General features: G+C 57.2%; 102 protein-coding genes, 1 pseudogene and 1 riboswitch (2 of these 104 cut by a window edge). Of the genes and pseudogenes, 66 read left to right on the plus strand and 37 right to left on the minus strand.

The window, feature by feature from the left end; translation table 11 throughout:
* Together modF and modE are read right to left on the minus strand one after the other, a co-directional pair.
* On the minus strand, positions 1-1,320 hold the 5' portion of the coding sequence (gene modF, locus ACN1CO_RS01725) for a molybdate ABC transporter ATP-binding protein ModF (protein ID WP_419137189.1). The gene continues 153 nt to the left of window position 1, outside the view; the window shows 1,320 of its 1,473 coding nt (coding positions 1-1,320); it begins with the start codon at positions 1,318-1,320; its stop codon lies off the left edge, out of view.
* A gap of 69 nt (positions 1,321-1,389) precedes the next feature.
* Complete coding sequence (gene modE / locus ACN1CO_RS01730; protein WP_419137191.1) at positions 1,390-2,172, minus strand: molybdenum-dependent transcriptional regulator; 783 nt, start codon at positions 2,170-2,172, stop codon at positions 1,390-1,392.
* Positions 2,173-2,309: 137 nt separating this feature from the next.
* Here modE and ACN1CO_RS01735 point away from each other — a divergent pair, with 137 nt between their 5' ends.
* The 4 genes from ACN1CO_RS01735 to modC all read left to right on the plus strand — a co-directional run bounded on the left by ACN1CO_RS01735 (position 2,310) and on the right by modC (position 5,130).
* Positions 2,310-2,468 (plus strand): AcrZ family multidrug efflux pump-associated protein, encoded by a 159-nt coding sequence (locus ACN1CO_RS01735; protein WP_283545937.1) that lies wholly within the window; start codon positions 2,310-2,312, stop codon positions 2,466-2,468.
* Between the two features lie 144 nt (positions 2,469-2,612).
* A complete protein-coding gene (gene modA / locus ACN1CO_RS01740) occupies positions 2,613-3,386 on the plus strand; it encodes a molybdate ABC transporter substrate-binding protein (RefSeq protein ID WP_419137194.1) in 774 nt (257 codons plus the stop codon).
* Positions 3,383-4,072: a molybdate ABC transporter permease subunit gene (gene modB, locus ACN1CO_RS01745; RefSeq protein ID WP_419137196.1), complete on the plus strand. Its 690-nt coding sequence runs from the start codon at positions 3,383-3,385 to the stop codon at positions 4,070-4,072. The genes modA and modB overlap by 4 nt, the downstream gene beginning before the upstream one ends.
* Positions 4,072-5,130 carry a molybdenum ABC transporter ATP-binding protein ModC gene (gene modC, locus ACN1CO_RS01750; RefSeq protein ID WP_283545934.1) on the plus strand — a complete coding sequence of 353 codons (1,059 nt, stop codon included), beginning with the start codon at positions 4,072-4,074 and terminating at the stop codon, positions 5,128-5,130. The genes modB and modC overlap by 1 nt, the downstream gene beginning before the upstream one ends.
* Here modC and ACN1CO_RS01755 read toward each other — a convergent pair whose 3' ends face one another.
* Positions 5,131-5,949, minus strand: a complete 819-nt coding sequence (locus tag ACN1CO_RS01755) for a pyridoxal phosphatase (protein ID WP_419137199.1) — start codon at positions 5,947-5,949, stop codon at positions 5,131-5,133.
* Between the two features lie 155 nt (positions 5,950-6,104).
* On the opposite strand from ACN1CO_RS01755, the gene pgl reads away from it, so the two are divergent.
* Positions 6,105-7,106, plus strand: coding sequence for a 6-phosphogluconolactonase (gene pgl, locus ACN1CO_RS01760; protein WP_419137201.1), 1,002 nt, complete (start codon positions 6,105-6,107; stop codon positions 7,104-7,106).
* Between the two features lie 46 nt (positions 7,107-7,152).
* Here pgl and ACN1CO_RS01765 read toward each other — a convergent pair whose 3' ends face one another.
* The gene (locus ACN1CO_RS01765) at positions 7,153-7,629 is read right to left on the minus strand and encodes a kinase inhibitor (protein ID WP_013357177.1); all 477 of its coding nucleotides are present in this window, start codon (positions 7,627-7,629) and stop codon (positions 7,153-7,155) included.
* A 75-nt stretch (positions 7,630-7,704) separates the two neighbouring features.
* Positions 7,705-9,009 (minus strand): adenosylmethionine--8-amino-7-oxononanoate transaminase, encoded by a 1,305-nt coding sequence (gene bioA, locus ACN1CO_RS01770; protein WP_419137203.1) that lies wholly within the window; start codon positions 9,007-9,009, stop codon positions 7,705-7,707.
* 86 nt (positions 9,010-9,095) lie between these two features.
* Between bioA and bioB the strand changes: the two genes are divergently transcribed.
* The 4 genes from bioB to bioD are packed head-to-tail and all read left to right on the plus strand — an operon-like array spanning position 9,096 to position 12,685.
* Positions 9,096-10,127: a biotin synthase BioB gene (bioB, locus tag ACN1CO_RS01775; protein WP_419137205.1), complete on the plus strand. Its 1,032-nt coding sequence runs from the start codon at positions 9,096-9,098 to the stop codon at positions 10,125-10,127.
* Positions 10,127-11,278: an 8-amino-7-oxononanoate synthase gene (bioF, locus tag ACN1CO_RS01780; protein WP_419137207.1), complete on the plus strand. Its 1,152-nt coding sequence runs from the start codon at positions 10,127-10,129 to the stop codon at positions 11,276-11,278. Before bioB ends, bioF begins: the two co-directional genes overlap by 1 nt.
* Positions 11,262-12,017, plus strand: a complete 756-nt coding sequence (gene bioC / locus ACN1CO_RS01785) for a malonyl-ACP O-methyltransferase BioC (RefSeq protein ID WP_419137208.1) — start codon at positions 11,262-11,264, stop codon at positions 12,015-12,017. Before bioF ends, bioC begins: the two co-directional genes overlap by 17 nt.
* Entirely contained in the window at positions 12,014-12,685 is a 672-nt protein-coding gene (gene bioD, locus ACN1CO_RS01790) for a dethiobiotin synthase (protein ID WP_419137210.1), read from the plus strand. Before bioC ends, bioD begins: the two co-directional genes overlap by 4 nt.
* 3 nt (positions 12,686-12,688) lie before the next feature.
* Here the strand turns inward: bioD and ACN1CO_RS01795 are convergent, their stop codons facing one another.
* Positions 12,689-13,411: an ABC transporter ATP-binding protein gene (locus tag ACN1CO_RS01795; protein WP_090962850.1), complete on the minus strand. Its 723-nt coding sequence runs from the start codon at positions 13,409-13,411 to the stop codon at positions 12,689-12,691.
* An 892-nt stretch (positions 13,412-14,303) separates the two neighbouring features.
* Between ACN1CO_RS01795 and uvrB the strand changes: the two genes are divergently transcribed.
* Entirely contained in the window at positions 14,304-16,325 is a 2,022-nt protein-coding gene (gene uvrB, locus ACN1CO_RS01800) for an excinuclease ABC subunit UvrB (RefSeq protein ID WP_419137213.1), read from the plus strand.
* Here the strand turns inward: uvrB and ACN1CO_RS01805 are convergent.
* The gene (locus ACN1CO_RS01805) at positions 16,309-17,232 is read right to left on the minus strand and encodes a gluconeogenesis factor YvcK family protein (protein WP_419137215.1); all 924 of its coding nucleotides are present in this window, start codon (positions 17,230-17,232) and stop codon (positions 16,309-16,311) included. The two genes, uvrB and ACN1CO_RS01805, sit on opposite strands and share 17 nt — an antisense overlap.
* Positions 17,233-17,436: 204 nt before the next feature.
* Positions 17,437-17,570, plus strand: a riboswitch (molybdenum cofactor riboswitch).
* Between ACN1CO_RS01805 and moaA the strand changes: the two genes are divergently transcribed.
* The 5 genes from moaA (at position 17,560) to moaE (ending at position 20,256) form a co-directional block, all read left to right on the plus strand.
* The gene (gene moaA, locus ACN1CO_RS01810) at positions 17,560-18,546 is read left to right on the plus strand and encodes a GTP 3',8-cyclase MoaA (protein WP_419137217.1); all 987 of its coding nucleotides are present in this window, start codon (positions 17,560-17,562) and stop codon (positions 18,544-18,546) included. It overlaps the preceding riboswitch by 11 nt.
* Before the next feature lie 14 nt (positions 18,547-18,560).
* The gene (gene moaB / locus ACN1CO_RS01815; protein ID WP_283545921.1) at positions 18,561-19,076 is read left to right on the plus strand and encodes a molybdenum cofactor biosynthesis protein B; all 516 of its coding nucleotides are present in this window, start codon (positions 18,561-18,563) and stop codon (positions 19,074-19,076) included.
* Positions 19,077-19,078: 2 nt separating this feature from the next.
* Positions 19,079-19,564 carry a cyclic pyranopterin monophosphate synthase MoaC gene (gene moaC, locus ACN1CO_RS01820; protein ID WP_095707527.1) on the plus strand — a complete coding sequence of 162 codons (486 nt, stop codon included), beginning with the start codon at positions 19,079-19,081 and terminating at the stop codon, positions 19,562-19,564.
* Positions 19,557-19,802, plus strand: coding sequence for a molybdopterin synthase sulfur carrier subunit (gene moaD / locus ACN1CO_RS01825; RefSeq protein WP_419137219.1), 246 nt, complete (start codon positions 19,557-19,559; stop codon positions 19,800-19,802). Before moaC ends, moaD begins: the two co-directional genes overlap by 8 nt.
* Position 19,803: 1 nt before the next feature.
* Positions 19,804-20,256, plus strand: a complete 453-nt coding sequence (moaE, locus tag ACN1CO_RS01830) for a molybdopterin synthase catalytic subunit MoaE (protein WP_098051161.1) — start codon at positions 19,804-19,806, stop codon at positions 20,254-20,256.
* Positions 20,257-20,354: 98 nt separating this feature from the next.
* Here moaE and ACN1CO_RS01835 read toward each other — a convergent pair whose 3' ends face one another.
* Positions 20,355-21,140 (minus strand): OBAP family protein, encoded by a 786-nt coding sequence (locus ACN1CO_RS01835; protein ID WP_419137221.1) that lies wholly within the window; start codon positions 21,138-21,140, stop codon positions 20,355-20,357.
* 106 nt (positions 21,141-21,246) lie between these two features.
* Between ACN1CO_RS01835 and ACN1CO_RS01840 the strand changes: the two genes are divergently transcribed.
* Both ACN1CO_RS01840 and ACN1CO_RS01845 read left to right on the plus strand, forming a co-directional pair.
* Complete coding sequence (locus ACN1CO_RS01840) at positions 21,247-22,341, plus strand: DUF1615 domain-containing protein (RefSeq protein ID WP_419137223.1); 1,095 nt, start codon at positions 21,247-21,249, stop codon at positions 22,339-22,341.
* Between the two features lie 104 nt (positions 22,342-22,445).
* Entirely contained in the window at positions 22,446-23,153 is a 708-nt protein-coding gene (locus ACN1CO_RS01845) for a Bax inhibitor-1 family protein (protein ID WP_419137224.1), read from the plus strand.
* 48 nt (positions 23,154-23,201) lie between these two features.
* Here the strand turns inward: ACN1CO_RS01845 and ACN1CO_RS01850 are convergent, their stop codons facing one another.
* The 3 genes from ACN1CO_RS01850 to ACN1CO_RS01860 are packed head-to-tail and all read right to left on the minus strand — an operon-like array spanning position 23,202 to position 26,169.
* On the minus strand, positions 23,202-24,167 hold the full coding sequence (locus ACN1CO_RS01850; protein WP_419137226.1) for a lysylphosphatidylglycerol synthase domain-containing protein: 966 nt from the start codon (positions 24,165-24,167) through the stop codon (positions 23,202-23,204).
* A complete protein-coding gene (gene clsB / locus ACN1CO_RS01855; RefSeq protein WP_419137228.1) occupies positions 24,167-25,411 on the minus strand; it encodes a cardiolipin synthase ClsB in 1,245 nt (414 codons plus the stop codon). Before clsB ends, ACN1CO_RS01850 begins: the two co-directional genes overlap by 1 nt.
* Positions 25,408-26,169 (minus strand): endonuclease/exonuclease/phosphatase family protein, encoded by a 762-nt coding sequence (locus ACN1CO_RS01860; protein ID WP_419137230.1) that lies wholly within the window; start codon positions 26,167-26,169, stop codon positions 25,408-25,410. Before ACN1CO_RS01860 ends, clsB begins: the two co-directional genes overlap by 4 nt.
* A gap of 179 nt (positions 26,170-26,348) precedes the next feature.
* On the opposite strand from ACN1CO_RS01860, the gene ACN1CO_RS01865 reads away from it, so the two are divergent.
* The 4 genes from ACN1CO_RS01865 (at position 26,349) to ACN1CO_RS01880 (ending at position 30,549) form a co-directional block, all read left to right on the plus strand.
* A complete protein-coding gene (locus tag ACN1CO_RS01865; RefSeq protein ID WP_090962822.1) occupies positions 26,349-26,741 on the plus strand; it encodes a YbhQ family protein in 393 nt (130 codons plus the stop codon).
* Positions 26,742-26,958: 217 nt separating this feature from the next.
* A complete protein-coding gene (rhlE, locus tag ACN1CO_RS01870; protein WP_419137232.1) occupies positions 26,959-28,338 on the plus strand; it encodes an ATP-dependent RNA helicase RhlE in 1,380 nt (459 codons plus the stop codon).
* A gap of 2 nt (positions 28,339-28,340) precedes the next feature.
* Positions 28,341-29,291, plus strand: coding sequence for a tRNA dihydrouridine(16) synthase DusC (gene dusC / locus ACN1CO_RS01875; protein ID WP_419137234.1), 951 nt, complete (start codon positions 28,341-28,343; stop codon positions 29,289-29,291).
* 70 nt (positions 29,292-29,361) lie between these two features.
* Positions 29,362-30,549: an MFS transporter gene (locus ACN1CO_RS01880; RefSeq protein ID WP_419137236.1), complete on the plus strand. Its 1,188-nt coding sequence runs from the start codon at positions 29,362-29,364 to the stop codon at positions 30,547-30,549.
* A 21-nt stretch (positions 30,550-30,570) separates the two neighbouring features.
* Here ACN1CO_RS01880 and ACN1CO_RS01885 read toward each other — a convergent pair whose 3' ends face one another.
* The gene (locus tag ACN1CO_RS01885; protein ID WP_419137238.1) at positions 30,571-32,172 is read right to left on the minus strand and encodes an inorganic phosphate transporter; all 1,602 of its coding nucleotides are present in this window, start codon (positions 32,170-32,172) and stop codon (positions 30,571-30,573) included.
* Positions 32,173-32,429: 257 nt separating this feature from the next.
* Between ACN1CO_RS01885 and ACN1CO_RS01890 the strand changes: the two genes are divergently transcribed.
* Both ACN1CO_RS01890 and ACN1CO_RS01895 read left to right on the plus strand, forming a co-directional pair.
* Positions 32,430-34,304 carry a PAAR domain-containing protein gene (locus ACN1CO_RS01890; RefSeq protein WP_419137240.1) on the plus strand — a complete coding sequence of 625 codons (1,875 nt, stop codon included), beginning with the start codon at positions 32,430-32,432 and terminating at the stop codon, positions 34,302-34,304.
* Entirely contained in the window at positions 34,295-34,951 is a 657-nt protein-coding gene (locus ACN1CO_RS01895) for a DUF2931 family protein (protein ID WP_419137241.1), read from the plus strand. The genes ACN1CO_RS01890 and ACN1CO_RS01895 overlap by 10 nt, the downstream gene beginning before the upstream one ends.
* A 210-nt stretch (positions 34,952-35,161) precedes the next feature.
* On the opposite strand, the gene ACN1CO_RS01900 is transcribed toward ACN1CO_RS01895, so the two are convergent.
* From ACN1CO_RS01900 to ACN1CO_RS01910, 3 genes are all read right to left on the minus strand, one after another.
* Entirely contained in the window at positions 35,162-36,274 is a 1,113-nt protein-coding gene (locus ACN1CO_RS01900) for a L,D-transpeptidase family protein (protein WP_419137243.1), read from the minus strand.
* A 214-nt stretch (positions 36,275-36,488) separates the two neighbouring features.
* Positions 36,489-38,303, minus strand: a complete 1,815-nt coding sequence (locus ACN1CO_RS01905; RefSeq protein WP_419137245.1) for a glycoside hydrolase family 15 protein — start codon at positions 38,301-38,303, stop codon at positions 36,489-36,491.
* A gap of 203 nt (positions 38,304-38,506) precedes the next feature.
* Positions 38,507-39,088: a DedA family protein gene (locus ACN1CO_RS01910; RefSeq protein ID WP_419137247.1), complete on the minus strand. Its 582-nt coding sequence runs from the start codon at positions 39,086-39,088 to the stop codon at positions 38,507-38,509.
* A 203-nt stretch (positions 39,089-39,291) separates the two neighbouring features.
* Here ACN1CO_RS01910 and ACN1CO_RS01915 point away from each other — a divergent pair, with 203 nt between their 5' ends.
* The 3 genes from ACN1CO_RS01915 (at position 39,292) to ACN1CO_RS01925 (ending at position 43,677) form a co-directional block, all read left to right on the plus strand.
* The gene (locus tag ACN1CO_RS01915) at positions 39,292-39,879 is read left to right on the plus strand and encodes a Yip1 family protein (RefSeq protein WP_033782385.1); all 588 of its coding nucleotides are present in this window, start codon (positions 39,292-39,294) and stop codon (positions 39,877-39,879) included.
* A gap of 179 nt (positions 39,880-40,058) precedes the next feature.
* Positions 40,059-41,006 (plus strand): D-alanyl-D-alanine endopeptidase, encoded by a 948-nt coding sequence (pbpG, locus tag ACN1CO_RS01920; RefSeq protein ID WP_136198296.1) that lies wholly within the window; start codon positions 40,059-40,061, stop codon positions 41,004-41,006.
* Between the two features lie 226 nt (positions 41,007-41,232).
* Positions 41,233-43,677 carry a DUF3772 domain-containing protein gene (locus ACN1CO_RS01925; RefSeq protein WP_419137250.1) on the plus strand — a complete coding sequence of 815 codons (2,445 nt, stop codon included), beginning with the start codon at positions 41,233-41,235 and terminating at the stop codon, positions 43,675-43,677.
* Positions 43,678-43,769: 92 nt separating this feature from the next.
* Here the strand turns inward: ACN1CO_RS01925 and ACN1CO_RS01930 are convergent, their stop codons facing one another.
* The 3 genes from ACN1CO_RS01930 to dld all read right to left on the minus strand — a co-directional run bounded on the left by ACN1CO_RS01930 (position 43,770) and on the right by dld (position 49,849).
* On the minus strand, positions 43,770-46,421 hold the full coding sequence (locus ACN1CO_RS01930) for a beta-N-acetylhexosaminidase (RefSeq protein WP_419137252.1): 2,652 nt from the start codon (positions 46,419-46,421) through the stop codon (positions 43,770-43,772).
* A gap of 47 nt (positions 46,422-46,468) precedes the next feature.
* A complete protein-coding gene (chiP, locus tag ACN1CO_RS01935) occupies positions 46,469-47,866 on the minus strand; it encodes a chitoporin ChiP (protein ID WP_419137254.1) in 1,398 nt (465 codons plus the stop codon).
* A 279-nt stretch (positions 47,867-48,145) separates the two neighbouring features.
* A complete protein-coding gene (gene dld / locus ACN1CO_RS01940; protein ID WP_419137256.1) occupies positions 48,146-49,849 on the minus strand; it encodes a D-lactate dehydrogenase in 1,704 nt (567 codons plus the stop codon).
* Between the two features lie 155 nt (positions 49,850-50,004).
* Here dld and bglX point away from each other — a divergent pair, with 155 nt between their 5' ends.
* The 3 genes from bglX to ACN1CO_RS01955 all read left to right on the plus strand — a co-directional run bounded on the left by bglX (position 50,005) and on the right by ACN1CO_RS01955 (position 53,842).
* A complete protein-coding gene (gene bglX / locus ACN1CO_RS01945; protein ID WP_419137257.1) occupies positions 50,005-52,302 on the plus strand; it encodes a beta-glucosidase BglX in 2,298 nt (765 codons plus the stop codon).
* A gap of 96 nt (positions 52,303-52,398) precedes the next feature.
* The gene (locus tag ACN1CO_RS01950; RefSeq protein WP_419137259.1) at positions 52,399-53,271 is read left to right on the plus strand and encodes an oxygenase MpaB family protein; all 873 of its coding nucleotides are present in this window, start codon (positions 52,399-52,401) and stop codon (positions 53,269-53,271) included.
* A gap of 250 nt (positions 53,272-53,521) precedes the next feature.
* The gene (locus ACN1CO_RS01955) at positions 53,522-53,842 is read left to right on the plus strand and encodes a hypothetical protein (RefSeq protein WP_419137261.1); all 321 of its coding nucleotides are present in this window, start codon (positions 53,522-53,524) and stop codon (positions 53,840-53,842) included.
* Here the strand turns inward: ACN1CO_RS01955 and ACN1CO_RS01960 are convergent.
* Positions 53,834-54,645 (minus strand): annotated as a pseudogene (locus tag ACN1CO_RS01960) (DUF4225 domain-containing protein). The gene ACN1CO_RS01955 and the pseudogene ACN1CO_RS01960 overlap by 9 nt on opposite strands.
* A gap of 622 nt (positions 54,646-55,267) precedes the next feature.
* Between ACN1CO_RS01960 and ACN1CO_RS01965 the strand changes: the two are divergent.
* The gene (locus tag ACN1CO_RS01965; protein WP_419138952.1) at positions 55,268-55,846 is read left to right on the plus strand and encodes a TetR/AcrR family transcriptional regulator; all 579 of its coding nucleotides are present in this window, start codon (positions 55,268-55,270) and stop codon (positions 55,844-55,846) included.
* A gap of 33 nt (positions 55,847-55,879) precedes the next feature.
* Here the strand turns inward: ACN1CO_RS01965 and ACN1CO_RS01970 are convergent, their stop codons facing one another.
* Positions 55,880-56,659: a BPL-N domain-containing protein gene (locus tag ACN1CO_RS01970; RefSeq protein WP_419137263.1), complete on the minus strand. Its 780-nt coding sequence runs from the start codon at positions 56,657-56,659 to the stop codon at positions 55,880-55,882.
* Positions 56,660-57,316: 657 nt separating this feature from the next.
* Here ACN1CO_RS01970 and ACN1CO_RS01975 point away from each other — a divergent pair.
* The 3 genes from ACN1CO_RS01975 (at position 57,317) to idi (ending at position 61,202) form a co-directional block, all read left to right on the plus strand.
* Positions 57,317-58,426, plus strand: coding sequence for a suppressor of fused domain protein (locus ACN1CO_RS01975; RefSeq protein WP_419137265.1), 1,110 nt, complete (start codon positions 57,317-57,319; stop codon positions 58,424-58,426).
* 191 nt (positions 58,427-58,617) lie between these two features.
* Positions 58,618-60,513: a methyl-accepting chemotaxis protein gene (locus ACN1CO_RS01980; protein WP_419137267.1), complete on the plus strand. Its 1,896-nt coding sequence runs from the start codon at positions 58,618-58,620 to the stop codon at positions 60,511-60,513.
* Positions 60,514-60,659: 146 nt separating this feature from the next.
* Complete coding sequence (gene idi / locus ACN1CO_RS01985) at positions 60,660-61,202, plus strand: isopentenyl-diphosphate Delta-isomerase (RefSeq protein WP_419137269.1); 543 nt, start codon at positions 60,660-60,662, stop codon at positions 61,200-61,202.
* 55 nt (positions 61,203-61,257) lie between these two features.
* Here the strand turns inward: idi and ACN1CO_RS01990 are convergent, their stop codons facing one another.
* Positions 61,258-62,733, minus strand: a complete 1,476-nt coding sequence (locus ACN1CO_RS01990; protein ID WP_419137271.1) for an MFS transporter — start codon at positions 62,731-62,733, stop codon at positions 61,258-61,260.
* Positions 62,734-63,033: 300 nt separating this feature from the next.
* Between ACN1CO_RS01990 and ACN1CO_RS01995 the strand changes: the two genes are divergently transcribed.
* The 4 genes from ACN1CO_RS01995 to ACN1CO_RS02010 are packed head-to-tail and all read left to right on the plus strand — an operon-like array spanning position 63,034 to position 66,786.
* Positions 63,034-63,945, plus strand: a complete 912-nt coding sequence (locus tag ACN1CO_RS01995; RefSeq protein WP_419137273.1) for an ABC transporter substrate-binding protein — start codon at positions 63,034-63,036, stop codon at positions 63,943-63,945.
* 3 nt (positions 63,946-63,948) lie between these two features.
* Positions 63,949-65,124 carry an ABC transporter permease gene (locus tag ACN1CO_RS02000; protein ID WP_419137274.1) on the plus strand — a complete coding sequence of 392 codons (1,176 nt, stop codon included), beginning with the start codon at positions 63,949-63,951 and terminating at the stop codon, positions 65,122-65,124.
* Positions 65,117-66,064, plus strand: coding sequence for an ABC transporter ATP-binding protein (locus tag ACN1CO_RS02005; RefSeq protein ID WP_419137276.1), 948 nt, complete (start codon positions 65,117-65,119; stop codon positions 66,062-66,064). The genes ACN1CO_RS02000 and ACN1CO_RS02005 overlap by 8 nt, the downstream gene beginning before the upstream one ends.
* A complete protein-coding gene (locus ACN1CO_RS02010; protein WP_419137278.1) occupies positions 66,052-66,786 on the plus strand; it encodes an ABC transporter permease in 735 nt (244 codons plus the stop codon). Before ACN1CO_RS02005 ends, ACN1CO_RS02010 begins: the two co-directional genes overlap by 13 nt.
* A 172-nt stretch (positions 66,787-66,958) precedes the next feature.
* Here the strand turns inward: ACN1CO_RS02010 and ACN1CO_RS02015 are convergent, their stop codons facing one another.
* Positions 66,959-67,693 (minus strand): MerR family transcriptional regulator, encoded by a 735-nt coding sequence (locus ACN1CO_RS02015; protein WP_419137280.1) that lies wholly within the window; start codon positions 67,691-67,693, stop codon positions 66,959-66,961.
* 149 nt (positions 67,694-67,842) lie between these two features.
* Between ACN1CO_RS02015 and ACN1CO_RS02020 the strand changes: the two genes are divergently transcribed.
* The 4 genes from ACN1CO_RS02020 (at position 67,843) to ybiB (ending at position 72,208) form a co-directional block, all read left to right on the plus strand.
* The gene (locus tag ACN1CO_RS02020) at positions 67,843-68,406 is read left to right on the plus strand and encodes a helix-turn-helix domain-containing protein (protein ID WP_419137282.1); all 564 of its coding nucleotides are present in this window, start codon (positions 67,843-67,845) and stop codon (positions 68,404-68,406) included.
* Positions 68,403-68,921: an N-acetyltransferase family protein gene (locus tag ACN1CO_RS02025; protein WP_419137284.1), complete on the plus strand. Its 519-nt coding sequence runs from the start codon at positions 68,403-68,405 to the stop codon at positions 68,919-68,921. The genes ACN1CO_RS02020 and ACN1CO_RS02025 overlap by 4 nt, the downstream gene beginning before the upstream one ends.
* A gap of 123 nt (positions 68,922-69,044) precedes the next feature.
* Positions 69,045-71,213: an ATP-dependent DNA helicase DinG gene (gene dinG / locus ACN1CO_RS02030; protein WP_419138953.1), complete on the plus strand. Its 2,169-nt coding sequence runs from the start codon at positions 69,045-69,047 to the stop codon at positions 71,211-71,213.
* Between the two features lie 26 nt (positions 71,214-71,239).
* Positions 71,240-72,208: a DNA-binding protein YbiB gene (ybiB, locus tag ACN1CO_RS02035; RefSeq protein ID WP_419137286.1), complete on the plus strand. Its 969-nt coding sequence runs from the start codon at positions 71,240-71,242 to the stop codon at positions 72,206-72,208.
* 1 nt (position 72,209) lies between these two features.
* On the opposite strand, the gene ACN1CO_RS02040 is transcribed toward ybiB, so the two are convergent.
* From ACN1CO_RS02040 to hutH (ACN1CO_RS02050), 3 genes are all read right to left on the minus strand, one after another.
* Complete coding sequence (locus ACN1CO_RS02040; protein ID WP_419137288.1) at positions 72,210-73,367, minus strand: M20 aminoacylase family protein; 1,158 nt, start codon at positions 73,365-73,367, stop codon at positions 72,210-72,212.
* Between the two features lie 187 nt (positions 73,368-73,554).
* Positions 73,555-75,240 (minus strand): urocanate hydratase, encoded by a 1,686-nt coding sequence (gene hutU, locus ACN1CO_RS02045; protein WP_419137290.1) that lies wholly within the window; start codon positions 75,238-75,240, stop codon positions 73,555-73,557.
* Positions 75,241-75,255: 15 nt separating this feature from the next.
* Complete coding sequence (gene hutH, locus ACN1CO_RS02050) at positions 75,256-76,806, minus strand: histidine ammonia-lyase (RefSeq protein WP_419137291.1); 1,551 nt, start codon at positions 76,804-76,806, stop codon at positions 75,256-75,258.
* A 325-nt stretch (positions 76,807-77,131) separates the two neighbouring features.
* Between hutH (ACN1CO_RS02050) and hutC the strand changes: the two genes are divergently transcribed.
* Positions 77,132-77,887: a histidine utilization repressor gene (hutC, locus tag ACN1CO_RS02055; protein ID WP_419137293.1), complete on the plus strand. Its 756-nt coding sequence runs from the start codon at positions 77,132-77,134 to the stop codon at positions 77,885-77,887.
* On the opposite strand, the gene ACN1CO_RS02060 is transcribed toward hutC, so the two are convergent.
* On the minus strand, positions 77,871-78,413 hold the full coding sequence (locus tag ACN1CO_RS02060; RefSeq protein WP_419137295.1) for a HutD family protein: 543 nt from the start codon (positions 78,411-78,413) through the stop codon (positions 77,871-77,873). The genes hutC and ACN1CO_RS02060 overlap by 17 nt on opposite strands.
* Positions 78,410-79,765 (minus strand): formimidoylglutamate deiminase, encoded by a 1,356-nt coding sequence (locus ACN1CO_RS02065; RefSeq protein ID WP_419137297.1) that lies wholly within the window; start codon positions 79,763-79,765, stop codon positions 78,410-78,412. Before ACN1CO_RS02065 ends, ACN1CO_RS02060 begins: the two co-directional genes overlap by 4 nt.
* An 81-nt stretch (positions 79,766-79,846) precedes the next feature.
* Between ACN1CO_RS02065 and hutI the strand changes: the two genes are divergently transcribed.
* From hutI to hutH (ACN1CO_RS02100), 7 genes are all read left to right on the plus strand, one after another.
* The gene (gene hutI / locus ACN1CO_RS02070; RefSeq protein WP_419137299.1) at positions 79,847-81,064 is read left to right on the plus strand and encodes an imidazolonepropionase; all 1,218 of its coding nucleotides are present in this window, start codon (positions 79,847-79,849) and stop codon (positions 81,062-81,064) included.
* On the plus strand, positions 81,061-81,852 hold the full coding sequence (hutG, locus tag ACN1CO_RS02075; protein WP_419137301.1) for an N-formylglutamate deformylase: 792 nt from the start codon (positions 81,061-81,063) through the stop codon (positions 81,850-81,852). Before hutI ends, hutG begins: the two co-directional genes overlap by 4 nt.
* Before the next feature lie 306 nt (positions 81,853-82,158).
* On the plus strand, positions 82,159-83,007 hold the full coding sequence (locus ACN1CO_RS02080) for a transporter substrate-binding domain-containing protein (protein WP_008925090.1): 849 nt from the start codon (positions 82,159-82,161) through the stop codon (positions 83,005-83,007).
* Positions 83,008-83,019: 12 nt separating this feature from the next.
* Complete coding sequence (locus ACN1CO_RS02085; RefSeq protein WP_419137303.1) at positions 83,020-83,739, plus strand: ABC transporter permease; 720 nt, start codon at positions 83,020-83,022, stop codon at positions 83,737-83,739.
* Between the two features lie 8 nt (positions 83,740-83,747).
* Positions 83,748-84,491, plus strand: a complete 744-nt coding sequence (locus ACN1CO_RS02090) for an ABC transporter permease (protein WP_419137305.1) — start codon at positions 83,748-83,750, stop codon at positions 84,489-84,491.
* The gene (locus tag ACN1CO_RS02095) at positions 84,484-85,278 is read left to right on the plus strand and encodes an ABC transporter ATP-binding protein (protein WP_419137307.1); all 795 of its coding nucleotides are present in this window, start codon (positions 84,484-84,486) and stop codon (positions 85,276-85,278) included. Before ACN1CO_RS02090 ends, ACN1CO_RS02095 begins: the two co-directional genes overlap by 8 nt.
* Before the next feature lie 8 nt (positions 85,279-85,286).
* Positions 85,287-86,792, plus strand: a complete 1,506-nt coding sequence (hutH, locus tag ACN1CO_RS02100; protein ID WP_419138954.1) for a histidine ammonia-lyase — start codon at positions 85,287-85,289, stop codon at positions 86,790-86,792.
* A gap of 3 nt (positions 86,793-86,795) precedes the next feature.
* On the opposite strand, the gene ACN1CO_RS02105 is transcribed toward hutH (ACN1CO_RS02100), so the two are convergent.
* Complete coding sequence (locus ACN1CO_RS02105; protein ID WP_419137309.1) at positions 86,796-87,428, minus strand: flavin reductase family protein; 633 nt, start codon at positions 87,426-87,428, stop codon at positions 86,796-86,798.
* Between the two features lie 141 nt (positions 87,429-87,569).
* On the opposite strand from ACN1CO_RS02105, the gene rlmF reads away from it, so the two are divergent.
* Entirely contained in the window at positions 87,570-88,502 is a 933-nt protein-coding gene (rlmF, locus tag ACN1CO_RS02110) for a 23S rRNA (adenine(1618)-N(6))-methyltransferase RlmF (protein ID WP_419137311.1), read from the plus strand.
* Between the two features lie 79 nt (positions 88,503-88,581).
* Here the strand turns inward: rlmF and glnQ are convergent, their stop codons facing one another.
* From glnQ to rhtA, 5 genes are all read right to left on the minus strand, one after another.
* Positions 88,582-89,304, minus strand: a complete 723-nt coding sequence (gene glnQ / locus ACN1CO_RS02115) for a glutamine ABC transporter ATP-binding protein GlnQ (protein WP_010254327.1) — start codon at positions 89,302-89,304, stop codon at positions 88,582-88,584.
* Positions 89,301-89,960, minus strand: a complete 660-nt coding sequence (glnP, locus tag ACN1CO_RS02120; protein ID WP_136197138.1) for a glutamine ABC transporter permease GlnP — start codon at positions 89,958-89,960, stop codon at positions 89,301-89,303. The genes glnQ and glnP overlap by 4 nt, the downstream gene beginning before the upstream one ends.
* 78 nt (positions 89,961-90,038) lie before the next feature.
* Positions 90,039-90,785, minus strand: coding sequence for a glutamine ABC transporter substrate-binding protein GlnH (glnH, locus tag ACN1CO_RS02125; protein ID WP_090962721.1), 747 nt, complete (start codon positions 90,783-90,785; stop codon positions 90,039-90,041).
* Positions 90,786-91,104: 319 nt separating this feature from the next.
* Complete coding sequence (gene dps / locus ACN1CO_RS02130; RefSeq protein ID WP_090962719.1) at positions 91,105-91,608, minus strand: DNA starvation/stationary phase protection protein Dps; 504 nt, start codon at positions 91,606-91,608, stop codon at positions 91,105-91,107.
* Between the two features lie 325 nt (positions 91,609-91,933).
* Entirely contained in the window at positions 91,934-92,848 is a 915-nt protein-coding gene (rhtA, locus tag ACN1CO_RS02135; protein WP_419137314.1) for a threonine/homoserine exporter RhtA, read from the minus strand.
* Between the two features lie 369 nt (positions 92,849-93,217).
* On the opposite strand from rhtA, the gene ompX reads away from it, so the two are divergent.
* Positions 93,218-93,730, plus strand: a complete 513-nt coding sequence (gene ompX / locus ACN1CO_RS02140; RefSeq protein WP_419137316.1) for an outer membrane protein OmpX — start codon at positions 93,218-93,220, stop codon at positions 93,728-93,730.
* A gap of 236 nt (positions 93,731-93,966) precedes the next feature.
* On the opposite strand, the gene ACN1CO_RS02145 is transcribed toward ompX, so the two are convergent.
* On the minus strand, positions 93,967-94,158 hold the full coding sequence (locus tag ACN1CO_RS02145; protein WP_033782439.1) for a hypothetical protein: 192 nt from the start codon (positions 94,156-94,158) through the stop codon (positions 93,967-93,969).
* Positions 94,159-94,411: 253 nt separating this feature from the next.
* On the opposite strand from ACN1CO_RS02145, the gene mntR reads away from it, so the two are divergent.
* The 7 genes from mntR (at position 94,412) to ACN1CO_RS02180 (ending at position 103,400) form a co-directional block, all read left to right on the plus strand.
* The gene (gene mntR, locus ACN1CO_RS02150; RefSeq protein WP_003850512.1) at positions 94,412-94,870 is read left to right on the plus strand and encodes a manganese-binding transcriptional regulator MntR; all 459 of its coding nucleotides are present in this window, start codon (positions 94,412-94,414) and stop codon (positions 94,868-94,870) included.
* Positions 94,871-94,890: 20 nt separating this feature from the next.
* On the plus strand, positions 94,891-96,000 hold the full coding sequence (locus ACN1CO_RS02155) for an SLC13 family permease (RefSeq protein WP_419137318.1): 1,110 nt from the start codon (positions 94,891-94,893) through the stop codon (positions 95,998-96,000).
* A 149-nt stretch (positions 96,001-96,149) separates the two neighbouring features.
* On the plus strand, positions 96,150-97,295 hold the full coding sequence (locus ACN1CO_RS02160) for an HlyD family secretion protein (RefSeq protein WP_419137320.1): 1,146 nt from the start codon (positions 96,150-96,152) through the stop codon (positions 97,293-97,295).
* Complete coding sequence (locus tag ACN1CO_RS02165) at positions 97,292-98,860, plus strand: DHA2 family efflux MFS transporter permease subunit (RefSeq protein ID WP_419137322.1); 1,569 nt, start codon at positions 97,292-97,294, stop codon at positions 98,858-98,860. The genes ACN1CO_RS02160 and ACN1CO_RS02165 overlap by 4 nt, the downstream gene beginning before the upstream one ends.
* A gap of 1 nt (position 98,861) precedes the next feature.
* On the plus strand, positions 98,862-100,391 hold the full coding sequence (locus ACN1CO_RS02170) for an efflux transporter outer membrane subunit (RefSeq protein ID WP_419137324.1): 1,530 nt from the start codon (positions 98,862-98,864) through the stop codon (positions 100,389-100,391).
* An 837-nt stretch (positions 100,392-101,228) separates the two neighbouring features.
* Positions 101,229-101,630, plus strand: coding sequence for an H-NS family nucleoid-associated regulatory protein (locus ACN1CO_RS02175; RefSeq protein ID WP_003850507.1), 402 nt, complete (start codon positions 101,229-101,231; stop codon positions 101,628-101,630).
* A gap of 177 nt (positions 101,631-101,807) precedes the next feature.
* The gene (locus ACN1CO_RS02180) at positions 101,808-103,400 is read left to right on the plus strand and encodes an ABC-F family ATPase (protein WP_033782451.1); all 1,593 of its coding nucleotides are present in this window, start codon (positions 101,808-101,810) and stop codon (positions 103,398-103,400) included.
* A gap of 500 nt (positions 103,401-103,900) precedes the next feature.
* Here the strand turns inward: ACN1CO_RS02180 and moeB are convergent, their stop codons facing one another.
* Entirely contained in the window at positions 103,901-104,659 is a 759-nt protein-coding gene (gene moeB / locus ACN1CO_RS02185; RefSeq protein WP_419137327.1) for a molybdopterin-synthase adenylyltransferase MoeB, read from the minus strand.
* The gene (gene moeA / locus ACN1CO_RS02190; RefSeq protein ID WP_419137329.1) at positions 104,660-105,895 is read right to left on the minus strand and encodes a molybdopterin molybdotransferase MoeA; all 1,236 of its coding nucleotides are present in this window, start codon (positions 105,893-105,895) and stop codon (positions 104,660-104,662) included.
* A 256-nt stretch (positions 105,896-106,151) separates the two neighbouring features.
* Here moeA and ACN1CO_RS02195 point away from each other — a divergent pair, with 256 nt between their 5' ends.
* The 8 genes from ACN1CO_RS02195 (at position 106,152) to ACN1CO_RS02230 (ending at position 115,168) form a co-directional block, all read left to right on the plus strand.
* A complete protein-coding gene (locus ACN1CO_RS02195) occupies positions 106,152-107,111 on the plus strand; it encodes an isoaspartyl peptidase/L-asparaginase family protein (protein ID WP_419137331.1) in 960 nt (319 codons plus the stop codon).
* A gap of 9 nt (positions 107,112-107,120) precedes the next feature.
* Positions 107,121-108,977 (plus strand): dipeptide ABC transporter ATP-binding protein, encoded by a 1,857-nt coding sequence (locus tag ACN1CO_RS02200; RefSeq protein WP_419137333.1) that lies wholly within the window; start codon positions 107,121-107,123, stop codon positions 108,975-108,977.
* 54 nt (positions 108,978-109,031) lie between these two features.
* Positions 109,032-110,567 (plus strand): glutathione ABC transporter substrate-binding protein GsiB, encoded by a 1,536-nt coding sequence (gene gsiB / locus ACN1CO_RS02205; RefSeq protein ID WP_419137335.1) that lies wholly within the window; start codon positions 109,032-109,034, stop codon positions 110,565-110,567.
* A 46-nt stretch (positions 110,568-110,613) separates the two neighbouring features.
* On the plus strand, positions 110,614-111,543 hold the full coding sequence (gene gsiC, locus ACN1CO_RS02210) for a glutathione ABC transporter permease GsiC (protein ID WP_283545855.1): 930 nt from the start codon (positions 110,614-110,616) through the stop codon (positions 111,541-111,543).
* The gene (gene gsiD / locus ACN1CO_RS02215) at positions 111,540-112,445 is read left to right on the plus strand and encodes a glutathione ABC transporter permease GsiD (RefSeq protein ID WP_419137337.1); all 906 of its coding nucleotides are present in this window, start codon (positions 111,540-111,542) and stop codon (positions 112,443-112,445) included. Before gsiC ends, gsiD begins: the two co-directional genes overlap by 4 nt.
* On the plus strand, positions 112,442-112,891 hold the full coding sequence (locus ACN1CO_RS02220; RefSeq protein ID WP_419137339.1) for a DUF4385 domain-containing protein: 450 nt from the start codon (positions 112,442-112,444) through the stop codon (positions 112,889-112,891). Before gsiD ends, ACN1CO_RS02220 begins: the two co-directional genes overlap by 4 nt.
* A 386-nt stretch (positions 112,892-113,277) precedes the next feature.
* Positions 113,278-113,913, plus strand: coding sequence for a carbonic anhydrase (locus tag ACN1CO_RS02225; RefSeq protein ID WP_090962688.1), 636 nt, complete (start codon positions 113,278-113,280; stop codon positions 113,911-113,913).
* A gap of 118 nt (positions 113,914-114,031) precedes the next feature.
* Positions 114,032-115,168, plus strand: coding sequence for a PQQ-dependent sugar dehydrogenase (locus ACN1CO_RS02230; RefSeq protein WP_419137341.1), 1,137 nt, complete (start codon positions 114,032-114,034; stop codon positions 115,166-115,168).
* Between the two features lie 25 nt (positions 115,169-115,193).
* On the opposite strand, the gene ACN1CO_RS02235 is transcribed toward ACN1CO_RS02230, so the two are convergent.
* On the minus strand, positions 115,194-115,343 hold the 3' portion of the coding sequence (locus tag ACN1CO_RS02235; protein ID WP_419137343.1) for an HAD family hydrolase. The gene runs 507 nt beyond the window's last position; the window shows 150 of its 657 coding nt (coding positions 508-657); the start codon falls outside the window, past its right edge; it ends in the stop codon at positions 115,194-115,196.

The raw sequence follows: 115,343 nt of genomic DNA on the forward strand, positions 1-115,343 counted from the left end.
CACCAGCTGGCGGTTAATCGGGTCGAGTCCCTGCAGTGGCTCATCCAGAATCAGCAGCGTCGGATGCTTAACCAGCGCGCGGGCAATCAGCATCAGACGCTGTTGTCCCCAGGAGAGCGAGTGGAACGGCGCATCGCCCAGCCGGTTATCCATTCCCAGCAGCGTCAGCCACTGCTGTGCCAGCGCCTTTTGCCGATCAGATGCCGCCTGATAGAGACCGATGGAGTCGAAGAAGCCCGACAGGATGACCGTTCGCACGTTGGTGCTGACGCGGTAATCGAGATGCAGACTGCTGCTGACATAGCCAATATGCTGCTTGATATCCCAGATGGTTTCGCCACTGCCGCGACGACGGCCAAACAGCGTTAAATCATTGCTGTAACCCTGCGGATGATCGCCGGTCACCAGGCTTAACAGGGTCGATTTTCCGGCACCGTTCGGGCCGATAATCTGCCAGTGCTCGCCGGCATTGACCTGCCAGTTCAGCCCCTGAATCACCGGCTTATCGTTGTACGAGACCGTCCCATTGCGCAGGATAACGCGCGGCGCATCATCCGCCAGTGAGGGCAGCTGATCCGGTGCATCCGCTTCGGGTAATGCCATTCCCATCAGCTGTTCACTGTGTGCCAGCTGCGCCACCAGCGCTTCCGTTAAAATGGCCTGACGCGGCCCGCTGTGGGTAAGGGTACACTCTGCCAGCACGCCAACCTGCTGAATGAAATCGGGAATATCGTCAAAGCGATTGAGCACCAGCACCAGGGTAAACGCCGGATGCTGCAGGCTGCGCAGCATGTCGGTCAGGCTGGCGCGTGACGCCACATCCAGTCCGTCGAACGGCTCATCCAGAATCAGCAAATCTGGCTCGTTCATTAAAGCCTGACAGAGCAGGGTTTTGCGGGTTTCGCCGGTCGAGAGATATTTGAAGCGACGGGACAACAGCGGTTCAATGCCAAACTGCCGGGCAAGCTGTTCACAGCGATCGGGCTGCTGCACCTCCGCCTGAATCACCTCTGCTACGGTCAGCCCGGTATCCTCTTCGCCTTCGCTGAGCATATCGGTGTTGTTGCGCTGCCACTCCTGCGCCACCAGCGTCTGTAACTGCTCCAGCGACAGCCGGACCGGCCGTCTGAAATCGCTGCTGACGGAACCGGCCAGCGGCGGAAGTTCACCGGAAAGCGCGCGCGCCAGTGAGGATTTACCGCTGCCGTTGGCCCCGACAAAAGCCCAGCTTTCGCCGCGCTGCAGTTCCACCTGATTCAGGTTCAGTATCCGGGTATCGCTAAGACGAAACGTGCCTTGCAAAATCTGCAATGAAGCCATGATCTGTTCCATTTTCTGCATCGTGTCACTGAGTTGTAACCATTGCCCGTACTGAAGTCAAATCAACCGCTAGAGCAGGGTGGCGACGATGGCATTTTCCGCGTTAAAACTGGCAATCACGGCGTCGCCCGGCTGCAGCGTCAGCTGTTGCAACTGATCGTTGCTCAGGGTGGCGCACAGGGTTTCGCCGCTGGCGAGCTGCATCAGCACTTCGCTCATCTGCTCGCCGGGTTCGATGGCACTGACCGTGGCCGCCAGCTGATTGTCCTCCTCTGCAAAGTCACGGCTGATGCGGATCCACGGTGCCTTAATCAGCACCAGCACCTCTTTACCCGTAGCAAGTTGCAGTCGATCGGCGCTGCGCTGAGTCAGCGCGACGTTGAGCTGCGTGACGCCATCGGCCAGCTGAATCATCAGATGCTGAACCACCTGCTGCGCATCGTTGCTGACCACGGTGCCAAACAGCTGGTTGCGGGCGCTGGTCTGCAGAGAGAAGCGGGCGATGGCCGCCAGCAGACTGTCGAGCGGCAGCGTATCCTGCTGCAGCGCATCAAAAGCTTTCTGCTGGATCTGCTCCATCAGCTGGAACAGCTGGATCAGGCGTTCACCGTAGCGGGTCAGCGTCGCGCCGCCGCCGCCTTTACCGCCCGTAGCCCGCGCCACCAGCGTTTCATCCGCCATCTGGTTCATCTCATTAATCGCATCCCAGGCACTTTTGTAGCTGATTCCGGCCAGCTTCGCCCCCTGACTGATCGACCCGGTCTGCTGTACGCGTTTCAGCAGCTCAATACGCCGTGGATCGGCAAACAGTTTCTGTTGTAAACGAATATGAAGGGACAGTTCGGCTTCCATGACGGCTCCGGCAAAGGGTTAAGGCGAAGGGCCGATGATAGCGGCGTTTTGTGACCAAAGTAAAAGCACGAAAAGGGCTGCGCAAAATTTTCCTGACCCGTTACAATCACTTTTTTGTTAGCAGAGTGAGACTCTCCATGCTGGAATTACTGAAAAGCCTCGCCGTCGCCGTACTGATGGTGCCTGTGGTGATGGCGCTGATGCTGGGTATGATTTATGGCCTGGGTGAAGTATTTAACGTCATCTCTAAAATTGGTCATCGCGACGAAAAATCCTCAGCCCGATCGCACAATTAATTTCTGCCACGCCCGCCATCTGTGCGGGCGTGGTCGTTTTTGCCTCCCCGGATTTAACCTTTTGTTCCCCCTGCCGATAATTTACTGAACCTCTCTGACATTTCGCTATATTATCCGCTACACAACGAATAGCCGGAGAACATCATGTCATTTAAACACTATCGCTGGGGCGCAGCGGCGCTGATCACCGTTTCGCTGGCCGGGAAGGCTGTGGCCGACGACAACATTACCGTGTTTGCCGCAGCGTCACTGACTAACGCGATGCAGGATATTGCCAGCCGCTACAAAGAAGAAAAGGGCGTGACGGTGGTTTCCTCATTTGCCTCCTCTTCAACGCTGGCGCGCCAGCTTGAGCAGGGTGCGCCTGCTGACCTGTTTATCTCAGCCGATCAGCAGTGGATGGATGATGCGGTGGCGAAAAAAAGCGTCATCACCCGCACTCGGTATACCCTGCTGGGTAACGATCTGGTGCTGATTGCGCCTCGCAGTGCCGCAGCTAAAGCGGTGACGCTGGACAAACAGACCGACTGGAAAACCCTGCTGCACGGTGAACGTCTGGCGGTGGGCGATCCGGACCACGTTCCGGCGGGCATTTATGCTAAAGAGGCGCTGCAGAAGCTGGGTGCCTGGGAAAGCGTTGAACCGTCACTCGCCCCGGCCAATAATGTGCGCGCGGCGCTGGCGCTGGTCGAGCGTAACGAAACGCCTTATGGCATTGTCTATGGTTCGGACGCGGTCGTCAGCGACAAAGTGCAGGTGGTGGGACGTTTTCCGGCAGACAGCCATAAACCGGTGGAGTATCCGATGGCGATCGTGAACGATCACGACAATGCTGCTGTTAACGCGTTTTATGATTATCTGAAAGGACCGCAGGCCGCGGCTATCTTCAAACATTACGGATTCACACCGACGAAATGATACTCAGCGATCCCGAATGGCAGGCGGTAGTCCTTAGCCTCAAAGTCTCTGGCATAGCCGTGCTGGGCAGTCTGCCGTTTGGCATCCTGATGGCCTGGATTCTGGTGCGCTGCCGTTTTCCCGGCAAAGCGCTGCTCGACAGCCTTATCCACCTGCCGCTGGTGCTGCCACCGGTGGTGGTGGGCTATCTGCTGCTGATTAGCCTGGGCCGGCGCGGCATCATTGGCGAAAAGCTTTTTGACTGGTTTGGCTTCAGCTTTGCTTTCAGCTGGCGCGGCGCGGCACTGGCGTCTGCTGTGATCGCGTTTCCGCTGATGGTGCGCGCCATCCGACTGGCGCTGGAGGCGGTGGATATCCGGCTGGAGCAGGCGGCGCGCACGCTGGGTGCCGGACGCTGGCGGGTCTTTTTCACCATCACGCTGCCGCTGACACTGCCGGGCGTGATCGTCGGCACGGTGCTGGCGTTTGCCCGTTCGCTGGGCGAATTCGGTGCCACGATCACCTTCGTTTCCAATATTCCTGGCGAGACGCGTACGCTTCCGCTGGCGATGTTTACCCTGATAGAGACACCCGGCGCGGAAGGGGCGGCGGCGCGGCTCTGCGTTATCGCAATCGTGCTGGCGCTGGCGTCACTGCTGGCGTCGGAGTGGCTGGCTCGCGCAGGCCGTAAGCGGATGGGAAGCTGATGCTATCACTCAACTTTATGCAGCAGCAGGGCGATCATCAGCTGGAGATCGACCTTCAGATCCCGGCCAAAGGGATCACCGCCATTTTCGGTGTCTCCGGTGCCGGTAAAACCTCATTGATCAACGCGATCAGCGGACTGACCCAGCCGCAGCGGGGACGGATCCAGCTTAACGATCGTCTGTTGTTTGATGCAGAGCAGAAGATTGCGCTGCCGCCGGAAAAACGGCGCATCGGTTATGTGTTTCAGGATGCGCGGCTGTTTCCGCACTATCGGGTGCGTGGCAACCTGCAATATGGCATGGCCCCGTCGATGAAAGCGCAGTTCGACAGCCTGGTGTCGCTGCTGGGTCTGGAGGCACTGCTGCCACGCTTTCCGCTGTCGCTGTCGGGCGGGGAAAAGCAGCGGGTCGCGATTGGCCGTGCGCTGCTCACCGCACCGGATATGCTGTTGCTGGATGAGCCGCTGGCGTCGCTGGATCTGCCGCGCAAACGCGAGCTGATGCCGTATCTGCAAAAGCTGGCGAAGCAGGTCGATATTCCGATGCTTTACGTTTCGCACAGTCTCGATGAAATTCTGCATCTGGCGGATAACGTGCTGGTGCTGGATGCAGGCAAGGTCAAAGCCTTTGGTCCGCTGGAGCGTGTCTGGAGCAGCAGCGCAATGCGGCCGTGGCTGCCGGTGAGCGAACTGACCAGCGTGCTGCGGGTACTGGTGCTTGAGCAGCATCCCGACTACCCGATGACCGCGCTGTCGCTGGGCGATCAGCACATCTGGGTCAGCCGGGTGAATCAGCCGGTTAAAACCCCGCTGCGTATTCGCATCGCCTCTTCCGATGTCTCGCTGGCGCTGCAACCGCCGCAACACAGCTCCATCCGCAACATTTTACCGGCCCAGGTGGTGGAGCTGCTGGAGGTCGGGGATCAGGTGGAGGTGAAGCTGCGCATCGGCATCAGCGAACTCTGGGCGCGCATTACGCCGTGGGCGCGCGATGAGCTGGGCATCCGGCCGGATCAGTGGCTCTATGCCCAGATCAAAAGCGTCTCAGTGACGCCCTGATTACAACACGTACTGACGGAGGGTATCGGCAATACCGGGTTCAAGGTTGGTGCCGATCACCATTTTCGCTCGCGCTTTGATCGCGTCATCGGCATTGCCCATCGCCACACCCAGTCCGGCCGTTTCCAGCATGCTGAGATCGTTGTAGTTATCCCCGAACGCGATCACATCGGACATGTTCAGGCCCAGCGATTCAACCCACTGCGCCAGACGCTTGCCTTTGCTGTTGCCACCTTTGGCGATATCGACCTGATCGTGCCATGACCATTCGCAGGCCAGCCCCAGCTCTGCTTCGGCACGGGTGGCGAACTGCTGCAGCTCCTCGTGATTGTCGTGCGACAGGGCGAACTTCCAGATTGAACCGGCCTCACGCGCCGCCTGGGCTAAGTCGGGCACCTGGCGGAACAGCGGACGCTGATGGGCGGGCAGCGATTCGGCCCACTTCAGAGTGCGCATCACGTGACCGGTCGGCGTCTGATAGAGCATCGCATCATCCACGTAGAGCAATCCGTGAATCTGCTGCTGGTCCAGCATCTCAATCACCTGTAACGCCAGCTGCGGGTCCAGGGGATCGGATGACAGCACTTTTTTTGCCTGGTAATCATACAGGTAGGTGCCATTACAGCAGATTGCGGGTGTATCCAGTTGTAATGCCTGATAAAAAGGGTGGATAGCGCAGTGATGGCGTCCGGTCACGATCGCGACATGAATACCCGCCTGGCGGGCCTGGTTTAGCGCGTCGATTGACTGCGGCAGAATCGTTTTGGCTGGGGTCAGCAGCGTGCCGTCGAGGTCGAGGGCAATTACACGGTAGCTCATTAATCCTCACGTTTTTCCAGGTTTGCAGGGGCTGAAGTCTACACCTGACCACGGTCCGGAGACAAAAAACAGGGCACAAATGATTCCAGCGTAGGGTAATAAAACGCGCTACAGTGATTCACAGATATGATCAGGCAGCAAAAAAAGGAGAATGCATGAAACAGGTTGTCTACACCGCCAGTCCCGAGAGCCAGCAGATTCACGTCTGGCAGATGAATGATGAGGGTGCGCTGACGTTGCTTCAGGTAATCGATGTCGCCGGCCAGGTTCAGCCGATGGTGGTGAGTCCGAAACGCGATTTTCTCTATGTCGGCGTGCGTCCCAATTTTCGCGTGCTGGCGTTTAAGATTGCCGCCGATGGCACGCTGACCGAAGCCGGTCAGGCACCGCTGCCCGGCAGTCCGACCCACATTTCCACCGATCGCGAGGGCCGGTTCCTGTTCTGCGGCTCCTACAATGATGCCTGCGTCAGCGTCAGCCCGATTGGCGATGACGGCATTCCGCAGGCTCCGCTGCAGGTCATCAACGGTCTGGATGGCTGCCACTCGGCCAATATCGACACTGACAATAAGACCCTTTATGTGCCGGCGCTGAAGCAGGACCGTATCTGTCTGTTTACGCTCGGTGCCGATGGTCAGCTGACGCCACGTAAACAGGCGCAGGTCACGACGGTGGAAGGCGCAGGCCCGCGTCATATGCAGTTCCATCCGGGCGGCCAGTTCGCTTACTGCGTCAACGAACTCGACAGCACGGTTGAGGTCTGGGCATTAAATACGGGTGAAGGCGAAGCAGAAAGCGTGCAGACGCTGGATATGATGCCGCCTGATTTCAGCGGGACGCGCTGGGCAGCCGATATTCACCTGACGCCAGATGGCCGTTTTCTCTACGCCTGCGATCGCACCAGTAGTACGCTGGCGATCTTCAGCGTCAGCGAACTGGGCGATGAGCTGAACCTGGAAGGGTTCCAGCCGACGGAAACGCAGCCGCGCGGATTCAATATCGATCACAGCGGACGCTATCTGGTGGCGGCGGGACAGAAATCTCATCACATCGAAGTGTATGCGATTAGCGAACCGAAAGGGTTGTTACAGCCGCTTGGACGTTATGCGGTAGGGCAGGGCCCGATGTGGGTTGTGATTCACCCGCTGCAGGCGTAACGGCACTACGAAAAACGCCTCTCCCGGGTGGGAGAGGCGGACTGAATTACTGATAATTCACGGTCAGCGAGGCGCTCGCCAGTGCATGGAAATGCACATTAAAGCCGACCATTGCGCCACTGGCGCCTTCATCCACCTCAATCGTCTCCACATCCAGCGCATGCACGGTGAAAATGTAGCGATGGGTTTCGCCCTGTGGTGGCGCTGCACCACCGTAGCCCGCCTGACCGAAATCGGTACGGGTCTGGATTGCGCCTGCTGGCAGTGACGCTTTGCCGGAACCGGCACCCTGCGGCAGTGACGTGGTGCTGGCCGGAATATTCGCCACCACCCAGTGCCACCAGCCGGAACCGGTAGGTGCATCAGGATCGTAGCAGGTCACCACAAAACTTTTGGTGCCTTCCGGTGCCGCTTCCCAGGCAAGATGGGGAGAGATATTTTCACCCTGATAACCCATGCCGTTGAAAACATGCTTTTCAGGCATCTTCTCGCCGTCATTAAAATCCTGACTAAAAACGCGCATCACATCTCCTCACTTGTCGACGAATAGCCTTTCATCATAACCAAAAGCGCCACCAGTGCCAGCGGTCAGCCCGCTTCAGGCGGCAAAATGTTGCGAATGTTCCAGCGCGCCGCCAATCGCCTGCACCAGCTGACTCAGCGCTTTTGGCGTAATGATGTAGGGCGGCATCAGGTAGATCAGCCGACCGAATGGCCGGATCCAGACGCCCTGTTCAACAAAGAACTGCTGCAGCGCCGCCATGTTGACCGCCTGATGAGTTTCCACCACGCCAATTGCTCCCAGCACGCGCACATCGGCCACCTGTGGGGAGCTGCGCAGCGGCAGCAGCTCAGCCCGCAGTTGCTGTTCGATTGCGGCCACCTGATGCTGCCAGTGACCTTCCGTCAGCATAGTCAGGCTCTCTGCCGCGACCGCGCAGGCCAGCGGATTGCCCATAAAGGTCGGGCCATGCATAAAACAGCCCGCCGCGCTGCGGCTGATGGTGTCAGCGACGTCGCGGGTGGTCAGGGTCGCCGCCAGCGTCATCATGCCGCCGGTCAACGCCTTGCCGACGCAGAGAATATCCGGGGTAATACCCGCGTGTTCACAGGCAAAGAGTTTGCCGGTGCGGCCAAACCCGGTGGCGATCTCATCCGCAATCAGCAGCACGCCATAGCGATCGCAGGCTTCCCGCACCTGCTGCAGATAACGCGGATGGTAGAAACGCATGCCGCCCGCACCCTGCACAATCGGCTCCAGGATCACCGCCGCCAGCTGCCGGTGATGTTGTTCAATCAGCCGGGCAAAATCATCGAAATGGCGCTCGTCCCATTCATCATCAAAGCCGCAGGCCGGAGCCGCTGCAAAGTGGTGTTCGGGCAGATAGCCGCGCCACAGGCTGTGCATCGAGTTATCAGGATCGCACACCGACATCGCCGCAAAGGTATCGCCGTGATAGCCGCGCTTCAGCGTCAGGAACTGCTGGCGTGTTTCACCGCGTCCCAGCCAGTACTGCAGCGCCATCTTCATCGACACTTCCACCGCCACCGAGCCAGAATCGGCCAGGAAGACACACTCCAGCGGCTCTGGCGTCATCGCCACCAGCTTCCTGCAAAGGGCTACCGCCGCCGGATGGGTAATTCCGCCAAACATCACGTGCGACATCTGTGTGACCTGCTCCGTCAGCGCCCGGTTCAGGCGCGGATGGTTGTAGCCGTGGATTGCCGCCCACCACGATGACATCCCATCGACCAGCTCACGGCCATCGGCCAGCTGCAGCTGAAAACCCTGCGCGGCAACCACCGGGTAACAGGGCAGTGGATCCTGCATTGAGGTGTAGGGATGCCAGATATGCTGGCGGTCAAAACGGGCATCATCTGAGGAGAAAACAGGGGTAGTCATCGGAGTTGTAAACCAAAATAAAAAAATATAGTTTACAAGTATACCCCTGCTTTTCGTCGGGATGACACCCTTTTCTGGAGTAAGTAATGGCTCAACGCTGGACAATTGCACAGGCGCAAGCGCTGTTTGATCAACCTTTTCTCGAACTGATGTTTCAGGCGCAGCAGGTGCATCGTCAGCACTTCGACCCGCGCCAGGTACAGGTCAGTACCCTGCTGTCGATTAAAACCGGTGCCTGTCCGGAAGATTGCAAATACTGCCCGCAGAGCGCGCGCTACAAGACCGGCCTGGAGTCGGAGCGTCTGATGGAAGTGGAGGAGGTGCTGACCTCCGCGCGTCAGGCGAAAGCCGCCGGTTCCACCCGTTTCTGCATGGGCGCCGCGTGGAAAAACCCACACGAGCGCGACATGCCTTACCTGGAAAAGATGGTGGAAGGCGTCAAGGCGATGGGAATGGAAACCTGTATGACGCTGGGCACCCTCAGCGATCAACAGGCGCAGCGGCTGGCGGGCGCGGGCCTCGATTACTACAACCATAACCTCGACACCTCGCCGGAATTCTACGGCTCCATCATCACCACCCGCAGCTATCAGGAACGACTGGATACGCTGGGCAAAGTGCGTGACGCCGGGATCAAAGTCTGTTCGGGCGGCATCGTTGGCCTGGGCGAAACCGTGAATGATCGTGCCGGTCTGCTGGTGCAGTTAGCCAACCTGCCGACGCCGCCGGAGAGCGTTCCGATCAACATGCTGGTGAAGGTCAAAGGTACGCCGCTGGCGGATAACGATGACGTAGAACCGTTCGATTTTATCCGCACCATCGCGGTGGCGCGCATCATGATGCCGACCTCGCATGTGCGCCTTTCGGCGGGCCGCGAGCAAATGAGCGAGCAGACTCAGGCGATGTGCTTTATGGCCGGGGCGAACTCGATTTTCTACGGCTGTAAACTGCTCACTACGCCTAATCCGGAAGAGGATAAAGACCGCGTGCTGTTCCGCAAACTGGGGCTGAATCCGGAGCATACCCACACCCAACATGGCGATCAGCAGCAGGAGCAGCAACTCAGCGAGCAGCTATTCCATGCCGACACTGAACAGTTCTACAACGCGGCGCTGTAATGAGCTGGCAGCAACGACTCCGGCAGGGGCTGGAGCAGCGCCGTGCGGCCGATGGCTGGCGGCAGCGTCGGGTTATTGATGAGCAATCGACCCGCACGCTGCAGAGCGGTGGCCGCAGCTATCTCCACTTCTCCAGCAATGACTATCTCGGCTTAACCCGGCATCCGGCGGTGATTGCGGGCTGGCAGCAGGGTGCGGCGCTGGCGGGCGCGGGGGCGGGTGCTTCAGGACATGTCACCGGTTATCACCGACAGCACGCCGATCTTGAGGCGCAGCTGGCCGACTGGCTCGGCTATGACCGGGCGCTGCTGTTTATCTCCGGTTTTGCCGCCAATCAGGCAGTAATTCATCTGCTGGGCGAGAAAAACGATCGCATCCTGGCCGACAAACTCAGCCATGCCTCACTGCTCGACGCTGCCAGCCATAGCCCGGCGCAGCTGCGACGTTTCAGTCACAACGACCCGGAGAGCCTGGCGACACGGCTCGCCTCACCCTGCGAGGGGGAGACGCTGGTCGTGACCGAGGGGATTTTCAGCATGGATGGCGACAGCGCGCCGCTGGCTGCACTGGCACATCAGGCACAGCAGGCGCAGGGCTGGCTGCTGGTGGATGATGCGCACGGCATCGGCGTAGTGGGCGAGCAGGGGCGCGGCAGCTGCTGGCAGCAGGGTGTTAAACCGGAACTGCTGGTGGTGACCTTTGGCAAAGCTTTTGGCGTCAGCGGCGCCGCGCTGTTGTGTGATGCGGACACCGCCGACTATTTTCTGCAGTTCAGCCGGCATCTGATCTACTCCACCGCTATGCCCGCCGCGCAGGCTGTCGCACTGCAGGCGGCGCTGCAGGTGATCCAGCAGGGCGATGCGCTGCGCCAGCAATTGCAGCAGAACATCCATCATTTCCGACGCGGCGCGGCCTCGCTGCCGTGGCAGCTGATGAACTCCACCAGTGCCATTCAGCCGTTGCTGGTAGGCGAAAACAGCGATGCGATGGCGCTCTCTCAGCGACTGGCGGAGGCGGGCTGCTGGGTCAGCGCGATCCGGCCACCGACCGTGCCACCGGGTACCGCCCGTCTGCGTATTACCCTGACGGCGGCACATCGCCCGGAAGATATCGATCGGTTACTGGAGGTGCTGCATGACGCTGCGGGTTGATAAGCAGGCGGTTGCACGCGCCTTCGGCCGGGCGGCCAGCCATTACGACGCCCATGCGGCACTGCAACGGCTAAGCGGAGATGCGCTGCTGGCACGCGCACCGGCTCACAGCGGCCTGCAGCTGCTGGATGCCGGATGCGGCACCGGCTGGTACAGCAGGCTGTGGCGCGAACGCGGCAAACAGGTGACGGCACTCGATCTCTCTCCGCAGATGCTGCAACAGGCGCGCGATAACGACGCGGCCCAGCACTATCTGGCGGGCGACATCGACGCACTGCCGCTCGCGGATAACAGCTTTGACCTGGTGTGGAGCAACCTGGCGGTGCAGTGGAGTGAGGATCTGCCCGGTGCGCTGCGCCAGTTCCGGCGGGTGCTGCGGCCCAACGGCACGCTGCTGTTTTCCACGCTGGGCGACGGCTCGCTGCAGGAGGTTCATGAGGCCTGGTCCCATCTGGATGCGTTGCCGCACGCCAACCGCTTTCTCAGCGAATCGCAGATTGCAGCGGCCTGCCACGCAGAGCAACTGCGCTGCAGCTCAGGGGTAGTCACCCTGCATTTTCCCGATGCGCTCAGCGCCATGCGATCCCTGAAAGGAATCGGGGCGACCCATCTGCATCAGGGCCGCGACGGGCAGATAGTCACCCGGCAACGGCTTAACCAGTTAGAGGCGCACTGGCCGCGCGATCGGCACGGCTATCGCCTGAGTTACCATTTAATTTACGGAGTCACGCTTTCATGAATCGGTTTTTTATTACCGGCACCGACACCGAAGTCGGTAAAACGGTTGCCAGCGGCGCGCTGCTGCAGGCGGCCACCGCAGCGGGCTTTCGCTGTGCGGGCTATAAGCCGGTTGCGTCAGGATGTGAGATGACGCCAGAGGGGATTCGTAACAGCGATGCGCTGGCGTTGCAGCGCTTCAGCAGCGTGCCGTTAACCTATCAGCAGGTGAATCCGCTGGCGTTTATGGAACCGACTTCGCCGCATATCGTCAGCGCGGAAGAGGGCAGGCCGATTACGCATCTGGCGCTGTCGGCGGGTCTGGCGGCGCTGGAGCCGCTGGCGGACTGGATTCTGGTCGAAGGCGCGGGCGGCTGGTACACCCCGCTGTCAGAGACGCACACCTATGCGGACTGGGTGGTCAGCGAAAAGCTGCCCGTCATTCTGGTAGTAGGGATTAAGCTCGGCTGCATCAACCACGCGATGCTCACCGCCGAGGCTGTACGGGCGCGCGGCCTGCCGCTGGTGGGCTGGATCGCCAACACCGTCGAGCCGCCAGGCAAACGCTATCAGGAATATCTCACCAGCCTGAAAAACCGACTGCCTGCGCCTTGTCTGGGCACGATTCCGTACCTCACCGATGCGGCGCAGCAGGCGTCCTGTGGGCAGTATCTGACGTTGCCGGAGTAAGCCTCAGGCTACCGTCAGCCATTTATCGACGGTGTGGTCATCGAGCTGCTCCATGCTGCCCTGCGCCACATTGCGGCCGCGGTGCAGCAGCAGGAAATAGTCCGCCACACGACGGATCAGCGACAGGCGCTGCTCCAGCAGCAGGATGGTCAGCCCGTAGTCGAGATTAAGGCGGCGGATCAGGTTGCCCATCTCCTCTTCCAGCCACGGCGACATCCCATCGGTCGGTTCATCCAGAATCAGCAGTTTGGGCTGCAGCACCAGCGCGCGCGCCAGGGCCAGCTGTTGCTGCTGATCGATCGGCAGATCGCCGCTGCGCTGCTGGCGCAGTGAGTAGAGCGCCGGGAACAGATCGAACACCATTTCAGGAATGGCTCGATGGCGATCGCGCTGGCTGGCACCCGCCAGCAGCGCAATCAGCAGGTTATCTTCCACGCTCATCTGGGTGAAAATATGGCGGCCCTGTGGCACATAACCAATCCCCATCTGCGCCCGCTGTTCAGCGGGTTGCAGCAGCAGATCTTCCGGCGGCGAGCCATCCTCTTTCCAGGAGATCGAGCCGCTGTTAATCGGCAGTCTGCCCATGATGCAGTTCACCAGCGTGGTTTTACCCATGCCAGGGCGGCCCAGAACGCCGGTGCAGGTGCCAGGCGACAGATCCAGGTCCACATCCCACAGAATATGGTTTTGACCATAAAATTGATTTACCGAACGTAGACTCAGCATCTGACACTCTCCTTCCCGATCATTAGCCTGATTGCATCCGCTCTCTGTCGTCTGGCAAACAAGTCATCAGCAATGGCAACCTCTCCACTGCAGCACAGTGCGCGTATAGCGCGGTGACGCCAGTAAGTCCTGCAATTCCCAGGCCAGATCTTAAAACGGTCCTGATTCCTGCCGGAATGCGGGGTTTCAGGCATAAAAGGTGAGAAAAACTTATCAATTCCTCACGGTGGTCACGACGCTGCACTTTTGCAGTGCCTCAGGGCGCTGTTTCTGGTGCAGAGGTACAGTGAAGAGGCAATAACTCTGATTAAGAATCGTAGTGGAACGGTGAAAATTTGCGTGATGTGCCAGGCGACAGATTAAAAATGCAGAATAATCCGTCAGCAGCCGCTGCAAAATTTAACGCAAAAAAAATTATTTTCAGGATGAAGGAGAGGCAGGGAAAAATTATACACAGCTGATGGCGGCGGGGCTGCCATCACTTATCCACCATTCCTGTGGATAACCTTGTGCATTAGGTAATGAAAACCAGTTGGAAGCGAGGAAATACGCGGCCTGGTAACATAATGACGAGAATCTGGCCTTATAGGCTTAAATTAATAAAATCAGTTGCTTATCAAAAAACAAGCCTGCGATTTATCTGTCAGGTAACCGAACTGTAATTTTGTGACGCTCTATTGACAAATGTTAAATCAGATCCCGGTCTGGGGATAACATTGCGCCACGGTCTTTGCGCTATCGCGGTCACATCACCGGTGTGGAAAGTATCGCAATGCTGGCGATAAGAGTGCACCAGCACTGTTTTTATATCCAGTATTATTTTCTGGCAAAATCACCATAGCAGAGTAAAATAAGTGCCTGCCCGCCGACTTCTCCAGCAGGAACCGCATTCATGACCAAAGCTTTTAAACTGAATTCCGCCTTTAAACCTTCGGGCGACCAGCCTGAGGCGATTCGTCGCCTGGAAGAGGGGCTGGAGGATGGACTGGCCCATCAGACCTTATTAGGCGTAACCGGCTCCGGTAAAACCTTTACCGTCGCCAACGTCATTGCCGACCTCAATCGCCCGACGATGGTGCTGGCACCGAACAAGACGCTGGCCGCCCAGCTCTACGGCGAGATGAAAGAGTTTTTCCCGGATAACGCCGTCGAGTTTTTCGTCTCTTACTACGACTACTATCAGCCTGAAGCCTATGTGCCCAGCTCCGACACCTTTATCGAAAAGGATGCGTCGGTGAACGAACACATCGAACAGATGCGTCTGTCGGCTACCAAGGCGCTGCTGGAGCGACGCGACGTGATCGTGGTGGCGTCGGTTTCGGCGATCTACGGTCTGGGCGATCCCGATCTCTATCTGAAAATGATGCTGCACCTGACCCGCGGCATGATCATCGATCAGCGCAGCATCCTGCGCCGTCTGTCAGAGCTGCAATACGCCCGCAACGACCAGGCGTTCCAGCGCGGCACCTTCCGGGTGCGTGGCGAAGTGATCGATATTTTCCCGGCGGAGTCGGACGATATTGCGCTGCGCGTCGAGCTGTTTGACCAGGAGGTTGAACGTCTGTCGCTGTTTGACCCGCTGACCGGCCAGATCGATTCGGTGGTACCGCGCTTTACCATCTATCCCAAGACGCACTACGTGACGCCGCGTGAGCGTATTCTGCAGGCGATGGAAGATATCAAAGTCGAGCTGGCGGACCGTCGCCGGGTGCTGCTGGAGAACAATAAGCTGCTGGAAGAGCAGCGTATTACTCAGCGTACCCAGTTTGACCTGGAGATGATGAGTGAGCTGGGCTACTGCTCCGGCATCGAGAACTACTCGCGTTACCTCTCCGCACGCGGACCGGGAGAAGCGCCGCCGACGCTGTTTGACTATCTGCCCGCCGATGGGCTGCTGGTGGTAGATGAATCGCACGTCACCATTCCGCAGATTGGCGGCATGTACAAAGGCGACCGGGCGCGTAAAGAGACGCTGGTGGAGTATGGCTTCCGCCTGCCGTCGGCGCTGGACAACCGTCCGATGAAGTTTGAAGAGTTCGAGGCGCTGGCACCGCAGACCATCTATGTCTCGGCGACGCCGGGCAAATATGAGCTGGAAAAATCGGGCGATGAAGTGGTCGATCAGGTGGTGCGTCCTACCGGCCTGCTGGATCCGATTATCGAAGTGCGTCCGGTCGGTACCCAGGTCGACGATCTGCTGTCGGAAATCCGTAAACGCGTGGAGATCAACGAACGTGTGCTGGTGACGGTGCTGACCAAACGCATGGCGGAAGATCTCACCGAGTATCTCTCTGAGCATGGCGAGAAGGTGCGTTATCTGCACTCCGACATCGACACCGTAGAGCGTATGGAGATTATCCGCGACTTACGTCTGGGCGAGTTTGATGTGCTGGTGGGCATCAACTTACTGCGTGAGGGTCTGGATATGCCGGAAGTGTCGCTGGTGGCGATTCTGGATGCGGATAAAGAGGGCTTCCTGCGTTCTGAACGATCGCTGATTCAGACCATCGGTCGTGCGGCGCGTAACATCAACGGCAAGGCGATTCTCTATGGCGATAAAATCACGCCGTCGATGGCGCGTGCCATTGAAGAGACCGAGCGCCGCCGCGAGAAACAGCAGCTGCACAACGAACAGAATGGCATTGTGCCGCAGGGCCTGAATAAGAAGATCACCGATATTCTGGAGCTGGGCAAAAACGTGGTGAAAACCCGCGGCAAAGCGAAACCGGCACGTCCTGGCGAGGCTCAGGCGCTGGCCGATTTCCAGCTGTTAACGCCGCAGGCGCTGCAGAAGAAAATCCACGAGCTGGAAGGGCAGATGCAGCAGCACGCGCAGAACCTGGAGTTCGAACAGGCGGCCAACGTGCGCGATCAGCTGCATGAGCTGCGAACGCTGTTTATTGCGGCCTCGTAGCGCCGTCAAAGCCCTGAATGGCGTGTTCCAGCGCCACCCGTAACAGCTGGCGGTCGTGACGATATTTGATGTCGGCGGCCTCCAGCGGTTCACGGATAATCAGACGGTTTTCAATGCCCTCTGTCGCCACTGACGGGCCGACCACCACGGCATCAATCACCCGCTTGCCGATGTAACGCTCCATCATCTGAAGCTTGTCGGCCACCGAGAGACCGGCGGCGGCGGGACTCAGCTCGCGGCCCAGATTGCCGATAAACACCATCGTGGCAGGCGTGCGACGCAGTGCCTGCGCCATCTCTTCCATCAGCAGAATCGGCATCAGGCTGGTGTAAAAGCTGCCTGGCCCAATCAGGATCAGATCCGCTTCACCAATCGCCTGCAGCGCTTCCCGCGTGGGCTGCACGTTGGGATGCAGCATCAGCTCCTGCGGTGGCTGTTTCATTTCGTCAATGGCGGTTTCGCCGTAAACCATATTGCCTTCGGCATCCATCGCTACCAGGTCTACTGGCTGCTCGGACATGGGGATTAAAAAGGCATCCACTTTCAGCAGGTTACGGATGATGTTGATCGCTTCCAGCGGACGGACGCTGAGATGGTCCAGCGCACGCAGCATCAGGTTACCGAGGTTGTGTCCGGCCAGTTCGCCGTTACCGGCAAAACGGTACTCAAACATCGCTGAGGCGACGCTGGGTTCTGCAATCAGCTGGTTAAGGCAGTTACGCATGTCGCCCCAGGCGATGCCGCCTTCGGAGCGGCGAATACGGCCGGTTGATCCGCCGTTGTCGGTCGTGGTGACGATGCCGGTGAGGCGCGAGCCCAGCGGGGAAAGGGCAGACATCACGCGGCCTAAACCGTGTCCGCCTCCCAGTGCCACAACGCGATCAAGATCGGCCAGTGTGCGATTCATACTTCTCCTTAATAACCGTTCGCGTGGCGTGGCTCTAATCGCTAAGCCCGCGCGGATGACTTACGTCAAAATCTGGATCGCATTTTAACGTATCCTGTCGCGAAAATGCGGTGAAAGTTCGATATGTATAAGAATATATAGCGAAAAGAGCAAATGGAAGAGTGGCGAAATACACGCTACCATCATGCTTACCGCGCTGACCAACGGGTCAGCGTACACTCAAGCCTGAATGCCTAAGTCTGCGGATAGGGGGTTCAGGCCGTAGCCATCGAGCTGCCAGGGTGCAGGAAGAAATGACTGCATCTCCCAATCTGGAAAGGTGTTCTGGTGTCACAATTTACTGATGCATACGCGCGTAAGTTCTATTACCTGCGCCTGTCGGTCACGGATGTCTGTAATTTCCGTTGTACCTACTGCTTGCCCGACGGCTACAAGCCCAAGGGAATTCAAAACAAAAGTTTTCTCTCACTGGACGAAATCCGCCGCGTCACGCGGGCCTTCGCCGCTGCCGGAACTGAAAAAGTGCGGCTGACCGGCGGTGAGCCGTCGCTGCGCCGCGATTTCACCGACATCATTGCGGCGGTGCGTGAAAACGCCTCTATCCGTCAGATCGCCGTCACCACCAACGGCTATCGTCTGGCGCGCGACGTGAAACAGTGGCGCGATGCGGGTCTGACCGCGCTCAACGTCAGCGTCGACAGCCTGGATGCCCGGCAGTTTCACGCTATCACCGGTCAGGATAAATTCCATCAGGTGATGAGTGGCATCGATGCCGCGCTGGATGCCGGTTTCCGCCAGGTCAAAGTCAACAGCGTACTGATGCGCGATCTCAACAGCCGTAATCTGGCCACGTTCCTTGACTGGATCCGCACCCGCCCGATCCAGCTGCGCTTCATCGAACTGATGGAGACCGGCGATGGCGGTACGCTGTTCCGCGATCAGCACGTTTCCGGCATGGTGATCCGCGATCAGCTCATCGCCCAGGGCTGGCAGCGTCGCGAAAGCGGACGCAGCGACGGCCCGGCGCAGGTCTTTTACCATCCCGATTATGTCGGCGAGATTGGCCTGATCATGCCTTATGCCAAAGATTTTTGTGCCAGCTGCAACCGCCTGCGCGTCTCGGCGCACGGCAATCTGCATCTGTGCCTGTTTGGTGACGGCGGTGTGCCGCTGCGCGATCTGCTGGCATCCGATGAGCAGCGGGCCGAACTGCAGGCGCGCATTGCCAGTAGCCTGGGGCAGAAAAAGCAGACGCACTTCCTGCATCAGGGCAACACCGGCATCACACAGAATCTCTCTTACATTGGCGGCTAATTTCAGGAGGAAGTATGGGTAAACCAGCCAGCGAATTTCAGGCATTGCAGATTGCGGTGATGACGGTGTCAGACCGTCGCGATGCCAGCAACGATACCTCCGGCGACTATCTGCGCGAGGCGGCAGCCGAAGCGGGTCATGACGTGGTCGATCACGCCATCGTGCCGGATAATCTCTACCGCATTCGCGCCACCGTGTCGCGCTGGATCGCCAGTGAAGATGTGCAGGTGGTGATCATTAATGGCGGCACCGGCTTTAACCTGAAAAACAGCACGCCGGAAGCGCTGCTGCCGCTGTTCGATCGCGAGATTGACGGGTTTGGCGAACTGTTCCGGATGGTTTCCTATGAAGAGATTGGCGGTTCCACGTTACAGTCGCGCGCCGTTGCCGGTCTGGCTAACGGGACGCTGATTCTGGCCGTCCCGGGTTCCACCAGCGCCTGCCGCACCGCCTGGGAGCGGATTATCGCTGACCAGCTTGATGCGCGCACCGCGCCCTGTAATTTTGTCTCACATCTGAAGAAACGGTAAGTATGTCTCAACTCACTCACATTAACGCCGCGGGCGAAGCGCACATGGTGGATGTCTCCGCCAAGGCTGAAACCGTGCGCGAAGCGCGGGCAGAAGTGCTGGTGCTGATGCAGCCGGAAACGCTGCAGATGATTATGGAAGGCAGCCACCACAAAGGGGATGTCTTCGCCACGGCGCGTATCGCCGGGATTCAGGCCGCGAAACGCACCTGGGAGCTGATTCCGCTCTGTCATCCGCTGATGCTGAGCAAAGTGGAAGTAAACCTGGAAGCGGAACCGGACCATAGCCGGGTTCGCATCACCACGCTCTGTCGGCTGACCGGTAAAACCGGCGTCGAGATGGAAGCGCTGACGGCCGCCTCGGTTGCCGCCCTGACCATCTACGACATGTGCAAAGCCGTGCAGAAAGATATCGTCATCGATCAGCTGCGTTTAATCAGTAAGAGCGGTGGCAAAAGCGGCGATTTTCAGGCGGTCACGCATGATTAAGGTGCTGTTTTTCGCTCAGGTGCGGGAGCTGACCGGCACCGCATCGCTTGAGGTCGGTGCGGATTATCCGGATGTGGCCGCACTGCGCAGTGCGCTGGCCGAACGCGACGATCGCTGGGCGCTGGCGCTGGAGTCAGGCAAGCTGCTGGCGGCGGTGAATCAGACGCTGGTGCCGATGAGTCACCCGCTGCACGCCGGTGATGAAGTGGCCTTTTTCCCGCCCGTAACCGGAGGCTGAGATGGAAACGCAGATTCGCGTCGGCCCCGCACCCTTTGATATGGCGGAAGCGTATCGCTGGCTGGCGGCCTGTGATGAAGATGGCGCGGTGGTGACCTTTACCGGCAAAGTCCGCAACCACAATCTGGGTGATAACGTGGCGGCGCTGACGCTGGAGCACTATCCCGGCATGACCGAAAAAGCGCTGCAGGAGATTGTGGATGCGGCGCGCGAACGCTGGCCACTGCAGCGCGTCACGGTGATCCACCGCGTCGGTGAGCTGTTTCCCGGCGATGAGATCGTGCTGGTGGGCGTCACCAGCGCCCATCGCGGCAGCGCCTTTTCTGCCGCAGAATTCATCATGGATTACCTGAAAACCCGCGCCCCCTTCTGGAAGCGCGAAGCGACAGAGCAGGGCGATCGCTGGGTGGATGCCCGCGACAGCGACCACCAGGCTGCTCAGCGCTGGGACTAAGCCAGCGTTTTCAACGCAGCGGGCCGGAGGGTTTCCGCCCGCTGTTTTTCCTCTGAACATCCACACGTTACTGCCTGCATAGACGCGCATCACACCGCTTAAGGCTGTTTCAGCTGCTCCGCCGGGCCAAAGCCGGTCTGGCCGTGGCTGTGCTCACCGCCGCCGCTGGTGCGCTTCAGCTGAATCACCTGACCCTGCTGCCAGGCATTGGCACCCGGCGCCGCCGGATGTGCCACGATATCCGCCCGCTCGGCACGAATCTTTTTACTGTCGACGTCAAAACGGCGATCGCGGTCTGCCAGCAATCGAGAATCCATCTGACCATCCGCTGTAAAGCCCATCATCAGCGCCGGAATGCCAATCGGCAGCGTTTTGTCGCGATCGGTGTGCCAGGTGTGCCAGGTTTTCCCGTAAGTGTTGGCGATGCGCGTCATCAGGGCATGGTCGGCGGCGGCCGGTAAGCCTGGCGCAATCAGCGTGCCCGATTTCACCTCATACTGATGGCTGTGCCACAGTTTCTTCTCTTCGGGAGGCAGGGTCTTGAACAGCCGTTCGCTGATAATGTACTCCACGCCCATCAGCCGCGCGTCGCGCGTGTTGCCGTCGTAAATCACCGCCTGCATCACATCGTCGTTCAGCACGGTGACATAGTGGTGCGCCTCCATCTGACCGTTCTTATCGCCGTTATAAAAATGGAAGCCATCGAGATAGGTATTGATGGCGTCGATAGGCGGACGTGACTGCATCACGCTGGCGCCGGTTTCCAGCACCTTAAGCGAGGAGGAGGTCGGCGCGCCCGGTGATTGCACCTGAGCAGGGGTATTATTGGCGCCGCACCCGGTTAATAACAGGCTGAACGCCGCAACAGGCCAGAGTTTAAACATCGTAAGTTCCTTTAACGTTAAAAAAGGTAACCTTAGTTCAGTTCTCTCCTGCCTGTGAAACTCTGGCAATGGTAGAGTAGGGCTTTGGTTCATTCTGAGGACAGGCATGTCATCCACCCCGATTCTGCAACGTCTGACACTGGTCGCCGCGCTGGTGCTGGCGGGTTGTAGCAGCAAGAAAACCCCTGAGACGCCAGTGCGGCAGCCTGAAGATGTCAAAGCGCAGATCCAGCGGCTGCTGCCGTCGCACGTCAGCAATAAAGCGGCGTGGAGCGACGACATCTACACCACCTTCCGCACGCAGCAGATCGATCCCAGCGCCAGTAACCTCTGTGCGGTGATCGCCGTGGCAGATCAGGAGAGCAACTTCAGCGCCGAAGCCGCCGTGCCGGGCCTGCCGAAAATCGCCTGGGGCGAGATCAACCGCCGTGCGGCGCAGGTGCATGTTCCTGCCTTCCTGGTGCGCACCGCGCTGCTGATCAAATCACCGACCGGGGAAAGCTACGCGGCCCGTCTGGATAAGGTGCGCAGTGAAAAAGATCTCAGCGCCATCTTCGATGACCTGATCGACATGGTGCCGATGGGCCAGACGCTGTTCGGCAATCTCAATCCGATCCACACCGGCGGGCCGATGCAGGTCAGCATTGCGTTTGCCGAAGCGCACGCCAAAGGCTACCCGTGGCCGATCGATGGCACCATCCAGCGCGAAGTCTTTACCCGTCACGGCGGGATCTACTTCGGCACCATGCACCTGCTCGGCTATCCGGCTGACTACAGCCAGCCGCTCTACCGCTTTGCCGATTACAATGCAGGCTGGTACGCCAGCCGTAATGCAGCGTTCCAGGCGGCGGTGTCACGCGCCACCGGCATGAAACTGGCGCTGGATGGGGATCTGATTCTTTACGGATCGGATGCAGCAGGCGGCACCGAACTGGCGGTGCGCACGCTGTCGAAGCAGATCGACATGAGCAACAGCGACATTCGCCGCGATCTGGAGAAAGGCGAGAAAGAGTCGTTCAGCGACAGCGAGCTCTGGAAACAGGTCTTTACCCTGGCGGATAAAATGGCCGGTCGTAAACTACCGCGTGAAATGCTGCCGGGCATCAAGCTGGAAAGCCCGAAAATTACCCGTAATCTTACTACGGCGTGGTTTGCGCAGCGCGTCGACAGCCGTTATCAGCAGTGTCTGTCGCGGCGTTAAGCGGCATGTTGTGGCGCAGTTGAGCTGAGCTGTGCCACACTTAGCCTCTGGCATGGCTCCCTGTCGGGAGCGCATCTGTTCATCCGTCTAACAAGAGGTGCATCATGGACCGATATCCACGCAATGATTCCATCGTTCAACCCGCATCTCGCGGTTTACAAGCCTATATGGCGCAGGTCTATGGCTGGATGACCTGCGGTCTGTTACTGACCGCGTTTGTCTCCTGGTACGCTGCGCGCACGCCAGCGGTGATGGAGATGGTGTTTGCCAACCGCATCACGTTCTTCGGGCTGATTATCGCGCAACTGGGGCTGGTATTCTTCCTGTCAGGCATGGTGCATCGCCTGAGCGGGGCCGTGGCAACCGGGCTGTTTATGCTCTATTCGGCGCTGACCGGCCTGACTATGGCGAGTATCTTTCTGGTCTACACCAACTCCTCGATCGCCAGTACCTTCTTTATCACGGCGGGGATGTTCGGTGCGATGAGCTTCTACGGCTACACCACCAAACGCGATCTGAGTCGTTTTGGCAGCCTGCTGTTTATGGCGCTGATTGGTATTCTGCTGGCGTCGCTGGTGAACTTCTGGCTGAAAAGTCCGGCGCTGACGTGGGCAATCACCTACATCGGCGTGGTAGTGTTCGTGGGGTTAACGGCCTATGACACACAGAAGCTGAGAAATATTGGTGAGCAGATCGATGCCCGCGACACGGAGAACCTGCGTCGCTACTCGATTATGGGCGCACTGACGCTCTATCTCGACTTCATCAACCTGTTCCTGATGCTGCTGCGGATTTTCGGCAACCGCCGTTAAGTCTGAAGGGAATAGCAGGGGAGGCGCACTGTGTGCGCCTCCCTTTTTTTACGACTTCTGTAACTTCTGTTCATTCTTGTGACGCAGATGCTTCGCCCGACTCTCCAGCCCCAGATAGAGCACCAGCGCTAACAGCAGCGGCAGGATAAAGTAGAGCACGCGATAAGCCAGCAGTGCCGCAATAATGGTGCCATGCGAGGCGTGCTGACCGCTGAGCAGCGCCAGGAAGACCGCTTCCAGCACGCCAATGCCCGCCGGGATATGCACAATCACACCAGCGATACTGCTGATCAACAGCACGCCCAGCACCATCGGATAACCGACGTCGCGTCCCAGCAGCAGCCAGATAATCGCGCCCATCACCATCCAGTTGGCGCAGGAAACCCCGAACTGCAGCAGCGCCATGCGCAGCGAAGGCAGCTGCAGCGTCTGGCCTTTGATCGTCCAGCGACGCTGTTTTGAGAAGGCGCAGGCCCAGAGATAAACCGCCACCAGCACCAGCAGAACCGCGCCAGTCAGCCGCAGCGTAGTTTCACCGATAAACCAGCCGCTGGGGATGGAGACCATGCCCGCACTGAACACCACGCCGGCCAGCAGAATGTAGCCGAGCCAGTTGGTGGCGATGCTCAGAGAGAAGATGCGGGTGATGGTGCCGCTGTCGAGACCCAGCCGGGAGTAGAGCCGGTAGCGCATCGCGACACCGCCCACCCAGGTGCTGAGCGTCAGGTTAAAGGCGTAACAGATAAACGACACCAGCATCACCTGCCGCTTCGCCAGCTTATGGCCGCAGTAGGCACGGCCAATCAGGTCATAGCAGCCATACACCAGGTAACTCAGCACCACCAGTCCGGCGGCGGTCAGAACCACAAAGCGGTTGTAGTTAACGATGACGTCATAAACATCTTCCCAGTTCACTTTGCGGGCATAAACCACCAGCAGAACCACCACCGCGATGAAAAACAGCACGGTGAGGATCTTTTTCGCCAGTTGCCAGCGTGGATGTTTTTTTGCCATCAGGATTTTGCTCCCGGGTTGTCAGTTTCTACGCGATCCTGCGTTTCCATTTCAGGCTGTACCGGCTCACCCACCTGGGCCAGCAGCGGCGTGTGCGCCGGAAGCCAGCCCGCGATGGCCGGGAAATGGCGCAGGAAGTGGAAGACCACCACGCTTTTACTCAGTTGCCACCAGTTGCGCGGTGGCAGGCGATCCTCCTGCACGCGCTGGCAGTCATTGGCCAGCAGCGCTTCGAGATTGTCGCGCAGCGTCTGGTTGAAAGGGTGATCGTGAATGATCAGGTTGGCTTCCAGATTCAGAGAGAGGCTCAGCGGATCGAGGTTGCTGGAGCCGACGGTGGCCCAGTGATCGTCTTTCACGGCGATTTTGCCGTGCAGCGGACGACGGATATATTCGTAAACCTCGACACCGCCATCGACCAGATAGTTGTAGAGCAGCTCCGCACCCACCTTCACTATCGGCATGTCCGGTTCGCCCTGCACAATCAGGCGCACCCGGACGCCACGCTGCGCCGCATTACGCATCTCACGCAGCAGCCGGTAGCCAGGGAAGAAGTAGGCGTTGGCGATGATCACATCCTTTTTGGCCTCACGCAGCATCTCCAGGTAATGCACTTCGATGTCGTCGCGATGCTCGTCGTTATCGCGATAGACATAAAGCACCTGGGCATCGCCGGGTTTAGCATTCACCGCCGGACGATGAGAACGTGATCCCCACCAGCGGCGGGTATGCTGTTCGCTGCCAATCGCCTGTTGCAGATAGCGGGCGATATCTGCCACCACCGGGCCTTTGACCTGCACTGCGTAATCCTGCTTCGCCTCCGGGCCGTAATCGGTGTTGTGCTCAGCCGAGAAGTTGATGCCACCGACAAAGGCGACCACGTCGTCCACCACCACAGTTTTGCGGTGCAGACGGCGGAACACGTTGGTGCGCATCCCCATCACCAGCGGACGCGGATCGTAATAGATGAAGCGCACGCCCGCGCTGGTCAGGCTGTTCACAAACGTGTCGGAGAGTTCAGCCGAACCGTAGCCATCGACCATGATTTCAACCCGCACGCCGCGCTGGGCGGCTGCCAGCAATTCGCGATGCAGGGCGTTACCGACATCATCCTCAAACAGAATAAAGGTTTCGATTAATACAGTGTGTTCTGCCCGCTGAATCGCGCCAAAGACGCGCGGGAAAAACGCTTCGCCATTTTCCAGCAACAACAACCGGTTGCCTTCCTGCCAGCTAAAATTCATAGGTGGATCTCCACAGCCAGCGGCGCATGGTCGGAAAGATGGGACCAGGGTTTACGCGGCAGCGCCCACGGATGACTCACGGTGGCGTTGCGCACATAGATGCGGTCGAGTCGCAGCACCGGAAAGCGCGCCGGGAAAGTGCGTGCCGGGCGTCCGGTCTTTATGCTGAATACCTCTTTCAGACCTGCGCCCTGTTTTAAGAGGGCGTTGGCGCGTCCCTGCCAGTCGTTGAAATCGCCCGCCACCACGACCGGCGCGTCGGGCGGCAGCGAGTTGACCATTTCACAGATTTTCTTCATCTGCGCGTGACGATGCGCCTCTTTCAGACCCAGATGTACACAGAGCACATGCAGCGTGCCGTGCGGCTCAGGCAGGGCAATCTGACAATGCAGCATGCCGCGATTTTCACTGCCCGCCACCGAGATATCCCGGTTCTCATAGTCGGCTATCGGGAAGCGCGACAGTACCGCATTGCCGTGATGCCCCTCCGGGTAGACCGCATTGCGCCCATAGGCGAAATCGTTCCAGATGGTGTCGGCCAGAAACTCATAATGAGGCGATTCAGGCCATTCCTCATGGTTAAGGGAGTGGATGGCATGCGTGCCCATCACCTCCTGCAGAAAGACCACATCCGCCTCCGTTGCGCGAACGGCGTCGCGTAATTCGGGCAGGATGAAGCGGCGATTAAAAGGGGCGAAACCCTTGTGTGTATTGATCGTCAGGACTTTTATTGAAAATCCTTGCTTGTTTTGTGGCATACTCGCGACGCACTCCTTTTCATCATCAATGGATCCAAAGTGTAGTCTTTGTCACAAATGGGTGGTGAAAGAGGGCAAAAATTAGGGCGTTATCCGAAAATTGTTTTACATTGAGGAAATCGTTTCCGGCTTGTGCCGGTAGCACTTGGGCGACCTGTTGGGTCTGCCAGGAGAACTGAATGAAATGGTCTAATCGTATTCAAATCATCACGGGTCAGACGTTAATGCATATCGCTATGCATCTGCTGGTGATCGCTGCGCTGATCTGGGGCTGGAAGCACAAAGCTCTGGTTGATGTCTGCAGCACGCTGGTGGCGATGTATGCACTGGTTTTTGTTGCCATGCTGGTAACACAGCGCATTCCCCGTTTACGCACTCTCGGCGATTATCTTGAAGAAGCGACCACCACTTACTACTTTGGCGCCGCCATGATGACACTGTTCCTGGTGTCGCGGATTTACCACAACAACCTGCTGCTGGCGTGTCTCGGCGTGGTGATGTTGCTGGGTCCGGCGCTGGTCTCGCTGCTGGCGAAAGAGCCACCGCGGCGAATCGAAAACAAACGTAGTTAAGTTGAAGGCCACCGGAAGGTGGCCTTCCTGTTTTCAGGCGGTTAAGTTGTGTCACGAAATGTGAGCTATCTCGCACAGTTCCGTTAAAGCTGATACACTCGCCCGCTTACGCATCGTAGTTTGTGCCCTTTTCACGCGTCAGCCCCAACTGGCGTCACTATCCCTCTGAAAACTACACCGTGAATCACGGCCAGAGCGGACCGGAGTAAATCACGTAATGTCTTTTGACTCTCTCGGCCTGAGTGCCGATATTTTGCGCGCTGTTGCCGAACAAGGCTACAGCGAACCAACACCTATCCAGCGCCAGGCGATTCCTGTTGTGCTGGCTGGCCGCGATCTGCTGGCGAGTGCCCAGACCGGCACCGGCAAAACGGCCGGCTTTACTTTACCGCTGTTACAGAAACTCTCTGCGACTGCCACGCCAATCCGCGGTCGTCGCCCGGTGCGCGCCCTGATCCTGACCCCAACCCGTGAACTCGCGGCGCAGGTGAGTGAAAACGTCAGCGACTACAGCAAATATCTCTCGCTGCGCTCGATGGTGGTGTTTGGTGGTGTCAGCATCAATCCACAGATGGTCAAGCTGCGTGGCGGCGTTGATATCCTGGTCGCAACCCCAGGCCGCCTGCTGGATCTGGCGCAACAGAATGCCGTTGACCTGTCACAGGTCGAAATTCTGGTGCTGGATGAAGCTGACCGTATGCTGGATATGGGCTTTATCCACGACATCCGTCGCGTACTGGCGCGTCTGCCAGCTAAACGCCAGAACCTGCTGTTCTCTGCCACCTTCTCTGATGAGATCAAGGGCCTGGCTGAGAAACTGCTGACCAACCCGGAAATGATTGAAGTGGCTCGCCGCAACACCGCTTCCGAGCAGGTTGCGCAGCAGGTTCATCTCGTTGATAAGAAGCGTAAGCGGGAACTGCTGTCGCAGCTGATTGGCGAAGGGAACTGGCAGCAGGTGCTGGTCTTTACCCGTACCAAACACGGCGCTAACCACCTTGCCGAGCAGCTGGGCAAAGATGGCATCTCCGCTGCCGCGATCCACGGCAACAAGAGCCAGGGTGCACGTACCCGTGCGCTGGCCGACTTCAAGTCAGGCGGCATTCGCGTGCTGGTTGCGACCGATATCGCGGCCCGTGGCCTGGATATCGAAGAGCTGCCACACGTCGTGAACTACGAGCTGCCTAACGTCGCCGAAGATTACGTTCACCGTATTGGCCGTACCGGCCGTGCTGCTGCGACCGGTGTCGCACTGTCGCTGGTCTGCGTCGATGAGCATAAACTGCTGCGTGATATTGAGCGTCTGCTGAAGCGTGAAATCCCGCGTCTGGCGATTGAAGGCTATGAACCGGATCCGAGCATCAAGGCGGAGCCGATCATCAACGGTCGTCAGCAGCAGTCTCGCGGCGGTGCAGGTGGCGGCGGCGGCGGTCGTGGTCGCAGCCAGGGCGGTCAGGGTGCAGGCGCATCGCGCTCATCTTCATCCGGCGAAAAGCGTCCTCAGGCGCGTCGTCAGAGCCAGGCCGCACCTCAGGGCGATAAACCCGCAGCCCGTCCGCGTCGTCCGGCAGCAGCGAAGCGCACCGGAAACGTCTGAGTATGAGGGTTTTACTGGCTCCGATGGAGGGCGTGCTGGATTCACTGGTGCGTCAGCTGTTATCGGAAGTGAATGACTACGATCTCTGCATTACTGAGTTTTTGCGCGTAGTCGATCAACTCTTGCCGGTAAAATCCTTCTATCGTCTCTGCCCCGAACTGCATAACGCCAGCCGTACGCCTTCGGGCACGCGGGTGCGTATGCAGCTGCTGGGGCAGCATCCCGAATGGTTAGCCGAGAACGCCGCACGCGCGGTGGAACTGGGCTCATGGGGTGTTGATCTCAACTGTGGTTGTCCTTCTAAACTGGTTAACGGCAGCGGAGGCGGCGCAACCCTTCTTAAAGATCCCGATCTGATTTATCGCGGCGCGAAAGCGATGCGTGAAGCAGTGCCTGCGGATTTGCCGGTAACGGTAAAAGTGCGGCTCGGCTGGGATTCCAGCGCCCGCAGTCTGGAGATTGCCGATGCGGTTCAGCAGGCCGGAGCCAGCGAACTGACTGTGCATGGGCGAACTAAAGAAGAGGGTTATCGCGCAGAAGCAATCAACTGGCAGGCGATTGGCGAGATTCGTCAGCGGCTGCGTATTCCGGTGATTGCCAACGGTGAAATCTGGGACTGGCAAAGTGCGCAAAACTGTATGACGGTCACCGGTTGCGATGCGGTGATGATTGGCCGTGGTGCACTGAACATCCCTAACCTGAGCCGGGTCGTGAAATATAACGAGCCGCCGATGGCGTGGCCTGATGTGGTGCGGTTACTGCAGAAATACAGCCGGCTGGAAAAGCAGGGCGATACCGGCCTCTATCACGTGGCGCGTATCAAACAGTGGCTAGGTTATCTGCGCAAAGCCTACGGTGAAGCCGATGGCTTATTCAGTGAAATCCGTGCGTTAAAAAACTCAGGTGATATTGCACAGGCGATTGATCGTCACGCGATTGTTCATGGTTTGTGATAAAAAATCAGGCGACCCCTTAGCGACCTGACGGTATAGTGGGCAAAATTTCCCCTACCACTAGCCTGCTATGTCTGACACCGCTGTATTGAGCAACAGCCAGCTCAACAAACGAATCCTCTCGGTTATCATCTTTACCTTCTTCTGTTATCTCTCCGTCGGACTGCCGCTGGCCGTACTGCCGGGCTTCGTCAAAAATCATCTTGGCTTCAGCTCCTTTATTGCCGGACTGATTATCAGCATCCAGTATTTTGCGACGCTGCTCAGCCGTCCGCAGTCGGGCCGTCTGGCCGATCGCCTGGGGCCGAAACGGGTAGTGATGCTGGGACTGCTCTGCTGCGGCATGAGCGGGGTACTGACTATCGTGGCCGCAATGATGAGCAGCTGGCCGTGGCTGAGTCTGGCGCTGCTGGCTGTCGGACGGCTGTTTCTTGGGGTAGGTGAGAGCTTCAGCAGCACTGGCTCCACGCTGTGGGGCATGAATATCGTCGGGCCTTTGCAGACCGCGCGCGTCATCTCCTGGAACGGTGTCGCTACCTATCTGGCGATGGCCGTCGGTGCACCGCTGGGCGTGCTGCTCAACAGTGAATTTGGCATGAGCGGATTTGCCGGACTGATTGCGCTGATGGGCGTCGTCGGTTATCTGATGGCCAGCCGCAAACCGGCGGTGACGGTCAGCGTGGGCGAGCGCATTCCGTTTCACCGCGTCTTCTCCCGCGTCTGGCTTTATGGCCTGGCGCTGGGCTTCGGCACTATCGGCTTTGGCGTCATCGCGACCTTTATCACCCTCTACTTTGCCAGCCGTGACTGGCAGGGCGCGGCCTATGCGCTGACGCTGTTCAGCCTGGGTTTTGTGCTGGTGCGGCTGGGATTTGGTCGCTTTATTACCCGCTTTGGCGGATTGCGCGTCTCGCTCTTCTCTTTCCTGCTGGAGTGTCTGGGACTGCTGATTATCTGGCAGGCCGACAGCGCCTGGCTGGTGGGCGCGGGCGCGTTCCTGACCGGCAGCGGCTTTTCGCTGGTCTTTCCGGCGCTGGGTGTTGAGGCGGTAAAAAGGGTTGAGCGTCAGGATCAGGGCTCGGCGCTGGGCACCTATTCGGCCTTTCTCGATCTGGGGCTGGGCTTAACCGGTCCGGTGGCGGGACTGTTTATCGGACACTGGGGGATGCAGTCGGTCTATCTGGCTGCCGCGATGATGGTGCTGGGCGCACTGCTGATTACGCTGCGGCTCTACGGGCAAGAGCGGCTCACCGCCTGAGAGGCGGTGAGCCGACAGATATCAGAAATGGGTAAACAGCCAGTAGAGCAGGGCGGAGAGCAGAATCGAGACCGGCAGCGTTAATATCCAGGCGACCGCCAGATTACGGAGCGTTGAAAACTGCAGGCCAGATCGGTTAGCCGCCATGGTGCCCGCCACGCCGGACGACAGCACATGGGTGGTCGATACCGGCAGGCCAAAGCCATCGGCCGCGCCAATGGTCATCATCGCCACCAGTTCGGCGCTGGCACCCTGTGCATAGCTCAGATGCGTTTTCCCGATCCGTTCTCCCACTGTCACCACAATCCTGCGCCAGCCGACCATCGTGCCCAGCCCCAGCGCAATCGCCACCACCACTTTCACCCACATCGGAATAAAACGGGTGGCACTGTCGAGTTCTGTTTTTACCGCTTTCAGATTACGTTCGGTCTCCTGCGGCAGTGTGACCTTTGCATTCTGCAGATGCTTAATCGACTCCGAAGCCAGGTACATCTGGTTGCGGGTGTTGGTTACCGCCTGGGCAGGAATATTATCCATCGAGCCGTAACGGCGAATCTGATCGCCCACCTCGTTGAGCGTATTCGCCAGCGCCGGTAACACATCAGCATTCATTTTGTTGCTGCCAACAAAGCCGGTCAGCACATCGCGGGCCGCCGGAGGGTTCGCCGAAGCGGGTTGCAGTTGCAGCAGCTGATGCGCGGTCACTTCGGTCAGCGCGGCCACGCGTGGGATCTGATCGGCGGGCAGCGATCGGTTCAGGGCGTAGGCGATCGGCATGGTGCCGACCAGGATCAACATAATCAGCCCCATCCCTTTCTGTCCGTCGTTGGAGCCGTGCGCAAATGAAACGCCGGTACAGGTCAGGATCAGCAGGCCACGAATCCACACCGGTGGCGGCTGGTCACTCTTCGGGGCCTGATAAAGCTGGCGATTGCGGATAAAGATCTTCATCACCCACAGCAGCAGCCCGGCACAGACAAAACCCACTACCGGCGACAGCAGCAGGGCATAGCCCACCTTCAGCGCCTGATCCCAGTCTACGCCGCTCAGTCCGCTGCGCCCGTGCAGCATCGCATTAGCCACCCCGACGCCGATAATCGAACCGATCAGGGTATGCGACGACGATGAGGGCAAACCGAAATACCAGGTACCGAGATTCCAGATAATGGCAGAGAAGAGCAGCGCATAGACCATCGCGAAGCCGTTACCGCTGCTGGCCTGCAGGATCAGCTCGACCGGCAGCAGCGAGATAATGCCAAACGCCACTACGCCGCTGGAGAGCAGTACGCCCATAAAGTTACAGAACCCGGACCAGACCACTGCCACGCCAGGCGTCAGCGAATGGGTGTAGATCACGGTAGCGACAGCGTTAGCAGTATCGTGGAAACCATTGACGAACTCAAATCCGAGTGCGATCAGCAGCGCCAGTCCCAGCAGAAAGAACGGCAGATAGCTGGTGACCGGCGTGTTGGTCTGTTCAACGTCATTGACCAGGTTAAGTCCGGCGAAGGCCAGCCCGGCGACCAGCAGAATGAAAAACAGCGGCTTGCTGAAGCGACTGCCTTTGCCGTTGAAATCGGGGCGTCCCTGGGCTGATGAGGAGGAGAGACTGTTTTCGCTCATGGTGTACCTCACGTGGCGGTTGCCGGATGCTGATTTGCATCGGGTTAACGCAGTGTGATACGCGCTTTATATGACAGATTAATGATGGTCGGACTTGCGGGAAAGTTCTTTTACCTGATTGCATATTACAAGCTAACACCATTAACAGTGATGCCACATTCAGGCACTGTGACCGTAAACAGAAGTCTGGCATTTTGGTTAAGTCATGATTAAGGTATGATGCGCTTACTTAATAGCCATAAAGTTCATGAGGGATTATGACTGAAGGATTCTTTTTATATCACCTGGATAAAACCACCTGCGGCGGACGGATTCTTAGCGGCGCGTCTGATGAAACGTACACCATCGGCGGCATCGAGCGCCAGCAGGTCCGGGAGGGCGATCCGGTGACCTGCGGAAAACATGAAGGACGATTTCGCGTCTGTGGGGGGATGGGGGACACCTATGAGGTGAATGGTGTCCTGAAAGAGTGGGCGGGCTCTCTTCACAGTTACAGCTCCTGCCCCTGTCGTGCCCGTTTTACTCCGTCCGTCAGCACGCACACTTACGAGATCGACTGCAACGTCGGGCGTGCAGCCGAACGGGCTGAGGCTGCTGAGAGAAAAGCACAGCAGTCAGCGCCAGAACAGCGTGCACAGGCAGTGAAGAAGAAACAGGAAATCACGCTCACCATCGGTGTGTTCTTCGATGGAACGGGCAACAATGCGAATAACACAACTGACCGTCAGGCTGTCTGTACCGGCGCACATTTTGGAATGAACGATGCGGAGACAGAGTCCGTATTGCAGCAGTGCATACGACTGAATCGCAGAGTAAGTGGCACCGCTGCCGGAAGCTATCTTGGCTATTACACTAATGTGCATTGGCTCAACACGCTATATGACAAGAATATGGCTCCTCAAACGGGTTCTGGTCAGAATGCGATTTATATTAATGGTATCGGGACAGAAGATGGGGTTGCTGACAGCGCATATGGAATGGGTACAGGCCTGGGAAATACTGGGGTAATCAGCAAAACCGATAAGGCAGTCTCAGAATTAGCTACCGCTATAAAAGGATATCTGGATAAATACCCTGATGCCCGCACCTGTGTCATTAAAGAGCTACAGTTTGATATTTTTGGCTTCAGCCGTGGCGCTGCGGCGGCGCGGCATTTTGCCAACCGGGTATTCAGCCAGGACAGGACCATTATCTCGGCAATTAAGATCGGGCTGGGTGATGTCGAGTTCTCCGGTACGCCCGGCGGTAAAACCCGATTTCTGGGAATTTTCGATACGGTGGCAGCCATCGGAACGCCGGTTAATGGCCTGAACCCGCATAGTGCTTATACGGGTGAGGTGAATCTGGTGCTACGTCCGGGCGTGGCGGAAAAGGTATTTCATATCACCGCGCAGCACGAATGCCGCTTTAACTTTGCGCTGAACAGCGTCAAACCGGCATGGCCGGAGCTGGCCCTTCCCGGTGCACACTCCGACATTGGCGGAGGTTACAATCCGGAGGAACGCGAAGCCTGTTTCCTTACCCGGCCGGAGTTTGAAACCGTACCACTCTCAACTCCCGATACAGAAACGCGGATTTATCAGCAGACCTGTGCGCAGCTTAAAACGATGGACGGCTATCCGGCGATAGCGCCGCTGCTGAATGCGGTGGAGGTCAATGCCGATGTCTGGCATGACGACAGAATGCCAGCCGATCGCTACGGCACACTACAAAAGCGCAGCGGTGCGGCGCTGGTTATTGACAGACTAACCCGCAATGACTGGTCGAAAGTGGCGCTACGGGTGATGCTTGATGCGGCGCAGGATGCCGGTGTGGTGTTTGAGCCCATCTTGCCGAAAGATGATCATCTTTCGCTAAGAGCTGAGCTCAATAGTTTGTATGAAAAGGCAATTGTCATGGGGCGTGCGGTTCGGAATGGTCAATCCCTACAGGGGTTTACTACATCGGAAATTCTGATGCTGGCCGAGAAGTATATCCACTGCTCGGCTAACTGGAACAGCGTACTTAGAGACAGTGAGGGAAGGGTCAGCGGTGCGGTCAGACCGGCGAAGCTAATGACCTTCACCAATCGGCCAGACGAGCGCTGGCAGCGTACGGTTTACGATATGGACGGGAATAGAATATGGAAATAAAGCGTGTGGCAGGATTTATTACACTCCTGATACTGACTGGCTGTCACGGTGCAGGCCAGACGGTTCCGGCAGTGGTCAAAACTGATGCTCCCTCAGAATGGAAATTCAATTTCTTCACGCCAAAAGCGTTACCTGCTCTGGTGACATTTGCCGTCATTCAGGGTGCTGATGGTACGATTTATCGCTTTAATACACTGAACAGTACTTCTGCACTGCCTGAGGTTATCGGTAAGTGGAATGATAAAGATCGTGCCTCTGGTGGCTACTGGAATCATGTTGATCGCCCCCCTAAACATTTTATTTTTTGCTGGGACTCAGTAATTGATAAGAAAGTGTATGAGACCCATCTGACTGTCCCTGATGCCATCGTAAAAAAGATGAACAGTGCCAGTGGGAAAACGGATCCCTATAATAATACCTATGACACCATCCAGATTGGCCTGGCTCCGGAAGGAAAGGTAGCGGTATGGCTAAAAGGTATCGGGTTTGAGCCTAATTATCGCATTACACCGTCCGTCCTGAAAACTTTCTCCGGAGATAAGCTGGATATCTGTAAAGGGATTACACGTTTTTCACACGGCTATGAATACGGCAAAGATACTGAGATTTTTATCAAAGGAAAAAAATACCCTTACGGTCAATGGTAACACTCCTGATATTTTTAATGCGGATTGAAGATATATTCACTTCGGGTAACTGGAGCAGCGTATACAAAGACAATCAGGGAATGGTCCGTAGTGCATTCAGACCGGCGAAGTTGATGATCTCCTCTAATTGGCCAGATAAGCGCTAGTACACCTTAATCCAGGCAATAAAAAAGCCAGCGACAGGCGCTGGCTTTTCAGAGCTGACGGCAGTTACGAGCTGGTATTCGCCGCTGCTGCAGGGGCTGCTGGCGTGACCGGTGCGGCTGGCTCAGTAGCCGGCTGCTGTGGCTGCGTAGCATCACTGCTTGCACCCTGTGGGGTGACCGGCGTCATTGGCTCTTCCTGAGGAGCAGCCTGTGAGTTTTCCGGCACTGGTACTGGCGCAGTCTGGATGTTGTTCTCCACACCGTTCACTTTCACTGGCATACCGGTACGGCTCTGAATCGCGGCGTTAACCTGATCCTGATTCACGCTGGCATCAACCACAATTTTGCTCACGGCCTGAGTCAGTGTAATCGGCACCAGCTCACGTGAGTTGAACTGCTCTTCGGTGGTCGACAGTGGGTTATGCACTTCGACATAACGTGAACCGTCTGGTTCTACGGTCGCTTTCACCGGCTGATCAACGAACTGGACGCGCGTGCCAACCGGCACGTTCTGATACAGCCATTTGATATCTTCAGCACGCAGACGCACACAACCGTGGCTCACGCGCAGGCCGATACCGAAGTTGGCGTTGGTGCCGTGAATCGCATAGAGACGACCGATGTAGAGCGCGTAAAGGCCCATCGGGTTATCCGGACCTGCCGGGAACACCGCTGGCAGCGTTTCGCCGCGTGCCGCATAATCCGCATGCATGCCTTTGGTTGGCGTCCAGGTCGGGCCATCTTTTTTACGTTCTACCGCGGTGGTCCAGCTGATCGGGGTATCTTTACCCAGTTCACCGATACCAATTGGCAGAACCACGACGGTTTTGCTGCCTTTCGGGTAGTAGTAAAGACGCATCTCCGCGCTGTTAATCACAATGCCTTCACGCGGTGCGTCAGGCAGGATCAGCTGCTGTGGGATGATCATTTTGCTGCCAGCCTTAGGCAGATAAACGTCAACGCCCGGATTGGCTTCGAGCATATTGCTGAGGCCCATCTGGTACTGCGCCGCAAAAGCTTCCAGCGGCAGTTTGCTGTCTTCAGGAACAGTAATTTCGATATTTTCCCCGATCAGACGGCTGTTAGCCGGCGGTAACGGGTAAACCACAGCAAAGGCTGACTGGCTGAAGGCCGCCAGAGCCAGTGCGATTGAAGCGAAAGCGCGAATGATTTTCATATTTTACAATTCTTTATCGCCATATTTCAGGCTGTTCAGTGTGTCGAATTCATGCTGGCCAATGTGACCTGCTGCGCATTATATGTTCATTAAACTGACGTTGTGAATCGGGATTTTAACCTGCCTGCAATACTTTACGTAAATTCACCGCGGATGTTAGCGCATTTCCGGAAAGCAGGAGCGTAAAAATGGGGATTTCCGGGGTTGCCACTGACTAAGGCTGCCACTGCGTCTGTTCGCCACTGAGTTTACGATTCAGGAAAAAGGCGGCACTGATCAGCGCGAGATGCGTCAGGGCCTGCGGCGTATTGCCCAGCGCATGGCCGTGGCTGTCGAACTCCTCGGCATAGAGACCCAGCGGATTGGCGTAGCTCAGCAGCTTCTCAAATTCAAAATGCGCTTCCTCAATCCGGCCTGCGCGCGCCAGACATTCGACATACCAGAAGGAACAGGCGCCAAAGGAGCCTTCCGAGCCCTTCAGGCCATCGGCGGGTGTCTCATGCGTATTATAGCGCCGCACCATACCGTCGCTGACGAGGTTGGTTTTGATCGCATCCAGTGTGGCAATCCAGTCCGGATCGGTCGCGCCGACGAAGCGCACCAGCGGCATCAGCAGCATGGAGGCGTCGAGATGTTTGCCATGCCGGGTTGCAGAGAAGTGGCCGAGTTCGCTGTTCCAGAAGTTAGCCCAGATATCTTCGCGGATCTCCCGGCGCGCCCGATCCCAGCGCTCGTAAGGCATCGGCAGAGATCGCTTCATGCCGAGACGCAGCGCGCGATCCATTGCTACCCAGCACATCAGTCGCGAATGCAGGAAGTGCTCCGGTTCGCCACGCATTTCCCAGATACCGGCATCGGGCTGATCCCAGTTCTCACTCAGCCAGTCGATCATTTTGACCACATGTTCCCAGCCGCGTTGGGAGATCGCCTCGCCATATTTATTGGCCAGATAGATCGCATCCATCAGCTCGCCATAGATATCGAGCTGGGTCTGCTGCCAGGCACCATTGCCGATACGCACCGGGCGGGAGTCGGCGTAGCCGGAGAGATTGAGCAGCTCCATCTCATGCAGCTCAGTGCCGCTGTCGAGCCGGTACATCACCTGCAGGCGCATCTCTTCGTGATGGCTGTTTTCAACGCAGCGACCCACCCAGTGGGTGAAGTGTTTGGCTTCATCGACATAGCCCAGACGCATCAGGGCATACATGCTGAACGAGGCGTCGCGGATCCAGGAGGCGCGATAGTCCCAGTTGCGCTCGCCGCCCAGCTCTTCAGGCAGGCCAAAGGTGGCCGCCGCTGCAATGGAGCCGTGCTGATGCGAGGTCAGCAGTTTCAGCACCAGTGCCGAACGCTGCACCATCTCGCGCCAGCGTCCCTGATAGGTGCTGTGGGCGCTCCAGCGTCGCCAGTAGTTCACCGTCTCTTCAAAGCAGTGTTCGGTGGCCAGCGCTTCAATATGCGCATCATCCACGCTGCCAAATTCAAACTGCGCATGTTCGCCGGGTTGTAACGTGAAGTGGGCAGTCGCGCTCTCATCCTCCAGGGTCATGACCACGGAAGCGGCGAGGCGCAGCGATGGCTGGCCCTCGGCATGAAAATCGATACAGCCTTTATGCACTTCAGCACGGGTCTGTGCGCGGGCATAGTCATGGCGGGGCGAGCAGCGCAGCTGGAAGGTTGCAGTGCCACGCACCATTTTGACCCGGCGGATCAGGCGCGGCAGTTTGTTTGTGTCATCACAAATCGGCATATAGTCGGTGATTTCCGCCACGCCTTCATCATCCAGCCAGCGGGTCTGGAGGATATTGGTATCGGGCAGGTAGAGCTGCTGACGTCGCGCATTGGGCCAGTCAGGAGCCAGGGAGAAAAGGCCGGCTTCATCGCTGTCGAGCAGGGCGGCAAAGACCGACGGGCTGTCGAGTTCGGGCCAGCAGAGATAATCAATGGTGCCGTCATTAGCGATCAGCGCACAGGTACGCAAATCGCCGATGACCCCGTGGTCGTCAATCTTACGTTTTACCTTACTCATCCTCATCTCCCTGTCAGTGTCCTTGCTAACTATAGCTGAGCTATCTGATGCGGCTTCGTTTGGGCACAGATGGTTAACGCACGGTTTAATGAGGAAGGAAAGAGGGGATGGGGCGGGTGAGACTCACGGAATTGTCAGCAGCGTCGCCAGGCTCTGTTCAGAGTCTGGCGACCTGTGTATCAACGGTCGAACAGGCTGTTCATTTATTGCTGATCGGCACGACGGTTGTGCCAGCGGCGGATCACCCAGCGCAGCACAAAGGCGAAGACCACCGCGCCGACCAGCCACAGCAGATGCTTCAGATGCTGGTCGAGTTTGTGCAGCCAAGGCGCGATGATGCCGCCCGCGAAATAGCCCAGCGTCACAAAGATCACCGACCAGATGGCCGCGCCGATGACGTTAAGGATAAAAAACTTCATCGGGTTAAGGCGGCTGGAACCAATGATGATCGGACCAATCAGTCGAAAGCCATACATAAAGCGCACGCCAATCACAAACAGGCTGGGACGGCGTTTAATCAGGCGGTTCGCCTTGACCACTTTATCCTGATGCTTTTTAAAGCGGCGCAGGATCCGCGTGCCCCAGCGGCGGCCGACCCAGTAGAGCAGTTGATCGCCGACAATGCCGCCGCACATCGCAGCCAGCACCACTCCCACGTAATGCAGCAGCCCCTCATGTGCGGCGACGCCGCCCAGTAACGTAAATGTCTCCCCCTCGGCAATACAGCCAATAAAAAGTGCCAGATAACCGTACTGCGTAATTAATGCGTTGACATCCAGATGCAAAATGACTCTCCCTGTTCGGTGATTGTTCCTTCCAGTCTATACGCGAATTGGCTTCGCTTCCGCCCGCGCATCACGTCTGTTTATTTATGCTGTTTTTTTGTCCGGTCACCACGAAATTTTTACTGCCGCTTATACTTGAAGAGACGCTGCCCCCAAAGACGCATGCAGCACCGGGCGGCCCATCGCATCAGAGGAGTGACTGTATGAACCATGTCTGGGGACTTCTGGCGCATCCGAATCAGGAAATGCGTCATATCAAGCAAGAGAATGAGAGCGTCTCGCACCATTACACCCACCATGTTCTGCTGATGGCGGCGATCCCGGTGATCTGCGCCTTTATCGGTACAACTCAGCTGGGCTGGAATCTGGGCGAGGGGCAGTATGTGCAACTTAACCTGGCGACCGGGATCGGGCTGGGGATTCTGTTCTATCTGATTATTCTGGGTGGCGTCGCCGTGATGGGACGCGTGATTCACTGGATGGCACGTGACTATCCGCAGCGCCCCGGCGTACAACGCTGTACGGTGTTTGCGGGCTATGTGGCTACGCCACTGTTTCTCAGCGGGCTGGTGGCGCTCTATCCGCTGGTCTGGCTCTGCGTGCTGGCAGGCGCGCTGGCGCTGCTCTACACCGGCTATCTGCTCTATATTGGCATTCCACTGTTTCTGAATATCGACCGCGAAGAGAGCCTGCGTTTTTCCGGTTCTACGCTTGCTATCGGCGTACTGGTTTTTGAAGTGTTACTGGCACTGACCGTGGTGCTGTGGGGATACGGACCACATCTGTTTTGATCGACCACTGCCGCCGCTCTGGCGGCAGTTCTCTTTTTACGCCCGGAAACAATCTCACCAGGAAATCTCTTAACCTTACGGGTATGATACCGCTGCCAGCCCGCGCTCCGACGTCACTGAAGCGGGCGGCCTGTGTCGGTCTGACACAGTACACCTTCATAACCGGGTTTTTTTCTACGATGCCTGCAAAAATTCGTTCCACCCTGCTTTCGCTGGCGCTGCTCGTTTCAGGGCAGATTGTTTCACTTCCGGCGCAGGCGACTACAACGCTGTCGCAACTTGCGCCTATTGCTCAGCCGCAGATCGCCTCTGGCAGTGCGATGATTGTCGATCTCACGACCAATAAAGTGCTCTTCTCCAGCCACCCGGATCGGGTCAGGCCCATTGCGTCGATCACTAAGCTGATGACCGCAATGGTGGTGCTGGATGCGCATCAGCCGATGAACGAGATGATAACCGTCGATGTCAGCCAGACGCCGGAAATGCGTGGCGTCTTCTCGCGCGTGAAGCTCAACAGCCAGATCAGCCGTCGTAATATGATGCTGCTGGCGCTGATGTCCTCAGAAAACCGTGCCGCCGCCAGCCTGGCTCACGCCTATCCGGGCGGTTACAACGCCTTTATCCGGGCGATGAACGCCAAAGCGCGCTCACTGGGCATGAAACAGACCCGCTATGTCGAGCCAACCGGCCTGTCGACACAAAACGTCTCCAGCGCGCAGGACCTGATTAAGTTGCTCAAAGCGACGCGGGAATATCCGATGCTTGGCGCGCTCAGCACCACAAAAGAAGAGACGGCAGTTTTTGCCCATCCGAGCTATGCGCTGCCGTTCCGCAACACCAACCATCTGGTCTATAAAAATGACTGGCACATTCAGCTGACCAAAACCGGTTACACCGATGAGGCAGGCCACTGCCTGGTGATGCGCACCATGATTAACAATCGTCCGGTGGCGCTGGTGGTGCTGGATGCGTTTGGTAAATATACTCACTTCGCCGACGCCAACCGTCTGCGCAGCTGGATTGAGACCGGCAAAGCGGCTCCGGTGCCTGCCGCCGCGCTGGCTTATAAAAAGCAGAAGTCGGGTCAGGTCGCCAGCAATGGTGCCGGCAGTGCCGACGTTGAGTAGAAAATAGCCGGTGTCGCGCACTGTGCGCACTGGCATTATCTGCAGGCTGAGCAGGTAGCCGGGAGTAAAGGGTCAGAGGCTTAAAACATTTTTTTCGCCTCTGACCCTCCGGAATCAGCCCGAAAAATGCCCGTTATTCCTATATTGCCCTCCCTTGCAAAGCCCTACACTACGCGCGACTGGCGAGGGAAGATCGCCTGATTTAAGCTGCCGGAATCTTACTCATATGTTTATACGATCCTTTTTTGCATTGTTAATGCTGGCGCTGGTGGGGTTTGCCCCGGCGCTGACGCTGGCCGCAGATGATACGGCCACGCCTGCTCAGGGACAGGATGCACCGCCGAAGCTGAATGCGGCGGTGGAACTGCCGAAGATGCAGAAGATCCTCGATAAAATCAAAAGTCAGGTCTCCGTCGATGCTGGCGAAAACAAGCTGACGCAACTGAATGAAATGGCGCTGGAGCTATCAGGCAATGCCGATACGCTGGGTCAGGCGCTGGTGCCCGATCGTCAGCAGGTCGATGCACAGCTGGGCGTACTTGGCCCGGCCCCTAAAGCCGATAGCGGGGTGAAAGAAACCCCGGAAGTGACGCGCAAGCGTAACGCGCTGGAGAGCCAGAAAGGCAAACTCGACGACCAGATTAAACAGGCCGAAGGGATTAAGAATGGCGCGCTGATGCTCTCCTCGCAGATTGTTAACCTGCGTCGTGATCAGCTGAAAAGCCAGCTGGCGCTGAACTCCGGCAGCATCCTTGGTTCGCGCTTCTGGTCACCGCTGCTGAGCACCCAGGATCTGGATGGTGAGAAGATTGGTGAGTTCCTGCAGGAGTTGCAGGACACCGCAGCGCTCTCATGGGAGCCAGGCTGGCGCGTGGGCAGTGTCTTCTGGCTGCTGGCGGCGCTGCTGGTGATGACGGTCGGTCGTCGCTACAGTGAAGAGTTTCTGGCCTGGGTCAGCATTAATAAACTGCCGGAAGGGAAGCTGCGCCGCAGTTTCCTGGCGGCCGCGATAGCGCTGACCACGCTGGCGGCTGTCGTCCTCACCTTTAACTTTATCTCGCTGGCCTTTACCCGCCGTGATGAGGTCTCTGAAAACGTTCAGGACTTTGTTGATCGCCTGGTGCAGCTCAGCGTGTTCTGTGGCCTGATTGCCGGACTGGGACGTGCGTTCCTCTCGACCCGCAGGCCAAGCTGGCGCTTACCGAGCATCTCCAATGAAGTGGCGATGGCATTAAAGCCGTTTCCGCCGATTACTGCGGTGCTGGTGTTTATCTTCCAGACGGTCGAGGCGTTCAACTACAGCGTCGGCACCAGCCTGAATACCACCATTTTTGCCAACGGACTGACAGCTCTGCTGATTGGCTGTACTGCGCTGGCCATCAGCATGCGCACCAACCGCGTGCGTCGTCGCATGACCCAGGCGGGTACGCCGCCGGAGGCCCGCTCGACGCTGGTCGGGCTGATCCAGATGGGCCTGACGCTGACCGCGATTGCCATCCTGGTGTCGTTGCTGATTGGCTACGTTACGCTGGCGCGCTTCCTGAGTTATGAGGTGATCTGGTGCGGCCTGCTGTTCGGTTCGTTCTACTTCCTCAGTCATCTGCTCAAAGATGGTTGTGAGAGTCTCTTCTCAACCAGTAACGCCACCGGTCGCCGCATTCAGAGTTCGCTTAACATCAATGAGCGTCACCTGCAGCAAACCGCCACGCTGCTGACGGCCATCGGTAAGACTTTCCTGGTGCTGGTTGTGGCACTGGCGCTGCTCAACGGCACCTTTGCTTCCTCAACGCCGATTGAGTTGCTGCAAAAAGTCATTGAGTTCTGGGGTGGTAAAGGCCTTGAGTCCCTGAACATCGTTCCGGCGCATATGGTGAATGCGATCATCTGCCTGATTGTCGGTATCTATGTGCTGCGCTCGGTGCGTCGCTGGCTTGATACCGATTTCCTGCCAAAAACCACCATGGATGTGGGGATGCGGGTGTCGCTGGTAACGCTGTTCAGCAACATCGGTTATGTGCTGATTATCCTGCTGACCCTGTCGATCATGGGTCTGCAGTGGAACAAGCTGGCCTGGATCGTCAGTGCGTTGTCAGTTGGTATCGGTTTTGGTTTACAGGAGATAGTGAAGAACTTTATCTCCGGTCTGATTCTGTTGACCGAGCGGCCAGTGAAAGTCGGCGATCTGGTGAGCATCAGCGGCATCGAAGGGGATATCCGCCGCATTAACGTGCGCGCCACGGAGATCCAGCTGGGAGACAAATCCACGGTGATTGTGCCGAACTCACAGTTTATCTCGCAGAACGTACGCAACGCGACCATGGGCAATGCGCAAGGTGTGGTCACCATTACGCTGACCTTCCCGCTGGATATCGATCCGGTGAAAGTGCGCGATATTCTGCTGGAGGTCTACAACGAGAACGAACGCATTCTGGAAACGCCGGAGCCGTCTGTTTCGTTTAAAGATCTGACTCAGCAGGGCATTATTCTGAGCGTCACCGGTAACGTGGCGGGTCAGCGGCAGATTGCCGGGGCGAAAAGCGACCTGCTGTTCGATATTCTGACGCGTCTGCGTAAAGAGGGCATCCTGCTCTCAACACCGCAAACCATGATTATCGAGCGCCGTCAGCAGATGGCGGGTGTGGAGACGGTACCGGAAGAGAAGCTGGTTTAAGAGAACCGGTTTCAGATGTGAAAGGGCCGACTTCTGTCGGCCCTTTTTTACTTTTAAGGCGCTGGTTTCTTAGCCCATATCACTTCCGCCTTCTACAACGTTTCCACACGGCTGGTGCGCTGGCCGTCGCGGCTGACGGAGCGAATTGCCACGGCACCGCTGACCTGCGGCGGTCTGTTGGCATCGTAGTGCTGCCAGTTCGCGCCTTTGTCCAGGCTGTACTCCAGCGTTACTCCCGGCAAAGCCACGTTCATCGACAGGATGCCATCAACGATTTTTGCACCCGGCACCGGCAGGCGATAATCGATACCCGCTTTATCCAGTTTCGGCAGTTCCCGTTGGCCCAGTAGGTTGGCAAATCGCTGCCAGTCATGCAGACGTGCCTGCTGATCAACCAGATGCGTCTTGCCGCCTGCATATTCCTGACCCGGCTGATAATCACGCTCCCAGCTGGCGCGGTGCCAGCTTCGTTCGGCGACAGCAAACAGGCGCGGATAGATCATGTGCTCCATCTGGGCGTCAGTTCGCACGGTTTCGCTCCACAGCTGGGCCGAAATCCCATAAGCACCGCTCCACGGCTTCTCAGATTTGGCGCTGAAAAAGCTGCCGTCGCGATCCACCGAGGTCTCGGCATTCTGCGGCAGGTTGTCCGGTGCGAAGCCAAAGATTTTTCGCTCGTCGTTGAAACGCGTGCCCCAGTAATAGCCGCGTTCCAGCGGGTTAACTTCATACGGGAAGTCCAGATAGAGGTAATCCGGGCTGGAGATCACCACGTCGTAACCTTTCTGTGACCAGTCACTGGCACTGTCAAAACCGCCCCAGTAGAGGGTGTCCCAGAAGTTGACCCCAACACGCGGGGTGGCGAAGGCTCCGGCGTTTGTGGCATCTTTCAGGCCATCCTGCCACGCCTGCATTTTGCCAATGCCGTGCCGGTTAACGATCTCACTGACGGACAGGGCGAAATAGCTTGGCAGGTGCGCCAGATCTTCTACTTTGCCGCTCTTCACCAGCGCCTGGCAGACCTGCGATTTTGCCCACGGCAGATCTTCTTTACTCCAGTCGCGCAGACCGGTGCCCGGTTTAGGACTGTTTTTGTCAGAGTAGCCTGCGCCCAGCCGGATATTCTTCGCTTCGTCACCGCCAAAATGCCAGATGCCGAGCGGCTGTCCCGCTTCCTTATGCATCGCCTGAATCTCACCGATCACTTTGTCGACAAAACGCTGTGAACCCTCAATGCAGGGATTGAGATAGCTGGTGCGGTCATAGAGTTGTACGGAGGTGGTATTGGAATCATCGGTAGGATCAATCAGGCGATACGAGCTGGCCTGTTCAGACTCTCCCTCTTTCATCAGCCGCTGGTAGCGCGCTTCCATGGAGATGACCGCCGCGCGGGCATGGGCCGGCATATCGATTTCCGGAATCACCTGAATGTGGCGCGCCTGCGCATACTTCACAATCTCGATGTAGTCGGCACGACTGAAATAGCCGCTGCCGTTGTTATCGCTGAACGGACCGGAACCGAGTTGCGGGAGCAGACAGCGCTGTTCGGTCAGGTCATGACAGCGTCTGGCCCCAACGTCAGTCAGTTCCGGTAAGCCGGGGATCTCAATCCGCCAGCCTTCATCGTCACTGAGGTGAAAGTGGAAGCGGTTCATCTTCCTGGCTGCCATCTGATCAAGCAGCCGCATCACCGCCTGTTTACTGTGAAAGTTACGGGCAACGTCAAGAAACGCGCCGCGATAGGCAAAGCGCGGCGCATCATGGGCTTCCAGCGCGGCAATACGCGGTGCGCCTTCTCCGGGTACCAGCGAGAGAATCGACATCAGGCCGTAGAAAGCCCCGGCGGCATCGTAGCCCACCACGATGGCACGGCGGGGAGTGATATCCAGATCGTAAGCGCCCGATTTAGCCGTTTTGCCGCTGAAGTGCCCCGGTTTGATCTGCGTAGTGATGGCAAATCCATCAGACGATTCTTTCAGGCCCAGCTGGGTGAGATGCTGTTTCACCGCCTCACCGGTTTCACGGCTCAGTCCGGTCAGCGTCAGCCTGACGCCCCGGCTGAGATCGGCATCCTGCGGGCGCAGTTTTACCTCAAGTGGCGTGGGGGTAATCTGACCCCGCAGCGCTGAGGCGGGCAGGGGAACGACATCGCTGTTTTTCTCAAACCGGCTGATGGGCTGCATCAGGACATTGTGGTCATCGGCACTGCGACGCCAGTGATCACCCAGCGGCAATACAAACTGAGTGAGATCTTCGTGGTCGGTGCTGGCAATAATTTTGGGCGTTGCCTGCCCGGCCGTGACATACCAGCGCGGCATCACATCGGTAATAAACAGCTGCCAGTATTCGTTAACGATAGGAATCTGCACCGATTCACCTGCGCCAATGCCGGTGAACTTCTCTGTCGGCTCCAGCCGGGTTAAGTCGCCAACCAGATGCGTCATTTTAAACTGATCGTTATCGACCCGCAGCGTCTGGTGGACGTTGCTCATGTAGATTGCCCAGTGCTTGTCGGTCAGGGCAGGGCCGTTGTTGGTCAGGGTGATGGTGGCGCGATTACAGGCGGCATAATCGGCACCCAGCGCGGCGCAGTCAGTGCCATTCAGGGCGGCCTGATTATCATTCACCTGATAAGTGACGCCGAACTGGCTGATTTGATTCACCACCTGCTGCTCTGACAAGCTGGCGTGGCCTGTGGCTGCAACGCCCAGCAGAGTGAGCGCGATAAGGCTTAACTTAAACATATTGATTCATCCTTGCTGCTGAAAAATATCCGGGTGTCCGCAGGGCGTCAGAACAGCGTAAACGGCACGATAACCATAAATTTGATGTCCTTCTCGTCCTGGAAAATGTTGCCGTAACCGCCGCTGTAGCTGGGCAGGTCGCTGTGATTGTCGTAGCGGGTGTAGTGCAGTTTGAACAGGGTATCTTTGGCGCGGCCCTGCTGGATTTGATAGATCAGATCAAGGTTCCAGGCGGACTCTTTCAGCCGCTGACTCTGGTCAACCGTAGGCAGGCTGGCGGGTCTGGCATCCCAGCCCCAGACGTACGATGCGCCCACTTTCCATCCCGCCAGTTGCCACGGCGTTAAGTCGAGCATCGCACCGGCAAAGACCGCTTTTTCGCCATTAGCATTCCAGTCGGAACGGGCATCCCACCAGATATCCAATCGTCCATTGGAGCTGGCGTACCCCGGCGTCATGCGCTGCAGGAAGAAGCCCTGATTACCTTCTGCTTTGACCCAGCTGCCTTCAAGGCGCAGATCTACCGGGCCGACGTTATAGCCGACCGTGATCGCCTGTAACCAGGCCAGGCCATCGTAGACATCACGGGGGTTAGCAGCACCGCCTGAGACCTTGTCGTGCGCGCCGTAAAACTGATAGCTGGTGGAGAGTGCATTGCCGTAAGGCGTGGCCGACCAGGAGGCTTTGGCAAAATACTGATCCATATAATCCGCCGCCTGGCCAAAAGCGCCTTCCAGCACCAGTTTATTTTTGAAGTCATATTTCATGCCGAATGAGTGCAGGTAGCTGATATGCGTTTTGCCATCAGCCTGTCGGAAATCATATAAATCACGATACCAGGGCGCTTTATATTTATCGCTCCACATCCAGGAGAGTGATAATGCTCCGGCCTCCTGAAAATCATACAGCGCACCGACTTCAGCTCCGCGATAGGTGCCGGGTAAAAAACTCCAGTGCGGCGCCATGATTGTCTGGCCGGTGGGCTGAATATATCCGGCGCGTAACCAGTAATCGTTATATTTTAATTTCAGCGCGGCTTTATAAACCGACGCACCACCGCTGTCGCCATTCCACTTTTCATCCCAGCGGGTGCGCGCCTTACTGAAGCCAATTTCATTAGGGGCGGCGGGGCCGCTGTTGGCGAGTTCGGCGGCGCCAAAAATGGCGAGGTCCAGACCAATCCACTCCCCGGCATAGCCTGACTGAAAGTCGAGATTACTGTTGAGCGAGGCGTGATGTAAATTATCCCGATATTGCCCCTGATATTGACTGGCGGGATCGGTGTCTCTGCGATCGCGCTGACGCTGCCAGTAAAATACATTGCCTTTTAGCGATGAGTCATCAATAAATCCGCTGGCATAAACCGGCGATGAATTAATGGCTGCTAACGCAATGGTTAAAGTGGCTGATTCTATTAACGCTAACGCGTAATTAATTTTTCGCATCACTCATCCTCCCTGAATGAAATCCAATTTAATAAAAATATTATTTTTGTGGCGACAATCTATTTTTCGCGACGCGAATTATCAATTAGCAGGATGATGATTTGTGAGATGTTGCGCAGAACCCAATGAGAGAAAATAAAGAAGGTGCAATCTGGGAAGAGGAATTAATTTTTTGATGAAGTTGTTAGCAATAAAAATAGGTCGCAATGGAGAGTGAGCGGCTCAACCAGAGGTGTGACGATCAGCCTGCTCAGACAGGCAGGCTGATCGGTAACGCAGTTAAATCTGTTTCACCGCCCAGCCTTTTTGCTTGCTGGTTTTGCCAATGCCGGGATTAAAGCTGTTAGTGGGATCGAGCCGGCGATAGAAGGCCGCCAGCTGCGGTTTCGCCTGATAGAGATGGCCCACATTATGCTCAGCGGGATATTCCGCGCCGCGCGCCTGCAGAATCTCCAGCATCAGTGCTTTCAGTGCATGCACATCGACCCCTTTTCTGACGATGTAATCCTGATGGAAGACATGACAGAAGAAGTGACCATAGTAGAGGCGATGGCTTAATGAGGCGCGAATCTCGTCGGGAAGCGTTTCGAACCAGTCCGCATCGTTGCGACGCAGGGCGATATCCAGCGCCAGAATATCCTCGACCTCATCCGCATGCACCGCGTGATAGCGCACGGCCGCACCTGCCGCCGCGAAGCGATGCAGAAAAGCGTGCGCGCCTTCTTTGCCTTCACACTCAAAGAACTCGCCACCGCCTTCGCGGAAATAATCGCGCAGGTAGTTACGCGCTTCTGCCACGCCATCGCCTGACATCTTCAGCATCAGATGATGTTCATATTTGTCGCGATACTGCTTCATGCGTTTGGGCAGATGCGCCGGGAAGAGTTTACTCAGGCGCTGCAACAGACGATCGCTGAAGTGCGGTTTAACGAACGAGAGCTTGCTCAGCCAGGCATCGACCCGCCCCTTCAGCGTGAAAAACAGCGGCATCTTGTCGGTGCCCAGCTTGTCGATCATCAGAAAGGTATCTTTGCCGTAGACTTCCGCAATGTCATAAATGTCGCGGTGCATATATTCGCCCGCCACCGGCAGATGGGTGAAATGCGCCAGCATGTGACGGCGGATATCGTTGAGTACACCGGGTTCGTTGGTGCCGATGTAAAACACCTGCTGCTGCGGTTCGCTGGGGAAAGTATCAAGTCGCACCGCGAAGACCGCCAGTTTCCCGGCACAGCCGGACGCTTCAAACAGGCGACGCGCATCGGCGTTATAACGGGCAGGCGTATCGGCATCGACTTCACGGACCCGGTCGGCATATTCATGATCGGAGGCATGACGGCCATCGTGCTGCACATCTTTGGGCTGCCAGCGATCGTCATCCAGTCGCCCCAGAATCTCTTCCGGCGAGGTGCCGAGATCGATACCCAGATGGTTCACCAGCTTCAGTCTTCCCTGCGCATCAATCTGGGCAAACAGGGCCATTTCGCTGTAGGCCGGACCACGCTTGATCAGCGATCCGCCGGAATTATTACAGATGCCACCCAGTACCGAGGCACCAATACAGGAGGAGCCAATCACCGAGTGAGGCTCGCGTCCCAGTGGCTTCAGCGCCTTTTCCAGCTGATAGAGTGTGCTGCCGGGGAACGCCAGCACCTGCTGACCTTCGTCGATCAGCTGAAGCTTATCGAGTCGCAGGGTACTGACAATCACCAGCGGACGATCGTAATCGTCGCCATGCGGCGTTGAACCTTCGGTCAGGCCGGTATTCGCCGCCTGCATCAGGATGATGACATCCGCATTCACCAGCGTTTGCAGTACCCGCCACAGCTCCAGCAGTGTGCCGGGAAACGCCACCGCCAACGCGTCACCTTCGCCGGAGCGAAAGCCTTTACGATAGCGTGCGGTCTGTTCAGGTTCTGTGAGCAAATGAGAGGTGCCGACCAGGCGGCGCAGGTCAGAAAGCAGGGCAGAGGTTTGTATCATGAGCAATTCCCTTGTCTTATCAGTGCGTCCTAACTGTAGCACGTCAACTGACCTCAACGCAGTGTGAGCCTGGCCGCTACCTGCTATTCTCATCTTGTGGCACACTGCCGCCTGTTAATTCGATATTGCGCAGTTACTTAAGAGAACCCAACCTGATGAAATGGATTTACTCTGTTAGTCTCGCTGTCTCCCTCGCGATGCAACCTGCATTGGCTGAGACATTGCAAGGTAACCACCCGATGACCGAACAGGCGCGGGATGCCTTCGTTAACCAACTGCTTAAAAAAATGACGCTGGACGAGAAAATCGGCCAGCTGCGTTTAATCAGCGTCGGACCTGATAATCCGAAAGAAGTGATTCGCGACATGATTCAGAAGAGTCAGGTTGGCGCGATCTTTAATACCGTGACCCGTCAGGATATCCGTGCGATGCAGGACCAGGCGATGCAGCTCAGCCGCCTGAAGATCCCGCTGTTTTTCGCCTACGACGTGATTCATGGTCAGCGCACCATTTTCCCTATTCCCTTAGCCCTGGCATCAAGCTGGGATCTGGATGCGGTGAAAGAGGTGGGGCGCGTCTCTGCCTATGAAGCGGCCGACGATGGTCTGAATATGACCTGGGCACCGATGGTGGATGTCAGCCGTGAACCGCGCTGGGGCCGTGGCTCCGAAGGTTTCGGTGAGGATACGTATCTCACCAGCGAAATGGGTCGCAGCATGGTGCAGTCGATGCAGGGCAAAAGCGCCGCCGATCGCTACAGCGTAATGACCAGCGTGAAGCACTTCGCACTCTATGGCGCAGTGGAAGGTGGACGCGATTACAACACCGTGGACATGAGTCCACAGCGCATGTTCCAGGATTATCTGCCGCCTTATAAAGCCTCACTGGATGCGGGCAGCGGCGGCGTGATGGTCGCGCTGAACTCAATTAATGGCGTGCCCGCCACGGCGGACAGCTGGCTGCTGAAAGATCTGCTGCGCGACAAGTGGAAATTCAAAGGCATCACCATCAGCGATCACGGCGCGATTAAAGAGCTGATCAAACATGGCGTTGCCAGCGATCCGCAGGAAGCGGTGCGCATTGCCCTGAAGTCGGGCGTCGATATGAGCATGAGCGACGAATATTACAGCAAGTATCTGCCGGCGCTGGTGAAAAGCGGCGACGTCACCATGGCTGAGATTGATGATGCAGCGCGCCATGTGCTTAACGTCAAATATGACATGGGCCTGTTTAACGATCCTTACAGCCATTTAGGGCCGAAAGAGAGCGACCCGCAGGACACCAATGCGGAAAGCCGTCTGCACAGAGCTGAAGCGCGCGACGTCGCGCGTAAGAGTATTGTGCTGCTGAAAAATCGCCTGGAAACGCTGCCGCTGAAAAAATCGGGCACCATTGCCCTGATTGGTCCGCTGGCAGACAGTCAGCGTGACATTATGGGCAGCTGGTCTGCGGCGGGCGTGGCGAAGCAATCCGTTTCGCTGCTGCAGGGCATGCGCAATGCTACCGAAGGCAAAGCGACGCTGCTCTATGAGAAGGGCGCCAACGTCACTGACAACAAAGGGATTCAGGACTTCCTGAACCTCTATGAGCAGGCGGTTTCTGTTGATACGCGTTCACCGCAGCAGTTGATTGATGATGCGGTCGCCAAAGCGAAGCAGGCCGATGTGGTCGTTGCCGCCGTGGGCGAAGCGCAGGGTATGGCGCATGAAGCCTCCAGCCGCAGCGATCTGGTGATCCCGCCGAGCCAGCAGAAGCTGTTAGCGGCACTGAAAGCCACCGGTAAGCCGCTGGTGATCGTGCTGATGAACGGACGCCCGCTGTCAGTGGTGAATGAAGATCGGATGGCCGATGCGATGCTGGAGACCTGGTTCAGCGGCACCGAAGGCGGTAATGCCATCGCCGATGTGCTGTTCGGCGACTACAACCCGTCGGGCAAACTGCCGGTTTCCTTCCCGCGTTCAGTGGGTCAGATTCCGATCTACTACAACCATCTGCCAACCGGTCGTCCTTACAACTTTGCTAAGCCGAACAAGTACACCTCGCACTACTATGATGCGGCTAACGGCCCGCTCTATCCGTTTGGTTACGGCCTGAGCTACACCAGCTTCACCGTGTCGCCGGTCAAAATGTCGTCTCCGACTATGCCGCGCGACGGCAGTGTCGAAGCCAGCGTAACGGTGACCAACAGCGGTAAGCTTGACGGTGCGACGGTGGTGCAGATGTATCTGAACGATCCGGTTGCTTCCATCAGCCGTCCGGTGAAGGAGCTGCGTGGCTTTAAGCGCATCATGCTGAAAGCGGGCGAGTCGCAGACCGTGACCTTTAAGATCGATGTCGATGCGCTGAAGTTCTGGAACCAGCAGATGCAGCACGTTGCCGAGCCCGGCAAATTCAACGTGATGATTGGACTCGATTCCGTCCGTACTGAGAATGCGCAGTTCAACTATCAATAACCGTCAGCCTTTCCCCTGAATGCAGGGGAAGGTGATGCGGCGCGTCGTTAGCGTCCTGCTACCGCGCGCCGCATCATATCCACTATCAGAGCCGCCATGATTAATCTGCGTGACCGCATTCAGCAGCAGGTCTTCCGCCTTAATGGCCTGTCGATGAATGAATTTGACCTTTCTCAACCGCCTGGCGATCCCGGCCTGTTTGGCCCGGACAGCGTGATCTGGCGCGTCCACGGTGACTTCACCTCCATGATGTGCGGCGGGATCAGTGCGCTCCTGTTGCAGATGCTGCATCCGGCGGCGCTGGCGGGTGTCTGGGATCACTCCAATTTCCGCGAAGATATGATGGGCCGCCTGCGCCGTACCAGTCAGTTTATCGCCGTGACCACCTACGGTAATTCGCAGGATGCACAGACGCTGATCGAGCGGGTGAAACGCATCCACCTGAAAGTCAGCGGCGTCGACAGCGAAGGCAAACCCTATGCCGCCAGCGATCCGCATCTGCTGACCTGGGTGCATGTGGCGGAGACCAGCCGTTTTCTGGCCGCGCATCTGCGCTACAAAAATCCGCAACTCACCCGCGCCGAACAGGATCAGTACTATCAGGAAGCGGCGCAGATTGCCGAAGCGCTGGGCGCAGAGAAGGTGCCGAAAAGCGTCGTCGATGTGGCGGACTACCTGCAACAGATGCGTCCGGAGCTGCGTTTTGATCAACGTACCGCCGAAGTGACGCGATTGCTGATGAATGCCCCTGCACCGAGCTGGCAGGCGAAACCGGTGATGAAAATCATGCTGAAGTCGGGATTCGGGCTAATGCCCGCGTGGGCGCAGGCGATGTCCGGCCGTGAGACTGGCCGCTTTGAACAGGCGATCATTGACCAGAAGATTAATGCGATTGCGGTGGGGTTGAGGTGGTCGATTCAGCGCGGTGCATGGTATCGGGCAATGGTGAGGATGGGGAGGCTGGGGTGAGATGTTCACTAGAAAAAAAGAGCGTTATTGCCGTTCATAAAGAGAACATCTAGCCGTAGTCGTTAATAAGGGGTTTTGGGTAAGAGCTTTTGTTCAGACAGTCAATTAAATGACGTTAATCACCCTGGGCTGATTGGGACAGATACTCGTGTCAGATGTGTGCCAACGAAGGGAGTTGCCGCATGGGAGTCATGCACGTATATAATTGCAGTAAATGACTGCAGGTTTTAAGGATGAAAGGTAACGCACCATGATAGTTAATGAATCAGAGCTGTTGAAGTCGGGCTTTACTGATGCTGATTTGAAAAAAATCAAAAATAATCTTGAAAGCTACGGTGGCACGCTGGATGAGGCTGTCGTGGATTTGAAGAACAGATTCAGAGTACTGTTATGGATCGTTTCAGCCTGCACGCTCGTATTTATATTACTTCTCTGTTTCTCAACTAAGCCATACGTTTTAGGCGGTGGCCTGTCTCTACTTATCGGGATAATCATAGTGACGTTTATTCAACCGCCAGTGCTGGCCTGGAAGTCATGGCGCTACTGGCGGTTGAAAAAAGACTTAGCGTGATTGCTCGTTAACACTGAGTAAATCGAAAATCACTTTAGCCTGAACACCCCAGCCAACTATTTTCATGGTCAGCTTCGGACGGCTCAGGGTGTCAACTTCACGGAAGTAATCACGGGGCATCCATCTGAATAGCCGCCATGCGCCAGGTTTTTTCGCCAGCCCCCAAATGCTGTAAACACTGGCAGTAAGCGTGACCGTATTATAAAAAGCCAGCCCTGACTCTGCTTTAAATCCCATAAATTCTGCAGCCTGCATTGCACCATCGGCAAACATGCCTTCTGTTTGTACGTCAGACAAGTTGGTAATGAGTTCTTTGGACAGGCCATTAAGTCCGTCCACAACGAGAACGGCACCAGCCAATACGCCGACAGGTGTCATTGTCGAGATCATCAAAGCACCGCCGACAACAGCAAAACCTGAAAGCACGACATGAACAGCTGAAATCATGTAACCCACAATTCTATTGTTTTCACGCACAAACTCTACTTTAGCGTAGAGTTTTGCTGTCTTGTTGCGCAGTAGTCGTCCCTGCTCTTCAAGGTTCTCAATCTCAGACCTGAGGTTTTTGACGCACGCCAGGCATTCTTCATCAGACTTAGCCTGTCGGGCAGCAGCGAACTGCTTGTCAATAACCGATTTTATTTCCTGTACAAACTGTATCCGGGTAAGCCCATCCTTGAGATGGAACGCTGACAGCCTATTGGCTATGTTGATCAGCTTTCTGGCTTCAAGGTTGACCATTGTTCAACCCAGGCTTTATTCCTGCCACCTGAGCGCATCATTTCAAGCAATGCTGCGTCCATTTTTTGTCTCCCTGTACATTACATCATCAATAATACTCGCTGATTGCTGGCTGTAAACAGCGGCAGGCTGTGCTCAATCGTTTATCGGCAGGGGGTAATAATAAGTAGCAGGCGACGCTTCAAACAATCGGCAGGATGCGCTCATACATTGCGTCAGCTCAAATAAATATAAATGGTTAAAGGTGTCATAAAGTCGGCCAGTACAGAAATACTACTATGCCCGTGCAGAGATTCAGCTAAAGTTCTGGCCGCTCATCTGCGCTAAAAAAAATCCGCAGCTCACCCGCGCACCGAACAGGATCAGTACTCTCATGAAGCGGCGCAGATTGCTGAAGCGCTGGGCGCAGATAAGGTGCAGATATGGTGCCGAAAAGCATCGTCAATGGGGCGGATTATCTGCAACCGATGCGTCCGGAGCGGCGCTTTGATCAACGTACCGCCGAAGTGACGCGATGCCGGTTTTGTCAATATAACGGCCATTATATGTGCTGAATGATGTCGCAGGAGTCGCGTATTATGTTGAGGCGGATATAAGACGCAGCTTACCTTTACAGCCGTTAGCGTTGAGTTCGTTAAAATGGTATTGTGAGGTGATGAAAAGTTAATAAAGTCGTTATTGAAAATGAAAGTCGATTCATTCAAAGATCTTATAAAGAAAGCCGCGTTAAACCTTTTCAAAGAGAAGGGGCTGAACAATGTCTCAACGCGGGATCTGAATGCCCGACTTAATATTTCCCGAAGCCATATGTATCATTATTACAGTAACTGGGATGAGCTTAAGCTCGACGCTATAAAAAAGATGCTGGATGATGATGTTAATGATTATTTTCTAAAGAAAAAAGAGAGTGACACAGGAAAAGTATCAGAAGAACTATTGTTTTTCTTAGATTATCTTCTGCCAGATGCTCCCTCTTCGCATTGGATTCTCTATCTTGAAATATGGCCTCTTTCAGCACGGGATCAGCGCTATGCTGAGCTTATTCACGCCAACCTGATGCAGTGGAATGAAATCGTTGAAGATATCATAACGCGTGGTATCGAAGCCGGAGAATTTACCTCTGCAAATAGTCAGGTTTCAGCCCGACAAATTGCGGCTGTGCTTGATGGTTATTCAAGCATGATTATACTTGATTATTCTGTTGAAAAACGCGCTCTATTTCTTGAAGAGATTTTTAATTTTTCTCTTCAGTTGGTGAGATAAAGATGAGCACAGGCGTTTATGCTTTACCCGTGCTCATTGATGACTGACGTCCAGATATTTCAGTAGTTTTATCATTTTGCGCTCAGCGGGTATATATCCTGGCTGGCTGGCATCGATCCAGCTTTCGTCTGCTTCAGGATGAGGTCCGGTGAGTACCACTTTACCTTTTCCATAGGTATAGGCCGCCATGGCAACATCGCCGTTGCTATACCAGGAGATAGGGGTAAATCCTTTACTGGCGGAACTGTTATTCAGATAAGGACCATCCTGATAATAAGCTGATTCTTTCTTTCCTCCCCACAGTATTGTTAGCGTGTAATCGCCCTCATCAGTGGCTTCTGCGCCCGGTCTTCCTGCTTCTGTATCAAGAGGTGCGTCAATCAGACCTATCCAGTCTTTGTCAGCAAGATAAGCGCCCATACAGAGGCCAATAAACCCTTTACCAGAGCGAACAAAATTCCGGATGGCTTCAGCCCCCTCATCGCCTATAGCATCATAAGCCGCAGGAATATCCTGTCCGCCTCCTGGCTGAATATAAATATCGAATTTTTTCAGGTTGTCGCTGCTTATTTTTAGTTTTTCATTTTCGCCAATGTAACGGATAGAAAGGTTTAATCCTGTTTTTTTAAGCGATTTAACAACCATCTCCGAACAGCCTTCGCAACCCGCTTCTCCTCTGTAAACCGCGATGTTGACAGGGTTTGTTTCGGCAGCATAGGTTGCTGGCGAATACGCTGCCGGGAATGCCATTAATGCTGAGGTAAAGACAAAAGCGCTCAGGTAGCTTCTGCAACGGAATTTATCAGACTTCATCAGGCATTCCTTAATGTTAGACAGCAAAAATAAAAAGACAGTGAAAATAATCTGATAGTAAAAACTGTAAATTAGAGCAGTTGCCCTAATTTACAGTTGGAGCTAAAGGTGTCAAGTTTTAATTTATTCGCAGGAAATTGATTTACCTTTCATTGAGATTAGTAGTGCTGTTAAGCAGGGGAAACCCTGCCGGATATCATAAAAAACGGTCATGTATCGCGAGTGACACTGATTTTTAACGGAATATTTTCTTATTGCCTGAAAAACAAAGATAAAAGGTCCCAGGATGCCGCTCAGAATGACTATTTAGTGAGTGATGACACCCAATGCGTCTTCCGCCATCAGGTTAATAGCGCCGCCGAATGTGCAAAAGTTTAATGTTGGGAGCCATTACGCAGGAAGTCTATGTGCGTGCGGATGAGCTTTTTTTATCTTTGCCAGAAGGGGACAGAAACCTGCAGGGTCTGTTTTTTGCTCAAATAATCTCAGGACCGCTATCTCTCATGACGTTAAAATCGAGCATTACCTGCTCTTACAACCTTTCCCCTCTGTATCCCCCCACACTTTGAGACTATTACCCTTGTCTCAGAGTGCGGCAGCCAGGATCCTGCTCTATTCTCGGGGAAAATGGATTCCTCCAGGCTTTGTCGAGGCACTATGACGTACAAATCCCTGATTGCTGAAGTCCACAATCAGCAGCGCACACTGACCGCCATTGTCGAGCAGGATGAGCGCACCGCCTATTTTTACATCTGGCCCACCGATCTGTTCCGCAGTCAGTATGCGGTGCGCGGCTGCTGGCTTCGCAACCTGCTGCCTGCGCCGGCACAGGAAGATCGCGAGGCGATGGAGCAGGGCATAGCGCCGCTGCTCAGCGCAGAGTATTGCCGTAATCTGGAAGCGGAGCCCGCGCTGGACCCGGCCGGTCTGCAGGTGCTGTGGGAGCCGAGCGATGATGGTGCGGCGCTGTGGTATTACGGCCAGCTGCTGGCAGTCATTCCCGGCTGGAGTCTCTATCAGGAGAAGCAGGTGAGCTTCTCTGCGGGCTGCATCAAAAAGAACCGGCTGACGGCTCCGCTGGGATCGGCATCGACCAATGACTACTATGCCCGTGCGGAGCATCAGCGACAGTTCTGGCGCGAATGGCACGACGGCAGCGAGTGGGACAAGGTGCAGCAGGACCTGATGGCCTGCTATCAGGCGCGCTTTGGCGAGTCGGTGAAATATTACGCGATTGATCAGGGCAGCTGGCCGCCGATGGCGATCTCGCAACACTGGCATCAGGGCGTCTGGTACTTCCTGACGCTCGGCATGAGTATCCGGCCCATGCCGCAGGTCGATTATCTGTTCGATGAGCTGGCACCGCAGTATCGCCGTATCGAACTGGGCATGGCGGTTGACGGTGAAGTCATGACCGAAAGCAATGCGGTGCAGATGGCCAGCGCACTGGCAGAGTTCGTGCATCTGCCGTGGGCGCGGCTGACCTGGCTGGGCGAGGGCCATACGCTGGCGTCGGAAGTCGCCCCCGTCGGTTTTGAAAGCTTCCTGCTGGCGAATGAACTGGCACCTGCACCCGCGCAGTTCACGTTGCCGAAACGCGATGGCGATCGCCCGACGCTGCTCTGGACCACGCCGATCACCGAAGCGGAGCGGCAGTTCGCGCAGGCGGATGAGCATGGCGGCCAGAAGTTACGGGAATTGTTAACGGCAGATGGCAACGATCACGTTTTCCGTCCGCGCCAGCAGGTGGTTGAATCAGAGGAGTAGGCCAGTCATCACGCGCCTCTTCACCCGCTCCCCGGCGTCTGCCGGGGACGTGATAGTCCCGCAGTGAAATTAAATTTTTACAGAAATCATACATTTCTCAAATATGTGATCCCGCCTATCTCAAGTTCCCCTGAAGCGAGCCGTTAACCCGAATAAGGCAATCGCGCCGTACCTGGTTCTGGGGAACAAAGATGTTTAAAACAACACAATCCCGCTTTACCGCAACAATGATCGCATTCTTTGTTGCGCTTTTACTCGTTACAGTTTGGGTTATTAATCAGTTCGTCGCGCCACAGCTCGTCGACAGCGAAAGCCGTCTGGTTCGCTATCAGGTCGATTCACTCGCCTCCGGCATCGTTGAACAGATGAACCGCGTGCAGGCACAGCAGCGTGCGATTACCGAAGCCGCCTCTGTCATGGACAGCGCGACTATCGACACCCTGTTACCGACGCTGGTAAACCAGTATCAGGACAGCAACGTGTTTGGTGGTGGTATCTGGCCACTGCCTAACCGTCGTGATCCGGCCAAAGAAAAAGACAGCAGCTTCTTTGCCCGTAACGCGAGCAATGAACTGCAGGTCAACACCTACTGGAACTCCGACGCCGCCGACAAATACTGGGAGCAACCCTGGTACAAAGATGGCCTGGCTGCTGCGAAAGGGCAGTGTGCCTGGGCAAAAGCCTATCAGGATGCTGCCAGCCCGCAGCCGCGTACCAACTGCGCCATGGCTATCTATCGCAACGGCTCAGCCTGGGGTGTTGCCACCATCGACGTAACGCTCGGATTCTTTAACCAGCTGGCGAAGCAGATGGGTGAAACCATTCATGGCAACGTGCTGATTGTTGAAGCCGACGGCAAAGTCGTAGGCAACGGCGCGCTGGTGAATGCTGCTCCGAAGCTGGAAAACCTGGCTGACGTACAGATGCCGATGGCGGCACCGCTGAAATCGTTGCTGAACGGCGTGGGCAATCAGCCGCTGCAAACCACCTATGACAGCAGCGAAGGCGAGCAGACACTCTTCGTGCAGGCCATTCCTGGCAGCCCGTGGTATCTCGCCAGCAGCCTGCCAACCAGCCTGCTGAAAGCGCAGTCGCACAACATGCTGACCCGCCTGGGTCTGGTGCAGATCCCACTGGCGGTCATCCTGCTGCTGGTGTCGCTGGGCTTTGTCCGCGCCATGATGAAACGTCTTAACGTGCTGAACAGCAACATCGAAGCGCTCTCGACCGGCGGTGCGGATCTGACTCAGCGTCTGCCAGCCAGCAACAGCCCGGAATTCAACGCCGTCGCGCAGAGCTTTAACCAGTTCATCAGCTATCTGCAGGGTCTGCTTCAGCAGGTGGGAGATAGCGCGCTGGCGATTACTGCCGCGTCGCGGGAAATTGCCAGCGGCAACGCCAATCTCTCCTCCCGTACTGAAGATCAGGCCAGCTCGATTGTTGAAACGGCCGCGTCGATGGAACAGCTGACCGGCACCGTGCGTCAGAACGCCGACAACGCGACTCACGCTAACCAGCTGGCGGGCGACGCCTCTCAGGTGGCTGCGCGTGGCACCGAAGTGGTCCGCCAGGTCGTCACTACGATGGGTGAGATTCATCACTCGTCCCGCAAAGTGGTCGATATCATCAGCGTGATCGACAGCATCGCATTCCAGACTAATATCCTGGCGCTGAACGCCGCGGTAGAAGCTGCACGTGCCGGTGAACAGGGTCGCGGTTTTGCGGTGGTGGCATCGGAAGTGCGCAACCTGGCGCAGCGTTCAGCCAACTCCGCGCGTGAAATTAAAAAGTTAATCGAAGAGTCAGTGGCGAACATCGATACCGGCAGCGCACTCGTTGAGCAGGCGGGTCAGACCATGGATGAGCTGATGAAGGGCGTGAGCAGTGTCACGACCCTGATGAGCGAAATCATGTCAGCCAGCCGTGAGCAGAGCATGGGCATCGAACAGGTCAACGTGGCGATTACCCAGCTGGATGGCACCACACAGCAGAACGCCGTGCTGGTGGAGCAGGTTTCCGCTGCCGCGCAGGCGATGGAATCGCAGAGCACCCAGCTTGAGCGTGTTGTTCAGAGCTTCCGACTGTAATCCTCCTTCAGGCCAGCCTTGCTGGCCTGATTTCCTCTCAGCTTCATCCGCTTATCTCCGCCCGCCACGGCTAAAAAATCCTCGCTGATCCGCCCAAACTGCTCATTCTGTGCCAGAATAGTTGGGAATAATCTCAAGGAAACGCCATGTCTGCTATTGAAGTTATCCTCGTTGACCACCTCGATCGTCCCACCGGCAAAATGGAAAAGCTGGAAGTGCATGAAAAAGGATTACTGCACCGCGCGGTGACGGTCTACGTCTTCAATTCCCGGCAGGAGCTGTTACTGCAGCGGCGCGCCAGCGATAAATATCACTGTGGTGGTTTGTGGAGTAATACCTGCTGTGGTCATCCTTATCCTCATGAATCGACCCGCGACGCCGCCGAGCGCCGTCTGCGTGAAGAGATGGGGATGGAAGTGGCGCTGACGCCGGTATTTGAACTGAGCTACAACCTGAAGCTGAGCAATGGCCTGACCGAGCATGAATATGGTCACGTCTTCTTTGCCGTCTGCGACACCCTGCCGCAGCTTAATCCGCAGGAAGCCGATGCCTGGGATTATCGCCCGATGGCGCTGATCGAAGAGCAGATGCAGCAGCAGCCACAGCAGTTCACCCCGTGGTTTTTGCACACCTTCCCGCGCATCCCGGACTATCTGGAGCAGTTCCCTTTCCCGGCCGTTACGGCATAAAAAAACCGCACTGAGGTGCGGTTTTCCTGCGCTCTATCCACGCCCTCACCGCTGTTTAATGCGGCAGCTCAAAATCCTCCGCATCCACGTCATATCCCGACGGTTCCCAGCGGATTGCCAGCAGCGCCAGCAGACCCGCAAGCGGAGCCAGGAAGATCACCCAGAACACGCCGGTGCCCAGTGCCGCGACCAGCACCGGGAACAGAAACAGCGACACGGTCGAACTGCCGCGCATCAGCGTCTGATTGAAGCCAACACCCACGCCGCGCAGCGAAGTCGGGTAGCTTAATGAAGCAAACGTCATGGTGTGCGAACCCGGCCCGAATCCCTGACCAAACAGGAACCGCGCCAGCATGCCGATCGCCAGCGCGGCTTCCTGACCGCCTTCCGGGCGACCAACCAGCGCCAGCCCGAGCAGCGCCACACACTGACAGCCATAACCCGCCACCGACATCTTCCACGCCCCCAGACGCGGCACCAGACGCACTGCCAGAATCCCGCCAACAAAGGCGAACAGCAGATTCAGCGCCAGCGACACCAGGATGGTGGTGAGCATCGACTGAGCAAAGAAGCTGGAGATAATCACCGGCAGACCAAACGCCACCGCGTTATAGGCAAACGACGAGGCGATAGAGGTAATGGTCGCCAGCAGCGTCCGACGGCGATAGACGCCCTGCAGCAGCGCACCATAGTTACGCCAGCTCGCTTTGCGCACCGGCGTGGCAGCGGTCAACCCGGCGTCGGGAGCCACCTGAGCGTTGATATTCCACGCACTGCGTAAAATCGCGGCAGCGCCTTTCAGGTCGCCCTGATTCGCCGCCCACACCGGGGATTCACTCATATAACGGCTGCGGATGGCGATAATGACAATCGCCGGAACGGCACCGAAACCAAGGATCAGCCGCCAGAGCCAGTCGGTGTGGCTTTCCGGCAACACCGCATAGAGCAGCAGCACCAGCAGATAGGAGATGCTGATCGCCGCGTACCAGGTCGGGCACCACATCGCCACGCTGGCCGCCTTATTACCCTTGCCGCGCAGCTTTGAAAATTCGGCCAGAAACGCCATCGCCACCGGCAGATCGATCCCGACACCCAGTCCCATCACAAAACGCGCGCCAGCCAGCACATACTCATTGGGCGCAAACGCACAGGCGATAGCTGCCACCACGAAAAAGAACATATCGGCCATGAAGACCCGATAACGGCCAATTTTGTCGGTGAGATAGCCGCCGATCAGCGCGCCGATAATCGCCCCGAAGGTAATTGCCGAGGCGACCATGCCGGTGCCGGTCGGGGTGAGACTAAATTCGCGCGTGATATCTTTGATGCCAAACGCCAGCGCGCCCAGGTCGTAAGCGTCGAGGAACACGCCGCCCAGCGCAATCGCCACCACAATACGGGCATTGTTACGGGCACTGTCGCCGCTGTTCACTAATCGTGAGACGTCAGCTGCGCTGCGAATCCACTGCGTTTCGCCACCGGGCGAACTCCCTGCTGTTGCCACATGGGCGGAAGAGGTCAGGTCGGACATGATGTTGTGCGTCTTTTATTATAAAAACAGATTTTCGAGAATAGCCGTTTAGACGCCCAGACGTAAATTCATTTCAGTTATAGATAATAATTTTCTAATCTCACATCGTTATCAATTTGCGATAAAGTCAGCTGCATCACCGCTGCGCCAGGCTACGCTTTTAAGGCAGATTATTTGCGCTGCCCATTCTGCCAGTCTCCCTCTCAGCGGCAGGAGCGCAGCCTGAACGACGCCACGCGAACACATCACGCACTAACGAACCACAAAAACATCACGCGATAATGCGATAAGGAAAAGGCCATGGTCAGAATTCGGGGTTGGATGGGAGTCAGCGCGTTGCTGCTCAGCATGGGGATGGCACACGCGGCAGATCCGGTGCGGGTCGGCTCTAAAATTGATACCGAAGGATCGCTGCTTGGCAATGTGATTCTTCAGGTGCTGGAAAAGCATGGGGTAAAAACCGTCAATAAAATCCAGCTCGGCACGACCCAGGTGGTGCGCGGTGCCATTACAGCGGGCGAACTCGACATCTACCCGGAATACACCGGCAACGGCGCATTCTTCTTCAACGATGAGAAAGACAGCGCCTGGAAGAATGCCACCGCAGGCTACGAAAAGGTGAAAAAGCTGGATGCGGAGAAAAACCATCTGGTGTGGCTGACACCGGCGCCGGCCAACAACACCTGGACCATCGCCGTACGCAAAGATCTGGCTGAGAAGAATCAGCTCACCTCGCTGGCCGATCTCAGCGCCTTTCTGAAAAAAGGCGGCACCTTCAAACTGGCGGCGTCAGCTGAATTTATTGAACGCAGCGATGCCTTACCGGCCTTTGAAAAAGCGTATGGTTTTGACCTCAAGCAGGATCAGCTGCTGTCGCTGGCGGGCGGAGATACCGCTGTCACCATCAGCGCGGCGGCTCAGCAGACCTCCGGCGTGAATGCGGCGATGGCTTACGGCACCGATGGTCCGGTAGCGGCATTGGGTCTGCAGACGCTCAGCGATCCTAAAGGCGTTCAGCCGATTTATGCGCCGACGCCAGTGATCCGCGAATCGGTCCTCAAAGCCTATCCACAGATTGCCGACTGGCTGAAGCCGGTGTTCAGCGCGCTGGATGAGAAGACGCTGCAACAGCTCAACGCCAAAATCGCGGTCGATGGTCAGGATGCCAGCAGCGTAGCGACTGAGTGGCTGCAGCAGAAAAAGCTGCTGTAACCGATGCAGATATCGCGGGAAGCGATACGCCGTCCGGTTCAGCAGCCGGTGGCGTTACTGCTGCTGACGCTGCTGAGTCTGGCGCTGGTGGCATTGCCATTTCTTAACTTCGCCCCGAACCGGCTGGTGGCGGGCGAACCGCTGATGGGCTGGCAGATCAGCCGTTTCGGACTGCTGTTGCTGCCGCTGGCGACGCTTTGGCTGCTGTTGTGGCGCTCGCCTGGGCGCAGCTCGCTGGTTGTCGCGCTGCTGGCAGCCGAACTGCTACTGGCCGCGATCCTCTGGCTCAGCGGTCATCAGGCTACTTTGCTCAGCCAGCAGGGCAGCCGTCTGGCGCGCACCAGCTTTGCCAGCGGCCTGTGGTGCAGCGGCGCGCTGATCCTGCTGCTGATCACCGATCAGGTGCGGCAACTCACTTCCCATCGGCTGGGCCAGCTGCTGCTCAATCTGCAAGTCTGGCTGTTGCCGCTATTGCTGTTGTTCAGTGGCCAGCTCAGCGATCTCTCCCTGCTGAAAGAGTATGCCAACCGCCATGCGGTATTTGATGCGGCGCTGAGCCGTCATCTGACATTGCTGGCGGGCACTGTGCTGCCTGCGCTGATCATTGCGCTGCCGCTGGGCGTCACGCTGTTCCGGCGGCCTGGCTGGCAGGGTGGCGTGTTTGGCGTGCTGAATGTGATACAGACGGTGCCGTCGGTGGCGCTGTTTGGCTTGCTGATTGCGCCGCTGGCCGGACTGGCTCAGCAATTTCCGTGGCTGGGCGACTGGGGCATCAGCGGCATTGGTATGGCACCGGCGCTGATCGCCCTGGTGCTTTACGCCCTGTTGCCGCTGGTGCGCAGCGTGGTCGTGGGTTTACAACAGGTGCCGCAGGAGGTGCGCGAAAGCGCGCGCGGTACGGGCATGAGCGGCTGGCAGCAGTTTATTGCGGTGGATGTGCCGCTGGCTTTGCCGGTCTGGCTGGCGGGCCTGCGCGTGGTCGTGGTGCAGACGCTGGGCATGGCGGTGGTCGCGGCGCTGATTGGCGCGGGCGGCTTTGGCGCGATTATTTTCCAGGGACTGTTGAGCAGTGCGCTGGATTTGGTGTTGCTGGGCGTCATCCCGGTGATTGCGCTGGCGGTCGTCATCGATGCGCTGTTCCGCCTGCTGATCTCACTGCTGGAGAGAAAAGATGATTGAGTTTGATGGCGTTTCCCGCGCCTTTAACGGCAAAGCCGCCGTGAAAGATCTGTCCCTGCAGGTGGCAAAAGGGGAGTTCTGCGTGCTGCTCGGCACCTCCGGTTCCGGCAAATCGACCACCCTGAAGATGATCAACCGGCTGGTGGAGTTTGATAGCGGTGAGATTCGCTTTGCCGGTGAGTCGATTCGCCAGCTTGATGCCCGCACGCTGCGGCGACGCATGGGTTATGCCATCCAGTCAATTGGCCTGTTTCCGCACTGGACGGTGCGGAAGAATATCGCCACGGTGCCGGTGCTGCTGGGCTGGCCCAGGGCACAGGTTGATGAACGCATCGCGGCGCTGCTGGCGCTGCTCAATCTCGACGCGCAATTGCTGAATCGCTATCCGCATCAGCTCTCCGGCGGGCAGCAGCAGCGGGTGGGTGTTGCGCGGGCGCTGGCGGCGGACCCGGAAGTGTTGCTGATGGACGAGCCATTTGGCGCGCTCGACCCGGTGACGCGCGGCGTGCTGCAGCAGGAGATGCTGCGTATTCATCGACTTTCGGGCCGCACCATCGTGCTGGTGACCCATGACATCGACGAAGCGCTGACGCTGGCGGATCGCATCGTGCTGATGGACAACGGTGAGATTGTTCAGCAGGGCAGGCCAGTGGAGCTGCTGACCCAGCCAAAAAACGATTTTGTGCGCGACTTCTTTGGCCGCAGTGAAATGGGCGTCCGGTTGCTGGCGCTGGAACAGGTCGGGAATGCGGTGCGGCGTGGCGAGTGGCTGGCGGGCGAACCGATTGCCGCTGCCCTGACGCTGCGGGATGCCCTGTCGCAGTTCATTGCGCGGCGCACCGATAAACTGCCGGTCATCGACGATCAGCAACAGCCGCTGGGCGTGCTCCACTTTGGCGACCTGCTGCAACTGCGCGAGGCGTCAACATGCGCAGGCTGAAGGATCCGCTGCTGTGGCTGGTGCTGTTCTACGGTGCGCTGCTGACGCTAATGCCGTACAGCGGGCCGCTGTTTCACCGCTGGTTTCCGGACCTGGCGCGGCCACTCTATCAGCAGGAGAGCTTCTGGCAGCTGACGCTGGCGCATCTGTTTCTGGTGGTCACCGCCAGCCTGCTGGCGATCGTGATTGGCATCGGCAGTGGCGTGCTGGTGACGCGGCGGGCGGGGCGGGCCTTCCGGCCGCTGATGGAAACCATTGTGGCAGCGGGGCAGACAATTCCGCCGGTTGCGGTGCTGGCGATTGCGGTGCCGGTCATGGGGTTTGGTGCCTGGCCTGCGGTGGTGGCGCTACTGCTCTATGGGTTGCTGCCGATTTTACAGGGTACGCTGGCGGGCATTGATAGCGTACCGGCGAGCAGTCGGGAGATCGCCATCGGAGTCGGCATGAGCAGCTGGCAACGGTTATGGCAGGTTGAGCTGGCGCTTGCAGCACCGGTGATTATCGCCGGGATACGCACCTCGGTGATTATCAACATCGGCACGGCGGCCATCGCCTCAACGGTTGGCGCGAAAAGTCTGGGATCGCCGGTGATTATCGGCTTAAGCGGCTTTAATACAGCCTATGTGATTCAGGGAGCACTGCTGGTGGCGCTGCTGGCGATAGTCAGCGATCGCCTGTTTGAGCGCCTTCAGCGCGGGTTCAGCGTGAGTGAACGATCATAGAGTATCCGACCAGCATCAGACCGCTGGTGCCGCCGGCCGCCATAATAAAAAACAGCGTGGCGAAAAAGGCTTTTTTGACATTCATGGTGAAAACCTGAGCTCGTTAACAGTGAGGCGGGGATAATAGCGCGCGCAAGGCAGAAGGCAAAGTGCCCGGCGTGCGTTTTTGTTATCAGCCGGGTTCATGCAACCGCACGGCATAACCCTGTTCCTGCCAGTGTGACAGCTGTTCCTGCTGGCGAAGGGTCAGTTTTTTACCGGTAAAGACAAACATATTCATGCCAGGGAAGAGTTCAGGACGCGGCAGATCCAGCGGTTCAGCCAGTACATCAATTCGCCAGCCATGTTGCGACAGACGCCAGCCTTCCAGCCAGATGCGGGTTCGATCGTCGATACCCCAGCCAATAATCAGCGCATCTTTGCCTGATTTTTTCCGACTGCCGGTCAGGCAGAAGGCGACATAGTCGATCAGCAAGCCATCGAGCAGACTGCACATCGTGCGGGCGGTGTTCTGGTCCAGACTGAGCTTCTGGCGCACCGGCATGAAAACGTGATCAATCAATGCATCAATCGGATGTTCGCGACCAATCGCGGCAATTTTATTACGAAGTTTAGACGGTCTGACGTGACGCAGTACGCTGATCAGCTCATCCTGCAGGGTGGTCCAGCCGTCATGGGCATCCACATCGCCACCTTCCAGCAATGCTTTAACTTTACCGACCGGCACGCCGCTTTCAATCCAGCGCATGATCTCTTCAATACGCTGAACATCTTCTTCGTCAAACTGACGATGTCCGCCTTCGGTGCGTTGCGGCTTCAGTAAGCCATAACGACGCTGCCAGGCGCGCAGGGTGACTGGGTTTATGCCACAGCGCTCGGCGACATCACCGATACTGTATAAGGTCATAAATTCCTCTTTCGATTAGTCTGAATGCAATTACCATAACGAAGCAGACTAAGTTGTACAATACATTTCTCAATGTACAACTTGACTGATACGCCCTTTCTCAGCTATATCTCATTTAAGAGAATATTTCCCATATATGAGAAAATGCAATGTCGGAGTTGAATACTGAGCAACGACTGGCGGTGAGGCTGGCAGAATTACGCCTGCAACGCGGCTGGTCACTGGATGAACTTTCTGTCGCTACCGGCATCAGCCGCGCGTCATTATCGCGTATTGAGCGAAGCGAGACCAGCCCTACTGCTGCACTGCTTAACCGCCTCTGTGCGGCCTACGGATTAACGATGTCGCGCCTGCTGAGTGAAGTGGAGGAGGAGTCCAGTCTGCTGGTCACAGAGCAGCAGCAGCCGGTGTGGCAGGATGAGGCCAGCGGATTTATCCGCCGCAATATTTCACCACCCGCACTTCATTTTAGATGCGAACTGGTTGAGGGCAAGTTACGCCCTGGTGCGCGTATCGATTACGATGCGCCACCCATTCATGGACTGGAGCAGCATATCTGGCTGTGCGAGGGTGGACTCACCATCACGATGGGGTCTCAGGCGTGGACGTTGCAGCCAGGCGACTGCTTACGTTTTCATCTGATCGGAAAATCGGCTTTTGAGGCGCACCTGACCGACGGCGCGCGCTATTTACTGGTGGTGGCGAAACCATGATTGAGTACGCAACACTCAGCGCGACACAGGCGCAACAGCATCTGGGCGAACTGACCCACGTTCTGCAGGGTTGTGTGGCAGACGGGGCCAGCATTGGTTTTATTGATGCTGAAGACATTGAGGTGATGACACTATTCTGGCAGCAGTGGATCGCCAGCATCACCGGCGGCGACAGCGAATTACTGGTCGCGCGTCAGCAGGGGCGCATCGTGGCGACGGTCATTATCAATCGCAGCGTCATGCCCAACGGCCGCCACCGGGCGGAGATCAGCAAGCTGCTGGTGCATCCGCAGGCGCGCCGTCAGGGCATCGCCCGTGAACTGATGCAGCGTGCTGAGCAGCGGGCGCACGAGCAGGGCAAAACCCTGCTGGTGCTGGATACGCGCAGCGGCGATGTCGCCAGCGATCTCTACCTTTCGCTGGGCTGGCAGGTGGCGGGATCGATCCCGTTTTATGCCGAATCCACCGCCGGCGTACTGGATGCCACCACCGTGATGTACAAAGTGCTGACGTAAATCACCGCCGCCGGACACTGACTGAAATTTACGATGGCGCACGAAAAATTCGGCGTGAAAGCTGACGCCGCCGGGATACTGTGTAAAAATACAGGTCAGTTTTTCGGTGTGGTAAAGCAAATCATGGCCCTGACAGCCGCAGTAAAAAGCCAGATAGCGCAATGGTATAAAGCGCTTCAGGAGCAGGTGCCTGATTTCATCCCGCGTGCGCCGCAGCGCCAGATGATTGCCGAAGTGGCAAAATGTCTGGCGGGCGACGATTCGCGCCATCTGGCGGTTGAAGCACCGACCGGCGTGGGCAAAACCCTCTCTTATCTGATCCCGGGCATCGCGGCCAGCCGCGCCCAGGAAAAGCAGCTGGTGATCAGCACCGCCAACGTGGCGCTGCAGGATCAAATCTTCACCAAAGATCTGCCGCTGCTGAAGAAAATCATCCCCGATCTCACTTTTACCGCTGCCTTTGGCCGCGGGCGCTATGTCTGTCCGCGCAATCTGGCGGCGATGGCGGCCGACGCCGATCAGCAGGGCGATCTGCTGCTCTATCTCGACGATGACGCGGTCAGCAGCACCAAAGAAGAACAGACGCAGTGTGGCCGCTTACAGAAATCGCTGGATCGCTACCAGTGGGATGGCCTGCGCGATCACAGCGAGGAGAACGTCAGCGACAGCCTGTGGCAGCGCCTTTCTACCGACAAAGCGAGCTGCCTCGGCTCGCACTGTCACTGGTATCGTGAATGCCCGTTCTTTGTGGCGCGACGCGAAATAGAACAGGTGGATGTGGTGGTCGCGAACCATGCGCTGGTGATGGCGGCGATGGAAAACGAGTCGGTCCTGCCACCGGCTAAAAACCTGATGCTGGTGCTCGATGAAGGGCATCATCTGCCGGAAGTGGCTCGCGATGCGCTGGAGATGAGCGCCGACATCACGCCAGGGTGGAGCAGCCTGCAACTCGACCTGTTTATCAAGCTGGTTGAGAGCATCATGACGCAGATGCGGCCAAAATCGCCGCCGCCGCTGGCTAATCCCGAGCGACTGAAGGCGCACTGCGATGAGCTGCGTGAACTGCTGAACATCACTGCGCAGGCGCTGAATCCGCTGCTGCCGCCGCATAACCAGCCGGGAGAATTTCGCTTTGTGCTCGGTGCGCTGCCGCAGGAGCTGCTGGAACTCTGTGCCCGGCTGTTCAAACTCAGCGACGCGCTGCGCGGCCTGAGCGAAGGCCTGATTAATGCGCTTAGCGAGCAGACCGGCAAAGTCGATCTGGTGCGTCTGCATCGCAATCTGCTACAGCTCAATCGCCAGTTTGGCTGGTTCGAATCGGTCAGCAAGCTGTGGCGGCTGGCAGCAATGGAAAAAGCCTCTGGCGCGCCTGTGTCGAAGTGGATCACCCGCGAGCTGCGTGAAGGTCAGGCGCATCTGCTTTTCCACTGCGCCGGGATCCGCGTCAGCGATCAGCTGGAGAAGATGCTGTGGCGCAAAATCCCGCATGTGGTGGTGACCTCCGCCACGCTGCGATCGCTCAACAGCTTCAATCGTCTGCAGGAGATGTCGGGACTCAGCGAGAAAGCAGGCGACCGTTTTGTGGCGCTCGACTCGCCGTTTAACCACGTGGAGCAGGGCAAGCTGGTGATCCCGCAGATGCGCTTCGAGCCGCTGATGACGCATGAAGCGGAGCACATCGCCGAGATGGCCGGTTTCTTCCGCCAGCAAATGGCGGAGAAAAAGCATAAAGGCGTGCTGGTGCTGTTTGCCAGCAACCGGGCGATGCAGCAGTTTGTCGCCTGTCTGCCCGACCTGCGGCTCTCCATGCTGGTGCAGGGCGATCAGCCGCGCAGCCGCCTGGTGGACCTGCATCGTCAGCGCGTCACTAAAGGGGAAACCAGCGTGCTGATTGGCCTGCAGTCCTTTGCTGAGGGGCTGGACCTGAAAGGCGATCTGCTGAGTCAGGTGCATATTCATAAAATCGCTTTTCCCCCGGTAGACAGTCCGGTAATTTTGACCGAAGGCGAGTGGCTGAAAAGCCTGAAGCGCTATCCGTTTGAGGTGCAGAGTTTACCCAGCGCCTCATTCACCCTGATTCAACAGGTCGGACGCCTGATTCGCAGCCATCAATGTTATGGCGAAATCGTGATTTATGACCGCCGTCTGCTGAGCAAATCTTACGGCAGCCGGTTATTAGCCGCGTTGCCGATCTTCCCGATTGAGCAGCCCGAAACGCCAGAGCCGGAAGCGATACCGGCCGCTGTGGTGCCCAAAAACACGGTGCGTAAACGACGTCCCACGCGGCGCTGAGCCGCGCACTTAACCGGAAGCGAGTGATGGAACTGAATAAAATCATTAAAGAGATTGGTCGCGGTAAAAATCATGCCCGCGACATCGATTTTGATACGGCGGTGGCGCTCTATGGCGCGATGCTGGCGGGCGAAGTGCAGGACCTGGAGCTGGGCGGCATCCTGATTGCGCTGCGTATCAAAGGCGAAGGCGAAGAAGAGATGCGCGGCTTTTATCAGGCGATGCAGGCGCAGATGATGCAACTGCGTGCGCCAGAAAACCGGCCGATGCCGGTGGTGATCCCCAGCTACAATGGTGCACGCCGCCAGGGCAATCTGACGCCGTTGCTGGCGCTGCTGCTGGTGAAACTCGGCTTCCCGGTGCTGGTGCACGGCGTCAGCGACGATGCGACGCGCATCACCAGTGAAGCCGTGTTTGCCGCGCTGGGCATTGTGCCTGTTACGACCGCTGAGGCGGCGCAGGCGAAACTCGATCAGGGCGAGCTGGCCTTTGTCACTATCGATCACCTCTGTCCGCCGATGGCGAAACAGCTGTCGCTGCGCTGGCGGATGGGCGTCCGTAATAGCGCACACACGCTGGCAAAACTGGCAACGCCGTTTGCAGAGCGTGCGGCGCTGCGGCTGTCGAGCGTGTCGCATCCGGAGTATGTGCCGCGCGTCGCGAAATTCTTCAGTGACATCGATGCGCCAGCCATATTGCTCAATGGCACCGAAGGGGAAGTCTATGCCAATCCGCAGCGCTGCCCGGCAATCAGCATGATTCAGGGCGCAGGTGCAGAAGCGGAAGTGTGGGTGGAGCGTCAGCCCGAAGTGGCGGTTGAACTGCCGGCAGACAAGACGGCAGAGGCGACTGCGCGCTGGATTGAAGAGGTGCTGAATCAGCAGCGTCCGGTGCCTGCGTCACTGCGACTGCAGCTCGCCTGCTGCCTGCGCGCCAGCGGCCAGTGCGACTCGCTGGCGGCGGCAGAGCAGCAGATCCTCGCCGCCGGTTACTGACTCAGGCGGCTGGCAGCGCCTGTTCAACCAGGTTCTGCCAGAAACGGATGCCAATCGGCAGCAACGCGTCGTTGAAGTCATAGCGGGCGTTGTGCAGCGGCGCGGAGGGCGTTTCACCATCTGCGCCCAGCCAGAAGTAAGCGCCAGGGCAGGCTTCCATCATGCAGGCAAAATCTTCTGATGCCATTGATGGATTGACCTGCCAGTGAACCTGTTCTGCCCCCAGCGTTGCCAGCGCCACGTCGCGCACCTGCTCAGCCGGGGCCGCATGGTTAGCCGTAACCGGATAGCCCGGCAGCCAGTCAATCTCACCGCTGACGCCAAACGGACGCGGCAGGGTCGCCACAAACTCATCAATCAGCCCACGCACTTTTTCGCGCACGCAGGTCTGCAGACATCGCACCGTACCGCGCAACACAATCTGTTCCGGGATGACGTTGATCGCTTCACCACCGTGAATCTGTGTCACGCTGACCACCGCTGAAGCCAGCGGCGAGAGCCGACGAGACGGAATGGTCTGCAGTGCCAGAATCAGCTCGGCGGCCACCACCATCGGATCGGCACCGCTTTCCGGCATCGCCGCGTGGCAGCTTTTGCCGTGCAGCGTAATTTCAAACGAATCCAGCGACGCCATCATCGCGCCAGGGTTAACCGCCAGTGAGCCCAGCGGCAGTCCCGGCCAGTTGTGCATGGCGTAAATCGCATCCATCGGGAAGCGCTGGAACAATCCCTCTTCCACCATTTTGCGCGCACCGCCCAGATTCTCCTCGGCAGGCTGAAAAATGAAATGCACCGTGCCGCTGAACTCGCGCGTGGCGGCCAGCTGTCGGGCGGCGGCCAGCAGAATGGCGCTGTGACCATCATGTCCGCAGGCGTGCATCACGCCAGGCGTCGCGGAGCGCCATTCGGCGTCACCTTTCTCCGTAATCGGCAGCGCATCCATATCCGCACGCAGGCCGATAACAGGACCGGGACCGTTTTCCAGCGTGCCGATAACCCCGGTGCCCGCCAGACCACGAAACACCTGCAATCCCGCCCGCGCTAACTCTTCCGCGATAAACTGGCTGGTTTGCTGTTCCTGATAACCTAATTCGGGCTGGCGATGAAAATCACGGCGCCAGCGCAGGGCATCTTCAAGCAGGGCAGGGGAAAGGGTCATGCAGAGTCGCGCTCCATACAGAATGAGAAGATTTCACTTTAGTGATCGGGTGGCGCGGCGTCTATCGCCGTCAGGACTAAATAGAGCTATAGGCTAAATCAAAATGGAATAAGTAATAAGGAAGTGATTTCAGAAGGGGCTGAGAATGGAAAAGCGGAGCGAGCCGAAGCTCGCCCCGTTGAGTGGTTTATTTCTGCATCGGCAGGTTCAGGCCATGCTCTGCCGCGCAATGCTGCGCCAGCTCATAACCTGCATCGGCGTGACGCATCACACCGGTGGCCGGGTCATTCCATAATACCCGGCTCAGACGCGCATCGGCCTCTTTGCTGCCGTCACAGACAATCACCACGCCCGAGTGCTGCGAGAAGCCCATGCCGACACCGCCGCCATGATGCAGGCTGACCCAGGTCGCGCCACCTGCCGTATTCAGCAGTGCGTTGAGCAGCGGCCAGTCAGAAACCGCATCCGAGCCATCTTTCATCGCTTCGGTCTCACGGTTTGGTGAGGCGACTGAACCACAGTCAAGATGGTCACGGCCAATGACTACCGGCGCTTTCAGCTCGCCGTTTCGCACCATTTCGTTGAATGCCAGACCGGCAAGATGTCGCTCACCCAGTCCCAGCCAGCAGATACGTGCCGGCAGGCCCTGGAAGGCGATGCGCTCCTGCGCCATATCAAGCCAGCGATGCAGCGTTTTATGGTGCGGGAACAGCTCTTTAAGTTTGGCGTCGGTCTTGTAGATATCTTCCGGGTCGCCTGACAGCGCCACCCAGCGGAACGGGCCTTTGCCTTCGCAGAACAGCGGACGAATATAGGCCGGTACAAACCCAGGGAAGTCAAAAGCGTTGCTGACACCCTCATCCAGCGCGACCTGACGGATGTTATTGCCGTAATCCACGGTCGGGATGCCCATATGGCAGAAGTCGAGCATCGCCTGGACGTGAACCGCCATAGAAGCCCGCGCCGCTTTCTCCACCGCTTTCGGCTGTGAAACGCGCTCCTGCTGCCAGCGCGCCAGATCCCAGCCAATCGGCAGATAACCATTAATCGGGTCGTGTGCCGAGGTCTGATCGGTCACGATGTCCGGTTTCGGCCCGCCCGCCTGGGCGCGTTTCACCAGCTCCGGCAGGATCTCAGCGGCATTGCCCAGCAGCCCGACCGAAATCGCTTTCTTCGCGGCGGTGGCTTCGCTGATGATTGCCAGCGCTTCGTCCAGCGTGGTGGCTTTGTAGTCGACGTAGCGGGTACGCAGACGGAAATCGATGCGCGACTCCTGGCACTCAATTGCCAGCACACAGGCACCAGCCAGCACGCCCGCCAGCGGTTGCGCGCCGCCCATGCCGCCCAACCCGGCGGTGAGGATCCAGCGTCCGCTGAGGTCGTTGTTATAGTGCTGACGGCCCGCTTCCACGAAGGTTTCGTAGGTGCCCTGCACGATGCCCTGCGCGCCGATGTAGATCCAGGAACCGGCGGTCATCTGGCCGTACATCATCAGGCCCGCTTTATCCAGCTCATGGAAGTGATCCCAGGTCGCCCAGTGCGGCACCAGGTTGGAGTTTGCCAGCAGGACGCGTGGCGCATCCGCGTGGGTGCGGAAGATGCCGACCGGCTTGCCGCTCTGGATCAGCAGCGTTTCATCCGGCTGAAGCGCCCGCAGTGAACGCAGGATCTGCTCGAAGCACTCCCAGTTACGCGCCGCTTTACCGATGCCGCCGTAAACCACCAGATCTTCCGGTCGCTCGGCAACATCGGGATCGAGGTTGTTCTGAATCATGCGGTAAGCCGCTTCAATCAGCCAGTTGGCGCAGTGCAGCGTAGTGCCATGCGGCGCACGAATTTCACGTGCCACAGCCTGAGAAAGAGTTTCGCTCATGAAAGATTCCTTAATTCAAGAAGTTGGGCGCATGCTTGGCAGCAGCGCGGTCAATGCCTGAGGCCAGTCAGCGCGACTTGCCCACTGACGCATGGCCTGGATATCGGGTGCCAGCAGACGATCCTCCTCAAGGAAGGCGACCTGCTCACGAATGGTGTCGATGGCCTGCTCAATCAGTGCGGAGCTTTTCAGCGGCCGGTTGAATTCAATCCCCTGCGCGGCGGCCATCGCTTCGATACCGACCACGGCGGCGCTGTTAAAGCACATGCTGCCGAGACGGCGGGCGGCGTAGGTCGCCATCGAGACGTGATCCTCCTGGTTTGCGGAGGTCGGCAGACTGTCCACGCTGCCCGGATGAGCCAGCGATTTGTTCTCAGAGGCCAGCGCAGCGGCGGTGACCTGGGCAATCATAAAGCCGGAGTTCACGCCGCCGTCGCGCACCAGGAAGGGCGGCAGACCGGAGAGGCCGCTATCCAGCAGCAGCGCCATGCGCCGCTCAGAGATGGCGCCGACTTCGGCAATCGCCAGCGCCAGAATGTCAGCGGCAAAGGCCACCGGCTCGGCGTGGAAGTTGCCGCCGGAGATCACATCACCACTGTCGCTGAACACCAGCGGGTTGTCCGAGGCGGCGTTCGCTTCGATTTCCAGAATCCGCGCCGCGTGGCTGAAGTTGTCCAGGCAGGCACCCATCACCTGCGGCACGCAGCGGATGGAGTAGGGGTCCTGCACGCGGCCGCAATGGGTATGCGACTGCAGAATTTCACTGCCCTCAATCAGGCTGCTGACGGCGGCGGCCACCGCAATCTGTCCCTGCTGGCCGCGTGCCTTATGGATACGGGCGTCGAATGGTTTCAGCGAGCCTTTGATCGCCTCCAGCGACAGCGCACCGGCCATCAGACCGGCGGCAAACAGGTTTTCACCTTCAAACAGGCCACGCAGCGCCAGCGCCGTCGAAACCTGGGTGCCGTTGAGCAGCGCCAGTCCCTCTTTCGGGCCGAGCACAAACGGCGACAGGCCGACACTTGCCAGACCTTCTGTTGCCGGGATCAATTCGCCATTGAGCCGAACCTGACCTTCGCCCAGCAGCATCAGCGACATGTGCGCCAGCGGCGCGAGATCGCCGGAAGCGCCGACCGATCCTTTTTCCGGGATGCAGGGCATTACGCCCGCGTTGAACAGCGCGAGTAGCGCCTCAACCAGTTCGATACGCACGCCAGAGTGACCGCGCGCCAGGCTGATAATTTTGGTCGCGACCACCAGACGGGTGACATTGTCGGGCAGCAGATCGCCCAGTCCGACGCTGTGTGACAGCACCAGATTACGCTGCAGATCCGCCAGCCGACTGGCCGGGATTTGCGTCTGCGCCAGCTTGCCGAAGCCGGTATTAATGCCATACACCACGTTGCCGGAGGCGACAATCGCATCCACGGTCTGCTGGGCTGCCGCAATCGCCTGATGTGCACTCTCATCAAGGCTCAGCGTGACGTTACCCTGATAGATAGCGCGTAATGTGGCGAGGTCCACCTCGCCTGGCACCAGGCGCAATGCCTGAAACGAACCTGACATAGTCTACTCCTGTCTATACAAGTGTGCTGGCGTGGCTAAGCTGCTTTCCTTGCCCTGACCAGCGGAATAATTCGAGTGAAACATAAGCGTTAATTCTTGTCTATGCTTGTCTATACAATCAAGTCAGAGAAGCAAGCGTCGTGCCAGACCGATCACAAAAATCAAATCTCCGCCTGCTGCGGGTTGCGTGAGGAAAGCGACGGAAAGGCTGCACCATCAGGATGCGCAGGCTGCACCAGTGGGGCATCGCGCACGCTACTGGATGTATATACATTCACGCGGTGAGACAGTAAACTTGGGGGACTTTCAGCATAAGGAACAGCAAATGGTCGAGCATACGGCACTGGCACAACTGGCGGCGGCAATGAGCGATGAACCCGCCCCGATTTATCAGCGGGTAAAGCAAGCCATCGTCAGCCAGATCCGTGAAGGGTTGTGGAAAGCGAATCAGCGTGTGCCATCAGAAAGTGAACTGGTAAATGAACTGGGCGTCAGCCGCATGACTATCAACCGGGCGCTGCGTGAACTCACCAGCGAAGGCTTCCTGGTGCGGATGCAGGGTGTCGGAACCTTCGTGGCGGAGATGAAAGGCTACACCGCCATGCTGGAAGTGCATAACATCGCCGATGAGATCGCCCAGCGCGGTCATCAGCACAGCTGCAAAATCCTCGCCATCGGCCAGAACAAAGCCGATCCCGAACAGGCTGCGGTACTGGGACTCACCACCGGGCAGACGCTGTTTCATTCGCTGATTGTGCACTACGAAAATGATCTGCCGGTGCAGCTGGAAGACCGTCTGGTCAATCCGCTGGTGGCACCTGATTACCTGACGCAGGATTACGAGAAGATGACGCCGTACACCTATCTGATGCGGGTTGCGCCGCTGACGGCGGGCGAGCACATCGTTGAAGCGGTGCTGCCCGATGCGCGTCAGCGTAAACATCTGTCGCTGGATGAACACGAACCCTGCCTGCTGATTCGCCGTCAGACCTGGAGCGACACGAAAATCGTGACCTATGCGCGCCTGCTCTATCCCGGCTCACGTTACAAACTGCTGGGTCGCTTCAGAGGACACGGCTAAGACGGGTAAACAGCAGCCTGGCATCACACTCGCACGGGCTGATTTGTACCTCTTCGTCGACCCACCACGCGCCCTGTTGCGCACTCAGTCTTTCTCCGTCAGCCGTCTGCCACGCACCCGCCAGAACCCAGGCGACGCCATGCAGCGCGCTGACGGGCGTGGTAACCACCTCCACCGTGGCCTGCCATTCACCGCGTCGCGTCATAATATTAAAATCTTCGCTGACGCTGCCCTGCAGTTGCGCCGTTAAGGCGAGTTCTCCGGCAAACGCCCACGGCTGTTGCGGCGTCAGCCGATGCTGCACGTCAGGCGCGGTTAATAACACCGGGTCGCCATGCAGCAGGGTGATGACCCGATCGATATCCGGAAAGGCAGAGAAGGGACCATCCTGGGCCAGCGTGGCAATACTGGCGCGCCAGCCGAAGCGATCCGCGCCGGGCGGGAAGCTGATGATTTCGCGGGTTTCGCCACCGCCGTTGCGCCAGCGACTCACCGCCAGCGCCTCGTATGCGAACCGGGCGATCATCGCAGTGCTGCCATCGCCTGAGCAAAGCGGGATGCACACGCCGTCTGCTGCGGATGCACGCCATCTTCCACCACGGCCTTACCGGCGACATAAACGTCGCGAATCTGATCGCGCTGTCCGGCAAACAGCCAGCGGTTAAGCACGGCGTAGGACTCAACGCTGCCAAGCCATGCTTCATCGCGCAGTACCAGCCAGTCGGCACGTTGCCCCACCGCCAGCGCGCCCTGCTGGATGCCGCACGCCTGCGCGCCACCCGCTGCCGCCTGTTGCCACAGCAGGTCACCCACCGACGGCTGGCCGGGCAGGGTAATCCGGTTGCGACGCTGGTCGCGCAGTCGCTGCGCATACTCCAGCCAGCGCAGCTCTTCCTGAGCGCTCAGCGAGACGTGACTGTCAGAGCCAATGCCCCAGCGTCCGCCCTGCGCGATATACTCCACCGCCGGGAAGATGCCGTCACCGAGGTTAGCTTCGGTGGTCGGACAGAGACCCGCCACCGCGCCGCTGCGGGCGAGACGCGACAGTTCACTCTCATCCAGATGAGTGGCGTGGATCAAACACCAGCGCGCATCCACCGCAAAACGGTTCAGCAGCCAGGCCACCGGACGCTCGCCGCTCCACGCCAGCGAGTCATTGACCTCTTTCTGCTGCTCAGCCACATGGATATGCACCGGCAGCGTCGGATCGCTGGCCGCCAGCACGTCGTGCATCTGGCTTTCACTCACCGCCCGCAGCGAATGGAAACAGAGGCCACGGTTCAGCAGTGGTCGCTGCTGCTGCCACGCATCCAGCCGCGCCTGCTGTTGCAGATAGCGATCGGTCTGCTGGATAAACCGTTTCTGACCGGCCGCTGCGGGCTGGCTGCCAAAGCCGCTGTAGCTGTAGAGCACCGGCAGCAGCGTCTGGCCGATACCGGCAATCTCCGCCGCGTCGATCAGCTGTTGCAGCATCGCGTCATCATCGTAGGGCGCGCCGCTGGGATCGTGATGCAGATAGTGAAACTCCGCCACCTGGGTATAACCGCCTTTCAGCATCTCGATGTAGAGCAGGGCAGCAATATCGCCCACCTGCTGGGGCGTCAGGCGCTGCACCATGCGGTACATCAGATCCCGCCAGGTCCAGAAGCTGTCCTGAGGATCGCCCGCCACTTCTGCCAGACCCGCCATGGCGCGCTGAAAGGCGTGCGAGTGCAGGTTGGCGATCGCCGGGATCACCTCGCCGTTGAGCCGAATCGCCTGCTCAGCGTGGCTGTCCGGGGTAATGGAGTCGATAAAACCGGCCTGATTGACCGTGATACGCACCTGCTGCTGCCAGCCCTCCGCCAGCAATGCGCGCGGGGCAAAAAACGTTGCCATGGTTGATCCTCACTGGATGTGGTTGTATATACATATACATACTTAGAGGCACAGTGTAAACGGCGGAGGCATGAGGCAGCGATGGCAGAAGAGATGCGCGTAGAGACGGTGTGGACCGGGGCCGACCTGGTCACCATGCGTGATGGAAAGTACCATCTGATACCTCAGGGCGCGCTTGTGGTGCGGGCGGGCAGGCTGGTATGGGTCGGGCCACAGGCGGAGATGCCCGCGTTCGTCGCCGATCAGCATCATCAACTGCCGGGGGGTATCGTGACGCCGGGACTGGTTGATTGTCATACCCATCTGGTGTTTGGCGGCGACCGCAGCCAGGAGTTTGAACAGCGCCTGAATGGCGTCAGCTATGCTGAGATCGCCGCGCAGGGCGGAGGCATTCTTTCCACCGTGCGCGCCACCCGCGCTGCCACTGAAGAGGAACTGGTGGCATCGGCCCGCTGGCGGCTCAATCGCCTGCTGGCCGAGGGCGTCACAACCGTAGAGATCAAGTCCGGCTATGGCCTGGATGAAGAGAGCGAACTGCGGATGCTGCGGGCGATTCGCCAGCTGCGAGAGAGCGTGGCCGCCGATGTCCGCGCGACCTGTCTGGCGGCCCATGCCTTTCCGCCGGAGTTTAAGCACGACCCGGACGGCTGGGTCGATATCATCTGCGACCGGCTGCTGCCGCAGGTTAAAGCGCTGGGGCTGGCGGATGCGGTGGATGCATTCTGTGAGCATCTCGCCTTTTCCCCTGAGCAGGTGGCGCGGGTGTTCGATCGGGCCGTGGCGCTGGGCATGCCGGTGAAACTGCATGCGGAACAGCTCTCGGCGCTGGGGGGCGCAGCAATGGCGGCGCGTTACGGCGCACTTTCTGCTGATCATCTTGAATACGCCACCGAAGAGGATGCCAGGGCGATGGCGGAGCATGGCACCGTGGCGGTGCTGCTGCCCGGTGCATTTTATCTGCTGCGCGAGACCCAGCGCCCACCGGTGGAACTGTTCCGGCAATACGGCGTGCCAATGGCGCTGGCCAGCGATGCCAATCCTGGTACGTCGCCTGCACTGTCGCTGCGTCTGATGCTCAACATGGGCTGCACGCTGTTTGGCATGACCCCGGAAGAGGCGCTGGCGGGCGTTACCCTGTGGGGCGCAAAAGCGCTGGGTCTGGCGGGGAGTCATGGCTCGCTGGAGGCGGGAAAAGTGGCAAACTTCGTGCACTGGCCGCTGGCCCGTCCGGCAGAACTGGTTTACTGGCTGGGTGGTGAACTGCCCTGTACCGTTGTCTATCGTGGAGAACCGCAATGAACCCTTTCTATTTTTCCCAGGGCAGCCTGCCGCTGCTGGTCAGCATTCCCCACGCCGGTACCGAGCTGACGCCTGAAGTGGACGCCGGACTAAGTGAGGCCGCGCGCGGCCTGCCTGATACCGACTGGCATATCCCGCTGCTGTATGATTTTGTGCGTGACCTCGGGGCCAGCGTGTTAATTGGCCGCTACTCCCGCTTTGTGGTTGACCTTAACCGTCCGCCCGATAACCAGCCGCTCTACACGACGGCCACCACTGGCCTGTTCCCGGAAACCCTGTTCGACGGCACGCCGACCTTTGCGCCAGGCAAAACGCCCGATGCCACGGAGCGTCAGGGCTACATCGATCAGATCTGGCAGCCTTATCATCAGCAGATTCAGCAGGAGCTGGCGCGGCTTAAAGCGCTGCATGGCTATGCGCTGCTGTTTGACGCGCACTCCATCGCTAGTGAAATTCCCCGCCTGTTTGAGGGCCGTCTGCCTGATATCAACGTCGGCACCAACGACGGCGCAAGCTGCACGCCTGCCATGAGCGCGGCGATTGAGGCGGTGTGCGCGGCACAGACCGACTACAGCTGGGTGATCAATGGGCGCTTTAAAGGCGGCTACATTACCCGCGCGTACGGTCAGCCGCAGCAGCAGATTGAGGCGGTGCAGCTGGAGCTGGCCCAGCTCAACTACATGGATGAAACCCCGCCTTACGCCTGGCAGCAGGTGCGTGCCGCCCGGTTACAGAAAGTGCTGAAGGCGATGATCCACGCCATGCTGGCGCAGGCCAAACCGCAGTAAATCAGCGATGCGCCACCCCGGTGCAGCGTTGCGCTTATCAGGTGCAGGCGAGGGCTTTTCGCCTGCCTGCGCCCATCCTCCCGCCCCTTTTTCCGTCTCTGCAGAGCTGGCATAACCTTTGCTTGGTTGTATGTACAAGTACAGCAGCGTCATCACCCCTGTCATAAATTACGTCTGGCTCACAAAATGAAAAAGCCGGCAATGAAGTGCGCTGCGTTAACTTGTATATACATGACATATCATCCTGTGAAATTTATGTTAAATCTCGTCAGGACAATCACCAGGCCGCTACTTCAGGAGAACCGTATGACACACCCTCTGACTCTTCGTCGTTTATGTCTTACTACGCTGGTTTCCAGTCTGCTGCTCTGTGGCGTCAGCGCCCAGGCTAAAGAGTGGAAGTCGATCACCATTGCCACTGAAGGCAGTTATGAACCCTGGAACCTGACCCTGCCGGGCGGCAAGCTGGGCGGTTTCGAACCGGAGCTGATGGCGGATCTCTGCCAGCGCATGGCGATCCAGTGCAAGCTGGTGGTGCAGAACTGGGATGGCATGATCGCCGGACTGAATGCCGGGAAATATGACGTGATCATGGATGCGATTGTGATTACGCCCGACCGCAAAAAAGTGGTGAATTTCACCGTGCCTTACGCCTCAACACCCGCCACCTTTATCACGGTAAAAGGGTCACTGCTGCCCGCCGACAGCAAGATCATCAAACTTACCGACGATGAAAAAACCATCGAGCCGGCCATCGCGCCACTGAAAGCGGCACTGAAGGGTAAAACGATTGGTATCGCCTCCGGCACGGTCTACACGCCGTTTATCGACAAATACTTCAAAGGGGTGGCGGATGTGCGTGAATACACCAGCTCAGCCGATGCGATCCTTGATTTGCAGGCCGGACGCATTGATGCGGTGTTTGATGATGTGACCTTTGCGCAGTCGATGCTGGCACGACCGGACAACCGTAACCTCAGTTTCAGCGGTCCACAGCTGGGTGGTCCCATCTGGGGTGAGGGCGAGGCGATGGGCGTTCGCATGGCAGACAACGATCTGAAAGCCCGGCTGGATCAGGCCATCAAAGCCGCGCTGGCCGATGGCACAGTGAAAAAGCTGAGCGAGAAGTGGTTCAAAACTGACGTCACACCCTGAGTGAGGTAACTGATGATAAGCCTGCTGAGTTTTGGCCCGGATGGCTGGGGACGGTTGATTCTGAGTGCCACGCTGACCACGCTGCTGCTGTCGTTTTCCGCGCTGCTGGTCGGCGCGGTGGTGGGATCGGGCGTCGCCGCCGCAAAGTTGTCTTCGCACCGCGCAGTTCGCTGGCTGGGTGAAGGCTACTCGGTGATTTTTCGTGGCATTCCTGAGCTGCTGGTGATCTATCTGTTTTACTTCGGTGGATCGGGACTGATCACGCAGATCGGACAACTGTTTGGCGCGGACGGTTTTATCGAAGCGCCGCCGTTTCTGATCGGGGCATTGGCGATCGGGCTTATCTCCGGCTCTTACCAGGCGGAAGTCTATCGCGCCGCACGGCTGGCTCTGGCGAAAGGGGAGATCGAAGCCGCCGTCGCCATTGGTATGCCGCGCTGGCGCATCCGGCAACGTATCCTGCTGCCGCAGGTGGCGCGCTATGCGCTGCCCGGCCTGTCTAACGTCTGGCAGATGAGCCTGAAAGATTCGGCGCTGGTGTCGGTGACCGGCATTGTCGAACTGATGCGGGCCAGCCAGATTGCAGCCGGTTCAACCCGTGATTACTTCTCCTTTTACCTGGTGGGCGGTGCCTGTTATCTGCTGCTGACGCTGCTGTCGAACCGCGCCTTTCTGCGCGCCGAATCCCGTCTGGGTCGCGCCTGGCAAAGCCGCACCGCTGCACAGCATTAAGGAGATTTATGATCGATTTCGCGTTTCTCTCTGACACCTTCCTGAAACTCAGCGCCGCGCTGCCGGTCACGCTCGGGTTGTTTATCAGCGCCTTTCTCTGCGGGGGCGTGCTGGCGGTGGGCATTCTGGCGCTGCGCATGAGCCGCTGGCGGCTGCTGAGTGCATTTGCCCGTGGCTACATTCTGGTATTTCGCGGCTCGCCGCTGATGATCCAGCTGTTCCTGATCTACTACGGCCTGGGACAGTTTGGGGTGATCCGCCACAGCGTCTTCTGGCCGTTTCTGCGTGAACCTTTTACCTGCGCGGTGCTGGCGCTGTCGCTCTGTACCGCCGCCTACACGGCGGAGATCCTGCGCGGTGCGCTGCTGGCGGTGCCGCCCGGTCAGGTGGAAGCGGGGATGGCGTGCGGCATGTCGCGCGGCCTGCTGCTGAGACGGATTATCGCGCCGGTGATGCTGCGTTATGCGCTGCCCGCGTACTCCACTGAAGCGATTCTGCTGGTGAAATCAACCGCGCTGGCCAGTCTGGTGACGGTGTGGGATGTCACCGGCGTGGCGCAGCAGATTATCCAGCGTACTTATCGCACCATGGAGGTGTTTCTCTGTGCGGCGGCGATCTACCTGATCCTTAACTTCATCATCGTCCAGCTGTATGCCCTGCTGGAGCGGCGTCTGACACCGGTTCATAAAGTGGAAAAAATGCCGTCACCGGCCGCTAAGGGCTTGTCCCCGGAGGAGAATAAACATGTCTGAATTGCCACCCGTCACGCTGTCGGCCAGCGATATCCATAAATCCTTTGGCGCGATGGAGGTGTTGAAGGGCATCTCGCTGCAGGCGCACCAGGGCGATGTTATCTCTATTCTCGGTGCCAGCGGCTCGGGTAAAAGTACGCTGCTGCGCTGCATCAACCTGCTTGAAACACCCGATTCCGGAGTCGTCAGCGTCGGCGGCGAAACCATTGAGATGAAGCGTCATGCGCGCGGGCACCAGCTGGCGGCTAATCCGCGTCAGATTGAGCGGCTGCGTTCCCGGCTCGGGATGGTGTTTCAGAGCTTCAATCTCTGGTCGCATCTCACCGTCCTGCAAAACGTCATTGAAGGGCCGCACTACGTGCTGAAGCGCGATAAAAAATCCTGCATCGCCCAGGCGGAACAGCTGCTGGATCGGGTCGGCCTGCTGAATCGCAAAGATTTCTATCCCGCCCAGCTTTCCGGTGGTCAGCAGCAGCGGGTGGCGATCGCCCGCGCACTGGCGATGGACCCGGAGGTGATGCTGTTTGATGAACCAACGTCGGCACTGGATCCGGAACTGGTGGGCGAGGTGCTGAAGGTGATGCGCAGCCTGGCGGAAGAGGGGCGCACCATGCTGGTGGTGACGCATGAGATGGGCTTTGCCCGCAACGTCTCAAACCGGGTGGTGTTTATGCATCAGGGCACGATTGATTGTCAGGGCACGCCAGAGGCGATGTTCGGCGACGCCGGTTCGGCGCGCTTTAAGCAGTTTATCTCCAGTCATCATCAGGTGGAGCCGGTGGTATGAGTGACGGGATGATTCAGACGCAGGTCTGGGGCGATGGCCCGCTGACGTGGCAGGCGCTGGTGCAGGTCGCCCGGCACGGTGCCACCCTGACGCTGAGCGACAGCGCCTGGCAGCGCATCGCACAGAGCCGTGAAATCGTCGGTAATATCGTGGCGGCGGGGCAGGTGGCCTACGGCATCAATACCGGATTAGGAGCATTGTGTAACATCACCCTTTCTGAAGATGAACTGAGCCAGCTGTCGCGCAATACCCTGCTGAGCCATGCCTGTGGTGTCGGGCCGGTGCTGAAAAAAGCGGAGGTGCGCGCCATTATGTGTGCCGCAATCGCCAACTATAGCCACGGCAAATCCGGTGTGTCAGTGGCGCTGGTACAGCAACTGCTGGCGCTGCTGAATCTGCAGATTACGCCACAGGTGCCGTCGCAGGGATCGGTGGGTTATCTGACCCACATGGCGCATATCGGTCTGGCCCTGATCGGCATCGGCGAGGTGGAGTGGCAGGGCGAAATCATGCCCGCGCAGCAGGCGCTGGCTCAGGCGGGTTTGGCGCCTTACCGGCCCGGTGCCAAAGAGGGGCTGAGCCTGGTCAACGGCACGCCCTGCATGACCGGCTTAGCCTGTCTGGCGCTGGACGATGCCGAACGTCTGCTGGACTGGGCGGATGTGACGGGCGCAATGAGCTTTGAGGCGCTGCGCGGTCAGCTGGTGGCCTTTGACGCTGAGGTGCTGGCGCTCAAGGCCAGTCCGGGGATTCAGCGCAGCGGCGAACGCCTGCGTCAGTTGCTGAGTGACAGCCCGCTGCTGAACGCGAGCGTCGGCATCCGGACTCAGGATGCGATGAGTCTGCGGTCGATGCCGCAGGTTCACGGTGCCTGCCGCGATCAGTTTGATCACGCCGCCCGTCAGGTGGAGACCGAACTCAACGCCTGTACCGACAATCCGCTGATTCTGGGCACGCCGCAGGAATGGCGCGTGGTGTCACAATCACATCCGCATGGTGAATCGGTGGCGATGGCCTGTGACCTGCTAGCGATTGCGCTGGCGGAGCTGGGGAGTATTGCCGAACGACGGCTGGATCGGCTGGTGAATCCGCTGGTCAGCGGCCTGCCACCGTTTCTGGTGGCCGAGCCGGGCGTCAATTCCGGCATGATGATTGCGCAGTACGTCGCGGCCTCGCTTTGCGCGGAAAACCGTCAGCTGGCGCAGCCTGCGGTGCTCGACAACTATGTCACGTCAGGATTACAGGAGGATCATCTGAGCCTCGGCACCGGGTCGGCGCTGAAGCTGCTGAAGCTGGTGAGCAACGTCGATCACATTATCGCGATTGAGTATCTGCTGGCGGCGCAGGCGCTGGAGTTTCACGGTGAATCACAGCTGGCAGCCGGCACGCGGCGCGCCTGGCAGCATCTGCGGCAGGTTGTTGATCGCTGGCAGCAGGATCGCTGGCTGGCACCCGACATCGCCCGCGCGGTGGCGCAGATAAAAGCGCATCGGGCCGATGCGCTTATGGAGTGAGGATTATTTGCGGCGTGCGTCCGGACGGACTAAATCGAAGCGCTGCGCTTCACTGATGCCATAATAGGCGCTCGGGCCGCCCGCGCGCAGAATCGGTTCGGCTTTCGCGGTCTGATAAATGCCCTCTTCAAGCAGTGATTCATCGATGTGGATCGCCACCGCTTCACCCATCACCAGCCAGCTGTCGAGTTGGTTGCCGCTGGCATCCTGCAGCTGAATCAGTTGCGTCAGGCGGCACTCGAAGTTGACCGGGCTTTCAGCCACCAGGCTGGCGCTGACCTGGGAAGCCGCCAGCGGAGTTAATCCGGCAAAAGCGAACTCATCCTGATCGGCAGGCAGCGAAGCAGAACTTTCGTTCATCGCCTCAGCCAGCGGGCGGGTCGCCAGGTTCCAGACGAACTCTTTAGTCTCTGCAATATTCCGGACGCTGTCTTTCCAGCCGCTGCTGGCGAAACCGATAATCGGCGGATGATAGTTGAAGCAGTTAAAGAAGCTGTAAGGCGCCAGATTACGCTGGCCGCTGGCGCTGACAGAGCTAATCCAGCCAATCGGGCGCGGCCCGATAATGGCGTTCAGCGGATCGTGCGGCAGACCGTGGCCCGCACGGGGTTGATAGGAATAGCGTTTATGGCTCATAACTTCTCCAGCAGGGAATTTTATTTATCTTAGCCCGACAGCATCACCCGACGGAATCGGAAAGAGGTAAGCGGATGGTGCGGGTTTATTTTCCGCCGCCTACAGCGTATTGTACGCGCGCCTGAATAATTGAGAGAAAGTATGAAAAAGTCAGCCAGCACGTCGCCCTTCCACGCCCGCAATCGCCATCAGGGCGAATACGATTTTGCCGCGTTAACCGCTGCTCATCCGCCGCTGAAGGCTAAAGTCCGGCCTAATGGTTATGGCGTGAAGTCCGTGGATTTTGCGGACCCGGAGGCGGTGATGCTGCTGAACCAGGCGCTGATCAAACTCTTTTACGACATCGACTGGCAGCTTTCTCCCGGCTCACTCTGCCCGCCAGTACCGGGACGCGCCGATTATCTGCACTACCTTGCCGATCTGCTGGCGCTGGATAACAACGGCGTCATCCCGATGGCGGACATCCTCGATGTGGGCTGCGGGGCAAACTGCATCTATCCACTGATTGGCGCGGCGGAATATGGCTGGCGCTTTACCGGCACCGAGATTGATGAAGCCGCCATTAAAGCGGCTAACCGCATCGTCGCTGCCAACCCACGCCTGACGCGTCAGATCCGTCTGCGTCGTCAGAAAAACAACGATGCGGTGCTGGCAGGTGTGGTCAGCAAAACGGAATTCTTCAGCGCGGTGATGTGTAATCCGCCGTTCCACGCGTCGCCGGATGAGGCGGTGGCCGGTTCGCAGCGTAAGGTCCGCAATCTCGGACTGGATAAGAGTGCGCCGCTTAACTTTGGCGGGCAGCACAACGAGCTGTGGTATCCCGGTGGCGAGAAAGGCTTCATCGGCAAGATGATCGCCGAGAGCGTGGCGCTGGGTCGTCAGATCGGCTGGTTTACCTCGCTGGTGTCGCGCAAAGAGAACTTACCGGCGCTGGAAAAACAGCTGCAGGCGCTCGACGTCGCTGAGGTGCGGGTGGTGAATATGGCGCAGGGTCAGAAGCAGAGCCGCTTCCTGGCGTGGAGTTTTATGGCTGCCGCCCCGCGCAGCAAGCTGCTGAGCCGCCTGGGTAACTAAGATATCTCTTTACGCGGGTAACACGTTTATCTGCGAAAGAAGAGTAAAAAAGAACGGGCCGCTTAGCGGCCCGTTTTGATCAGGAGACGTGCTGCAGGAATTCGCGCAGACGTTCGCTGGGTGGATTGCTGATCAGGCTGTCGGGATCGCCATCTTCCGCAATCCGGCCTTTGTCGATAAAGATCAGGCGCGACGCGACCTTCTGAGCGAAGCCCACCTCATGCGTCACAATCACCATCGTCATGCCTTCTTCCGCCAGATCCTGCATCACTTTCAGGACTTCGTGACGCAGCTCCGGGTCCAGCGCTGAGGTTGGCTCATCAAACAGCATCATCTTCGGCTTAACCGCCAGCGCACGGGCAATCGCCACACGCTGCTGCTGGCCACCGGATAGCTCAGACGGGAAGTGATGCGCCCGCTCGGCAAGGCCCACTTTGCCCAGCAGCTCACGCGCCAGCTGGCGAGCGGCTTCTTTGCTGGCACCACGCACCCGGATCGGACCAAAGGCAACGTTGTCCAGCGCGCTCATCTGTGGGAACAGATGAAACTGCTGAAACACCATGCCCGCTTCCTGACGAATCAGGCGGTCGTCGACTTTCGGATCATTCACGCGCAGGCCATCAACGATCAGCTCGCCGCTGGTGATCTCTTCCAGCTTGTTAATGCAGCGCAGCAGGGTCGACTTACCGGAACCGGATGGGCCGATAATCACCACCACTTCGCCCTGATTAATCTTCAGATCAATATTGTGCAGCACCTGGGTCTGGCCAAAATGCTTGGAGACATCTTTAAATTCAATCACAGGATTTTCACCCTTTTCTCAATGCGGCGCAGCACAAAGCTCAACACCAGCGTAATCACCAGATAGATGATCGCGACGGCACTCCAGATTTCCAGAGCGCGGAAGTTACCGGCAATAATCTCCTGACCCTGACGTGTCAGTTCAGCCACACCGATAACGATAAACAGCGAGGTATCTTTGATGCTGACAATCCACTGGTTGCCCAGCGGCGGCAGCATACGGCGCAGCGCCAGCGGCATAATCACGTAGCGCAGCGTCTCACGGCTCGACAGGCCAAGCGCCAGTCCGGCTTCGCGGAAGCCCTTGTTGATCGACAGCACGGCACCACGGGTAATCTCGGCAATATACGCGCCCGAGTTAATCATGATGGTTACGACCGCTGCGCTGAAGGGATCAATGCGCAGGTCGGGGAACGCCATCGGCAGAGCAAAGTAGATAAACATCACCTGCACCACGATAGGGGTGCCGCGGATGATTTCGATAAACACCAGTGCGATGTTATTAGTGATCCAGCCACCGTAAGCGCGGGCAAAACCGGCTATCAGCCCGATGAACAGGCCGCCAACCAGTCCGATAATAGAGATAATCAAGGTCAGTTTAGCGCCTTCAAGCAGCGCTGGCATGGCGGGCCAGATGACGCTCCAGTCAAAATCCATGGTGTCACTCCAGATATGTTGCGATGGAAAAAAGCAGGGAAAAAGTTTCCCTGCTGAAATCAGATAACGGGCAAATTATTATTTAGGTTCGGTGCCGAACCATTTTTTATAGAGCGTGTTGTAGGTGCCGTTCTCTTTCAGGGTTTTCAGTGCGCCGTTTACCTTTTCACGTAAATCGTCGCTGCCTTTCGGGAAGGCGATACCGTACTGCTGCGCTTCAATCGAATCGCCTACCGCTTTAAAGCGGCCTTTACCGGCGGTGTGGATGAAGTAAAGGATGTTTGGCGTGTCATGCAGCACGGCGTCCGCACGGTTGGTGCCCAGCTCCATGTAGGCGCTGTCGATATTCGGGAACTGACGCAGATCTTTCGATTTGATGTTGGCTTTCGCGTACTCCACAGAGCCGGTGCCGCTTTTCACTGCGACGACTTTACCGTTCAGATCGCTGATGCCTTTGATGTCGTTCTCATTGTTACGCACCATCACCTGCAGACCGCTTTTGTAATAGCCATCAGAGAATTCGATCGCTTTTTTACGTTCTTCGGTAATGGTGATGCCCGCCAGTGCCAGATCGACATTGCGCGTTTGCAGTGCAGGGATAATGCCGCTGAAATCCATTGGCTTCAGGGTGTAATCGAGCTTCAGCTCTTTCGCAATGGCATCCCACAGGTCTACGTCAAAGCCGACATACTTATCACCCTGTTTGAATTCAAACGGAACAAAGGCGGTATCGGTCGCGACGACCAGCTTCTTTTCTGCTGCAGTGGAGGAGAGGGAGAAGGCCAGCGCCAGCGCGGCCACAGAAACTTTTAACAGTGACTTCATCATTTTTCCTTTTTTTACTACCAGGCGGCAGGGCCTGCGTTTGCGGCTTGTCATATGAAAGAATTATGCCAACATTGCAAAATCCGCGAAATCAGAGAGTTAAATAACATAGCTGACACGATTTTGCAGTTAATTCTGCCTTTGCACCGTTTTGGTGCTCAATTTTGGTGCAGGTGGCTGTTTTGGTGCAAGCGGTAGTGTGCCTCAGATGTTAAGGCTGTGAAGCGAAGGAAGGAAGAAGTGTTAACAGGGTCATAAAAATGCGGTAACACAGACGTAAAAAAGGCGGGTTTCCCCGCCTGATTGACTGCATTGAGTCTTATTCAATGTTGGCTTCGATGAACCACAGGAATTTATCCAGATCGCGTGATGCCGCAGTAAAGATGTCAGCGGTATCTTCGTCTTTCACTTCAGAAATGGCTTTACGGGTATCGTTAGCAACAACGCTGTAGCGGTCAGCCAGTGCTTTCAGGTGATCCTGAACGCTATGAATATTCAGCGGATAGCTTTTCAGCGGAGTGGTGTCGTTAACAACCTGCGTGGTGCCCAGCGCCACGCCACCCAGCTGAACAACACGTTCTGCAATGGTGTCCTGATGATCGGTGATTGCAGTACGGAAGCCATCCAGCATCTCATGCACACCGATGAAGTTAGCACCGCGCATGTTCCAGTGCGCCTGCTTAGTAATCAATGACAGGTCAATAAACTCGACTACCAGACGGTTCAACACCGCGATGGTGGCTTTCTTCTCGTCTTCGGCCACGTCATTGCGGGTATAAATCAGGTCAGAAGATTTAGTTTTAACCAATTTAGCGGTACTCATCGTTTCAGTCCTCTCTTTGATGGTTGTCCTAATCAAGTACCGGATAAGTATAGCAGCGCTTTTCAGCTTTGCAGAAACGACTTTGTCGATGGATGAAATAGCGTACGTCTTTATCAGAAGGGGAGCAGCGCGGAAAAGGTTAATGCCATGTTAAAATATAAAATCTTCTCTATATGATTTAAAATCAATAGCTTATGAGCATTTGTAAATAACAGGTAAGCGTCTGTTTCAAAATAGTCAGAGCATTAAAGGGCAATGGTTAAGAATAATTCTCATGATGAGCATGATTGTTATTTAGCCCGCCGGCAGGGCGGGCTAAATGCGTTTATTTCTGACTATCGTCTGATAATTCAACGCTGTTTAACTGGCTCTTTTTCGGCCGCATGGTCAGTGTGGACCCGGCTGATGCGATGATGATGGCCAGCAGCGCCAGCCACTGAAGCCCGGTCAGGGTTTCCCCCAGAAACAGCATGCCGGAAAAGGCGGCCATGGCCGGTTCCAGACTCATCAGCGTACCGAAGATGCGCGCTGGTAAGCGGGTGAGAGCGATCATCTCCAGAGAGTAGGGAATAGCGCTGGAGAGCAGGGCAACCAGCAATGCGATTGGCATCACGGCCCAGGTCCAGATGCCACTTTCTGCAAACGTCAGCCCCAGCGGCACAAAAATCACCGAGGCAATTAGCGAACCGATTGCCACAGTAGCAGGGCCATGTTCTGCACCTGCCCGCTGTCCCGCCAGGATATAGATCGCCCAGCAGGCACCCGCACCCACGGCCAGCGCAGCGCCCAGCGGATCAATCGCGGTCATACCCGTGCCAAAAGGCAGCAGGAACCACAGACCAATGACTGCCAGCAGAACCCAGACAAAATCGAGCGGCCGGCGCGATCCAAACAGCGCCAGTGCCAGCGGGCCGGTGAATTCCAGTCCCACCGCCACGCCCAGCGGCACGGTACGAATCGCCAGATAGAACGTAAAATTCATGGTGCCCAACGCCAGACCGTACATCAGCAGAGGCAGACGTTGTTCCCGACTGAAGCGTAAACGCCAGGGTTTGAAGATGACACAGAGGATCAGCGTGCCGAAGCCCAGGCGCAGCGCGGTGATACCGGTGGCACCCACAGCAGGAAACAGGCTTTTTGCCAGCGAAGCACCGCCCTGCAGCGACAGCATCGCAATCAGGAGTACGGCAATCGGCAATAGTATCGGGGCAAGGTTTTTAGAAGCGGGAGAGGCAGACATCCTGTGTACTTTTCCTGGTCATCGACGTAATGAGTGAGCCAGTGTAAAGGAAATGGCGGGCAAAAAATCACGCAAATACGTTTTTTAATTTGCCTTAGTTGAGCAAAATATGGCCAAAATCAGTGCCATTTCGGTAAAGAAATGTCAGGATTTTTTAGGATTTAACTTAAAGCACGAAATGAGCACGAAATGATTATTGCAGGAAGATGACGGTTTTTATAAGAAAAATGAATGACATAGTATGTCGCATTAACTTCCTGTTACACCAAACTTTCTGTTAGACAACAAAATCCGGGCAGAGTTTCTCGCTATTTTTTGTTATATTTTCAGCGTTGTCAGGAGAGAAGTATTTTCACATTTGAGGTGGTTATGAAAAAAATTGCATGTCTTTCAGCATTAGCCTGTGTACTGGCAGTATCTGCAGGTTCAGCAATGGCACAGAGCACCGTAACTGGTGGCTATGCTCAGAGCGATTATCAGGGCGTTGCTAACAAAGCTAACGGCTTCAACCTGAAATACCGCTACGAAGACGGTTCTAACCCACTGGGTTGGATCGGTTCATTCACCTACACTGAAAAAGATCGTACCGAAGATGGCGTTTACAATAAAGGCCAGTACTACGGTGTGACCGGTGGTCCAGCTTTCCGTCTGAACGACTGGGCTAGCATCTATGGTGTTGTAGGTATCGGCTACGGTAAATACCAGGCTAACGATACTTCATCACGCGATAAAGCTGACACCAGCGACGTAGGTTTCTCTTACGGTGCAGGTATGCAGTTTAACCCAATTCAGGACATCGCTGTTGACGTTGGTTACGAGCAGAGCCGTATCCGTAACGTTGACGTCGGTACCTGGATTGCTGGCGTAGGTTACAGCTTCTAAGTTTAGCTTAGCTGACCTGCAAAAAAACGGCCCCTTGTGGGCCGTTTTTTATTGTGCTGATTTCACCCGCCACTATCCTACCTCAGCCCGTTTCCCGCCTCTTCCTAAAATCTGAAGCCGATCAACATTCACGCGACGTTATGCCGCAGGGCATCATGTTCTGATGGAATTTTAGAAAACAGAGAAGGGGGAAAGTGCGCCTTTCAGCCAGCGGCTGAAAAGGCACTGAATCAGGATTAGCCGCGCCAGATCAGATTCTGACAGCGACGATCGGCAGGCTTATGGCCCAGCAGTTTCTCAATCAACATCAGACGCAGTGTGAACGGGGAACGCGTCAGCAGGCACAGCCAGGATTTCATCTCCGTGGTTGTTTTCTTCTCAGCCTGGAAGCATTTGCTGCAATCTAAGCAACATTTCAGGGTGCTCATAGAATCACCTCCCAATCATTGTCGACGCGGTAGTCAGCAACCTGCGGTGAGAAGCGTCATCATCACCGGAGCAGCAAAGGATCAACGAGGATCGTACTTTTGCTGCTTACATTATCATCGAATATAGCACTGGCTATATCATTTAGCCAAGGCTAATGACGAAAAATTTGAGCTTCTTTGCGGCTGGTTTACAATGAGCGCAGCTAAGTCCGTACAGCAGTGTCAGTACGGGCAATAATAATGAGGAAGCTGAATGAGTCGTCGTGCTAAAAGCGTGGTTTCTGCGCCAAAAGGACCACTGAAAGATATTGAAGAGCATGTCGAAGGTTTTCGGCAGGTGCGTGAAGCGCATCGTCGGGAATTAATTGATGACTACGTTGAGTTAATCTCTGATTTGATTGGTGAATTTGGCGAAGCGCGTCAGGTCGATATGGCGGCCCGCCTGGGCGTTTCGCAACCGACCGTGGCTAAAATGCTGAAGCGGCTTGGCAGTGCCGGGCTGGTTGAGCAGGTGCCTTACCGCGGTGTCTTCCTGACCAGTGAAGGTGAGAAGCTGGCAGAAGAGAGCCGCGCCCGACATCATATTGTTGAAAGTTTTCTGCTGGCGTTAGGCATCAGTCCCGAAACAGCCCGACGCGATTCAGAAGGTATTGAACATCACGTCAGTGATGAAACTCTGGCTGTATTTAAGAAGTTCTCCGAAACCCGTTAACGCTAAGGCGTACTCTCACCATGCCTCAACTGCTTCGATCTTTTTTGCATGACTCTATTTTGCATTTATTAATCGTGATTGGTGTAGTTCTGGCATTTCTGGCGGATTTTCGCTGGGCCGAACTGCCCGGTGCCGTAGACTGGCACACCATTATCACACTCACCGGGCTGTTAATTCTGACCAAAGGGCTGGAAACCAGCGGCTACTTTGACGTGCTGGGGGGACGACTGATTGCCCGTTTCCGGCACGAACGTGCGCTGGCACTGTTTATGGTGCTGGCTGCTGCGTTGCTCTCGACGTTTCTGACCAACGATGTGGCGCTGTTTATTCTGGTGCCGCTGACGTTAACGCTGCGGAAGTTCTCACATTTACCTATCTCGCGACTGATCATTTTCGAGGCACTGGCGGTTAATGCCGGATCGCTGCTGACGCCGGTCGGCAATCCGCAAAACATTCTGCTGTGGAGTCACGGCAAGCTCAGCGTGATTGGATTCATTGTGCAGATGCTGCCGCTGGCCGCCTGGCTGCTGTTGAGCCTGGTGGTACTGACCTGGTTCAGCTTCTCAAAGCGGTCGATTGATAAGCATGATAATCCGGAGCAGCCGGAGTGGCAGAAGCCGCTGTTTATCGTCAGCGTGGTGTTGTACCTGCTGTTTATCGCCGGTCTGGAGCTGGAGATCACCGGCTGGATACTGCTGCTGATCCTCGCCACCTTTATGGTGATGGCGCGTCAGGTATTGCAACGCATCGACTGGAGCCTGCTGGCGGTGTTTATCGCCATGTTTGTTGACGTCTTCCTGCTGACCCGTCTGCCGGTGATGCAGGCTCACTTTGATGCGGTGGCACACTTCGGTCAGGCACAGCTCTACCTGCTGGCGATTGGTCTGTCACAGGTGATCAGTAACGTCCCGGCCACGATTCTGCTGCTGCAAAAAGTCCCGCCGACCGAACTGCTCGCCTGGGCGGTCAACATTGGCGGATTTGGTCTGCTGCCGGGTTCACTGGCTAACCTGATTGCCCTGCGTATGGCGAAAGATCGCGCCGTCTGGTGGCAATTCCATCTCTTTTCCCTTCCTCTGCTGGCCTGGTCAATGGCCAGCGGCTGGCTGCTTCTGCGGTTGCTTAATTAGGCCCGACGCATCCTGCTGCCACTCAGAGGTGGCAGGATGTGCGCCATTCCTCAAGTTTCGTAAAGTTGCACTGGATTTTGTCAGTTTCCGATATAAGGTTAACAGGACCTTTATGCCCGGAATCAGGGCCTTAGCCAGTGATGGGAACTATGAGCGAGAATAATCAACGCGATCCACACCAGCAGGACGCAGAAAACGCGACGGATAAAAGCCGTCAGCCAGAGGAAAATCAGGACAACGACAAGCAGCCTGAGCGCAAACGCCCCGGTAAAAAGCCGCTGATTATTCTGGCGGTAGTGGTGGTGATTATGCTGATTGTCGGTCTGTGGTTCTGGTTATCTACCCGCAATATTGAAACTACCGACGACGCCTTTACCGAAAGCGATGCCGTTACCATTGCGCCTAAAGCCTCCGGCTATGTCGTAAAGCTACTGGTAAAAGATAACCAGCGGGTGAAGAAGGGCGATCTGCTGGTGGAGATCGATCCCAGCGACAACCGTGCCCAGCGTGAGCAGGCGAATGCGCAGCTCGGTTTAGCGGTGGCTCAATTGCATCAGGCGCAGGCCCAGCTGGCGCTGTCAAAGGTGCAGTATCCGGCACAGCGCGATCAGGCTCTGGCCGATCAGGCTAAAGCGGAAGCGAATATGCTGAATGCGCAGGCGGATTATCGTCGCCAGCGTGGCGTTGACCCGCGCGCGACCAGTCAGCGTAATATCGACAGCGCCTCCGCGCAGTTACGTTCGGCGCAGGCACAGTTGCAGAGTGCGAAAGCCCAGGTTGAAGTCGCGTCACAGGTTGCCCTGCAGATTCGTCAGCAGGAGACCAATGTTGAAGCGCGTCAGCAACAGGTTGAGCAGGCGAAAGCGCAGTTAAGCACGGCCGATCTTAATCTCTCCTATACCCAGGTTCGCGCACCCTATGACGGGTTTATCACCAAGCGTAACGTTCAGCTGGGCACATTGGTGCAGGCCGGTTCATCGCTGTTCTCGCTGGTCTCACCTGAAATCTGGGTGACCGCAAACTTCAAAGAGTCTCAGCTGCAACGCATGAATCCGGGCGACAAAGTCGAAATCAGCGTTGATGCCTGGCCGGATATGAAACTGGAAGGACACGTCGACAGTATCCAGATGGGCTCTGGCTCGCGCTTCTCAACCTTCCCGTCAGAAAACGCCACCGGTAACTACGTGAAAATCGTTCAGCGCGTGCCGGTGAAAATCGTGATCGACAAGGGCCTGGATCCGAATCATCCCCTGCCGCTGGGTCTCTCAGTTGAACCGAAGGTAACGGTGGAATGAGTACGGCGCAGAGCTGGAAACCGGCCAGTAATCCGTGGTTAGTGGCGATCACGGTGACGCTGGCGGTGTTTATGGAGATCCTCGACACCACCATCGTCAACGTGGCGCTGCCGCACATCGCCGGTTCGCTTTCCTCCAGTTACGATGAGTCAACGTGGGTGCTGACCTCCTATCTGGTAGCGAACGGCATTGTGCTGCCTATCTCTGCGTTCTTCAGCCGGCTGTTTGGCCGTAAACAGTTCTTCCTGATTTGCATCGTGATGTTCACCATCTGCTCGTTCCTGTGCGGTATCGCAACGGAACTGTGGCAGATCATTTTGTTTCGCGTGCTGCAGGGTTTTTTTGGTGGCGGATTGCAGCCGGTTCAGCAGTCCGTGCTGCTGGACTACTTCAAGCCGGCAGATCGCGGCAAGGCCTTTGGTCTCTCCTCTATCGCCATTATCGTCGCACCGGTTATTGGCCCGACATTAGGGGGCTGGATCACCGACAACTACAGCTGGCGCTGGGTGTTCTTTATTAACATTCCGGTGGGCGTACTGACTGTGCTGGCGATCTATCAGCTGCTGGAAGATCCACCGTGGGAGCGTAAATGGGCCAAAGGTAAACTGAAGATCGATTACATCGGTATCAGCCTGATTACCTTAGGGCTGGGTTGTCTGCAGGTGATGCTGGATCGTGGAGAAGATGAGGACTGGTTCGCCTCGCACTTCATCGTACTGTTTGCTGTTCTGGCGCTGGTCGGCATCGTCGGGGCCATCTACTGGCTGATGTATGCCCGTAAGCCAGTGGTCGATATTCTGGTGATGAAAGACCGCAACTTCTGGGTGGCCGGGCTGTTGATGGCGGGCATGGCGATGATTCTGTACGGCAGTTCCGTGGTGCTGCCACAGCTGGCGCAGCAGGATCTGGGTTACACCGCGACCTGGTCAGGGCTGGTGTTGTCGCCCGGCGCGGTACTGATCGTGCTGACGATTCCGCTGGTGCTGAAACTGATGCCGATTGTGCAGACGCGATACATCATCGCCTTTGGCTTCAGCTGTCTGGCCGTGGCATTTTTCTACTCCGCCACTTTAACGCCGAATGTCGATTTCAAAACGCTGGTGATGATGCGCAGCGCACAGTCAATCGGGCTGGGTTTCCTGTTTGTCCCGCTGACGACGATCGCCTTTGTCACTATTCCGCAGCGGCTTAATGCGGACGCCTCGGCGCTGTTTACCATGTTCCGAAACGTGGCTGGATCGATTGGGATCTCACTCTCGACCGCGGCCATCACCGAGCGCGCACAGGCGCGGTCGGCGCATATGGTGCATAACATGACGCCGCTGAACGAGCCGTTCAACATTACGCTTCAGCACTGGGCGCAGGCGATACGTGACTTTACCTCGGCGGTGGGCGATCCCGTCACGCTGGCAACCGGACAGCTCTATCAGGAGATGATTGCGCAGTCGCGTATTCTCGCTTACATCGATGTCTTCTCAGGCCTGAGTATTGTCGCCCTGATTTTGATTCCATTTTGTTGGCTGCTGTCGCCGATTAAGAGCGAAGGCAGTGCAGGAGCACACTAACATGAAGGTTTTTTACTCTCATCGCCTGAAACCCCTGAGTTTACTGCTGGCCCTTGGGCTTGCGGGCTGCGCCGTCGGGCCTGACTATCAGGCACCGAAACCTGTCGTGCCGGGTAGCTATAACACCCTGGATTCGCAGGAAGCGTCGAAGCCGCAAAATGCCGCGATTAATTCCCGCTGGTGGCGCAGCTTCAACGATCCGCAGCTCGACAGCCTGATTGAGCGGGCCATCGCGGGCAATCTGAGCCTGCAGCAGACGGTGCTGCGCATTGCTGGCGCGCGTGAACAGCTGACGCAGGCGCAGGGCAGTCTGTTACCCAGTCTGAGTGGTTCAGCCAAAGTGACGCGTCAGCAGCTCGGGCTTAAAGGCTTGCTGGAATCCAATGGCGCAACCGATCAGCTCGACAGCAACGTGGCCAGCCAGCTGAATGGCCTGACCCAGCCGGTTAATCTCTATCAGGGCAGCTTTGATGCCAGCTGGGAGCTCGACCTGTGGGGCAAAGTACGCCGTCAGGTTGAGGCCGCCAATGCCCAGCAGCAGGCCGCGATAGAACAACGCAATGATGCGCTGGTTTCGCTGGAAGCCGAAGTGGCGCGGGCCTGGCTGCAGCTGCGAGGCGCGCAGAGCACCATTCAGACACTGCAACAGCAGATTGAGATTGCGCAGCAGACGACCGAGCTGACCCAGAGCCAGCAGCGTAATGGTCTGGCTCCGCTGACCGATGTGGAAAATGCCCGTGCCCAGCTCAGCACGCTGCAGGCGCAACTGCCGCAGTATCAGGCACAGGCACGGCAGGCGATGAATGGGTTAGCGGTGCTGCTCGGCAAAACGCCGGGCGCGCTGGATGCTGAACTCAGTACGCCAAAAGCGTTACCCCCGCTGCCGCAGTTTGTTCAGGTGGGCATTCCTTCCACGCTGGCTCGCCGTCGTCCTGATATTCGTCAGGCTGAAGCGACGCTGCATGCACAAACCGCTGAGATCGGCGTGTCTGTCGCGCAGCTTTTCCCGAGTCTGTCTCTGACCGGCCAGCTGGGCGTGCGCAACACCGACGTCAGCTATCTGGATAACTGGAGCAGCCATTTCTACAGCTACGGCCCGTCGTTATCGATTCCGATTTTCCAGGGCGGACAGCTGGTGTCGAGCGTGAAGTTAGCGCGGGCGCAACAAGCCAGCGCCGCGCTGGATTATCGTCAGACGGTGCTGACGGCGCTGCAGGATGTGGAGAATGCGCTGGTCAGCTACCGTGCCGATCAACAGCGCGTTACGGCATTGGATGAGACAACCGGCGCCCTGCAGCGTGCCTTTGATCTCGCCAGCGACAGTTATCGTCAGGGGCTCTCGACCTTCCTGGAGGTGCTGGATGCGCAGCGTCAGCTGGCACAGGCGCAGGAGCAGGCGACGCAGGCGCGGATGCAGAGCGCACTCGATTTAGTGGCGCTCTATAAAGCACTGGGCGGCGGCTGGGAAACATACCAGAACGTTGATATGCCGGACTACCCGGTATTTGGCCCGGCCACGCAGGCGAATTAGTCCTCCGGCGGTCACTGCCTCTGCGCAGTGACCGCTTTATCTCTCTCCTTCATTTCGATTAAAACAGAAAGTTTCAGCCTCTCAACGTCGTTTACGATGATCTAACCCGTTGAATAAATAGGTATCTCAGCTTCACCCTGTCCGGTGCAGTCAGCAGAAAATAAACTACAGACAACAGCAGGGATATTATCGGTCGGTCTGGCTGGCGGTTATTCTTATGCTACTGGCACATCCTGGATTCCGGTTTTTGAGCTGCGTCACCTTTGTGAGTTTATTTCTTTGATGCTTTTATAAAGCACCTTACACCAGGCTGAGCCAGGCAAAGCTGTTATTGCGCAGCGGAGCACGCTGCGATTAATCCGACTCTGCTGCAAATCGCAGCGGTAAAAAAAGGATTAACCAGCGGCAGGGGACATAATAAAAAAAATGCAGAGCGGTAATTCTCTTGCGCTATTTCACGGTGCTGCGGGTGGCTTTTTAAGCATAATCTGTAAGCTGGTGTGACAGGGATCGCAGTCGGGCCACCGTTTTAATCTGTTATTGCCGGGAGCCTGATTGCAAATAATAATGCTGCACAGCCCGCTTTTAGCGGAGAGCGTTAACTGCACACTACCGTTGTAATCTGGCTGAAATCGTTTTCATTGGCTAAGTAAAAGGGCGATTTGTTGTTAATTCAGCGTTAATAAAACGTCAGGCACTAGCATTTTTAATAGTGGGTTTTTGGCTGAATTAATACTTAAGAATTATCTGTAGCGTAAAAATAATTTATTTTTTTATTTGAATTAGGTAGTCTTGGCGCTACAGTTTTATTAACCCCCCTTAATCAAGGACATTGTGATGAGTGACGCATTTAAGGTACTGAACAATATTCGCACATTACGTGCCCAGGCTCGTGAACTGCCACTGACCGATCTTGAAGAGATCCTGGAAAAATTAACTGTTGTTGTTACTGAGCGCCGCGAAGAAGCAGAAGCAGAAGAGACGCAGAATCGCGAAAAAGAAGAAAAGCTGTCTAAATATCGCGAAATGCTGCTGGCTGACGGCATCGATCCTAATGAATTATTAGGTGCGCTGGAAAGCGGGAAAAAACGTACCAAGCGTGCGCCGCGTCCTGCTAAATATTCTTACACTGACGAAAACGGTGAGCAGAAATCCTGGACTGGCCAGGGCCGTACCCCGGCAGCGATTAAGAAAGCGCTGGATTCCGGTAAAAGCCTGGACAGTTTCCTGATCGATTGATCGACACAATCCTTGTAAGTGGGAGCCGGGGGGCCATTATGGCCCTCCGGCTTTTTTATTTATGCCGGGATATCAATCACCCCGCCAGGAATCCACGCCTGACGCTGGCGTGCGCTGCGTCACATCTGGCATAATAGCCGCCGTTTTTTCATCCATTTCTTCACAAAGGTCAATGCCGTGTTAGTTAGCAGCAATATCACCATGCAGTTTGGCAGCAAGCCACTGTTCGAAAATATCTCCGTTAAATTTGGCGGCGGTAATCGTTACGGTTTAATCGGTGCGAACGGCAGCGGAAAATCCACCTTCATGAAGATTTTGGGTGGCGATCTGGTGCCTTCAGGCGGCAACGTCTCTTACGATCCTAATGAGCGCATCGGTAAGTTGCGTCAGGATCAGTTCGCCTTTGAACAATTCAGCGTGCTGGACACCGTAATCATGGGTCACCATGAATTATGGGAAGTGAAGCAGGAGCGCGACCGGATTTATTCTTTGCCAGAGATGAGCGAAGAAGAGGGGTATAAAGTCGGCGATCTTGAGGCGCTTTACGGTGAGATGGACGGCTATAGCGCTGAGTCCCGTGCCGGTGAGTTATTACTCGGTGTGGGTATTCCGGTTGAGCAGCATTACGGCCCGATGAGCGAAATTGCGCCGGGCTTTAAATTGCGTGTGTTGCTGGCGCAGGCGCTGTTTTCAAATCCCGATATTTTGTTACTCGACGAACCAACGAACAACCTGGACATCGATACTATTCGCTGGCTGGAGCAGGTGCTGAACGAGCGTGACAGCACCATGATTATCATTTCGCATGACCGTCACTTCCTTAATATGGTCTGCACCCATATGGCCGATTTGGATTATGGCGAGCTGCGGGTTTATTCCGGTAATTATGACGAATATATGACCGCTGCAACGCAGGCACGTGAACGTCTGTTATCGGATAACGCGAAGAAGAAAGCGCAGATTGCTGACTTACAATCGTTCGTCAGTCGTTTTAGCGCCAACGCCTCTAAATCTCGTCAGGCGACATCTCGCGCTAAGCAGATGGATAAAATTAAACTGGATGAAGTGAAAGCTTCCAGTCGTCAGAACCCGTTTATCCGCTTTGAGCAGGACAAAAAGTTGTTCCGTAATGCGCTGGAAGTGGAAGGTTTAACGAAAGGCTTTGATAACGGTCCGCTGTTTAAGAATTTAAATCTGCTGCTGGAAGTGGGTGAGAAGCTGGCGGTAATCGGTGCCAACGGTATTGGTAAGTCGACACTGTTGAAATCGCTGGTGGGTCAGCTTACGCCAGATAATGGCACCGTTAAATGGTCAGAGAATGCGCGTATTGGTTATTACGCTCAGGATCACGCCGATGATTTTGCCAATGACCTGACAGTATTTGACTGGATGAGTCAGTGGAAACAGCCTGGCGATGATGAGCAGACCATTCGCGGTATTCTTGGTCGTCTGCTGTTTTCGCAGGATGATATTAAGAAGCCGGCCAAAGTGCTTTCCGGTGGTGAGAAGGGTCGTATGCTGTTCGGTAAGCTGATGATGGAAAAACCGAACATTCTGATTATGGATGAGCCGACTAACCACCTCGATATGGAGTCGATTGAATCGCTCAATATGGCGCTGGAGATGTATGAAGGCACGCTGGTATTTGTTTCGCATGACCGTGAATTTGTCAGCTCGCTGGCAACCCGCGTGATTGAGTTGAAAGCAGACAAGGTGGTGGACTTCACCGGTAATTACGAAGATTACCTGCGCAGTCAGGGTATCGTCTGATAAAAAACGGGGTGGCGCAGGCCACCCCGTTTTTTTTGCCGATTAGTGGGTTATATGCTTTCAGCTTATCAGCTGGGATGGGGTGAGCAGCATGCCAGGCTCGGAGATTATCTGACAGCAACGCAAATGTTTAAGGCGCAGGGAACACGGTCAGAGGAGGAAAGCGTCCCGCGCCAGGGATGGCGCGGGCAGAGCGCCCAAGGATGGTTTAAGCGACTTTCCGATCTGACCGTGTTTCCGAAGCAGGTAAAACGTCACCACTGTGCGGGCTTCAGGAAGCATACGCCTTTCGTAAAGACGCAAAAGACGCCATCCATGGCAGGCTCAGCGCGGGCGATTACGCACCTCATCCCTGAGGTGCGCCCGTAAACGGGCCAACGCTTTGCGTTGTTCAAAAACGCTCCCGGCGTTTTTGTCCCTGGCCCGCGATGCTTTGCTACAGGCGTATGCTCCCTTCGCTTTAAGTTTTGAGCTATCTGCGAAAGGATACCCGCTGAGGATTAAGCCCCACCGCCACACACTTCACAATGCGCGTCCTGCGCGACTTTCATGCTGCGAAACTCCGCGCTCATCGCATCGTACATCAGCAACCGGCTGGTGGCGGGTGTGCCGAATGCGGTCAGCACTTTAATGGCTTCCATTGCCTGCATCGCACCAATCACGCCAACCAGGGGAGCCATAACACCCGCTTCCACGCAACTCAGGGTCTGTTCGCCAAACAGGCGGCTGATGCAGCGATAGCAGGGTGTACCGGGCTGCCAGTTGAATACGCTGATCTGACCTTCCATCCGAATCGCAGCGCCGGAAACCAGTGGCACCCGCTGCTGCCGACAGAGCCGGTTAAGCTGCTCACGCACCGCAACGTTGTCGGTGCAGTCCAGCACCACCTGCTGCCGGGTAATCAGCGTCAGCAGCGCCGCATCATCCAGTTGTCCGTTGACCGGATGCAACTGGCAGTGCGGATTGATGGCGGCCAGGCTCTGCGCGGCGGAGTCTACTTTGGCGCGGCCAATATCCGCATCATGATGCAGGAGCTGCCGTTGCAGGTTGGAGTGCGACACGGTATCGAAGTCGAGCAGCGTCAGATTGCCGACGCCAGCAGAAGCCAGATAGGGCGCGGCAGCACAGCCAAGTCCGCCCAGCCCGACGACCAGCGCATGACTGGCTTTCAGCCGCTCCTGACCGTCGAAATCAAAGCCGCGCAGGACAATCTGTCGGTTGTAGCGCAGCATCTCCTCATCGCTTAATTCAGGCAGCATTTACGCCTCCAGCAGCGCGTTGAACGGTTCTACCTCAACCCATTCGCCCGGCTCAACGTTGCCGCGATCCCGTTCCAGCACAATGAAACAGTTAGCCTGGGCGAAAGAGCTGAAAACGTGCGAACCCTGCATGCCGGTGGTCTCCACCTCCAGATCACCCTGTGCATTCTGGCGCAGGATGCCGCGCTGGAAGTCGAGGCGGTCCGGTGACTTTTTCAGTCGCGAGGCGCAGCGCACTTTCTGACGAGGTGGCAAGGCGGATTTTTGCTGGCCTGTGAGGGTGGCAAGCAGCGGCTGCACCAGCTGATAAAAGGTCACGGCGGCGGAAACGGGATTGCCCGGCAGACCGCAGAACCAGCTGCTGTTGAGGCGGCCAAAGGCAAACGGCTTGCCGGGCTTGATCGCCAGCTTCCAGAAGCTGATCGCGCCCAGCTCTTCCAGCATGCTTTTGGTGAAGTCCGCTTCGCCGACTGAGACCCCGCCGGTGCTGATCACCACGTCGGCCTGCCGATCGGCTTCCTCAAAGGCAGCGCGAAGGGCTGCGGGATCGTCTTTGATGATGCCAAGGTCGATGACCTCACAGCCGAGCTTATGCAGCATAAGTGAGACGGCAAAACGGTTGGTATCGTAAATCTGGCCTTCAGCCAGCGGCTCGCCGACCGGCTGGAGTTCATCGCCGGTGGAGAAGATAGCGACCCGCAGTTTTCGCAGCACGCTGACCTGCGCGATACCCAGCGAAGCCAGCAGCGGCAGTTCGGCAGCACCCAGACGGGTTCCCGCTTCCAGCACCACGTGGCCTGGCTGGATGTCGTCACCGGTCAGACGGATATTTTGTCCCTGACGCACCGGCGCGGTGATCACAATCGCCTCGCCCTGGGTTTCGGTCTGCTCCTGCATCACCACCGCTTCACAGCCTGCGGGCACTGGCGCACCGGTCATGATGCGAATCACGCTGCCCTGCGGCCACTCACCGCTGTACGGCGCACCCGCAAAGGCTTTACCTGCCACCGGCAACGGCTGTCCGCTGCTGACATCCGCCAGCCTGACGGCGTAGCCATCCATTGCGGAGTTATCAAAGGGCGGCACCGCAATCGGCGAGGTCACAGCTTTTGCCGTAATGCGGCCGACCGCTTCGGCCAGCGACACGCTCAGTGAGTCGGTGACGGGCGTCAGCTGCGTCAGCATCTTTTGTTGCGCCTCCTCAAGGGAGATCAAACCTGCAGTAAAACTTTCCATGAACAGTCCAGCCTGGTTAACTCAGATGCTGCCTATTATGGGTCGGAATGGCCGCTGAGTCACATCGGTGTCGGGCTGGCGCGCCGGTTGTTATGGCAAAAAGGAAATAGAGTGGTAAGAAAAGGTTATAACCACAGGAACAGTTTCCGCTTTACAACACTTAGCAGGCTTTCTATAGTCAAAAATCACCTGAATCGGGTGAAAACCATTTTAAATCAGTGTTTTTCGTCCTGAAGCAACCACAGGGTAGAGCGTTATGGTCAATGCAGTGATCGCCATTCACGGCGGCGCAGGTGCGATTTCGCGCGCAGCAATGAGCGCCGAAAAGGAACAACGCTATCGTCAGGCGCTACACGATATTGTCACTCAGGGTCAGCAGATACTGGCTCAGGGTGGCAGCGCACTCGATGCGGTGACCGAGGCGGTGCGACTGCTGGAAGAGTGTCCGCTGTTCAACGCCGGTAAAGGTGCCGTGTTCACCCATCAGGGCACCCATGAACTCGATGCCTGCATTATGGATGGCCGCACGCTGGAGGTGGGCGCGGTCGCGGGCGTCACGCAGGTTCGCAATCCGGTGCTGGCGGCACGTGCCGTGCTGGAAAAAAGCGAGCATGTGCTCTTTATTGGCGTGGGCGCGGAGCAGTTTGCAGTGGCGAACGGACTGGAAACGGTTCCACCTGATTACTTCTCAACGCCGGAACGCTGGGATCAACTGCAGCGTGCGCTGAACAGCGATACGGCGGTACTGGACCATGATGGCGCTGCGCACAGCGACGATCCGCTCGACCCGGACCGTAAGTTCGGCACGGTAGGTGCGGTCGCGCTGGATCTGGCGGGCAACCTTGCTGCTGCGACGTCTACGGGCGGTATGACCAACAAACAGGCCGGGCGGGTCGGTGACTCGCCGCTGCCGGGTGCGGGCTGCTACGCCAGCAACGACAGCGTAGCGGTCTCCTGTACCGGCACCGGTGAAGTCTTTATGCGTACGCTGGCGGCCTACGATGTGGCTGCGCAGATGCGCTACGCCGGACGTTCGCTACAGCAGGCTACGGTTAACGTCATTCATGACAGCGTACTGGAACTGGGCGGCAGCGGCGGGCTGATTGCGGTCGATCGCGCAGGCAACGTGGCGCTGCCGTTTAACAGCGAAGGCATGTACCGGGGCGTTGCGCGGGTCGGCGAAGCGGCGGAAGTCGCTATCTATCGCGAAAGTTAAGGAGCAGTAATGAGCGACAGGCAAACGTTACCGCCGCTGGCCCCTGAGCAGGTACTGGCGGTGCGCGACCTCAATGTGCGTTTTCAGCATGAAGACACCGTCACGGACGCGGTGCGTCATTTGTCGCTCGATCTGTTTCGCGGCGAAACCCTGGCGCTGGTGGGTGAGTCAGGTTCCGGGAAATCGGTCACCTCGCTGGCGCTGATGCGACTGATTGAACAGGCGGGCGGAATCGTCAGCGGCGAGGTGCAGCTGCGTCGTCGCAACGGTGACGTGCTGGATCTGATGCGCGCCTCAAAAGGTCAGATGCGCCGGGTGCGCGGCGCGGATATGGCGATGATCTTCCAGGAGCCGATGACCTCGCTGAATCCGGTCTTCTCCGTAGGCGAGCAGATCGCCGAATCCATTCGTTTGCATCAGGGGCTGAGCCACGCCGGTGCGCTGGCCGAGGCGCGCCGGATGCTGGATTTGGTGCGTATTCCCGATGCGCAAAATGTCTTATCCCGCTTTCCGCACCAGTTGTCGGGCGGGATGCGTCAGCGCGTGATGATCGCGATGGCGCTCTGCTGCAAACCGGCATTACTGATTGCTGACGAGCCGACCACTGCGCTCGACGTCACCATTCAGGCGCAGATTCTGCAGCTCATCCGCGTGCTGCAAAAAGAGATGCAGATGGGGGTGATTTTTATCACGCACGATATGGGCGTGGTCGCCGAAATGGCCGACCGGGTTCAGGTGATGTATCGCGGCGAAGTGGTGGAAAATGCCCCGGTGGCCGAACTGTTCAGCGCACCACAGCAGCCCTATACCCAGGCGCTGCTGGCGGCGGTGCCAAAGCTCGGCTCGATGCAGGGCCAGCCCTTACCCGCCAAATTCCCCTTGCTGCACAGCGATGCCGTTAATGATGTGCCGCAGGATACCGTACGCCGCCTTCAGCCTCCGATTTTGCAGGTGCGCGATCTGGTTACCCGCTTTGATATTCGCGGCGGCCTGCTGAACCGCGTCAAAAGCCGTGTTCACGCCGTGGAAAAAGTCAGTTTTGATCTCTATGCCGGTGAGACGCTGGCGCTGGTGGGGGAGTCCGGCTGTGGTAAATCGACCACCGGGCGATCGCTGCTGAAGCTGGTGGCCAGTCAGGGCGGCACGCTGACATTTGACGGCCAGCGGATAGACCACCTTTCGGGTGCCGCGCTGGCCCATCTGCGACGCGATATTCAGTTTATCTTCCAGGACCCCTACGCCTCGCTTGATCCCCGGCTGACGGTCGGCTTCTCAATTATGGAGCCGCTGCTGGTCCATAAAGCGATGCCGCGTCGTGAGGCGGAGCAGCGCGTCGCCTGGTTGCTGGATAAAGTGGGACTGCTGCCGGAACATGCTCAGCGTTATCCGCATGAGTTTTCCGGCGGGCAGCGTCAGCGTATCTGTATTGCCCGCGCGCTGGCGCTGAACCCCAAAGTGGTGATCGCCGATGAGTCCGTCTCGGCGCTGGATGTGTCGATTCAGGCGCAGATTATTAATCTGATGCTCGACCTGCAGCGCGAGTTTGGCATCGCCTTCCTGTTTATTTCCCACGATATGGCGGTGGTGGAGCGTATCAGCCACCGCGTGGCGGTGATGTATCTCGGTCAGATTGTCGAGATGGGGCCGCGTCAGGCGGTGTTCGAGCAACCTCAGCATCCCTACACCCGAAAACTCATGGCCGCGGTGCCGGTGGCCGATCCGGCTCACCGGCGTCGCGAACGCGCCTTACTGGTCGATGAGATCCCCAGCCCGATCCATGCGTTAGGGGATGAACCTGAAGTGGCGCCGCTGATGGAGGTGGCTCCGGGCCATTTCGTCGCCCGCCACGTTATCAGCGCGACCTGAACAGTGAAGATGTCGCCACGGCGACCAACCCGACAGGGATTACAGGAGAACAAGATGCAGATGACGATGCGTAAAGGGTTACTGGCGGCTGGCGTGTTAAGCAGCGCAATGACATTGCCCGCCTGGGCAGCACAGGATGCGGTGATTGCCGTCGCGTCCAACTTCACCACGCTCGATCCGTATGACGCCAACGACACATTGTCGCAGGCGGTCGCAAAATCCTTCTATCAGGGCCTGTTTGGCTTCGATAAGGATATGAAACTGACTAACGTGCTGGCAGAGAGCTATCAGGCCAGCGCCGACGGACTGACCTACACCATCAAACTGCGTCCCGGCGTTAAATTCCAGGATGGCACGGACTTCAATGCGGAAGCGGTCAAGGTCAACCTCGATCGCGCCAGCAACCCGGATAACCATCTCAAGCGCTACAACCTGTTTAAGCGCATCGCCAGCACCGAAGTAGTGGATCCGACCACGGTAAAAGTGACGCTGAAAGAGCCGTTCTCGGCCTTTATCAACAACCTGGCCCATCCGGCGGCGGCGATGATTTCGCCCACCGCGTTGAAAAAATATGGCAAAGAGATCGGTTTCCATCCGGTGGGAACCGGACCGTTTGTGTTTGAAACCTGGAACCAGACCGATTTTGTGAAGGTGAAGAAGTGGGACGGCTACTGGAAGCCGGGTTATCCGAAACTGGACAGCATCACCTGGCGTCCGGTGGTGGACAACAACACCCGTGCGGCGATGCTGCAGACCGGCGAAGCGAACTTTGCGTTCCCGGTGCCGTATGAGCAGGTGAAGCTGCTGGAGAAGAACAGCAAGCTGGATGTGGTGACCTCGCCTTCGATTATGCAGCGTTACATCAGCCTCAACGTCACGCAGAAGCCGTTCGACAACCCGAAGGTACGTGAAGCGCTGGAATATGCCATCAACCGTCAGGCGCTGGCGAAGGTGGCTTTCTCCGGTTACGCCACACCGGCTACCGGCATCGTGCCGCCTGCCGTAGACTTTGCGCAGACCTATCCGGCCATCAGTTACGATCCCGCCAAAGCTCGGGCACTGCTAAAAGAAGCGGGCTACCCGAACGGATTTGAGACCACGCTCTGGTCGTCACATAACCACAGCACCGCGCAGAAAGTGCTGCAGTTCACCCAGCAGCAGCTGGCGCAGGTTGGCGTGAAGGTGAAAGTCACGGCAATGGATGCGGGCCAGCGTGCCGCTGAAGTGGAAGGCAAAGGTCAGAAAGAGAGCGGTGTGCGGATGTTCTACACCGGCTGGTCTGCCTCAACCGGCGAAGCAGACTGGGCGCTGACGCCACTGTTCGCGACCGCAGCCTGGCCACCGGCGATCTTCAATACGGCGTTCTACAGCAATCCTAAGGTGGATAAAGATCTGGCCGATGCGCTGAAAACCACTGACCGTGCAGAGAAAGCGCGTCTCTATAAAGATGCGCAGGACACCATCTGGCAGGACCATCCGTGGATTCCGCTGGTGGTTGAGCAACTGGTTTCTGCCAACAGCAAAAACCTCAGCGGTTTTTATGTGATGCCCGATACCTCATTCAATTTTGATGAGGCCACTCTGAAGTAACGGAGCCGGCCAGCCCATGTGGCTGGCCGCAGCTGCAGGATGTTGCATGTTTAACTATTTTCTCAAACGACTCTTTGGGCTAATCCCGACGCTGCTGATTGTGGCGGTGCTGGTGTTCCTGTTTGTTCACCTGCTGCCGGGAGATCCCGCACGCCTGATCGCCGGGCCGGAAGCCGATGCCTCCGTGGTGGCACTGGTGCGTCAGGAGCTGGGACTGGATCAGCCGCTGCCTCAGCAGTTCTGGCACTTCATGCTGAATGCGCTGCAGGGCGATTTCGGCCAGTCGATGGTTTCTAAACGCCCGGTTGCGGATGAGATCGCCTCGCGCTTTATGCCGACCCTGTGGCTGACGCTGGCCAGCATGATCTGGGCGGTGATTTTTGGCATGACCATCGGTATCGTTTCGGCTGTCTGGCGTAACCGCTGGCCCGACAGGCTGGGCATGACTCTGGCAGTGTCGGGCATTTCGTTTCCCGCCTTTGCGCTGGGCATGCTTCTGATGCAGGTCTTCTCGGTGGAGCTGGGCTGGCTGCCAACTGTCGGTGCCGACAGCTGGAAACATTACATTCTGCCTTCGATCACCTTAGGTGCGGCGGTGGCGGCAGTCATGGCACGCTTTACCCGCGCCTCGTTCGTGGAGGTGATGCAGGAAGATTACATGCGCACCGCCCGGGCCAAAGGGGTACGCGAGTCGCTGGTGGTGGTGAAACATGGCCTGCGCAACGCGATGATTCCGGTGGTCACGATGATGGGGCTGCAGTTTGGTTTTCTGCTGGGAGGATCGATCGTCGTCGAGGTCGTGTTTAACTGGCCGGGACTGGGTCGTCTGCTGGTCGATTCGGTGGCGATGCGCGACTATCCGGTTATTCAGGCCGAAGTGCTGCTGTTTTCACTGGAGTTTATTCTGATCAATCTGTTTGTCGACATGCTCTATGCGGTGATTAATCCCGCCATTCGCTTTAAGGAGTCGCGATGAAAAACTGGCGACGTGAGGCGGCACTGAAAACGATGCCGCTGATGACGGAGAATCGGGTGCGCACGCCGTGGCGAGAGTTCTGGCGGCGTTTCCGGCATCAGCCGGTGGCGATGCTGGCCGGGGCGTTTGTACTGCTGCTGATTGTGCTGGCGGTTATCGCTCCGTGGATTGCGCCGTTCGACGCAGAGAACTACTTCGATTATGACCGACTCAATGAAGGACCGTCACTGTTGCACTTCTTTGGCGTCGATTCGCTGGGCCGCGATATCTTCAGCCGGGTGCTGGTCGGCACGCGGATTTCCCTGATTGCCGGTTTCTTCTCGGTGGTGATTGGCGCTCTGATTGGCACATTCTTTGGTCTGTTAGCCGGTTATTACGAAGGCTGGTGGGACCGCATCACCATGCGCATCTGTGACGTACTGTTTGCCTTCCCCGGCATTCTGCTGGCGATTGCGGTGGTGGCGATTATGGGCAGCGGCATGAGCAACGTGATTGTGGCGGTCGCTATATTCAGTATTCCGGCCTTTGCCCGCCTGGTACGTGGCAATACGCTGGTGCTGAAGCATCAGACCTATATTGAGTCGGCACGCAGCATCGGTGCATCTGACTGGACGATCCTGATGCGGCATATCCTGCCCGGCACGGTCTCGCCGATTGTAGTCTATTTTACGATGCGCGTTGGCACCTCCATCATCACCGCCGCCAGCCTGTCGTTTCTGGGGCTGGGCGCACAGCCGCCCACGCCGGAGTGGGGCGCGATGCTGAATGAAGCGCGGGCCGATATGGTGATTGCGCCTCACGTGGCCATTTTCCCCAGTCTGGCCATCTTCCTCACGGTTCTGGCATTTAATTTGCTCGGTGACGGGCTACGCGACGCGCTTGATCCTAAACTAAAGAGATGAAACCTTTCGATTATGATCAGGACTTCAGCACTATCAACTTCCGCCAGCATCCCGAACGTTATCAGGTCGGGCGAGGCGAGCAGGGTGTGCTGATGGTCGAGCCGTACAAGAGCGAAATTTTGCCTCACTGGCGTTTTCGCACCGTTCCCATTGCCGAAGAGTCCGCTGAGAAAATCATGGCGCTGTTTGAGGATTACCGGCGTCAGGATGACTTTGTCGGCATGGATATGGCGCGCAAATTTATCCAGATGGGATATACCCGTGCGCGCCGTTACAGCAACCACAAAGGCGGGCGCAAGTATGACGCGGACGGCAAAGAGCTGCCGCGCGGCGTCAACGAGGAAAAGGCCGCTGCGGCGGCCATTTTCAAGGGTTACTGGGACAAACTGCGTGAAGACGAGGACTATATTCGACGCAAAAAGGCACATCAGCAGCAGTATGGCTGAGTGCTGACTCTTTCCCTGGTGGCAGCCTGGTGCATGGGCTGCCCGAAACCTCTTGCGGGTCGGCTCCCGATTCGGCGAAAGATTTCCTCTGACTCCTCCCCGACGTAAAGTAGTGAAAAAACGCGTAAAAGCCGGTCCGCGGCACAGGCAAAAAAAGCGGGTCGATTAGACCCTGCCGTTTCCGGTAACTTCCCGTGCTATAAAAAGAAATCCACTCCGGTGCCGCTGCCCGACAGAGAAGCGAAACGCTGAAATTGAAAGCGCTTCACGGCTGACGCAAAAACGCGGGTTGATATTCACTTGTTTTCATTAATAATAAACCCGCTAACCCCACTGAGGGGGCTATGCCCCTCAGGTAATGAAATGGATAATGTGAGAGCTAAATAATGAAAGAGATCATCAACGGATTTCTGAATTTCCAGCAGAATGTGTTTCCTGAAAGGAAGGATCTTTTCAAAAGCCTGGCGTCAAATCAAAATCCGAAAGCGCTGTTCATCTCCTGCTCAGACAGCCGTCTGGTGCCTGAGCTGGTGACGCAGCAGGAGCCAGGAGAGCTGTTCGTTATCCGCAATGCGGGCAACATTGTTCCCTCATTCGGCCCGGAGCCAGGCGGTGTCTCAGCCACTATCGAATATGCGGTGGTGGCGCTGGGTGTCTCCGACATCATCATCTGTGGTCACTCTAATTGTGGTGCCATGAATGCCATCGCCTCCTGCGCCTGCATGGATACCATGCCTGCGGTTGAGCACTGGCTGCGCTATGCCGATGCGGCAAAAGCGGTGGTTGAGCAGCGTGAATATGACTCACCAGAGAAGAAACTGAACGAGATGGTTAAAGAGAACGTCATCGCTCAGCTCAACAACATGAAGACGCATCCGTCAGTCTCCGTTGCCCTGCGTAACGGCAAGCTGCGTCTGCACGGCTGGGTTTACGATATCGAAACCGGCACCATCATGGCGCTGACGCAGGGTGGTAAGCAGTTCATTACCCTGTCGGAAAATCCTGATACCTGCTTCGAGTAATGTCTTTTACCCGCTGCGTCCTGCAGCGGGTTTCCTGTTTAATCTTTTGTAAAGCCTCAGGTTCACACCGCGACGGATGACTACGCTTAAGGTCACGTTATCCCGTCAGGAGAACCCTATGTCCCGTTTATCGACAGCCCTGCTGCTTAGCAGCGCGCTATTTTGCGCCTCGCCGTTGTTTGCCGCCGACGTCAAGGTCGAGGTTTTACAGGATAAGTTACAACATCCATGGTCCATTGCTTTCCTGCCCGACAACAAAACGTTGCTGATTACGGAACGCAGCGGACAGCTGCGCAGCTGGAGCCCGCAGGGCGGCCTGTCGCAGCCAATCAACGGTGTGCCGAAAGTGTGGGCTGAACGGCAGAGCGGCTTGCTGGACGTCGTGCTGGCACCCGATTTCGCGACCAGTCGTCGCATCTGGCTCAGCTACACCGAGGCGAACAGCAGTGGCAAAGCGGGCGCAGTGGTGGGCACTGGCACGCTGAGCCAGGATAACCGGCAGCTCAGCGATTTCCGCGAGGTGATTCGGCAGACGCCGATGCTCTCCAGCGGCAACAATATCGGCACCCGGCTGGCGTTTGATACCCAGGGTTATCTCTGGATTGCATTCGGCGACAACTTTGTCAGCAGCGCGGCGCAGGACCTCGATAAGCTGCAGGGCAAACTGCTGCGGCTCAACGCCGATGGCAGCGTGCCGGACGATAACCCGTTTGTTAAAAAGCCCGGTGCCCGGCCAGAGATCTGGGCCTATGGACTGCGTAATCCGCAGGGGCTGGCGCTTAATCCCTGGACCGGCATGATATGGGAAAACGAGCATGGCCCGCGCGGCGGCGATGAAGTGAATATCATGGCGCGGGGCAAGAACTACGGCTGGCCGCTGGCAACGTACGGTATTGACTACAGCGGCGAAAAAGTGCCGGAATCGAAGGGCACCCATGTTGCGGGTACCGAACAGCCGCTTTATCACTGGAAGGTTTCTCCGGCCATCAGCGGCATGGCGTTTTATAACAGCGCCCGTTTTCCGCAATGGAAAAACTCGCTGTTTATCGGCGCACTGAAAGAGAAAAACCTGATTCGTCTGAGTCTCAACGGCGAGAAAGTGGTGGAAGAGCAGCGTCTGTTGGGCGATCAGGGCGCGCGGATTCGTGATGTGCGTCAGGGGCCGGATGGTTATCTCTATGTGCTGACCGATGAGGCCAATGGCAAGCTGCTGAAGGTGGGATTAGCGCAGGACGCTGACGCGTCCCGCGGCTAAGAGACTGATTGACCGAGGCTCTGAATCAGCGTGCCCAGTGATAAACCTGCCATCCGCGGTTTAACGCTTCGTGATGCAGTTGCTCATCCGGGTTGATGACATGGGCATGATCGGCCTGTTCCAGCAGGGGCAGGTCGTTCATCGAGTCACTGTAGGCCCACGTGCGGTCAAACGT

The sequence above is a fragment of the Pantoea sp. R13S299 genome (assembly GCF_048515925.1).
Lineage (GTDB): Bacteria > Pseudomonadota > Gammaproteobacteria > Enterobacterales > Enterobacteriaceae > Pantoea.

Coding starts and splice junctions, on each gene's coding strand:
- modE (WP_419137191.1), bottom strand. CDS start 2,172: ATGGAAGCCGAACTGTCCCTTCATATTCGTTTACAACAGAAACTGTTT.
- ACN1CO_RS01735 (WP_283545937.1), top strand. CDS start 2,310: ATGCTGGAATTACTGAAAAGCCTCGCCGTCGCCGTACTGATGGTGCCT.
- modA (WP_419137194.1), top strand. CDS start 2,613: ATGTCATTTAAACACTATCGCTGGGGCGCAGCGGCGCTGATCACCGTT.
- modB (WP_419137196.1), top strand. CDS start 3,383: ATGATACTCAGCGATCCCGAATGGCAGGCGGTAGTCCTTAGCCTCAAA.
- modC (WP_283545934.1), top strand. CDS start 4,072: ATGCTATCACTCAACTTTATGCAGCAGCAGGGCGATCATCAGCTGGAG.
- ACN1CO_RS01755 (WP_419137199.1), bottom strand. CDS start 5,949: ATGAGCTACCGTGTAATTGCCCTCGACCTCGACGGCACGCTGCTGACC.
- pgl (WP_419137201.1), top strand. CDS start 6,105: ATGAAACAGGTTGTCTACACCGCCAGTCCCGAGAGCCAGCAGATTCAC.
- ACN1CO_RS01765 (WP_013357177.1), bottom strand. CDS start 7,629: ATGCGCGTTTTTAGTCAGGATTTTAATGACGGCGAGAAGATGCCTGAA.
- bioA (WP_419137203.1), bottom strand. CDS start 9,009: ATGACTACCCCTGTTTTCTCCTCAGATGATGCCCGTTTTGACCGCCAG.
- bioB (WP_419137205.1), top strand. CDS start 9,096: ATGGCTCAACGCTGGACAATTGCACAGGCGCAAGCGCTGTTTGATCAA.
- bioF (WP_419137207.1), top strand. CDS start 10,127: ATGAGCTGGCAGCAACGACTCCGGCAGGGGCTGGAGCAGCGCCGTGCG.
- bioC (WP_419137208.1), top strand. CDS start 11,262: ATGACGCTGCGGGTTGATAAGCAGGCGGTTGCACGCGCCTTCGGCCGG.
- bioD (WP_419137210.1), top strand. CDS start 12,014: ATGAATCGGTTTTTTATTACCGGCACCGACACCGAAGTCGGTAAAACG.
- ACN1CO_RS01795 (WP_090962850.1), bottom strand. CDS start 13,411: ATGCTGAGTCTACGTTCGGTAAATCAATTTTATGGTCAAAACCATATT.
- uvrB (WP_419137213.1), top strand. CDS start 14,304: ATGACCAAAGCTTTTAAACTGAATTCCGCCTTTAAACCTTCGGGCGAC.
- ACN1CO_RS01805 (WP_419137215.1), bottom strand. CDS start 17,232: ATGAATCGCACACTGGCCGATCTTGATCGCGTTGTGGCACTGGGAGGC.
- moaB (WP_283545921.1), top strand. CDS start 18,561: ATGGGTAAACCAGCCAGCGAATTTCAGGCATTGCAGATTGCGGTGATG.
- moaC (WP_095707527.1), top strand. CDS start 19,079: ATGTCTCAACTCACTCACATTAACGCCGCGGGCGAAGCGCACATGGTG.
- moaD (WP_419137219.1), top strand. CDS start 19,557: ATGATTAAGGTGCTGTTTTTCGCTCAGGTGCGGGAGCTGACCGGCACC.
- moaE (WP_098051161.1), top strand. CDS start 19,804: ATGGAAACGCAGATTCGCGTCGGCCCCGCACCCTTTGATATGGCGGAA.
- ACN1CO_RS01835 (WP_419137221.1), bottom strand. CDS start 21,140: ATGTTTAAACTCTGGCCTGTTGCGGCGTTCAGCCTGTTATTAACCGGG.
- ACN1CO_RS01840 (WP_419137223.1), top strand. CDS start 21,247: ATGTCATCCACCCCGATTCTGCAACGTCTGACACTGGTCGCCGCGCTG.
- ACN1CO_RS01845 (WP_419137224.1), top strand. CDS start 22,446: ATGGACCGATATCCACGCAATGATTCCATCGTTCAACCCGCATCTCGC.
- ACN1CO_RS01850 (WP_419137226.1), bottom strand. CDS start 24,167: ATGGCAAAAAAACATCCACGCTGGCAACTGGCGAAAAAGATCCTCACC.
- clsB (WP_419137228.1), bottom strand. CDS start 25,411: ATGAATTTTAGCTGGCAGGAAGGCAACCGGTTGTTGTTGCTGGAAAAT.
- ACN1CO_RS01860 (WP_419137230.1), bottom strand. CDS start 26,169: ATGCCACAAAACAAGCAAGGATTTTCAATAAAAGTCCTGACGATCAAT.
- ACN1CO_RS01865 (WP_090962822.1), top strand. CDS start 26,349: ATGAAATGGTCTAATCGTATTCAAATCATCACGGGTCAGACGTTAATG.
- rhlE (WP_419137232.1), top strand. CDS start 26,959: ATGTCTTTTGACTCTCTCGGCCTGAGTGCCGATATTTTGCGCGCTGTT.
- dusC (WP_419137234.1), top strand. CDS start 28,341: ATGAGGGTTTTACTGGCTCCGATGGAGGGCGTGCTGGATTCACTGGTG.
- ACN1CO_RS01880 (WP_419137236.1), top strand. CDS start 29,362: ATGTCTGACACCGCTGTATTGAGCAACAGCCAGCTCAACAAACGAATC.
- ACN1CO_RS01885 (WP_419137238.1), bottom strand. CDS start 32,172: ATGAGCGAAAACAGTCTCTCCTCCTCATCAGCCCAGGGACGCCCCGAT.
- ACN1CO_RS01890 (WP_419137240.1), top strand. CDS start 32,430: ATGACTGAAGGATTCTTTTTATATCACCTGGATAAAACCACCTGCGGC.
- ACN1CO_RS01895 (WP_419137241.1), top strand. CDS start 34,295: ATGGAAATAAAGCGTGTGGCAGGATTTATTACACTCCTGATACTGACT.
- ACN1CO_RS01900 (WP_419137243.1), bottom strand. CDS start 36,274: ATGAAAATCATTCGCGCTTTCGCTTCAATCGCACTGGCTCTGGCGGCC.
- ACN1CO_RS01905 (WP_419137245.1), bottom strand. CDS start 38,303: ATGAGTAAGGTAAAACGTAAGATTGACGACCACGGGGTCATCGGCGAT.
- ACN1CO_RS01915 (WP_033782385.1), top strand. CDS start 39,292: ATGAACCATGTCTGGGGACTTCTGGCGCATCCGAATCAGGAAATGCGT.
- pbpG (WP_136198296.1), top strand. CDS start 40,059: ATGCCTGCAAAAATTCGTTCCACCCTGCTTTCGCTGGCGCTGCTCGTT.
- ACN1CO_RS01925 (WP_419137250.1), top strand. CDS start 41,233: ATGTTTATACGATCCTTTTTTGCATTGTTAATGCTGGCGCTGGTGGGG.
- ACN1CO_RS01930 (WP_419137252.1), bottom strand. CDS start 46,421: ATGTTTAAGTTAAGCCTTATCGCGCTCACTCTGCTGGGCGTTGCAGCC.
- chiP (WP_419137254.1), bottom strand. CDS start 47,866: ATGCGAAAAATTAATTACGCGTTAGCGTTAATAGAATCAGCCACTTTA.
- dld (WP_419137256.1), bottom strand. CDS start 49,849: ATGATACAAACCTCTGCCCTGCTTTCTGACCTGCGCCGCCTGGTCGGC.
- bglX (WP_419137257.1), top strand. CDS start 50,005: ATGAAATGGATTTACTCTGTTAGTCTCGCTGTCTCCCTCGCGATGCAA.
- ACN1CO_RS01950 (WP_419137259.1), top strand. CDS start 52,399: ATGATTAATCTGCGTGACCGCATTCAGCAGCAGGTCTTCCGCCTTAAT.
- ACN1CO_RS01955 (WP_419137261.1), top strand. CDS start 53,522: ATGATAGTTAATGAATCAGAGCTGTTGAAGTCGGGCTTTACTGATGCT.
- ACN1CO_RS01965 (WP_419138952.1), top strand. CDS start 55,268: ATGAAAGTCGATTCATTCAAAGATCTTATAAAGAAAGCCGCGTTAAAC.
- ACN1CO_RS01970 (WP_419137263.1), bottom strand. CDS start 56,659: ATGAAGTCTGATAAATTCCGTTGCAGAAGCTACCTGAGCGCTTTTGTC.
- ACN1CO_RS01975 (WP_419137265.1), top strand. CDS start 57,317: ATGACGTACAAATCCCTGATTGCTGAAGTCCACAATCAGCAGCGCACA.
- ACN1CO_RS01980 (WP_419137267.1), top strand. CDS start 58,618: ATGTTTAAAACAACACAATCCCGCTTTACCGCAACAATGATCGCATTC.
- idi (WP_419137269.1), top strand. CDS start 60,660: ATGTCTGCTATTGAAGTTATCCTCGTTGACCACCTCGATCGTCCCACC.
- ACN1CO_RS01990 (WP_419137271.1), bottom strand. CDS start 62,733: ATGTCCGACCTGACCTCTTCCGCCCATGTGGCAACAGCAGGGAGTTCG.
- ACN1CO_RS01995 (WP_419137273.1), top strand. CDS start 63,034: ATGGTCAGAATTCGGGGTTGGATGGGAGTCAGCGCGTTGCTGCTCAGC.
- ACN1CO_RS02000 (WP_419137274.1), top strand. CDS start 63,949: ATGCAGATATCGCGGGAAGCGATACGCCGTCCGGTTCAGCAGCCGGTG.
- ACN1CO_RS02005 (WP_419137276.1), top strand. CDS start 65,117: ATGATTGAGTTTGATGGCGTTTCCCGCGCCTTTAACGGCAAAGCCGCC.
- ACN1CO_RS02010 (WP_419137278.1), top strand. CDS start 66,052: ATGCGCAGGCTGAAGGATCCGCTGCTGTGGCTGGTGCTGTTCTACGGT.
- ACN1CO_RS02015 (WP_419137280.1), bottom strand. CDS start 67,693: ATGACCTTATACAGTATCGGTGATGTCGCCGAGCGCTGTGGCATAAAC.
- ACN1CO_RS02020 (WP_419137282.1), top strand. CDS start 67,843: ATGTCGGAGTTGAATACTGAGCAACGACTGGCGGTGAGGCTGGCAGAA.
- ACN1CO_RS02025 (WP_419137284.1), top strand. CDS start 68,403: ATGATTGAGTACGCAACACTCAGCGCGACACAGGCGCAACAGCATCTG.
- dinG (WP_419138953.1), top strand. CDS start 69,045: ATGGCCCTGACAGCCGCAGTAAAAAGCCAGATAGCGCAATGGTATAAA.
- ybiB (WP_419137286.1), top strand. CDS start 71,240: ATGGAACTGAATAAAATCATTAAAGAGATTGGTCGCGGTAAAAATCAT.
- ACN1CO_RS02040 (WP_419137288.1), bottom strand. CDS start 73,367: ATGACCCTTTCCCCTGCCCTGCTTGAAGATGCCCTGCGCTGGCGCCGT.
- hutU (WP_419137290.1), bottom strand. CDS start 75,240: ATGAGCGAAACTCTTTCTCAGGCTGTGGCACGTGAAATTCGTGCGCCG.
- hutH (WP_419137291.1), bottom strand. CDS start 76,806: ATGTCAGGTTCGTTTCAGGCATTGCGCCTGGTGCCAGGCGAGGTGGAC.
- hutC (WP_419137293.1), top strand. CDS start 77,132: ATGGTCGAGCATACGGCACTGGCACAACTGGCGGCGGCAATGAGCGAT.
- ACN1CO_RS02060 (WP_419137295.1), bottom strand. CDS start 78,413: ATGATCGCCCGGTTCGCATACGAGGCGCTGGCGGTGAGTCGCTGGCGC.
- ACN1CO_RS02065 (WP_419137297.1), bottom strand. CDS start 79,765: ATGGCAACGTTTTTTGCCCCGCGCGCATTGCTGGCGGAGGGCTGGCAG.
- hutI (WP_419137299.1), top strand. CDS start 79,847: ATGGCAGAAGAGATGCGCGTAGAGACGGTGTGGACCGGGGCCGACCTG.
- hutG (WP_419137301.1), top strand. CDS start 81,061: ATGAACCCTTTCTATTTTTCCCAGGGCAGCCTGCCGCTGCTGGTCAGC.
- ACN1CO_RS02080 (WP_008925090.1), top strand. CDS start 82,159: ATGACACACCCTCTGACTCTTCGTCGTTTATGTCTTACTACGCTGGTT.
- ACN1CO_RS02085 (WP_419137303.1), top strand. CDS start 83,020: ATGATAAGCCTGCTGAGTTTTGGCCCGGATGGCTGGGGACGGTTGATT.
- ACN1CO_RS02090 (WP_419137305.1), top strand. CDS start 83,748: ATGATCGATTTCGCGTTTCTCTCTGACACCTTCCTGAAACTCAGCGCC.
- ACN1CO_RS02095 (WP_419137307.1), top strand. CDS start 84,484: ATGTCTGAATTGCCACCCGTCACGCTGTCGGCCAGCGATATCCATAAA.
- hutH (WP_419138954.1), top strand. CDS start 85,287: ATGATTCAGACGCAGGTCTGGGGCGATGGCCCGCTGACGTGGCAGGCG.
- ACN1CO_RS02105 (WP_419137309.1), bottom strand. CDS start 87,428: ATGAGCCATAAACGCTATTCCTATCAACCCCGTGCGGGCCACGGTCTG.
- rlmF (WP_419137311.1), top strand. CDS start 87,570: ATGAAAAAGTCAGCCAGCACGTCGCCCTTCCACGCCCGCAATCGCCAT.
- glnP (WP_136197138.1), bottom strand. CDS start 89,960: ATGGATTTTGACTGGAGCGTCATCTGGCCCGCCATGCCAGCGCTGCTT.
- glnH (WP_090962721.1), bottom strand. CDS start 90,785: ATGAAGTCACTGTTAAAAGTTTCTGTGGCCGCGCTGGCGCTGGCCTTC.
- dps (WP_090962719.1), bottom strand. CDS start 91,608: ATGAGTACCGCTAAATTGGTTAAAACTAAATCTTCTGACCTGATTTAT.
- rhtA (WP_419137314.1), bottom strand. CDS start 92,848: ATGTCTGCCTCTCCCGCTTCTAAAAACCTTGCCCCGATACTATTGCCG.
- ompX (WP_419137316.1), top strand. CDS start 93,218: ATGAAAAAAATTGCATGTCTTTCAGCATTAGCCTGTGTACTGGCAGTA.
- ACN1CO_RS02145 (WP_033782439.1), bottom strand. CDS start 94,158: ATGAGCACCCTGAAATGTTGCTTAGATTGCAGCAAATGCTTCCAGGCT.
- mntR (WP_003850512.1), top strand. CDS start 94,412: ATGAGTCGTCGTGCTAAAAGCGTGGTTTCTGCGCCAAAAGGACCACTG.
- ACN1CO_RS02155 (WP_419137318.1), top strand. CDS start 94,891: ATGCCTCAACTGCTTCGATCTTTTTTGCATGACTCTATTTTGCATTTA.
- ACN1CO_RS02160 (WP_419137320.1), top strand. CDS start 96,150: ATGAGCGAGAATAATCAACGCGATCCACACCAGCAGGACGCAGAAAAC.
- ACN1CO_RS02165 (WP_419137322.1), top strand. CDS start 97,292: ATGAGTACGGCGCAGAGCTGGAAACCGGCCAGTAATCCGTGGTTAGTG.
- ACN1CO_RS02170 (WP_419137324.1), top strand. CDS start 98,862: ATGAAGGTTTTTTACTCTCATCGCCTGAAACCCCTGAGTTTACTGCTG.
- ACN1CO_RS02175 (WP_003850507.1), top strand. CDS start 101,229: ATGAGTGACGCATTTAAGGTACTGAACAATATTCGCACATTACGTGCC.
- moeB (WP_419137327.1), bottom strand. CDS start 104,659: ATGCTGCCTGAATTAAGCGATGAGGAGATGCTGCGCTACAACCGACAG.
- moeA (WP_419137329.1), bottom strand. CDS start 105,895: ATGGAAAGTTTTACTGCAGGTTTGATCTCCCTTGAGGAGGCGCAACAA.
- ACN1CO_RS02195 (WP_419137331.1), top strand. CDS start 106,152: ATGGTCAATGCAGTGATCGCCATTCACGGCGGCGCAGGTGCGATTTCG.
- ACN1CO_RS02200 (WP_419137333.1), top strand. CDS start 107,121: ATGAGCGACAGGCAAACGTTACCGCCGCTGGCCCCTGAGCAGGTACTG.
- gsiB (WP_419137335.1), top strand. CDS start 109,032: ATGCAGATGACGATGCGTAAAGGGTTACTGGCGGCTGGCGTGTTAAGC.
- gsiC (WP_283545855.1), top strand. CDS start 110,614: ATGTTTAACTATTTTCTCAAACGACTCTTTGGGCTAATCCCGACGCTG.
- gsiD (WP_419137337.1), top strand. CDS start 111,540: ATGAAAAACTGGCGACGTGAGGCGGCACTGAAAACGATGCCGCTGATG.
- ACN1CO_RS02220 (WP_419137339.1), top strand. CDS start 112,442: ATGAAACCTTTCGATTATGATCAGGACTTCAGCACTATCAACTTCCGC.
- ACN1CO_RS02225 (WP_090962688.1), top strand. CDS start 113,278: ATGAAAGAGATCATCAACGGATTTCTGAATTTCCAGCAGAATGTGTTT.
- ACN1CO_RS02230 (WP_419137341.1), top strand. CDS start 114,032: ATGTCCCGTTTATCGACAGCCCTGCTGCTTAGCAGCGCGCTATTTTGC.